Origin of the sequence: Leifsonia sp. 563 (assembly GCF_040545055.1) — a bacterium.
Classification (GTDB): domain Bacteria; phylum Actinomycetota; class Actinomycetes; order Actinomycetales; family Microbacteriaceae; genus Leifsonia.
The window spans coordinates 1-113,494 of the sequence record NZ_JBEPLE010000004.1; the positions used below are offsets into that span (position 1 = coordinate 1).

The 113,494-nt window shown below is 70.3% G+C and carries 105 protein-coding genes and 1 tRNA gene (1 of these 106 cut by a window edge); 29 read left to right on the forward strand and 77 right to left on the reverse strand.

What is annotated here, in order from left to right; all coding sequences use genetic code 11:
• Window positions 1-113: 113 nt before the first annotated feature.
• Together mnmA and ABIC47_RS12715 are read right to left on the reverse strand one after the other, a co-directional pair.
• Complete coding sequence (gene mnmA / locus ABIC47_RS12710; protein WP_354480884.1) at window positions 114-1,214, reverse strand: tRNA 2-thiouridine(34) synthase MnmA; 1,101 nt, start codon at window positions 1,212-1,214, stop codon at window positions 114-116.
• Window positions 1,215-1,331: 117 nt separating this feature from the next.
• Window positions 1,332-2,513 carry a cysteine desulfurase family protein gene (locus ABIC47_RS12715; RefSeq protein WP_354480886.1) on the reverse strand — a complete coding sequence of 394 codons (1,182 nt, stop codon included), beginning with the start codon at window positions 2,511-2,513 and terminating at the stop codon, window positions 1,332-1,334.
• Window positions 2,514-2,558: 45 nt separating this feature from the next.
• On the opposite strand from ABIC47_RS12715, the gene glgX reads away from it, so the two are divergent.
• From glgX to ABIC47_RS12730, 3 genes are read left to right on the forward strand one after another with little or no spacing between them, the layout of a single operon-like run.
• On the forward strand, window positions 2,559-4,637 hold the full coding sequence (gene glgX / locus ABIC47_RS12720) for a glycogen debranching protein GlgX (protein WP_354480887.1): 2,079 nt from the start codon (window positions 2,559-2,561) through the stop codon (window positions 4,635-4,637).
• Window positions 4,637-5,125 (forward strand): Cys-tRNA(Pro) deacylase, encoded by a 489-nt coding sequence (ybaK, locus tag ABIC47_RS12725; protein WP_354480888.1) that lies wholly within the window; start codon window positions 4,637-4,639, stop codon window positions 5,123-5,125. Before glgX ends, ybaK begins: the two co-directional genes overlap by 1 nt.
• The gene (locus ABIC47_RS12730) at window positions 5,122-5,607 is read left to right on the forward strand and encodes a GNAT family N-acetyltransferase (protein ID WP_354480890.1); all 486 of its coding nucleotides are present in this window, start codon (window positions 5,122-5,124) and stop codon (window positions 5,605-5,607) included. Before ybaK ends, ABIC47_RS12730 begins: the two co-directional genes overlap by 4 nt.
• Before the next feature lie 134 nt (window positions 5,608-5,741).
• Here the strand turns inward: ABIC47_RS12730 and glgP are convergent, their stop codons facing one another.
• Window positions 5,742-8,315 carry an alpha-glucan family phosphorylase gene (gene glgP, locus ABIC47_RS12735; protein WP_354480892.1) on the reverse strand — a complete coding sequence of 858 codons (2,574 nt, stop codon included), beginning with the start codon at window positions 8,313-8,315 and terminating at the stop codon, window positions 5,742-5,744.
• Between the two features lie 58 nt (window positions 8,316-8,373).
• On the opposite strand from glgP, the gene ABIC47_RS12740 reads away from it, so the two are divergent.
• Window positions 8,374-10,440 carry an alpha-1,4-glucan--maltose-1-phosphate maltosyltransferase gene (locus ABIC47_RS12740; RefSeq protein WP_502910245.1) on the forward strand — a complete coding sequence of 689 codons (2,067 nt, stop codon included), beginning with the start codon at window positions 8,374-8,376 and terminating at the stop codon, window positions 10,438-10,440.
• Window positions 10,441-10,471: 31 nt separating this feature from the next.
• Window positions 10,472-12,679, forward strand: coding sequence for a 1,4-alpha-glucan branching protein GlgB (glgB, locus tag ABIC47_RS12745; RefSeq protein ID WP_018190717.1), 2,208 nt, complete (start codon window positions 10,472-10,474; stop codon window positions 12,677-12,679).
• A gap of 22 nt (window positions 12,680-12,701) precedes the next feature.
• On the opposite strand, the gene ABIC47_RS12750 is transcribed toward glgB, so the two are convergent.
• The 3 genes from ABIC47_RS12750 to ABIC47_RS12760 form a co-directional block, all read right to left on the reverse strand.
• A complete protein-coding gene (locus ABIC47_RS12750; RefSeq protein ID WP_018190716.1) occupies window positions 12,702-13,487 on the reverse strand; it encodes an SDR family oxidoreductase in 786 nt (261 codons plus the stop codon).
• 82 nt (window positions 13,488-13,569) lie between these two features.
• On the reverse strand, window positions 13,570-14,532 hold the full coding sequence (locus ABIC47_RS12755; RefSeq protein WP_354480894.1) for a tetratricopeptide repeat protein: 963 nt from the start codon (window positions 14,530-14,532) through the stop codon (window positions 13,570-13,572).
• A gap of 156 nt (window positions 14,533-14,688) precedes the next feature.
• The gene (locus ABIC47_RS12760) at window positions 14,689-16,593 is read right to left on the reverse strand and encodes a hypothetical protein (protein WP_354480896.1); all 1,905 of its coding nucleotides are present in this window, start codon (window positions 16,591-16,593) and stop codon (window positions 14,689-14,691) included.
• 189 nt (window positions 16,594-16,782) lie between these two features.
• On the opposite strand from ABIC47_RS12760, the gene ABIC47_RS12765 reads away from it, so the two are divergent.
• On the forward strand, window positions 16,783-19,617 hold the full coding sequence (locus tag ABIC47_RS12765) for a DivIVA domain-containing protein (RefSeq protein WP_354480898.1): 2,835 nt from the start codon (window positions 16,783-16,785) through the stop codon (window positions 19,615-19,617).
• 13 nt (window positions 19,618-19,630) lie between these two features.
• Window positions 19,631-20,668, forward strand: a complete 1,038-nt coding sequence (locus ABIC47_RS12770; RefSeq protein WP_089875482.1) for an AI-2E family transporter — start codon at window positions 19,631-19,633, stop codon at window positions 20,666-20,668.
• A 13-nt stretch (window positions 20,669-20,681) separates the two neighbouring features.
• Here the strand turns inward: ABIC47_RS12770 and ABIC47_RS12775 are convergent, their stop codons facing one another.
• The 10 genes from ABIC47_RS12775 to ABIC47_RS12820 all read right to left on the reverse strand — a co-directional run bounded on the left by ABIC47_RS12775 (window position 20,682) and on the right by ABIC47_RS12820 (window position 29,270).
• On the reverse strand, window positions 20,682-21,446 hold the full coding sequence (locus tag ABIC47_RS12775; protein ID WP_354480900.1) for an alpha/beta hydrolase: 765 nt from the start codon (window positions 21,444-21,446) through the stop codon (window positions 20,682-20,684).
• Window positions 21,443-21,742 (reverse strand): Rv1322 family protein, encoded by a 300-nt coding sequence (locus ABIC47_RS12780; protein WP_020074981.1) that lies wholly within the window; start codon window positions 21,740-21,742, stop codon window positions 21,443-21,445. Before ABIC47_RS12780 ends, ABIC47_RS12775 begins: the two co-directional genes overlap by 4 nt.
• Before the next feature lie 81 nt (window positions 21,743-21,823).
• Entirely contained in the window at window positions 21,824-22,528 is a 705-nt protein-coding gene (locus tag ABIC47_RS12785; protein ID WP_231371045.1) for an aggregation-promoting factor C-terminal-like domain-containing protein, read from the reverse strand.
• Window positions 22,529-22,582: 54 nt separating this feature from the next.
• Window positions 22,583-23,128: a DivIVA domain-containing protein gene (locus tag ABIC47_RS12790; RefSeq protein WP_018190708.1), complete on the reverse strand. Its 546-nt coding sequence runs from the start codon at window positions 23,126-23,128 to the stop codon at window positions 22,583-22,585.
• Window positions 23,129-23,140: 12 nt separating this feature from the next.
• Entirely contained in the window at window positions 23,141-24,181 is a 1,041-nt protein-coding gene (locus ABIC47_RS12795; protein WP_354480902.1) for a phosphatidate cytidylyltransferase, read from the reverse strand.
• Window positions 24,182-24,184: 3 nt separating this feature from the next.
• The gene (frr, locus tag ABIC47_RS12800; protein ID WP_018190706.1) at window positions 24,185-24,739 is read right to left on the reverse strand and encodes a ribosome recycling factor; all 555 of its coding nucleotides are present in this window, start codon (window positions 24,737-24,739) and stop codon (window positions 24,185-24,187) included.
• Between the two features lie 101 nt (window positions 24,740-24,840).
• The gene (gene pyrH / locus ABIC47_RS12805) at window positions 24,841-25,569 is read right to left on the reverse strand and encodes a UMP kinase (protein WP_018190705.1); all 729 of its coding nucleotides are present in this window, start codon (window positions 25,567-25,569) and stop codon (window positions 24,841-24,843) included.
• Between the two features lie 128 nt (window positions 25,570-25,697).
• On the reverse strand, window positions 25,698-26,528 hold the full coding sequence (tsf, locus tag ABIC47_RS12810; protein WP_089875480.1) for a translation elongation factor Ts: 831 nt from the start codon (window positions 26,526-26,528) through the stop codon (window positions 25,698-25,700).
• A gap of 48 nt (window positions 26,529-26,576) precedes the next feature.
• On the reverse strand, window positions 26,577-27,539 hold the full coding sequence (gene rpsB / locus ABIC47_RS12815; RefSeq protein WP_354480904.1) for a 30S ribosomal protein S2: 963 nt from the start codon (window positions 27,537-27,539) through the stop codon (window positions 26,577-26,579).
• Between the two features lie 228 nt (window positions 27,540-27,767).
• Window positions 27,768-29,270: a sugar porter family MFS transporter gene (locus tag ABIC47_RS12820; protein ID WP_081626599.1), complete on the reverse strand. Its 1,503-nt coding sequence runs from the start codon at window positions 29,268-29,270 to the stop codon at window positions 27,768-27,770.
• 383 nt (window positions 29,271-29,653) lie between these two features.
• Here ABIC47_RS12820 and ABIC47_RS12825 point away from each other — a divergent pair, with 383 nt between their 5' ends.
• Window positions 29,654-30,148 (forward strand): murein hydrolase activator EnvC family protein, encoded by a 495-nt coding sequence (locus ABIC47_RS12825; RefSeq protein ID WP_354480906.1) that lies wholly within the window; start codon window positions 29,654-29,656, stop codon window positions 30,146-30,148.
• Window positions 30,149-30,544: 396 nt separating this feature from the next.
• On the opposite strand, the gene ABIC47_RS12830 is transcribed toward ABIC47_RS12825, so the two are convergent.
• The 8 genes from ABIC47_RS12830 to ABIC47_RS12865 form a co-directional block, all read right to left on the reverse strand.
• Window positions 30,545-31,663 carry a tyrosine recombinase XerC gene (locus ABIC47_RS12830; protein WP_354480908.1) on the reverse strand — a complete coding sequence of 373 codons (1,119 nt, stop codon included), beginning with the start codon at window positions 31,661-31,663 and terminating at the stop codon, window positions 30,545-30,547.
• A gap of 103 nt (window positions 31,664-31,766) precedes the next feature.
• A complete protein-coding gene (gene dprA, locus ABIC47_RS12835; RefSeq protein ID WP_354480910.1) occupies window positions 31,767-33,155 on the reverse strand; it encodes a DNA-processing protein DprA in 1,389 nt (462 codons plus the stop codon).
• A 254-nt stretch (window positions 33,156-33,409) separates the two neighbouring features.
• A complete protein-coding gene (locus tag ABIC47_RS12840; RefSeq protein WP_354480912.1) occupies window positions 33,410-34,951 on the reverse strand; it encodes a YifB family Mg chelatase-like AAA ATPase in 1,542 nt (513 codons plus the stop codon).
• Window positions 34,951-35,307: a YraN family protein gene (locus ABIC47_RS12845; RefSeq protein WP_018190697.1), complete on the reverse strand. Its 357-nt coding sequence runs from the start codon at window positions 35,305-35,307 to the stop codon at window positions 34,951-34,953. Before ABIC47_RS12845 ends, ABIC47_RS12840 begins: the two co-directional genes overlap by 1 nt.
• Window positions 35,308-35,443: 136 nt before the next feature.
• Entirely contained in the window at window positions 35,444-35,767 is a 324-nt protein-coding gene (locus ABIC47_RS12850; RefSeq protein ID WP_018190696.1) for a DUF2469 family protein, read from the reverse strand.
• A gap of 85 nt (window positions 35,768-35,852) precedes the next feature.
• Window positions 35,853-36,578: a ribonuclease HII gene (gene rnhB, locus ABIC47_RS12855; RefSeq protein WP_354480914.1), complete on the reverse strand. Its 726-nt coding sequence runs from the start codon at window positions 36,576-36,578 to the stop codon at window positions 35,853-35,855.
• Between the two features lie 104 nt (window positions 36,579-36,682).
• A complete protein-coding gene (rplS, locus tag ABIC47_RS12860; protein ID WP_018190694.1) occupies window positions 36,683-37,030 on the reverse strand; it encodes a 50S ribosomal protein L19 in 348 nt (115 codons plus the stop codon).
• A 226-nt stretch (window positions 37,031-37,256) separates the two neighbouring features.
• Window positions 37,257-37,754, reverse strand: a complete 498-nt coding sequence (locus ABIC47_RS12865) for a hypothetical protein (RefSeq protein ID WP_089875474.1) — start codon at window positions 37,752-37,754, stop codon at window positions 37,257-37,259.
• Between the two features lie 96 nt (window positions 37,755-37,850).
• Between ABIC47_RS12865 and map the strand changes: the two genes are divergently transcribed.
• Window positions 37,851-38,615 carry a type I methionyl aminopeptidase gene (gene map / locus ABIC47_RS12870; protein ID WP_354480916.1) on the forward strand — a complete coding sequence of 255 codons (765 nt, stop codon included), beginning with the start codon at window positions 37,851-37,853 and terminating at the stop codon, window positions 38,613-38,615.
• 86 nt (window positions 38,616-38,701) lie between these two features.
• Here map and trmD read toward each other — a convergent pair whose 3' ends face one another.
• Both trmD and ABIC47_RS12880 read right to left on the reverse strand, forming a co-directional pair.
• Window positions 38,702-39,385: a tRNA (guanosine(37)-N1)-methyltransferase TrmD gene (gene trmD / locus ABIC47_RS12875; protein ID WP_018190691.1), complete on the reverse strand. Its 684-nt coding sequence runs from the start codon at window positions 39,383-39,385 to the stop codon at window positions 38,702-38,704.
• 26 nt (window positions 39,386-39,411) lie between these two features.
• The gene (locus tag ABIC47_RS12880; RefSeq protein WP_354480918.1) at window positions 39,412-40,623 is read right to left on the reverse strand and encodes an MFS transporter; all 1,212 of its coding nucleotides are present in this window, start codon (window positions 40,621-40,623) and stop codon (window positions 39,412-39,414) included.
• A gap of 47 nt (window positions 40,624-40,670) precedes the next feature.
• Here ABIC47_RS12880 and ABIC47_RS12885 point away from each other — a divergent pair, with 47 nt between their 5' ends.
• Window positions 40,671-41,339: a GntR family transcriptional regulator gene (locus tag ABIC47_RS12885; RefSeq protein WP_354480920.1), complete on the forward strand. Its 669-nt coding sequence runs from the start codon at window positions 40,671-40,673 to the stop codon at window positions 41,337-41,339.
• 3 nt (window positions 41,340-41,342) lie between these two features.
• Here the strand turns inward: ABIC47_RS12885 and ABIC47_RS12890 are convergent, their stop codons facing one another.
• From ABIC47_RS12890 to rpsP, 4 genes are all read right to left on the reverse strand, one after another.
• Window positions 41,343-41,735, reverse strand: a complete 393-nt coding sequence (locus tag ABIC47_RS12890; protein ID WP_354480922.1) for a hypothetical protein — start codon at window positions 41,733-41,735, stop codon at window positions 41,343-41,345.
• Between the two features lie 74 nt (window positions 41,736-41,809).
• Complete coding sequence (gene rimM / locus ABIC47_RS12895; RefSeq protein WP_354480924.1) at window positions 41,810-42,511, reverse strand: ribosome maturation factor RimM; 702 nt, start codon at window positions 42,509-42,511, stop codon at window positions 41,810-41,812.
• Window positions 42,474-42,704: an RNA-binding protein gene (locus ABIC47_RS12900; protein ID WP_018190686.1), complete on the reverse strand. Its 231-nt coding sequence runs from the start codon at window positions 42,702-42,704 to the stop codon at window positions 42,474-42,476. The genes rimM and ABIC47_RS12900 overlap by 38 nt, the downstream gene beginning before the upstream one ends.
• Before the next feature lie 4 nt (window positions 42,705-42,708).
• The gene (rpsP, locus tag ABIC47_RS12905) at window positions 42,709-43,191 is read right to left on the reverse strand and encodes a 30S ribosomal protein S16 (RefSeq protein WP_354480926.1); all 483 of its coding nucleotides are present in this window, start codon (window positions 43,189-43,191) and stop codon (window positions 42,709-42,711) included.
• Between the two features lie 180 nt (window positions 43,192-43,371).
• Between rpsP and ABIC47_RS12910 the strand changes: the two genes are divergently transcribed.
• From ABIC47_RS12910 to ABIC47_RS12925, 4 genes are all read left to right on the forward strand, one after another.
• Window positions 43,372-44,508 (forward strand): glutamate--cysteine ligase, encoded by a 1,137-nt coding sequence (locus tag ABIC47_RS12910; RefSeq protein WP_354480928.1) that lies wholly within the window; start codon window positions 43,372-43,374, stop codon window positions 44,506-44,508.
• A gap of 79 nt (window positions 44,509-44,587) precedes the next feature.
• Window positions 44,588-45,274, forward strand: coding sequence for an SGNH/GDSL hydrolase family protein (locus tag ABIC47_RS12915; protein ID WP_354480930.1), 687 nt, complete (start codon window positions 44,588-44,590; stop codon window positions 45,272-45,274).
• Window positions 45,275-45,309: 35 nt separating this feature from the next.
• Entirely contained in the window at window positions 45,310-45,999 is a 690-nt protein-coding gene (locus ABIC47_RS12920) for an SGNH/GDSL hydrolase family protein (protein WP_231918876.1), read from the forward strand.
• 83 nt (window positions 46,000-46,082) lie between these two features.
• The gene (locus tag ABIC47_RS12925) at window positions 46,083-46,829 is read left to right on the forward strand and encodes an SGNH/GDSL hydrolase family protein (RefSeq protein WP_018190681.1); all 747 of its coding nucleotides are present in this window, start codon (window positions 46,083-46,085) and stop codon (window positions 46,827-46,829) included.
• 18 nt (window positions 46,830-46,847) lie between these two features.
• Here the strand turns inward: ABIC47_RS12925 and ffh are convergent, their stop codons facing one another.
• The 3 genes from ffh to ftsY are packed head-to-tail and all read right to left on the reverse strand — an operon-like array spanning window position 46,848 to window position 49,864.
• Window positions 46,848-48,425, reverse strand: a complete 1,578-nt coding sequence (ffh, locus tag ABIC47_RS12930) for a signal recognition particle protein (RefSeq protein WP_018190680.1) — start codon at window positions 48,423-48,425, stop codon at window positions 46,848-46,850.
• Window positions 48,426-48,474: 49 nt separating this feature from the next.
• Window positions 48,475-48,978 carry a DUF2004 domain-containing protein gene (locus ABIC47_RS12935; protein ID WP_018190679.1) on the reverse strand — a complete coding sequence of 168 codons (504 nt, stop codon included), beginning with the start codon at window positions 48,976-48,978 and terminating at the stop codon, window positions 48,475-48,477.
• 10 nt (window positions 48,979-48,988) lie between these two features.
• Complete coding sequence (gene ftsY / locus ABIC47_RS12940; RefSeq protein ID WP_018190678.1) at window positions 48,989-49,864, reverse strand: signal recognition particle-docking protein FtsY; 876 nt, start codon at window positions 49,862-49,864, stop codon at window positions 48,989-48,991.
• 35 nt (window positions 49,865-49,899) lie between these two features.
• Between ftsY and ABIC47_RS12945 the strand changes: the two genes are divergently transcribed.
• The gene (locus tag ABIC47_RS12945; protein WP_354480933.1) at window positions 49,900-50,706 is read left to right on the forward strand and encodes a CHAD domain-containing protein; all 807 of its coding nucleotides are present in this window, start codon (window positions 49,900-49,902) and stop codon (window positions 50,704-50,706) included.
• A gap of 19 nt (window positions 50,707-50,725) precedes the next feature.
• Here the strand turns inward: ABIC47_RS12945 and smc are convergent, their stop codons facing one another.
• The 6 genes from smc to ABIC47_RS12975 all read right to left on the reverse strand — a co-directional run bounded on the left by smc (window position 50,726) and on the right by ABIC47_RS12975 (window position 59,607).
• Window positions 50,726-54,268, reverse strand: coding sequence for a chromosome segregation protein SMC (gene smc, locus ABIC47_RS12950; protein WP_354480935.1), 3,543 nt, complete (start codon window positions 54,266-54,268; stop codon window positions 50,726-50,728).
• Between the two features lie 151 nt (window positions 54,269-54,419).
• Window positions 54,420-55,133 (reverse strand): ABC transporter ATP-binding protein, encoded by a 714-nt coding sequence (locus ABIC47_RS12955; RefSeq protein WP_018190675.1) that lies wholly within the window; start codon window positions 55,131-55,133, stop codon window positions 54,420-54,422.
• Window positions 55,120-56,031 carry an ABC transporter ATP-binding protein gene (locus ABIC47_RS12960; RefSeq protein ID WP_018190674.1) on the reverse strand — a complete coding sequence of 304 codons (912 nt, stop codon included), beginning with the start codon at window positions 56,029-56,031 and terminating at the stop codon, window positions 55,120-55,122. The genes ABIC47_RS12955 and ABIC47_RS12960 overlap by 14 nt, the downstream gene beginning before the upstream one ends.
• Entirely contained in the window at window positions 56,028-57,263 is a 1,236-nt protein-coding gene (locus ABIC47_RS12965) for a branched-chain amino acid ABC transporter permease (RefSeq protein WP_018190673.1), read from the reverse strand. The genes ABIC47_RS12960 and ABIC47_RS12965 overlap by 4 nt, the downstream gene beginning before the upstream one ends.
• On the reverse strand, window positions 57,260-58,267 hold the full coding sequence (locus ABIC47_RS12970; RefSeq protein WP_018190672.1) for a branched-chain amino acid ABC transporter permease: 1,008 nt from the start codon (window positions 58,265-58,267) through the stop codon (window positions 57,260-57,262). The genes ABIC47_RS12965 and ABIC47_RS12970 overlap by 4 nt, the downstream gene beginning before the upstream one ends.
• A 116-nt stretch (window positions 58,268-58,383) precedes the next feature.
• Window positions 58,384-59,607 carry a branched-chain amino acid ABC transporter substrate-binding protein gene (locus ABIC47_RS12975; protein ID WP_018190671.1) on the reverse strand — a complete coding sequence of 408 codons (1,224 nt, stop codon included), beginning with the start codon at window positions 59,605-59,607 and terminating at the stop codon, window positions 58,384-58,386.
• A gap of 192 nt (window positions 59,608-59,799) precedes the next feature.
• Here ABIC47_RS12975 and ABIC47_RS12980 point away from each other — a divergent pair, with 192 nt between their 5' ends.
• Window positions 59,800-60,897, forward strand: coding sequence for a GNAT family N-acetyltransferase (locus tag ABIC47_RS12980; protein WP_354480938.1), 1,098 nt, complete (start codon window positions 59,800-59,802; stop codon window positions 60,895-60,897).
• A 229-nt stretch (window positions 60,898-61,126) separates the two neighbouring features.
• Here the strand turns inward: ABIC47_RS12980 and mutM are convergent, their stop codons facing one another.
• The 10 genes from mutM to ABIC47_RS13030 all read right to left on the reverse strand — a co-directional run bounded on the left by mutM (window position 61,127) and on the right by ABIC47_RS13030 (window position 71,792).
• A complete protein-coding gene (gene mutM, locus ABIC47_RS12985) occupies window positions 61,127-62,050 on the reverse strand; it encodes a bifunctional DNA-formamidopyrimidine glycosylase/DNA-(apurinic or apyrimidinic site) lyase (protein WP_354480940.1) in 924 nt (307 codons plus the stop codon).
• Window positions 62,028-62,741: a ribonuclease III gene (rnc, locus tag ABIC47_RS12990; protein WP_018190668.1), complete on the reverse strand. Its 714-nt coding sequence runs from the start codon at window positions 62,739-62,741 to the stop codon at window positions 62,028-62,030. Before rnc ends, mutM begins: the two co-directional genes overlap by 23 nt.
• Window positions 62,742-62,766: 25 nt before the next feature.
• Window positions 62,767-62,970, reverse strand: coding sequence for a 50S ribosomal protein L32 (rpmF, locus tag ABIC47_RS12995; RefSeq protein ID WP_018190667.1), 204 nt, complete (start codon window positions 62,968-62,970; stop codon window positions 62,767-62,769).
• Between the two features lie 2 nt (window positions 62,971-62,972).
• Entirely contained in the window at window positions 62,973-63,524 is a 552-nt protein-coding gene (locus ABIC47_RS13000) for a YceD family protein (RefSeq protein WP_089875459.1), read from the reverse strand.
• Between the two features lie 11 nt (window positions 63,525-63,535).
• Window positions 63,536-65,803, reverse strand: a complete 2,268-nt coding sequence (locus ABIC47_RS13005; protein ID WP_354480943.1) for a transglutaminase TgpA family protein — start codon at window positions 65,801-65,803, stop codon at window positions 63,536-63,538.
• Entirely contained in the window at window positions 65,793-67,124 is a 1,332-nt protein-coding gene (locus ABIC47_RS13010) for a DUF58 domain-containing protein (RefSeq protein WP_354480944.1), read from the reverse strand. Before ABIC47_RS13010 ends, ABIC47_RS13005 begins: the two co-directional genes overlap by 11 nt.
• Before the next feature lies 1 nt (window position 67,125).
• The gene (locus tag ABIC47_RS13015) at window positions 67,126-68,202 is read right to left on the reverse strand and encodes an AAA family ATPase (RefSeq protein ID WP_020075006.1); all 1,077 of its coding nucleotides are present in this window, start codon (window positions 68,200-68,202) and stop codon (window positions 67,126-67,128) included.
• Window positions 68,203-68,213: 11 nt separating this feature from the next.
• The gene (gene coaD, locus ABIC47_RS13020) at window positions 68,214-68,696 is read right to left on the reverse strand and encodes a pantetheine-phosphate adenylyltransferase (RefSeq protein WP_018190662.1); all 483 of its coding nucleotides are present in this window, start codon (window positions 68,694-68,696) and stop codon (window positions 68,214-68,216) included.
• Between the two features lie 73 nt (window positions 68,697-68,769).
• Window positions 68,770-71,001 (reverse strand): ATP-dependent DNA helicase RecG, encoded by a 2,232-nt coding sequence (locus ABIC47_RS13025; RefSeq protein WP_354480947.1) that lies wholly within the window; start codon window positions 70,999-71,001, stop codon window positions 68,770-68,772.
• On the reverse strand, window positions 70,998-71,792 hold the full coding sequence (locus ABIC47_RS13030) for a tetratricopeptide repeat protein (RefSeq protein WP_354480948.1): 795 nt from the start codon (window positions 71,790-71,792) through the stop codon (window positions 70,998-71,000). The genes ABIC47_RS13025 and ABIC47_RS13030 overlap by 4 nt, the downstream gene beginning before the upstream one ends.
• A gap of 49 nt (window positions 71,793-71,841) precedes the next feature.
• Between ABIC47_RS13030 and rsmD the strand changes: the two genes are divergently transcribed.
• A complete protein-coding gene (gene rsmD / locus ABIC47_RS13035; RefSeq protein WP_354480950.1) occupies window positions 71,842-72,420 on the forward strand; it encodes a 16S rRNA (guanine(966)-N(2))-methyltransferase RsmD in 579 nt (192 codons plus the stop codon).
• A gap of 125 nt (window positions 72,421-72,545) precedes the next feature.
• Here the strand turns inward: rsmD and thiL are convergent, their stop codons facing one another.
• Window positions 72,546-73,547 (reverse strand): thiamine-phosphate kinase, encoded by a 1,002-nt coding sequence (thiL, locus tag ABIC47_RS13040; RefSeq protein WP_354480952.1) that lies wholly within the window; start codon window positions 73,545-73,547, stop codon window positions 72,546-72,548.
• Window positions 73,548-73,572: 25 nt separating this feature from the next.
• Here thiL and ABIC47_RS13045 point away from each other — a divergent pair, with 25 nt between their 5' ends.
• The gene (locus tag ABIC47_RS13045; RefSeq protein ID WP_089875452.1) at window positions 73,573-74,070 is read left to right on the forward strand and encodes a DUF3515 family protein; all 498 of its coding nucleotides are present in this window, start codon (window positions 73,573-73,575) and stop codon (window positions 74,068-74,070) included.
• Between the two features lie 20 nt (window positions 74,071-74,090).
• Here the strand turns inward: ABIC47_RS13045 and ABIC47_RS13050 are convergent, their stop codons facing one another.
• The 18 genes from ABIC47_RS13050 to ABIC47_RS13135 form a co-directional block, all read right to left on the reverse strand.
• The gene (locus ABIC47_RS13050; protein ID WP_354480954.1) at window positions 74,091-75,185 is read right to left on the reverse strand and encodes a D-alanine--D-alanine ligase family protein; all 1,095 of its coding nucleotides are present in this window, start codon (window positions 75,183-75,185) and stop codon (window positions 74,091-74,093) included.
• On the reverse strand, window positions 75,097-76,227 hold the full coding sequence (locus ABIC47_RS13055) for an NAD(P)H-dependent glycerol-3-phosphate dehydrogenase (RefSeq protein WP_172823204.1): 1,131 nt from the start codon (window positions 76,225-76,227) through the stop codon (window positions 75,097-75,099). Before ABIC47_RS13055 ends, ABIC47_RS13050 begins: the two co-directional genes overlap by 89 nt.
• Entirely contained in the window at window positions 76,220-76,975 is a 756-nt protein-coding gene (locus tag ABIC47_RS13060; RefSeq protein ID WP_018190654.1) for a lysophospholipid acyltransferase family protein, read from the reverse strand. Before ABIC47_RS13060 ends, ABIC47_RS13055 begins: the two co-directional genes overlap by 8 nt.
• Before the next feature lie 70 nt (window positions 76,976-77,045).
• A complete protein-coding gene (locus ABIC47_RS13065; RefSeq protein WP_018190653.1) occupies window positions 77,046-77,453 on the reverse strand; it encodes a type II toxin-antitoxin system VapC family toxin in 408 nt (135 codons plus the stop codon).
• Window positions 77,447-77,683: a type II toxin-antitoxin system Phd/YefM family antitoxin gene (locus tag ABIC47_RS13070; protein WP_354480956.1), complete on the reverse strand. Its 237-nt coding sequence runs from the start codon at window positions 77,681-77,683 to the stop codon at window positions 77,447-77,449. Before ABIC47_RS13070 ends, ABIC47_RS13065 begins: the two co-directional genes overlap by 7 nt.
• 55 nt (window positions 77,684-77,738) lie before the next feature.
• Entirely contained in the window at window positions 77,739-79,109 is a 1,371-nt protein-coding gene (gene murA / locus ABIC47_RS13075) for a UDP-N-acetylglucosamine 1-carboxyvinyltransferase (RefSeq protein WP_166645316.1), read from the reverse strand.
• Window positions 79,106-79,705: a 3-isopropylmalate dehydratase small subunit gene (gene leuD / locus ABIC47_RS13080; protein WP_018190650.1), complete on the reverse strand. Its 600-nt coding sequence runs from the start codon at window positions 79,703-79,705 to the stop codon at window positions 79,106-79,108. The genes murA and leuD overlap by 4 nt, the downstream gene beginning before the upstream one ends.
• A complete protein-coding gene (gene leuC, locus ABIC47_RS13085; RefSeq protein ID WP_354480958.1) occupies window positions 79,705-81,189 on the reverse strand; it encodes a 3-isopropylmalate dehydratase large subunit in 1,485 nt (494 codons plus the stop codon). The genes leuD and leuC overlap by 1 nt, the downstream gene beginning before the upstream one ends.
• A gap of 153 nt (window positions 81,190-81,342) precedes the next feature.
• A complete protein-coding gene (locus ABIC47_RS13090; protein WP_354480960.1) occupies window positions 81,343-81,825 on the reverse strand; it encodes an FHA domain-containing protein in 483 nt (160 codons plus the stop codon).
• A 58-nt stretch (window positions 81,826-81,883) separates the two neighbouring features.
• A complete protein-coding gene (locus ABIC47_RS13095) occupies window positions 81,884-84,247 on the reverse strand; it encodes a transglutaminase-like domain-containing protein (RefSeq protein WP_354480962.1) in 2,364 nt (787 codons plus the stop codon).
• The gene (locus ABIC47_RS13100) at window positions 84,244-85,560 is read right to left on the reverse strand and encodes a DUF58 domain-containing protein (protein ID WP_354480964.1); all 1,317 of its coding nucleotides are present in this window, start codon (window positions 85,558-85,560) and stop codon (window positions 84,244-84,246) included. Before ABIC47_RS13100 ends, ABIC47_RS13095 begins: the two co-directional genes overlap by 4 nt.
• A 44-nt stretch (window positions 85,561-85,604) precedes the next feature.
• Complete coding sequence (locus ABIC47_RS13105; protein WP_089875446.1) at window positions 85,605-86,567, reverse strand: AAA family ATPase; 963 nt, start codon at window positions 86,565-86,567, stop codon at window positions 85,605-85,607.
• A gap of 18 nt (window positions 86,568-86,585) precedes the next feature.
• A complete protein-coding gene (locus ABIC47_RS13110) occupies window positions 86,586-91,859 on the reverse strand; it encodes an Ig-like domain-containing protein (RefSeq protein ID WP_354480966.1) in 5,274 nt (1,757 codons plus the stop codon).
• 131 nt (window positions 91,860-91,990) lie between these two features.
• Window positions 91,991-92,761, reverse strand: coding sequence for a hypothetical protein (locus ABIC47_RS13115; protein WP_354480968.1), 771 nt, complete (start codon window positions 92,759-92,761; stop codon window positions 91,991-91,993).
• On the reverse strand, window positions 92,749-94,455 hold the full coding sequence (locus tag ABIC47_RS13120; RefSeq protein ID WP_354480969.1) for a serine/threonine-protein kinase: 1,707 nt from the start codon (window positions 94,453-94,455) through the stop codon (window positions 92,749-92,751). Before ABIC47_RS13120 ends, ABIC47_RS13115 begins: the two co-directional genes overlap by 13 nt.
• A 5-nt stretch (window positions 94,456-94,460) precedes the next feature.
• Complete coding sequence (locus ABIC47_RS13125) at window positions 94,461-95,717, reverse strand: FHA domain-containing protein (protein ID WP_354480971.1); 1,257 nt, start codon at window positions 95,715-95,717, stop codon at window positions 94,461-94,463.
• Between the two features lie 7 nt (window positions 95,718-95,724).
• Window positions 95,725-96,540 carry a PP2C family protein-serine/threonine phosphatase gene (locus ABIC47_RS13130; protein ID WP_018190641.1) on the reverse strand — a complete coding sequence of 272 codons (816 nt, stop codon included), beginning with the start codon at window positions 96,538-96,540 and terminating at the stop codon, window positions 95,725-95,727.
• Complete coding sequence (locus ABIC47_RS13135) at window positions 96,537-97,604, reverse strand: TerC family protein (protein ID WP_018190640.1); 1,068 nt, start codon at window positions 97,602-97,604, stop codon at window positions 96,537-96,539. The genes ABIC47_RS13130 and ABIC47_RS13135 overlap by 4 nt, the downstream gene beginning before the upstream one ends.
• A gap of 211 nt (window positions 97,605-97,815) precedes the next feature.
• Between ABIC47_RS13135 and ABIC47_RS13140 the strand changes: the two genes are divergently transcribed.
• From ABIC47_RS13140 to ABIC47_RS13155, 4 genes are all read left to right on the forward strand, one after another.
• Complete coding sequence (locus ABIC47_RS13140) at window positions 97,816-98,043, forward strand: KTSC domain-containing protein (protein WP_354480973.1); 228 nt, start codon at window positions 97,816-97,818, stop codon at window positions 98,041-98,043.
• A 105-nt stretch (window positions 98,044-98,148) separates the two neighbouring features.
• Window positions 98,149-98,964, forward strand: coding sequence for an alpha/beta fold hydrolase (locus tag ABIC47_RS13145; RefSeq protein WP_354480975.1), 816 nt, complete (start codon window positions 98,149-98,151; stop codon window positions 98,962-98,964).
• Window positions 98,961-100,361 carry a sensor domain-containing diguanylate cyclase gene (locus ABIC47_RS13150; RefSeq protein ID WP_354480977.1) on the forward strand — a complete coding sequence of 467 codons (1,401 nt, stop codon included), beginning with the start codon at window positions 98,961-98,963 and terminating at the stop codon, window positions 100,359-100,361. Before ABIC47_RS13145 ends, ABIC47_RS13150 begins: the two co-directional genes overlap by 4 nt.
• An 85-nt stretch (window positions 100,362-100,446) precedes the next feature.
• The gene (locus ABIC47_RS13155) at window positions 100,447-100,758 is read left to right on the forward strand and encodes a hypothetical protein (protein ID WP_354480979.1); all 312 of its coding nucleotides are present in this window, start codon (window positions 100,447-100,449) and stop codon (window positions 100,756-100,758) included.
• A 48-nt stretch (window positions 100,759-100,806) separates the two neighbouring features.
• Here ABIC47_RS13155 and ABIC47_RS13160 read toward each other — a convergent pair.
• The 3 genes from ABIC47_RS13160 to ABIC47_RS13170 form a co-directional block, all read right to left on the reverse strand.
• Window positions 100,807-100,882 (reverse strand) — tRNA-Glu (locus ABIC47_RS13160).
• A gap of 74 nt (window positions 100,883-100,956) precedes the next feature.
• Window positions 100,957-101,859: a diacylglycerol kinase family protein gene (locus ABIC47_RS13165; RefSeq protein WP_020075014.1), complete on the reverse strand. Its 903-nt coding sequence runs from the start codon at window positions 101,857-101,859 to the stop codon at window positions 100,957-100,959.
• Window positions 101,860-101,935: 76 nt separating this feature from the next.
• A complete protein-coding gene (locus ABIC47_RS13170) occupies window positions 101,936-104,041 on the reverse strand; it encodes a copper-translocating P-type ATPase (RefSeq protein ID WP_354480981.1) in 2,106 nt (701 codons plus the stop codon).
• A gap of 86 nt (window positions 104,042-104,127) precedes the next feature.
• Here ABIC47_RS13170 and ABIC47_RS13175 point away from each other — a divergent pair, with 86 nt between their 5' ends.
• Together ABIC47_RS13175 and ABIC47_RS13180 are read left to right on the forward strand one after the other, a co-directional pair.
• Entirely contained in the window at window positions 104,128-104,766 is a 639-nt protein-coding gene (locus ABIC47_RS13175; protein WP_018190631.1) for an MBL fold metallo-hydrolase, read from the forward strand.
• Window positions 104,763-106,139: a cryptochrome/photolyase family protein gene (locus ABIC47_RS13180; RefSeq protein WP_354480983.1), complete on the forward strand. Its 1,377-nt coding sequence runs from the start codon at window positions 104,763-104,765 to the stop codon at window positions 106,137-106,139. Before ABIC47_RS13175 ends, ABIC47_RS13180 begins: the two co-directional genes overlap by 4 nt.
• 13 nt (window positions 106,140-106,152) lie before the next feature.
• Here ABIC47_RS13180 and ABIC47_RS13185 read toward each other — a convergent pair whose 3' ends face one another.
• Complete coding sequence (locus ABIC47_RS13185; protein ID WP_018190629.1) at window positions 106,153-106,416, reverse strand: hypothetical protein; 264 nt, start codon at window positions 106,414-106,416, stop codon at window positions 106,153-106,155.
• A 119-nt stretch (window positions 106,417-106,535) separates the two neighbouring features.
• Here ABIC47_RS13185 and ABIC47_RS13190 point away from each other — a divergent pair, with 119 nt between their 5' ends.
• Window positions 106,536-106,724, forward strand: a complete 189-nt coding sequence (locus ABIC47_RS13190; protein WP_089875434.1) for a hypothetical protein — start codon at window positions 106,536-106,538, stop codon at window positions 106,722-106,724.
• A 63-nt stretch (window positions 106,725-106,787) separates the two neighbouring features.
• A complete protein-coding gene (locus ABIC47_RS13195) occupies window positions 106,788-107,549 on the forward strand; it encodes a nuclease-related domain-containing protein (protein WP_354480985.1) in 762 nt (253 codons plus the stop codon).
• Window positions 107,550-107,644: 95 nt separating this feature from the next.
• Here the strand turns inward: ABIC47_RS13195 and ABIC47_RS13200 are convergent, their stop codons facing one another.
• Window positions 107,645-108,523 (reverse strand): alanyl-tRNA editing protein, encoded by an 879-nt coding sequence (locus ABIC47_RS13200; RefSeq protein ID WP_354480987.1) that lies wholly within the window; start codon window positions 108,521-108,523, stop codon window positions 107,645-107,647.
• Window positions 108,524-108,608: 85 nt separating this feature from the next.
• Here ABIC47_RS13200 and ABIC47_RS13205 point away from each other — a divergent pair, with 85 nt between their 5' ends.
• Window positions 108,609-109,574 (forward strand): Dyp-type peroxidase, encoded by a 966-nt coding sequence (locus tag ABIC47_RS13205; protein WP_018190625.1) that lies wholly within the window; start codon window positions 108,609-108,611, stop codon window positions 109,572-109,574.
• A 299-nt stretch (window positions 109,575-109,873) separates the two neighbouring features.
• Here the strand turns inward: ABIC47_RS13205 and ABIC47_RS13210 are convergent, their stop codons facing one another.
• Together ABIC47_RS13210 and ABIC47_RS13215 are read right to left on the reverse strand one after the other, a co-directional pair.
• The gene (locus tag ABIC47_RS13210; protein ID WP_354480989.1) at window positions 109,874-110,944 is read right to left on the reverse strand and encodes a hypothetical protein; all 1,071 of its coding nucleotides are present in this window, start codon (window positions 110,942-110,944) and stop codon (window positions 109,874-109,876) included.
• 117 nt (window positions 110,945-111,061) lie between these two features.
• A complete protein-coding gene (locus ABIC47_RS13215) occupies window positions 111,062-111,973 on the reverse strand; it encodes a DMT family transporter (RefSeq protein WP_502910252.1) in 912 nt (303 codons plus the stop codon).
• 75 nt (window positions 111,974-112,048) lie between these two features.
• On the opposite strand from ABIC47_RS13215, the gene ABIC47_RS13220 reads away from it, so the two are divergent.
• Both ABIC47_RS13220 and ABIC47_RS13225 read left to right on the forward strand, forming a co-directional pair.
• Complete coding sequence (locus tag ABIC47_RS13220) at window positions 112,049-112,558, forward strand: MarR family winged helix-turn-helix transcriptional regulator (protein WP_354480993.1); 510 nt, start codon at window positions 112,049-112,051, stop codon at window positions 112,556-112,558.
• Between the two features lie 125 nt (window positions 112,559-112,683).
• Window positions 112,684-112,965: a hypothetical protein gene (locus tag ABIC47_RS13225; RefSeq protein ID WP_018190622.1), complete on the forward strand. Its 282-nt coding sequence runs from the start codon at window positions 112,684-112,686 to the stop codon at window positions 112,963-112,965.
• 15 nt (window positions 112,966-112,980) lie between these two features.
• Here the strand turns inward: ABIC47_RS13225 and sufU are convergent, their stop codons facing one another.
• Entirely contained in the window at window positions 112,981-113,418 is a 438-nt protein-coding gene (gene sufU / locus ABIC47_RS13230) for a Fe-S cluster assembly sulfur transfer protein SufU (protein ID WP_018190621.1), read from the reverse strand.
• A protein-coding gene (locus ABIC47_RS13235; RefSeq protein WP_354480995.1) for a SufS family cysteine desulfurase crosses the window boundary here: on the reverse strand, window positions 113,415-113,494 show its 3' portion. It continues 1,210 nt past the right edge of the window; 80 of the gene's 1,290 nt are visible here — the last part of the coding sequence; its start codon lies beyond the right edge, outside the window — the gene reads right to left on this strand; it ends in the stop codon at window positions 113,415-113,417. The genes sufU and ABIC47_RS13235 overlap by 4 nt, the downstream gene beginning before the upstream one ends.

Sequence of the window (113,494 nt, forward strand, 5' to 3'; positions counted from 1 at the left end):
CACCCACCCAGTCCACCCGCTCCACCCCCTCCGCCTTCTATTAACATATTGGCTCGACCTTATGCCCGCCTCCCTGAAGCACCGCTCCCCCACCCCGACGGCGGGGCGGAGGGTCAGGCGGGGACGGCGGAGACGGTGCGGTCGATCGTGGTCTGGCCGAGGACGCGGGTGCCGACGTAGACGACGGCGGTCTGGCCGGGGGCGACGCCGTTCAGGGGCACATCCGGGCGGATGAGGAGCTCGCCGCCGGTGACGGACGCGACGGCGGGCACCGGGTCGGCGTGCGCGCGGATCTGCACCTCGCAGGCGAACGGCGTGGACGGGTCGGCTGGCGGCATCCCGGCCCAGGTGAAGCGCGAGCCGGCGATCTCGGCGATGTCGAGCGCCTCGCGCGGGCCGACGACGACCGTGTTCTCCTTCGGCCGCACCTCCAGGACGAACCGCGGGCGGCCGTCCGGAGACGGGTAGCCGACGTTCAGGCCCTTCCGCTGACCGACCGTGTAGGCGTGCGCACCCTCGTGCGTGCCGAGCCGGTTGCCCTCGCGGTCGACGATGTCGCCCGTCGCGGTGCCGACGCGCTCGGCCAGCCAGCCGCGGGTGTCGCCGTCGGGGATGAAGCAGATGTCGTGCGAGTCCGGCTTGTTCGCGACGCTCAGGCCGCGCGCGGCGGCCTCCGCCCGCACCTCCGCCTTCGACGGAGTCGCGCCGAGGGGGAACATCGCGTGCGCCAGCTGCTCGGCGGTCAGCACGCCGAGCACGTACGACTGGTCCTTCGCCCACGCGCTCGCTCGGTGAAGCTCGCGGTTGCCGTGCTCGTCGGTGACGATGGCCGCGTAGTGGCCGGTGCAGACCGCGTCGAAGCCGAGGTCGAGCGCCTTCTCGAGGAGCGCCGCGAACTTGATGCGCTCGTTGCAGCGCATGCAGGGGTTGGGCGTCCGGCCCGCCGAGTACTCCGCGATGAAGTCGTCGACCACGTCGAGCTTGAAGCGCTCGGAGAAGTCCCAGACGTAGTACGGGATGCCGATGATGTTCGCGGCACGCTGCGCATCCATCGAGTCCTCGATCGTGCAGCAGCCGCGGCTCCCGGTGCGCAGCGTCCCGGGCATCCGGCTCAGCGCCAGGTGCACTCCGACCACGTCGTGCCCCGCTTCGACGGCCCGCGCCGCCGCCACTGCGGAGTCGACACCACCGCTCATCGCCGCCAGAACTTTCACCCGCCGATTCTACCCGCCGCCCACCACGCGAGAGATTTGCGCCAAATCTCGGTTATCGCCGCCGCATAACGACGATTTGCGCCAAATCTCGATCCCCACGGACGAGAACGGCGGACGCTAGCGGCCGAGACGCGGCGCCCGCTCCGCGAGTCCCGCGCGCGATGCCTGCGCGTACGCGCCCGGGAGGGCCGCGAGCAGCGCATCCACGTCGGCGTCCGTCGACCCGCGCCCCAGCGTGAACCGCAGGGCGCTGCGCGCCTCCGTCTCGCCGCGTCCCATCGCGAGCAGCACGTGCGATGGCTCCGGGATGCCCGCCTGGCACGCCGAACCGGTCGACACGGACACGCCCGCGAGATCGAGCAGGAACAGCAGCGAGTCGCCCTGCGCCCCGGGGAAGGTGAAGTGCGCATTCGAGGCGACGCGCTCCCCCGACACCGGATCCGGCCCGCTGAGCACCGCCTCCGGCACCGCCGCGCGCACGCCCGTGATCAGACGGTCGCGCAGCGCGGAGAGCCGCGCCGTCTCCGCTTCGCGCTCCGCCTCCGCCAGCCGGGCGGCGGTTGCGAAGGACACGGCCGCGGCGACGTCCTGCGTCCCGCTGCGCACCTGCCGCTGCTGACCTCCTCCGTGGATGAGCGGGACGACGGTGGATGCGCGGCTCAGCACGAGCGCGCCGATCCCTACCGGTCCGCCGATCTTGTGCGCCGAGACGCTGAGCGCATCCACTCCCAGCCCGGCGAAGTTGATGGGCAGGTGCCCGTACGCGGCCACTGCATCCACATGCACCGGGACGCCCGCCGACCGCGCGACCGCGGCGAGCGCCGAGACGGGCTGGATGGTGCCGACCTCGTTGTTGACCGCCAAGAAAGTCAGCAGAGCAGCGTCGTCTCCCGCGATCCGCTCCGGCACGAGGATGCGGCCGTCACCGTCGAGGGGCAGCCACGAGATCTCGGCCCCCTCGGCGCGCTCCAGCCACTCGACGGTGTCGACCGTGGCGTGGTGCTCCCCTCCGGGGACCAGGATGCGCGGCCGGCTCGCCCCCTCGTTGCGTGCCCAGAACATGCCCTTGATGGCGAGGTTGATCGCCTCCGTGCCGCCGGAGGTGAACACCACCTCGATCGGGTCGGCGCCGAGGCTCGCTGCGACCGTCTCGCGGGCCTCCTCCAGCATCCGCCTGGCCTGCTGCCCCTGACTGTGGATGCTCGACGGGTTGCCGACGACGCCCATGGCCTCGGTGTAGGCGGCGATCGCCTCCGGGCGCATCGGCGTGGTGGCGGCGTGGTCGAGGTAGACCGGCACGGTGCCCTCCGAAGTATCCAGGCGTGTGTCACTACTCTAGATCGCATGACCTCGACCGATCCCCTGCGCAACCTGGGTGTCCGTGTCGGGCCGCACGGGGGTGAGCTGAGGGTCTTCTCGGCCAACGCGGATGCCATGGAGCTGTGCCTGTTCGACCAGCACGACCCGGATTGGCTGGTCAAGACCGTGCCGATGACCCGGGATGCGAACAACGTCTGGGTGGGCCGCTCGCGCTCGCTCACCGTCGGCAGCCGGTACGCCGTCCGCGTGTCCGGCCCGCAGGCGCCCGGCAACCTGTTCGACCCGGAGGCCCTGCTCATCGACCCGTACGCGCGCGGCCTCCTGCACGTGAGCTCGGACGGCTGGCGCTCCGTCGTCGTGGCCGATGGCTTCGACTGGGGCGACGCACGCAAGCCCGGCACCCCGCTCGACCACACGGTCATCTACGAGGCGCATGTGAAGGGCATCAGCCGGCTGAACCCGTCGGTTCCCGAGGAGCTGCGCGGCAGCTACGCCGGGCTCGCGCACGAGTCGACCATCGCCTACCTGAAGGATCTGGGCGTCACCGCGGTCGAGCTGCTGCCCGTTCAGGCCTTCGTGTCGGAGCAGCGCCTGCAGCAGGAGGGCCTCACCAACTACTGGGGCTACAACACCCTGAGCTTCTTCACGCCGCACGGCCCGTACGCGTCGCGCGCTGCGCAGGCGGCCGGCCCGGAGGCCGTCCTCGCCGAGTTCAAGGGCATGGTCAAGCTGCTGCACCTGGCCGGCATCGAGGTGATCCTCGACGTGGTCTACAACCACACGGCCGAAGAGGGCATGGGCGGTCCGCGCACCAGCTTCCGCGGCATCGACAACGCGACCTACTACCGGCACGACGAGACCGGCGCGTACATCGATGTGACGGGATGCGGCAACACGGTCGACTTCGGCGACCCCGTCCCGCAGCGGCTCGTTCTCGACTCGCTCCGCTACTGGGCGAACGAGATGCAGATCGACGGCTTCCGGTTCGACCTGGCGGCGACGCTCGGGCGCGGCACGGACGCGTCGTTCCATCGCGACCATCCACTGCTCCTCGCCGCGGCCGCCGATCCGGCGCTCCAGGGAGTCAAGCTGATCGCCGAGCCGTGGGATGTGGGGCTCGGCGGATGGCAGACCGGCAACTTCCCCGGGCCGTCCGACGGACACGCCGGCTGGTCCGAGTGGAACGACCGCTACCGCGACCGCGTTCGCAACTTCTGGCTCGCCGACATCGCCGAGGCCCGCCGCAACGGGCAGGCGCCGGTCGGCATCGGCGGGTTCGCCACCCGGTTGGCCGGCTCCTCCAACACTTTCTCGCCCGAGCGCGGACCGCTCGCCTCGGTGAACTTCGTCACCGCGCACGACGGCTTCACCATGGCCGACCTCACCGCCTACGACGTCAAGCACAACCTCGGCAACGGCGAGAACAACCGCGACGGAACCGACAACAACCGGTCGTTCAACCACGGCGTGGAGGGCCCGACGACGGATGAGGCCATCCTGCTCATGCGCGGTAAGGCGATCAGGAACCTGCTGGGCACGCTGCTGCTCTCCGCCGGCGTCCCGATGATCACCGCGGGCGACGAGTACGGACGCAGTCAGCGCGGAAACAACAACGCGTACTGCCAGGACAGCGAGCTCACCTGGCTGAGCTGGCTGCGCACACGCGAGCAGCGGGAGCTGTACGACACCACGAAACGGCTGCTGCAGCTGCGGCGCGAGAACCCGGCGCTCCGCCCGAGCCGGTACGCCGTCGACGGGCAGACGACGCCGAACGCCAGCCACATGGACTGGTACGACGCGACGGGTCAGCGCATGGACGACGAGGATTGGAACTCCCCGGAGAACCGCACGCTGCAGTACCTCGCGGCGTCGACGCCCGACAAGGAGGAGTTCAACCGCATCCTGCTCATCGTGCACGGTGTGGAGGACGACGTGGAGGTGTCGCTCCCTGCGGCTCCCGGCGTCACCTCGTACCAACTGCTGTGGGACTCGGCGACCGAGGTCCCGATCCCCGAGGACGCGACCGAGTTCGCCCCCGGCGACACGCGACTCGTCGGAGGCACGTCGATGCAGCTGTACCGGGCGAACGGACCGCGCGTCTGATGGCCCGGCAGAAGGCGCCGGCGGGGACTCCGGCGACTGTTGCGCTGACCGCTGCGGGCATCCCCTTCACCGCGCATCCGTACGAGCACGACCCGGCCGCGCCGTCGTTCGGGCTGGAGGCGGCGGAAGCACTGGGGGTCGAGCCGGACCGCGTGTTCAAGACGCTGCTGGCCGATACGGACCTCGGACTCGTCGTCGGCGTCGTCCCGGTCACCGGGATGCTCGACCTCAAGGCGCTCGCGGCCGCGGTCGGCGCCAAGCGGGCGACCATGGCCGATCCGGCCGTCGCCGAGCGCCGCACCGGCTACGTGGTCGGCGGGATCAGCCCGATCGGTCAGAAGACGCGCCACACCACGGTGGTGGATGAGACGGCGCAGCTGTTCGACACCGTCTTCGTCTCCGGCGGCAAGCGCGGCTTCGATGTGGAGCTCTCCCCCGCCGATCTACTGCGGGCGACCGACGGGACCTTCGGGGCGATCGCGAGATGACCGCGGTGACGGTGCGGCGGGCGACCGTCGACGACGCGCGCGGCATCGCGGAGGTGCACGTCACGGCGTGGCGCGAGGCGTACGCCGGACGGATGCCTGCCGACTTCCTCGCCTCCCTCGATGTCGATCGTCGCGCCGCCGGCTGGTCTCGCATCCTGGAGCGCGGCGAGACCGACGCCTTCGTCGCGGAGCGCGACGGCACGATCGTCGGCTGGGCGACCGCAGGTCGAGGACGCGACGACGACGCGCCGCGCGACCGCGAGCTGGAGGGCATCTACCTGCTCGCGAGCGCCTACGGCTCCGGCGCCGGCCAGCAGCTGCTCGACGCCGCGATCGGCGACGCACCCGCATACCTCTGGGTCATGGACGGCAACGGTCGGGCCGAGGCCTTCTACCGCCGCAACGGCTTCACCCGCGACGGCGCGACCATGACGCATCCCGCCGGCGACGCCACCATCCTCGCCGTCCGCATGACCCGCTGACCCGTCTCACTCCAGCCCCACCGCCCAGCGTCGAGTCCGCCCACCGTCGAGTCCGCAAACTTTGCACGCCGGATGGGACGTGAGCGTGCAATTTGTGCGTACTCGACGGTGGGCGGACGGGACGAGGCGGAGGGTCAGGAGGCGGTGGTCACGAGACCGAGCTCGGCGGGGGTGAGCAGCAGGTCGTTCACCGGCACCACGCGGACCGTGTAGCCGAAGGATCCCGCCCAGCCCAGGCGGACCGTGCCGACGAACTCGTGCGCGACCGACGCGTCGTGCGTACCCGGCACGCCGTTGTCGACGGTCAGCGCCTGCCGGTGCACGTCCGTGAGCTCGTCGCCCTCCTGGCTGCGGCCGTAGACGACCTGCACCTCGACGTCGTCCGGCGAGAGCCCGTTCAGCTGGACCAGGGCGCGCACGTGCAACTCGTCGCCGACCTGCGGCACCGCATCCACTCCGCCCGCGTCCACGTGCGTCACCGCGACGCCGGGCCACGCGGCCTCGACCCGCTGCTTCCAGGCGGCGAGCGACCGCGCCTCGGCGTAGTCGTTCTCGCTCAGCCGGTTCTCGTAGTTGGAGGCCGGGAGGTAGAGCCGCTCGACGTACTCGCGCACCATGCGCTCGGCCGAGAGCGGCGACGACAGCGTGGCCAGCGTGTGGCGGATGCGCGAGACCCACGCGGTCGGAACCCCGTCGCCGTCGCGCTCGTAGAAGCGCGGCGCGATCTGGTGCTCGATCAGGTCGTACATCGCCTCGGCCTCGAGCGCGTCGCGCTCGGCGCCGTCTCCGGCCGCATCTGCGGACGGGATAGCCCAGCCGTTCTCGCCGTCGTAGAACTCGTTCCACCAGCCGTCGAGGATCGACAGGTTGAGCGCGCCGTTGAGGGCCGCCTTCATGCCGGACGTCCCGCACGCCTCCAGCGGTCGCAGCGGATTGTTCAGCCAGACGTCGGTTCCGGGATAGAGCAGCTGCGCCATCCCGATGTCGTAGTCGGGCAGGAACACCATGCGCTGGCGGATGTCCGCCTCGGACGCGAACTGCACGAGTTTCTGGATGAGGCGCTTGCCTTCGTCGTCGGCGGGATGCGACTTGCCGGCGATCACGAACTGCACGGGCCGCTCGGGGTCGGTGAGGATGCGGCGCAGCCGGTCCGGGTCGTGCAGCATGAGCGTGAGCCGCTTGTACGTCGGCACGCGCCGCGCGAAGCCGATGGTGAGGACGTTCGGGTCGAGCAGGTCGCTCATCCACGCCGGCGCGATGCCGCCCGGGTTCTGGTCCTCCCACGCCGCCATGAGACGGCGCCGCGCATCCTGCACCAGCTGCTCGCGCATCCGGGTCCGGACGCCCCACAGGTCGGCGTCGCCCACGGCCGACGCGTTGCCCCAGTCGGCGTGCGTCGTGTCCTCGGTGCCCAGGCGCTCCAGCGCGAGGGCGCGCAGCATCGGGTCGGTCCAGGTGGGCGCGTGGACGCCGTTGGTGACCGAGTCGATCGGCACCTCCTGCGGGTCGAATCCCGGGTAGAGGCCGTTGAACATATGACGGGAGACGTCGCCGTGGAGTTTGGAGACGCCGTTCGCGTGCTGGCCGAGGCGCAGGCCCATGACCGCCATGTTGAACACGTCGGGCGAGCCGCCCGGGTAGTCCTCCGCGCCGAGCGGCAGCACCTGGTCGGCGCTCACGCCCGGAAGGAGGGACGTGGAGAAGTACCGCTGGACCAGCGCCCTGTCGAACCGGTCGATGCCGGCCGGGACCGGCGTGTGCGTCGTGAACACCGTCCCGGCGCGCACGACCTGCAGCGCCTGGTCGAAGGTGAGCCCCTCGCCGATCAGGTCGGAGATGCGCTCCAGCCCGAGGAAGCCGGCGTGCCCCTCGTTGGTGTGGAACACCTCCGCCTCGGGTGCGCCGGTCAGCTCCGTCCACGCCTTCACGGCGCGGACGCCGCCGATGCCGAGCAGCAGCTCCTGCAGGAGCCGGTGCTCACCGCCGCCGCCGTACAGGCGGTCGGTGACCGAGCGCAGGCGCTCCTCGTTGTCGGGGATGTCGGTGTCGAGCAGGAGCAGTTTCACCCGGCCGACCGCCGCCTGCCAGACCCGGGCGTGCAGCACGCCGTCCGGCAGGGCCAGCGAGATCTGGACGGGCGTGCCGTCGGGGTTGCGGAGGACGCTGAGCGGCAGCCCGTCCGGGTCGAGCACCGGGTAGCTCTCCAGCTGCCAGCCGTCGGGCGTGATCGCCTGCGAGAAGTAGCCGGAGCGGTAGAACAGCCCGGCGGCGACGAGCGGCACGCCGAGGTCGCTGGCCGCCTTCAGGTGGTCGCCGGCGAGGATGCCGAGGCCGCCGGAGTACTGCGGCAGGGTCGCGGCGATGCCGAATTCGGGCGAGAAGTAGGCGATGGTCTGCGGCGCGGCATCCCCGAGCGACTGGTACCAGCGCGGGTCGTGGATGTACGCGCGCAGGTCGTCGCGGATGTGGTTCGCCCAGTCGACGTAGCCCTGATCGGCGGCGAGCTCGGCGAGCCGCGACGGCTCGACGGCGCCGAGGAGGGCGATGGGATCATGCCTCACCTGCTGCCACAGCTCGGGTGAGATGCGGGCGAACAGCTCCTTGGTGGGCTCGTGCCAGGACCAGCGGAGGTTGCCTGCGATCTCCTCCAATGCTGAGAGGTTCTCGGGGAGGACGGCGCGGACGGTGAATCTTCGGATGGCCTTCACTCGGTCCACTGTAAACGAGCCTCATGACGGGCGGGTTAATGAGTGTACGGTCGGGTGCGTGGTGAAGAACGCAGCGACCAGGTCATCAGCCGCCGCGACGGAGGCGGCACCCAGCGCCCCGGAACCGGGCCCGTACGAGCCCCTGCTCGGCCGCATCCCTATTCTCGAGCTCTCCCCCCAGGTGGATGAGGGGCTCTGGGCGGCGACCGCGTTCAGCGGGGAGGTCATCCCGTTCCGCGCGACCGCGTTCCGCGAGGGTCACGACAAGATCGGGGTGGACCTCATCCTGCTCGACCCCGCTGGGCAGCAGACCGAGCACCACATGCACCCGCTGACCGCCGGTACCGACCGGTGGGAGGTGCAGGTGCAGCTCGACCAGACCGGTCTCTGGCGCTACCGCGTTCAGGCATACGCCGACGAGTACGCCACCTGGCACCACAACGCCGAGGTGAAGGTCCCGGCCGGGATCGACGTCGAGCTGATGCTGCGGATGGGCCACGACCTCCTGGTCACCGCATCCAAGGACAAGCGCCGCAGCACCGCAGAGCGTCGCCACCTCTCCGAGGCGGCCAAGGTCGTCGCGGACACCAAGCGGCCGGTGGATGAGCGCTTCGCCGCCGCCGTCGACGAGCGCATCCAGCAGGTCCTCACCGAGCGCCCGGTCGTCAGCCTTCCCACTCTCTCGGCCACGCGCGCCATCCAGGTGGAGCGGACCCGCGCGGGGGTCGGCAGCTGGTACGAGTTCTTCCCGCGCTCCGAGGGCGCGAAGCAACTGCCCGACGGCTCCTGGAAGTCGGGCACCTTCCGCACAGCGGCGAAGCGCCTCCCCGAGGTCGCCGCGATGGGCTTCGACGTCGTGTACCTGCCGCCGATCCATCCCATCGGCCGCACGTTCCGCAAGGGTCCCAACAACACGCTCGACGCCGGCGAGAACGACCCCGGTTCGCCGTGGGCGATCGGCAGCGCTGAGGGCGGCCACGACGCCATCCACCCGGATCTCGGCACCGAGAAGGACTTCGTCTTCTTCCTCGGCAAGGCGAAGCAGGCCGGTCTCGAGGTCGCCCTCGACCTCGCCCTGCAGGCCTCGCCCGACCACCCCTGGGTGACCGAGCATCCGGAGTGGTTCACGACCCTCCCCGACGGCACCATCGCGTACGCCGAGAACCCGCCGAAGAAGTACCAGGACATCTACCCCATCAACTTCGACAACGACTACGAGGGGCTCCGGCAGGAGGTGCTGCGCATCGTGCGGCACTGGATGTCGCTGGGCGTCCGCATCTTCCGCGTCGACAACCCGCACACCAAGCCGCTGCACTTCTGGGAGTGGCTCATCCACACGGTCAACGCGACCGACCCGGATGTGGTGTTCCTCGCCGAGGCGTTCACCCGTCCTGCAATCCTCCGCACCCTGGCGAAGGCCGGATTCCAGCAGTCGTACACGTACTTCACGTGGCGCAACACGAAGGAGGAGCTCGAGGAGTTCCTCCACTCGCTCGCGCACGAGACCGCTGACTACCTGCGGCCGAACCTGTTCGTGAACACACCGGACATCCTCACCGAGTACCTGCAGTTCGGCGGGCCGGCCGCATTCAAGGTGCGCGCCGCCATCGCCGCGACCGCAGCGCCCACCTGGGGCGTCTACTCCGGCTACGAACTGTTCGAGAACGTCGCCCGGCCCGGCGCCGAGGAGTACATCGACAACGAGAAGTACGAGTACCGCCCGCGCGACTACGCCAGGGCGCAGTCGCAGGGCCGCTCGCTCGCGGGCTACCTGACCATGCTGAACCGGGCGCGCAGCGAGCACCCGGCGCTGCGGCAGCTGCGCAACCTGCACCTCCACTACAGCGAGGACGACAGCATCCTCGTCTACTCGAAGTACCTCGACGGCAAGTTCACCCGCACGGGCAAGCCGGATGCGGTGATCGTGGTCGCCAACGTCGACCCGCACTCGGTGCGCGAGACGATCGTGCACCTCGACGTGACCGCGCTCGGCCTCCCGCTCGGCTCCCAGTTCGAGGTGAAGGACCGGGTGACCGGCCAGCGCTGGACCTGGGGCGCCGACGACTACGTGCGCCTGGACGCATTCACCGAGCCCGTGCACATCCTGGCCGTCCGACCGCTCTGACCGACCAGAAGACAACCTGAGGAGTACCGCCATGTCCCCGATCCCCGAAGGTGCCGCCGCCGTCGACCTGCCCACCCTGGACGACGCGCTGCTCGCGGCCGTCGCGACGGGCAGCCACCACGACCCGCACACGGTCCTCGGCCAGCACCAGGTCGCGGCGCCGGGGGTGGCCGACCCGATCACGGTCATCCGGGCGCTCCGCCCGCTTGCGACCGAGGTCTTCGCGGTGCTGCCCAACGGCGCCCACATCGAACTGGCGCACGTCGGCCACGGCATCTGGCAGGGAATCGACATCGTCGGTCCTGGCGCGTACCTGATCGAGGCGCGCTACGACGACGGGAGCACGTGGACCGCCGACGACCCGTACCGCTTCCTGCCGACCATCGGCCAGCTCGACCTGCACCTGATCGGCGAGGGCCGGCACGAGACGCTGTGGACGGCGCTGGGCGCGCACGTGCGCGACCTCGGCGGCGTCGTCGGGACGGCGTTCACCGTCTGGGCGCCGCACGCCCGCGCCGTCCGCGTGGTCGGCGACTTCAACGGCTGGGACGGCACCCTCCACTCCATGCGCAACATGGGCGCCTCCGGCGTGTGGGAGCTGTTCGTCCCCGGCCTCGGCGAGGGCGAGATCTACAAGTTCGACCTGCTGGCGCAGGACGGCCGCTGGGTCCGCAAGGTCGACCCGATGGCCCAGTTCGCCGAGACGCCGCCCGCGACCGCCTCCCGCATCACCGTCAGCCGCCACGAATGGGCGGACGACGAGTGGATGCGCGGCCGCGCCGAGACGGACCCGCACGCGGGCCCGATGAGCGTCTACGAGCTGCACTTCGCGTCGTGGCGGCCGGGACTCGGCTACCGCGACGCAGCCGACCAGCTGATCGACTACGTCGGAGCCCTCGGCTACACGCACGTGGAGTTCCTTCCGCTCGCCGAGCATCCCTTCGGCGGGTCGTGGGGCTACCAGGTCACCGGCTACTACGCGCCGACGAGCCGCTTCGGCTCCCCGGACGACCTCAAGTACCTCATCGACCGGCTGCACCAGGCGGGCATCGGCGTCATCCTCGACTGGGTGCCCGGGCACTTCCCCAAGGACGACTGGGCGCTCGCCCGCTTCGACGGCCAGCCGCTCTACGAGCACGCCGACCCGCGCCGCGGCGAGCACAAGGACTGGGGCACCTACATCTTCGACTACGGCAACTCGCAGGTGCGCAACTTCCTGGTCGCGAATGCCCTCTACTGGCTCGAGGAGTTCCACATCGACGGCCTGCGGGTCGACGCCGTCGCCTCCATGCTGTACCTCGACTACTCGCGTGCCGACGGCGAGTGGGTGCCCAACATCCACGGCGGCCGCGAGAACCTGGAGGCGATCGGCTTCCTGCAGGAGGTCACCGCGACCGCCTACAAGCGCAACCCGGGCACCGTGATGATCGCCGAGGAGTCGACCAGCTACACCGGTGTGACCGCCCCGACGTCGTCCGGCGGCCTCGGCTTCGGGCTGAAGTGGAACATGGGCTGGATGCACGACTCGCTGCAGTACATGCACGAGGACCCGATGTACCGCAGCTACCACCACAGCGAGATCACGTTCTCGTTCGTGTACGCCTGGAGCGAGAACTTCCTGCTGCCGATCAGCCACGACGAGGTCGTGCACGGCAAGGGCTCCCTGCTGACCAAGATGCCCGGCGACCACTGGCAGCAGCTTGCGAACGTGCGCGCGTTCCTCGCGTACATGTGGGGCCACCCGGGCAAGCAGCTGCTGTTCATGGGTCAAGAGTTCGGCCAGCCGTCCGAGTGGAGCGAGGAACGCGGCCTCGACTGGTGGATCCTCGACCAGCCGGCGCATCAGGGCCTCTGGAACCTCGTCTCGCAGCTGAACGCCCTCTACCGCGAGCACCCGCAGCTGTGGGCGCTGGACAACGAGCCGGCCGGTTTCGAGTGGATCGACGGGTCCGACGCCCAGGGCAACGTCATCGCGTTCCTCCGGAAAGACCGCGACGGCGACCCGATCGTGATGCTGTTCAACTTCTCCGGGGCGCCGCACAGCGGGTACCGCGTCGGGCTGCCGTTCGCCGGCGAGTGGGAGGAGCTGCTCAACACCGATGCCGAGGCCTACGGAGGCTCCGGGGTCGGCAACCTCGGTTCTGTGACGGCGCTCGACGAGCCGTGGATGGGTCGCCCCGCGTCGGCGGTGCTCACGCTTCCGCCGCTCGGCGCCCTCTGGCTGAAACCGCGCCGATAGCCGGGTCGCCGGTCGGCGGCTGTCAGGTGCCGGTCTCGAGCCAGGTGCCGTAGCCGACGCCGTCGACGGCGTGCTCGGGCGCCAGGTTGCGTCCGGCGCGCCACGTCGTCCCGAGCGCGCCGCCCAGCCGGACGGGCAGGATGTAGCGGCGGCTACCGCTGGCCCGCTTGCGCTGCTCGGCCAGGTCGCGTGCCGACTCCACGCGGGGTCCGCCGATGCTGATCACGCTGTCCGGCTCCCCTGCGCCCTCGGCGACGTCGACGAGCACGCGAGCGACATCCGTCACCGCGATGGGCTGGAACCGCACGCCGGAGGGCGACAGGATGGCGCCCAGCGGCCTCCCCCGGTCGAAGATCGCGGTGACGAAGTCGTGGAACTGCGTCGCGCGCACCACCCGGGTGTCGAGCGGCGACTCGAGATAGGCGCGCTCCTGTGCCGCCTTCGCGCGGTAGTAGCCGTACGCCGAGCGGTCGGTGCCGACCACGGAGAGCAGCACGGCACGCTGCACGCCGAAGCGGGCGGCGGTGTGCAGAAGGTTCTGCGCTCCCGTGGCGAAGACGTGGGCCGCCTGCTTGCCGACCGCGTTGCTGGCGTCGATCAGGACGTCGACGCCGTCCACCGCCTCCTCGAGCCCGTCGCCGGTCACGATGTCCGCCGTGACGTAGGTGGCGCCGAGGACGAACCGGTCGGAGTCGTCGTCCGGCACGCGGCGGGCGGCGACGACCACCTGGTGGCCGCGTTCGACGGCTTCGGCGGTCACGGCGCGTCCGGCCAGGCCGGTGCCTCCGATGACGAGCACACGGGACATGCGGGGTCACTCCCTCAGCTTCGACTGCCGGAGATCGCCGGCACGACGATGGGCCGCCGCCCGGTGCCCGGTGGGGACGGGCTCAGTACAGCAGCGAAGCCAGCCTAGCCCTGGCCTTGCCGACACGCGGGTCGTCGACGCCGACGATCTCGAAATAGTCGAGGATGCGCGTGCGCACGGTCTCCTTGCCGCTCGCGTCGAGCTTCGGGAAGAGCGTGAGCAGGCGGTCGAAGGCGTCGTCGACGTGGCCGCCCGAGATGTCGAGGTCGGCGACGCCGAGCTGCGCATCCACGTCGTCGGGCGCCTGCGCCGCGGCCGAGCGGAGTTCGTCGGCGGTGTGGCCGCCGAGTCGTGCCAGGAGGCTCACCTGGGCGAGGCCGGCGACCGCCAGGGTGTCGCGCGGATCCTGCGCGATCGCGGTCTTGTAGGCGCGGATCGCTCCGTCGTAGTCGCCGCGCTCGATGGCGTCGTACGCCTCGGCGTGAAGCGGAGGGAGCGGGGGCTCCGGCGCGGGCTCTGCCGCCGCTGCGTCGGCGTCGGGGGCCGCGCCGCCCTCGACGGTCACGGTGTCGGTCACGCCGTTCTGCGCGGCGAGCTGCAGAAGCTGCTCGAACACGTCAGTGATCTGCGACTCCGGCAGGGCGCCGACGATGAGCTGGACGGGCCGCCCGGCCACGAGCGCGGCGACCGCAGGAACGGACTGAGCCTGGAAGGCCTGTGCCAGCTGGGGGTTGGCATCCACATCCACCTTCACCAGCACCAGACGCCCGCCGAAGCCGGCGACCACGCGGTCGAGGAGGGCCGTGAATTGCTTCCACTGGTCGGACCGCTCGGTGCCGAGGTCGACGACCACCGGCACCCGCATGGACAGGTCGATGAAGTCGTTGAAGTTCGCGTCCGTGCCCTCGAAGTAGAGGCTCGGAAGGGTCAGCGCCCCGGCGGGCGCCTGGCCCTCCGGCGCCTCACCCGCGGGCGGACGGTTGACGAGGGAGCTCAGATCGACAGCTCCGCGCAGGTTCGTGGGCGGCGGCGGGACGTTGCTCATTGTTCCTCCAGATGCGTGCGCACGAGAATCAAGGATACTCGCGTCCCTGCCGCCCTCGCGCGCCCCAGCACCCTCCGCACCCCCGTCGAGTACGCAAAAACTGCACGCTCATCGGTGGGAAAGCGTGCAGTTTGTGCGTACTCGACGGTGGACGGATCAGAGCTGCTTGGCGGAGATCATTCCCTGGGAGAAGCCGAGCAGCGTGATCTTCGCATTTGAGCCCGCGGGCGGCACGTAGAACGCCAGCTGGTAGCCGAACGTGGACTCGATGCCGGTCTTGGACGAGGCGACGCCGGTCAGCGCCGCGGCGGTCGCGCCCGCGCTCACCTCGGCACCGGCCTCGACGACCTTGAGCACCTGCGATTCCTGCAGATCGGTCCAGACGATCGCACCGGAGTCGTTGGTGGCCATGGCCACGTCCGTCCCTGCCCCGGGCTGGCTCGTGAACTCGAGCGATGCGGTCGCGGGGACGGCGGCCTTCTGCTTGGCCTTCCACTCGGCTCCCACCTGGGTGCGCAGGGTGTCGCCCTCCGCGCTGAAAAGGTTCGCGTACTGGCTCTTGTCGCCGTTCATCAGGATGTCGCCGTACGCGGCGGCCACCTTCTGCGGCGGTAGGGCGAGCAGCTTGGAGTCCGGAGGCACGACCGCGGAGCCGATGCTCGCCGGCGCGAGGTTCGGGACCTTTGCCTTGGGCTCGAGCGAGACGGCGTACTCGACCTGATAGTTGTCGCGCGGGGTCTCCTGCACCATGGTGATCGCGATCGGCGCCTGAGCGGTGCCCTTCGCGTCCTTCGGCGTCTCGATGACGGCGGCGACCGTGCGCGGCCAGGCGTCGGTGGCCTGTGGGAGCGACAGGACGATCGGGCTCGCCGGGATGGCCGGCAGCGGCGGCTCGTCGGCCTTCTTCGCGCGGATGGCGTAGTTCGCCTCGCGGAGCTGAAGGGCGGGCCCGGTGAAGCGCTCCTTGGCGAGGTCGGGGCTCGCCTTGGCGTCGGCCTGCGCGGCGGACTCGGAGACGCGCTTCACGATGCGCTCCAGCTGGGGCACCGTGACGGCGGGAGGCAGCTGATCCTTGGCGTCGGGCGCCTCGGTGGCGAGCGGCGTCGCGGTCTTCGTCGGCGTCGTCGCGGCGTCGGTACCCGTGGTGCAGCCCGTCAGCGCAAGGACTCCGGCGAGGGCGGCGGGGATGATGACGCGGGCACGGCGAGTCGAGCGGCGGCCGCGCGGGGTTGTCTCGATCATGGCGGTGGGCTTGTACTTGGGGGCCTTGGGCAGCTTGGGCATCTTCGGTCCGCTCTTCCGGCGGGGGCCGCGCGAGCGGCGGTGCGTGTAGAGACCCCAGAGGTAGAGGGCGATGCCGATGAGGAGCAGGACGATGCCGCCGATGATCAGCGGGAACGCCCACGGGGTGCTGGAGTCGACGGGCCAGGTGACGGTGACGCGCGACGGTGCGGCCTTCGTGCCATCGGAGGCGACGATGACGCTGACGTCGTCGGGGATGTTCATGCGGGTGACCTGGGCGGCCTGGCCGTCGAACTCCTCGAGCCACAGGTCGGAGCCGGCCGGGTTTGGTCCGGCGGTCGTCGCGGCGGTACCGCTCGTCGACCCGGAGGCGGCCCCGGCGGACGCGGACGGAGACGGCGTGGCAGCGGGAGTCGGCGTAGCGGTCGAGCCGGATGCCGCGCCCTCGTCATCCTTCGTGCCGTCGCCCTTCGTGTCGGCCGCCTTCGGCGTCACGTTCTTGGTGGTCAGCTTGCCCGTGGCGGTGCGGTAGCCGACCTCGACGTACTTCTGGTCGTCGAGCCAGGCCTTCACGTCCGCTGTACGGCCGTAAGCCACGACCTGCTTCGCGCCGTCGGGGGCGCCCGTCACGGTCAGCGTCTGCTGGCCGGGGTGCGCGTTCAGCACCGACCCGTCGACGACCACATACCGCGGGTCGCCGGAGACGGAGGTGCCGGCCTCGATGTGGGTCGGCGGAGCGAAGACGGTGCGTTGCGCGATGCCGGCCACGATCATGACCGCGGCGACGACGAACGCGACGATGGCGAGTACGAAACGCAAACAGGACTCCTCGTGTGCCGAAGTTCGGGGGCGGGCACAGTCACACGACGATACCGGACGTGCCTGAAAGGCAGCTAACCCTTGTCTGGACGCTCACGCAGCCCCCCGTGCGGGCGTAGACCCGCGAATTGTAGGATCGACCCGGCACGCGCGCAGCGGGTCGACCCGAATCCCTCAGGAGTAACAACAGTGGCCACCGACGAATCCAACTTCACACAGGTCTTCCGCGGCTACGACAAGGACGAGGTCGACAAGGCCCTGCAGGAGTTGCGGCGCGAGCTCATCAAGTCGAATACGCAGTCCGCGGAGTCGGCGAAGGAGATCAAGCGGCTCCAGGCGCGCATCGAAGACCTCAACGCCGAGATCGAAGAGGTCGGCAGCCCCACCTACTCGGGCCTCGGCACCAAGCTCGAGAACACGCTGCGCGTCGCGGAGGAGCAGTCCACCCGCCTGATCGCCCAGGCCGACATCGACGCCGAGAAGCTTCGCGCCGGCGTCGCCGCCGAGATCGAGAAGGTCAAGAAGGCGGCCGCCGCGCAGGCCGAGCGCATCCTGGCCGACGCGCAGGCGCGCGCCACCACGCTGCTGGAGGATGCGCAGATCGAGTCGGGCGAGCTGCTCGCCAAGACGCGCTCGGACAAGGAGACCCTGCTCAACGACGCCATGCGCGAGGCCGCGGCCATCCGCGGCGCCGTCGCGACGGAGGCCGCCGAGCTGCGTGCCACCAGCAAGCGCGAGGCGGCGGCCGTCCGGGCCGAGGCCGACCGCGAGGCGGCGGAGCTCAAAGCGGTCGCGTCGCGCGAGGCCGAGGCTGCCCGCGCCGAGGCGGCCGAGCTCGACCGCACGATCGCCGCCCGGAAGGCGGAGCTCGAGAACGCCCTCGCCGACGACCGCGCCGCGTTCGAGCGCGAGGCCGCGCAGATCCGTCTCGACCTCGACAAGCGCGTGGCCGAGACCGCCGACCGGCTCGCGGCCGAGGAGGCCGAGACCCGCAACGCGCTGGCCGCCGAGGCCGCCCAGGCGCGCGCAGACCTCGCCGCAGAGGTCGAGGAGCAGCGCTCCTCCCTCGCCGCCGAGGCCGCACAGACCCGCGCGGACCTGGAGAACGAGGACAAGACGACCCGCCTCGCTCTGGCCACCGAAGTCGAGCAGACGAAGAAGGCGCTCGCCGCCGAGGTCGCGCAGACCAAAGCCGCCCTGGCCGCCGAGGTCGAGCAGACCCGCTCGGCCCTCGACGCCGAGGTGACCCGCGCCCGAAGCGCCCTGACCGATGAAGTCGACCGCACGAAGGCCGAGCTCGCCGACGAGGTCACCCGCACGCGTTCCGCCCTCACCGAGGAGGTCGAGCGCACCAAGTCGGAGCTGGAGACCGAGGTCACCACGACGCGCTCCGCGCTCGAGAACGAGGTGACCTCCGCCCGCGCCGCGCTCGAGAACGAGGTCACCACGACCCGATCCACCCTCGCAGAAGAGGTCGAGCGGACTCGCACGCAGCTCGCCGACGACACCCTCCAGACCCGCACCACCCTGGAGAAGGAGACGACGGAGACGCGAGCACGGCTGGAAGCCGACCGCGCCGCGACCGCGGCCCAGCTCGCCGCCGACCGCGAGCAGACGGCGAGCGAACTGGCCGCCGAGGTCGACAGCACGCGCGCCCGCCTGGCCACGGAGGCCGACCGTCAGCGCCGCGAGCTGGAGGCCGAGGCCGCCGAACTGCGCGCGCAGCTCGCCTCCGAGGTGGATGCCGCCCGCACCTCGCTCGCCGACGAGATCGCTCGCGAGCGGAGCGCCGTCGAGGCCGAGCTCACCGCCGAGCGCGCCCGTCTGGCTGCGGAGGTCGAGTCGACGACCTCCGCGCTCGCCGCCGAGGTCGAGCAGACCAAGTCCGCCCTCGAGACCGAGGTCACCACCACCAAGGCCGCACTCGCCGCGGAGGTCGAGCAGACCACGTCCGCCCTGGAAACCGAGGTCACCACGACGAAGTCCGCTCTGACGGATGAGGTGGAGCGGACGCGGACCGAGCTGGCCGCGGAGGTCGACCAGACGAAGAAGGCGCTTGCCGCCGAGGTGGAGCAGACGAAGTCCGCTCTGGAGACCGAGGTCACCACCACGAAGTCCGCGCTTGCCGCCGAGGTCGAGCAGACCAAGAAGGCGCTCGCCGCCGAGGTGGAGCAGACGAAGTCGGCGCTCGCCGCCGAGTCCGAAGAGACGCGCAGCCGGCTCGCGGAGGACGTGCGCCGGACCACGGTCGAGCTCGCCGATCAGCGCGAGGCGACCGCGAACGAGCTCGCCGACCAGCGTGAGCAGCAGCGGCTGGAGCTCGAACGGGATGCGGAGCGCACCCGCGTCGCGCTCGCCGACGAGGCCCAGCAGACGCGGGTCGCCCTCGAGAAGGAGACCGCGGAGGCCCGCGCCGAGGTCGCCCGTGAGACCGCCGAGGCCCGCACGGCGCTCGAGGCCGAGATCGCTCAGCGCACGGCCGAGTTCGAGCAGGAGGCGGCGAACGCCCGCGCCGCGCTCGACAACGAGCTCACGCAGCTGCGCACCTCCACCCTGGAGGAGCTGGATGCGCGCACGCGCGAGATCGCCCAGGCCCGCATCGACCTGGACGTCGAGCTGAAGGCCCGCCGCGACGAGGCCGAGAAGGAGTACCTCACGCGGCACCAGGAGGCGGTCGCCCAGACGCAGAAGTACCTCGACGAGGCCAACGTGCAGCTGGCGGATGCCGTCAAGCGCACCGCGCAGGCGCGTTCCGAAGCCGAGGCGTTCGAGGCGGAGGCCCGTCGCACGGTCACCGAGGCGAGGAAGAAGGCCGAAGATACCGCCACGCAGGTCATCCACGACGCCGAGGAGCGGGCCGCGGCTCTGCTCGAGGAGACGGAGGAGCGTACACAACGCCTCGTGGCGGACGCGGAAGAGCGCCTCGCCCAGATTAGGATTGAGCGCGAGGCTGTGGCCGGGTACTTCGAGAACCTGCGCGGCGTCCTTCAGCAGGCCGAAAGCGTGACTGCCGACCGCGACTGACCCAGGGGGAACCATGAAGATCCAGAACCCGTTCCGCCTCGGCCTCATCGGCGCCCTCGGAGTCGGGCTCGGGATCCTCATCCTCAGCGCGATCACCAGCCTCGCGACGATCATCACGTACATCGGTGCCGCGCTGTTCCTGGCGCTCGGCATCGAGCCCCTGATCTCGTTCCTCGAGCGCCGCAAGTTCCCGCGCTGGCTGGCCCTCGTCGTCTCGCTCGTGGTCATCATCGGCGCCTTCATCGGCCTGATCTGGGCGATCGTCCCGGTCGCGATCAGCCAGGCCACCCAGCTCGTCCAGAACACCATCACGTGGGTGAACAACGGCGACGCCGAGAAGTGGTTCCTCAGCCTCCAGCATCAGTTCCCCGGCATCGTCAACCAGCAGAACATCGACGCGGTCACCGAGTGGCTGCAGAAGAACCTGCCGGATATCACGTCCAAGGTGCTGCAGACCGGTGTCGGCATCGTCCAGGGCGTGTTCGGCGTCGTGATCGTCCTCATCCTGACCATCTACTTCACGGCTTCGCTGCCGGCGATCAAGCGCTCCGCATACCAGCTCGTCCCGGCCTCCCGCCGGGCGCGGTTCGCCGACCTGGGCGACCAGATCACCGACTCCGTCGGCAAGTACGTCATGGGGCAGGTCCTGCTGGCCCTCGTCAACGGCATCCTGAGCGCGATCTTCCTGACGGTGATCGGCGCGAAGTTCCCCATCCTGCTCGCGTCGATCGCGTTCTTCTTCTCGTTGATCCCGCTGGTCGGAACGATCACCGGTTCCGTGATCATCGTCGCGGTCTGTTTCCTGTCCGGAACACCGACCGCAATCGCCGCGGCGATCTACTACCTGATCTACATGCAGGTGGAGGCGTATGTGCTCAGCCCGCGCATCATGAACCGCGCGGTCTCCGTTCCCGGCGCCCTCGTCGTCGTCGCCGCTCTCGCCGGCGGCACACTGCTCGGCATTCTCGGGGCGCTCGTGGCGATCCCGTTCGCGGCGGCCATCCTGCTGATCGTCAAGCAGGTCGTCATCCCGCGCCAGAACGAACTCTGACGACCTTCACGCTCTAGGACGCGGGCGGCGGCCACTCGGTCGGCAGCGGCAGAGCGGCGGGGTTGATCCGCTGAACGATCTCGCTGAGCACCCGGCGGGTCTGGTTCTCCCCCACCCACAGGTGCTTCCCGCCCTCCACATCGACCAGCTCGATCTGCGGAAGCGGGCGGAACCGCTCGGCCGCCTCCGCCGGACGCAGATAGTCGTCCAGTTCCGGGATCAGCGCGACGATCGGGCGGTGGTCCCCGGCCCACGCGGCCAGGTGCTCCGGCTTCGCCCGGTGCAGAGGCGGAGACAGCAGGATGACGCCGTCGACCGGGAACTCGCGTCCGTACATGAGAGCCAGCTCTGTGCCGAACGACCAGCCGAGGAGCCAGGGATGCGGGAGGCCGCGCTGGGCGACGAACGCCATCGCCGCCTCCACGTCGAACCGCTCGCCGACACCGTGGTCGAAGGAGCCCTGACTGCGTCCGCGCGGCGAGGTGGTGCCGCGGGTGTTGAATCGCAGCACCGCGATGTCCGCCAGCGCAGGAAGCCGGCCGGCCGCCTTGCGCAGGATGTGCGAGTCCATGAACCCGCCGCCGGTCGGGAGCGGGTGGAGCGTGACCAGGGTCGCGACCGGCTCGCGGTCGAGCGGGCTCGCCAGCTCACCGACCAGCGTGAGGCCGTCGGCGGTGTGCAGCTCGATGTCCTCGCGGTGGGCGGGAAGCTCGACGCCTCCGCGGATCTCGACGGGCTCGCCGCTGGTGCTCTGCGTGCTCACGTTCTCGGTCGTCATGCGATCCTCCAGCAGGACTCGTGCCAGTGCCGTCGTGCGGCCAGGTCGGCCGCATCCCCCAGAACGCCGTCGGCGCGCCACGCGACGAGGTGCGCGATGCCTGGCGCGATGTCACGTCCGCAGCCGGGGCACCGATAGCTCTTCTGCGCCTGCGCGGCCGAGACGGGTTGGACGTTCCACTCCACACCGCGCCGCACCTCGGTGCGCCGCCAGCCGGAGAGCAGCCGCTCCAGGCCGTCCGGCTCGTCGTCCTTGCGACCGCCCTGGCGGCCTCGGGGACGGTTGGAACGCGGCATACGACCAGTTTAGGCACGCGGATCGTGCGTGCCGGTCACGGGTGACCGCGGGTCAGCGCGACGCTCAGCTCGAGCCGAGGCTCAGTACCAGCCCTGGCTCTGCCACACGCCCCAGGCGCCGCAGGGAGTGCCGTAGCGCCCGGCGATGTAGCCGAGACCCCAGTTGATCTGCACCGACGCGTCGGTCTCCCAGCCTGGCCCCATCTTGCTGCCGGGGAGCGCCTGCGGGATGCCGTACGCGCCGCTCGGGTTCGACGCGTTGACGCGCCAGCCGGATTCGTGGCTCCACAGGGTGTCGAGGCAGCCCCACTGGTCATCGCCCCACCCGCGCGCCTGCATCATCTGGTAGCCGATGTCCCGGGCGGTGCCGGCGGTCGGAATCGGTGCGCTCGGGGCGGCACCTCCCCCGGACGACTTCTTGGCGGACGGCTTCGGGGTGGGTGTCGGCGTCGGAGTGGGCTTCGGCTTCTCCTTGACCGTGACCGCATCGCGCGTAATGGTCGGGCCGGCTGCATCCGGAGCCGTCAGGTTCTGGGTGGGAGCGCCGTCGTAGCGCTGCGTGGTGGGGATCTCCTGCAGAGACTCCGCGTACGCCGGCGTCGTGGTCGTGCCGGAGAACGGATCGACCACATTGACCAGTGCGAACCCCACGGCGGCGGTGAACGCGAAGCCCAGAAGGGTCGCTCGCGACCGGATGTGCGGTCGCCGGGATCGCTTGAACGCGACGCCGACCGGGTTGGCCGGAGTCAGCGGCACGATCTCTGCTGCTGCTGCTCGTCTACCCACGATCACAGAACGATAACGGACATCGGGCTCAGAACCAAGAATCGACGCCCGCACTCAGCGAACCGCCAGCATGACATCGGTGACGCTGTCGAGCAGCAGATCGACCTGGACCTCCCGGTATCCGCCCCGCTGCTCGCGGAACGTGACCGTCCGGACCTCCTCGACGCTCATCGGCCGGCCGTCCTGGAAATAGCGGACCAGCCGGTTGGCGAACCGGTCGACGTCGTTGCGGTTGTAGCCGAGCGTGAGGAAGCTCACCCGGTCGAACCGGTGCCCGAGCGGACGGTCGAGGCGGTTCAGGACGACCTGCGCGGTCGTGCGCGCCTCCTCGAACCACGAGGCGTCGCCCTGGCGGCTGCGGATGGCCTCGCGCTCCCGGGCCGCGAACGCGTCCTCCAGACGCTCCAGCGCGGCATCCACGTGCGTCGTGGAGTATCCGCCCTTGGCCATCGAGAACGCCGCGTGGCGGATGTCGGCGGCCGTCAGCGAGGGAGCGTCCTCGTCGGCGTCGTACGCCCGGCGCGCCAGCTTGAGGAACTCATCCACCTGTTCGACGTCATAGCCCGGCTTGGACTTGGGGCTGCGGGGGAAGGTGCTCACTCCCCCATTCTGTCATCGGAAGATGAGGAACAGGACGTAGGTGGCCGCCGCCGACGGCAGGATCGAGTCGAGCCGGTCGAGGAAACCGCCGTGACCGGGCAGCCACGAGCTCATGTCCTTGATGCCCAGATCGCGCTTGATGAGCGACTCGGCGAGGTCGCCCGCCGTCGCGGTCAGCAGCAGGACGACGCCGAAGACGATGCCGAACCACCAGACCTCGCCCAGCATGAACACCGACAGCAGGACGCCCGCGATGATCGCCGCGGCGGCCGCTCCGGCGAACCCCTCCCACGTCTTCTTCGGGCTGATGGTCGGCGCCATCGGGTGCTTGCCCCACGACAGGCCGCTCACGTAGGCGCCGGTGTCGACCGAGACGACGAGGATGAGGAACGCGAGCACCCACCACTCGCCGCCCGGCTCCGCGAGGAGCAGGATGACGAAGCTGGCCAGCAGGGTCACGTACAGCTGGGCGAAGACCGACCACAGCAGGTCCCGGCCGAGGGCGCCGGGGCCGCGCCGGGAGGCGGGCACGAACAGCTCCTCGACCAGCCGCCAGACGACGACGAGCAGGATGCCGGCGGTGAGCGCGACGAGCATGCCGCCCGCGTGCAGGAAGAACGTGGCCGGGACGATACCGACCGCGGCGATCACGGTCGGGATGCGGGGCACACGGCGTCCGGACCCGCGGAACGCCTGCGCCAGCTCGAAGCTGGCGAAGCCGGCCATCGCCATCCCGAACACCAGGAAGAGCTCCTTGATGAAGATCAGGCTCACGAGGACCAGCGCGCCGACGGCGAGGCCGATCACGATCGCAAGGATCAGGTTGCGGCCCGTGCGCTCGGCGATCCGCTCGTTCGTGGCATCGAGCTGCGCCTTGCGTGCCTGAACCTGACGCTCGAAGTCGGCGCGGGTGGCCTGCACCTGGGCGCGGAACTCCTCCCGCGAGCGTGCCTTGCCCTTGCGACCGTGCAGTTCAGGCGCGTCGGGAGGCAGCGGTGCTCCCGGCGTCGGCGCCCCCTGCGTCGGCGCCCCGGGGCTGCTCTCGTCGGTCATCGGCTAGACCTCGAGGAGTTCGGCTTCCTTGCGCTTCAGGGCGTCGTCGACCGCGTCGACGTGGGTGCGCGTGATCGCCTCGAGCTCCTTCTCGGCGCGGGCAAGCTCGTCGTCGCCGACCTCGCCCTTCAGCGCATCCAGGTCGTCCTTCGACCGGCGGCGGATGTTGCGCAGCGCGACCTTGGCGTCCTCGCCCTTGCCGCGGACGATCTTGACGAACTCCTTGCGACGGTCCTCGGTGAGCTCGGGCAGAGTGACCCGGACGATCTCGCCGTCGTTGCCGACATTGGCCGAGAGGTTGGGCATGTTGACGATGGCCTTCTCGATGTCCTTCAGCGCCGACTTGTCGTAGGGCGTGACCAGCAGGACGCGGGCCTCGGGGTTCTGGAGGCCGGCCAGCTGGGCGAGCGGCGTCGGCGAACCGTAGTAGTCGACCAGCACCTTCTGGAACAGTGCCGGGTTGGCCCGGCCCGCGCTCACGGTGCCGAAGTCCTCCCTCGCCGCGTCCACGGTCTTGCTCATGCGCTGACGGGCATCGGAAATCACATCCGCGATCACGGTTTCTCCTTCAGATCGGTGGGTCGCTGTCTAGTCTATTGCGCGGTCACGCCGCCGCCGGTGCCGGACCGGCGGCGGCATTGAAGACCAGCGCTGGCCGTTCAGCCGAGGAGAGTGCCGATCTCGGCGCCGAGCAGAGCAGCCGTGACATTGCCGGCCGGCTCGATCCCGAAGATGCGCATCGGCATCCCGTTGTCCATGCACAGGCTGAGGGCCGTCGAGTCGACCGCCTTCAGGTTCTGCTGCAGGGCCTCCTGGTGGCTGATCTGGTCGATCTTGCGCGCATCGGGGTTGGTGCGCGGGTCGTCGTCGTACATGCCGTCGACGCCGTTCTTGGCGACCAGCACGACGTCGGCGCTGATCTCGAGCGCCCGCTGCGCGGCGACCGTGTCGGTCGAGAAGTACGGGAGCCCGGCGCCGGCGCCGAAGATGACGACCCGGCCCTTCTCGAGGTGCCGCTCCGCCCGGCGCGGGATGTACGGCTCGGCGACCTGGGTCATCGAGATCGCCGACTGGACGCGGGTCTCGGCACCCGCCTGCTCCAGGAAGTCCTGCAGCGCGAGCGAGTTCATGACCGTGCCGAGCATGCCCATGTAGTCGGCGCGACCGCGGTCCATGCCGCGCTGGGAGAGCTCGGCCCCGCGGAAGAAGTTGCCGCCGCCGACGACGATGGCGATCTCCACATCCTGTGCCGCCTGCGCGATCTCACGCGCGATGCTGCTGACGATGTCCGGGTTGACGCCGAGCTGTCCGCCGCCGAACGCTTCGCCGGAGAGTTTGAGAAGGACCCTGCGTCGCTGTGAAGGATGTCTCTGGGTGGCTGCCGACATGCGTGAATAGCGTCCTTCCGTGCGTGGTTCTGGTTAAAGCTAGTGGGTGCTCGCGGGAGAGGGACATCCTCCCGCGCACAGAAAAGGAGTCCGGATCGTGTTCACGATCCGGACTCCTTCATGATCTGTTACGCGCCGACCTTGAACCGGGCGAAACCGGTGATGGTCAGGCCCGCATCCTTCACCACCTGGGCGATGGTCAGCTTGTTGTCGCGGGCGTACTCCTGCTCGAGCAGGGCGACCTGCTTGAAGTAGGCGCCGAGGCGGCCCTCGATGATCTTCGGGAGCGCGGCCTCCGGCTTGCCCTCGTTGCGCGAGATCTCCTCGACGATGCGACGCTCGTTCTCGACCTCGTCGGCCGGGACGTCCTCGCGGTTGAGGTAGGTCGGGTTCGCGAACGAGATGTGCTGCGCGATGCTGCGAGCGGTCTCCGCGTCGTCACCGGTGTAACCGAGGACGACACCGACCTGCGGCGGCAGGTCCTTGGAGGTCTTGTGCAGGTAGATCGCGAAGTTATCGCCGTTCACGACGGCGATGCGGCGGAGTTCCACCTTCTCGCCGAGGATGGCGGCCTCGTCACCGATGAGCTCGGCGACGGTCTGGCTGCCGGCGGGGGCCGCGAGGGCCTCCTCGACGGTGGTGGCGCCGGCGGCCGCAGCCGCGTCGAGAACCTTCTCGGACAGGGCGATGAACTTGTCGCCCTTCGCCACGAAGTCGGTCTCGCACGCGAGCTCGATCATGGTGGCGGTGCCGTTGCCGTTCTCCTTGGCGGCGACGAGGCCCTCGCTGGTGGAGCGGTCGGCACGCTTCGCGTTGCCCTTCGCACCCTTCAGGCGCAGGATCTCGGTGGCCTTCTCGATGTCGCCACCGGCCTCCTCGAGGGCCTTCTTGGTGTCGACCATGCCGGTGCCGAGCTGCTCACGGAGAGCCTTGATGTCGGCGATGCTGATGTTTGCCATGTTCTGACTGGAACCTTCTTTTTCTCGAAGACTTCTGGTTGACGCGGGTTACTTGGACTCGGCGTCCGCAGGTGCGTCGGTCTCGACGGTCGACTCGGCCTCGGCCTCGGCGGCCTCGGCGGCCACGACGGCGTCAGCCTCGACAGCGTCCGCCTCGCCCTCGGCGACGACCTCGGCGGAGTCGGCCTTCGCGGCCGCCAGGTCCGCGTCAGCGGCCTTGGCGGTCTCGGCGCTCGACTGCACCTCGTCGGACGACTGCTGCAGGAGCTCCTGCTCCCACTCGGCGAGCGGCTCGGCCGGCTCGGCGCCCTCTTCGGGCTTCTGGTGACGCTGGATGAGGCCCTCGGCCGCGGCGTCGGCCACGATGCGGGTCAGCAGGGTGACGGAGCGGATCGCGTCGTCGTTGCCCGGGATCGGGTACTGGACCTCGTCCGGGTCGCAGTTCGTGTCGAGGATGCCGATGACCGGGATGCCCAGCTTCTTGGCCTCGTCGATCGCGAGGTGCTCCTTCTTGGTGTCGACCACCCAGAGCGCGCTCGGCGTCTTGCTGAGGTTGCGGATGCCGCCCAGCGACTTGTGGAGCTTGTCCAGCTCGCGCTTCTTGATCAGCAGCTCCTTCTTGGTGAAGCCGCTGGTGGTGCCCTCGAAGTCGAGCTCCTCGAGCTCCTTCATGCGGGCGAGGCGCTTGGACACGGTCGAGAAGTTGGTCAGCAGACCACCCAGCCAGCGCTGGTTCACGTAGGGCTGGCCCACGCGGGTCGCCTGCTCGGCGATCGCCTGCTGGGCCTGCTTCTTCGTGCCGACGAAGAGGATGGTGCCGCCGTGGGCGACGGTCTCGCGGACGAAGTCGTACGTCTTGTCGATGTACGCGAGCGACTGCTGCAGGTCGATGATGTAGCTGCCCGAGCGCTCGGTGAGGATGAAGCGCTTCATCTTCGGGTTCCACCGACGGGTCTGGTGTCCGAAGTGGACGCCGCTGTCGAGCAGCTGGCGCATGGTGACGACGGCCATTGCCGTTTCTCCTTTGGTTGCGGTTGTCTGCGACGGCCGGCGGCCGCCACTCCTGGTGCCCCGCGCGCATCCGCATCCCACCGCCCGCACGGCGAGGCCGTCGAGTGGAGTGGGAGACCGGTGGATGCGCGCCCCGCCCGGTGAAAGGCGCCTCTTGCGAGGATCTACGGGCACGCGTAGTCACTCCGACGAGCGGAGCGCTTCAGACATCCTATCAGGAAGCGGGGGTCAGGCGGAGTCTCCGCTGGAGCGCACCTGGACGCCCCGGCGCTTGCCGCCCGCCTCGCGGAAGAGGGTCTCGGCGTGCTCCAGCGCCATCCCGTTCGTCTCCGGGATCTTGAAGAAGACGAAGAAGAACGAGAGGGCGGCGAAGATCGCGTACATGCCGTACGTGAACGGCAGCGAGAAGTCGGCCATGGGCGGGAAGGAGACGGTCACCAGGAAGTTGGCGATCCACTGCGCGGCCGCCGCGACGCCGAGCGCCTTTCCGCGGATCTTGGTCGGGAAGATCTCACCGAGGAGCACCCAGACCAGCGGTCCCCACGACGCGCCGAAGCAGATGACGAAGATGTTCGCGGCGATCAGGGCGATCGGGCCCCACGGGTTCGGCAGCGACACCGCGCCGTCGACCTTGACCGCGAAGGCGAAGGAGAGCGCCATGACGCCGAGCGACAGGGCCATCCCGACAGAGCCGGTCAGCAGGATGGGGCGGCGGCCGACGCGGTCGACGAGCACGATGGCGACGATCGTCACGACGACGTTGGTGACCGAGGTGATCACGGTGATGAGCAGCGAATTGCTCTCGGTGAATCCGACCGCCTTCCACAGCGTGGTCGAGTAGTAGAAGATCACGTTGATGCCGACGAACTGCTGGAAGACGGACAGGATGATGCCGATCCAGACGATCGGCTTGAGGCCCAACCGGTTGCCCGCGAGGGTGGCCTTCGCGCCCTCCTTGTCCTCCTGGATGGCGCGCTCGATGTCGCCGATCTGGCGGTCGATGTCCTCTTCGGGGACGAGCGTGGTGAAGATCTCCCGTGCCTCGTCGTGGCGCCCGTTGGCGAGCAGGAAGCGGGGCGACTCGGGCAGTGTCAGGGCGAGGATGCCGTAGACGACCGACGGGATCACGCCGACCAGGAACATCCACCGCCACGCCTCGAGCCCGAACCAGAGCTGCTGGGAGGCGGACCCGGCCACGCCGGCGAGGAGGGCGTCCGAGAGCAGGGCGACGAAGATACCGATCGTGATAGCCAGCTGCTGCAGCGAGGCCAGTCGGCCACGGGACTGCCGCGGCGAGATCTCGGCGATGTAGGCGGGCGCGACGACGGACGCGATGCCGATGCCGAGACCGCCGATGACGCGCCAGAACCCGAGATCCCAGGCGGAGAACGCGAGGCCGGCTCCGATGGAGCTGGCGAGGAACAGCACCGCGCCGAGGAGCATCACCTTGAGGCGCCCCCAGCGGTCGGCGAGGCGACCGGCGATGAAGGCGCCGACGGCGCAGCCCAGCAGGGCGATGGCGACGATGAACCCGGTGACGAAGGCATTCAGCGCGAAGCTCTTCTGGATCGAGTCGACCGCGCCGTTGATGACCGACGAGTCGAAACCGAACAGGAACCCGCCGACCGCCGCTGCGATCGCCAGTCCGGTGACTCTCCGCCGCATCGCCGCCGTGGGCCGTGGTGCGTTCTCGTCGCTCGTGGCGGCTGCGTTCCTGCTCTCTTCAGTCATGTCATCCCTTTTTCGGTTGTGCGGCCCACTGTTCGCGGCTCCCGGTCGGGGGGCGGCGAGGGCGAATCTCACGGTACGCCGCGAACGGGCCGGGGAGAACCGTCGGCCACTGGCGTGTCCACAGACGGGTCCCGCGCGGACTTGTCCACCGGTTCGGGATGCGCCCGAGCGACCGGTGGCCGCACCAGCGAGGGTGGAAGGACGGCTCGACGGAAGGCGGACGGATGCGATTGCACGACGAGACTGGTGGCATGCGGCTCAACCGTGGTGCGCGCGGGCGCCGAAGGCGATCGCGGGCGGCCCCGCCGCGTTGGTGTGTCGTGCTCTGTGCGCTCATCCTGTGCGTGCTGCTCCTTCCGGCCGGAGCCGCCGGTGCGAGTGCGATGAGTGATTCCGTCAGTCCGCCGACGGACCTCCTGGCCGACCGGGCGGGCTCCGCACAGCGGCCGGCGGCGTCCGATCACGGGGCGCAGTGGATATGGCCCGTCGCCGACCCCGCGGTTTCAGCGCCGTATGCGGCACCTCCGACGCGGTACGCCGCGGGCCATCGCGGCATCGACCTGACGGCGACGGCGGGGGCTCCTCTGATCGCGCCGGATGGCGCGACCGTACGCTTCGCCGGGATGGTCGTGGATCGCCCGGTGCTGACTCTCGACCACGGCGGCGGGGTCCTGTCGAGCTTCGAGCCGGCGTCGTCGGACCTCCCGGAGGGTTCGCCGGTCGTCCGAGGCGCGGTCATCGGAGTCGTCGGGTCGGGCGGGCACTGCGGCACGGCGTGCGTCCACGTGGGTGTCCGCGTGAACGGAGAGTACGTGTCGCCGATGCTGTTCTTCGGGCGGGTGCCGCCCGCCATCCTCCTGCCGCTCGGAGGCGGGTGAGCTCCGCCTGGCGGCAGCCCATGGAGCCAGGTCCGGGTGGGTCGGGATGTGCTTGTGGGGCAGGCCTGTCAGCCCGGTCCGGGCGGGTCGGGGATGTGCAGGTGGGGCGGGCCTGTCAGCCCGGTCCGGGTAGGTCGGGGATGTGCAGGTGGGGCAGGCCTGTCAGCCCGGTCCGGGTAGGTCGGGGATGTGCTGGTGGGGCAGGCCTGTCAGCCCGGTCCGGGTAGGTCGGGGATGTGCTGGTGGGGCGGGCCTGTCAGCCCGGTCCGGGTAGGTCGGGGATGTGCTGGTGGGGCGGGCCCGCAAGCCCAGCCGGCCGAACGCGCGGGTGGGTGGAGGGGCCCGGGTCGGCGGAGCGGCCCGGTTCGCGCGCCCGGGCGGGCGGAGGGGCCTGGTTCAGGCGCGCGGGTGGGCGATCCGGTACGCCTCTTTGAGCCGTTCGGTCGAGACGTGGGTGTAGATCTGGGTGGTGCCGAGGCTGGCGTGGCCGAGCAGCTCCTGCACCGCTCGGAGGTCTGCCCCGCCGTCGAGCAGGTGCGTGGCGGCGGTGTGGCGGAGGGCGTGGGGCCCGGACGGCCCTCGCCCCGGCACGTCGGCGAGAAGACCGGCGACCAGCTCGTAGACGGCGCGGCTCCCGAGCCGCGCCCCGCGCGCACCGAGGAACAGCGCGGGCCCTGACCCGGCAACGGCGAGCCGCGGACGCCCGCCCGACAGCCAGGCACGGATGGCCCGCAGTGCCGGCACCCCGAAGGGCACGACGCGTTCCTTCGACCCCTTGCCGATCACGCGGACGGTCAGTCGGCCGAGGTCCACATCGTCGACGTCGAGCCCAGTGAGCTCGGACACGCGGATCCCGGCCGCGTAGAGCAACTCGATCACCGCCACATCACGCAGCGAACCCGGGTCCCCATCCTCTGCCCGTGCGGCGAGCGCCGCGAGGATCTCGTCCATCTGCTCCCGCGTGATGACTCTCGGAAGCGTCTTGTCCGCTTTCGGGGACCGCAACCGCGCGGCCGGGTCCACGACCGCATGTTCGGCGGCGGTCCCAGCCGCTTCCGGATCCAGGGCCGCGCGACCTGGAGCCGACGCTGCCGGGGCCACGACCGCGTGATCCCGAGCCGTCCCCGCGGGCTCGCTGCTTGCTGCGGAGACATCCCCGATCCCGTCGCCTGCCCCGGCAGAACTGTCGGGTGCAACGCGTCCACCGAGCGCCCCACCGGTCGAGCCGGCCTTTCCGGGCGTCTCGGCTTGGCGCGTGACCCATGCGCTGAAGCCGCGGACCGACGCCGCCCGCCGCGCGAGCGTCGACTTCGCGAGGCCCCGCTTGGAACCCTCCCAGAGCCAGTCCCGGTAGAGGTCGAGAGTCAGTGCGTCCGCGGTCGCGACGCCCCGTTCCGCCGCAAAGGCGGCGAGCGCCCCCAGATCTGACCGATAGGCGCGGATCGTCTGCGGCGAGTACCCGCGCTCCACCCGCAGGTGCCGCTCGTACTGCTCGATGGCCGCATCCAGACTCACCTCCCCAGCTTGACCCCGGACCGTCTCCGGGGTGGGCAGCGACGCGCGTTCTGCGAGACGCGACGGACCGGAGCCACTTTGCCTCTCGTCCACGGACGGGCTGTCACGCATGCCTCCGTTCGCTGAGCGACCAACCTCCGCCGCTCTCCCGGGCTCGGCCGGCGAGGTCGAGCCGGCCGAGGATCGCGGCCACAGTCGTGAAGGGCAGCGACGACCGCGCGGCGATCTCGTCTGCGCTGGCGCCCCGCGCGGATGCCAGAGCCGACAGGACGGCGCCCTCCGCATCTCCGCAGTCCGGCGGCACCTCCACGGTGTCGACGGCCGCCGCGCCCGGCTCGCCGCTCGGGCCGGTTCCCAGGGGGTCTGCGAGCTCCGCCATCTCGTCGGCCGACGTGACGCAGATGGCCGCGTACTCCCGGATGAGACGGTGGCACCCGGCCGACGCGGGCGAGAGGATGCTTCCCGGCACAGCGCCCAGCGGTCGCCCGAGCTGGGCGGCGTGACCTGCGGTGTTGAGGGATCCGGACCGTCGCCCCGCCTCGACTACCACCGTCGCACTCGCCGCTGCGGCGATCAACCGATTGCGCATCAGGAACCGCCACCGGGTCGGCGCGTTTCCCGGAGGGAGTTCGGCCGCGAGCACACCCTCCCGGGAGACACGGCGGAGCAGATCGCTGTTGCCCGCCGGATACAGACGGTCGACTCCTCCGGCGAGGAACGCCACGGTCAGCCCGCCGCTCGCCAGCGTGGCGCGATGTGCCGCCGCGTCGATCCCGTATGCACCGCCGGACACGACTGCGAACCCCCGCCCGACCAGTCCGGCCGCCGCCTCCATCGCCACGTGCTCCCCGTAGTCGGTCGAGGCGCGTGCCCCGACGAGAGCGACGGAACGGTCCAGCCGCGCCAAGCGCTCTGGATCGCCGCGGATCCACAGCGCGAGTGGTTCGCCGTCCTCAAGCGCCGCGAAACCCTCCGGCCAGACTTCCGTGTCGGGTGTCAGCAGAACCGCACCCAGCCGCGCCGCCCGTTCAAGGGCTCGGCACGACTCCTCCAGGGAGAGCCGCACCCGCCACCGCGCGAGGCATTCGGCGATCCGACGCACCGCCCGCGCATCGACCTGCGGCCGCTCCGGCGAGAGGCTCTCGAACGCCGACAGCAAACTGCCGGCCGCTCCCCCGCTGCCGTCGGTGTCGAACCGGTGCCCGAACTGCTCGCCTGCACCCTCCAGAGAGAGCGCCAAGTCCTCCCCAGGAGGGAGCGGCACCACGTCGGCGTGACGCGTGAGGCGCAGCACGTGCTCCGCATCATGCTCCTCCACGATCGCTCGAAGCAGGCCGACCGCACCCAGCGCACCCACCAGGCGCCCCGCCTCCAGGTCTCCTGGTTCGATCGCCGTCGTCAACGCGGCTCTGGCGAACCGCTCGGCGCTCAGCTCGGACGACTCCGCTCCCCTGTCGGGCGAACTGGACACCGCTGCAACCAGGCGCGCCACGTCGCCATCGGACAGGCCCGCGAATACGGATCCGGAGCGACGTCCCCCGCAAGGTGGCGACGGCACGCCGGTGCGTGCGCCCCCGACCGGCGGGTCATCCACCGCTCCCGGCGCCTCCGCCCTTCTCTCGTCCGATGCCTTCGCCCCGTCGCACGCCGGCCCGTTCGTCGCGTCCGTATCATCCGGCAGCGCCCCGCTCCCGCTTCGCCCAGCCGTCGCAAGCCGGGAGACCGCGCATGCGCCGCACGCGGCGCTCATGCGCTGATCCCGCGCCGCAGGAACAGCGCACGGCCGACGTGGTCCACATCTGGTGACCCCGCGCCGTCGAGGTCGGCGAGGGTCCACGCGAGGCGCAAGGTCCGGTCGTAGCCGCGCATCGTGATGCCGCCGCGCTCCAACGCCCGGTCGAGTGGCGCGATCGCCGACGCCCCGAGCCGGCGGTCGCCGGATCGCAGCCAGCTGCCGGCCACGTCAGCGTTGCGCACCCAGCCCGTCCCGCGGAGTCGTTCGAGCGCGCTGGCCCTGGCCGACTCGACGCGAGCTCGGAGTTCGCTGCTGGTCAGGCCCGGCGCGTGGACGTCCGAGGCCGCATGGAGGGCGGCCAGGCCCAATCGCCGTACGGTGAGACGGATGTCGACGCGATCCATCAGCGGCCCGGACATCCGGGCGAGGTAGCGTCTTCGGGCCATCGGCGAGCATGTGCACTCCGCATCCGCCGAACCGTAGTGGCCGCACGGACAGGGGTTCGACGCGAGCACCAACTGGAACCGCGCCGGAAACGACGCGGCACCACGTGCACGATGGATGGTGATGCTGCCGTTCTCCAACGGTTGCCGGAGCGCATCGAGCACGGACGGCGGGAACTCGGCCGCTTCGTCGAGAAACAGCACCCCGTGCGTAGCCCGGACGATCGCGCCGGGGGTGATCCGCCCGCTGCCCCCGCCGACCAGCGAGACGGCCGATGCCGTGTGGTGAGGCGCTTCGAACGGCGGTCGCCGCACCAGTTCTGCGCCGACGCCCAAACCGGTGAGCGAACGGATGCACGTCGCTTCCAACGCGTCGGCACCGGCCAGGTCCGGCAACAGGGACGGAAGGCGCCGGGCGAGCATCGTCTTGCCCGCCCCTGGAGGACCGACCATCGCCAGATGATGACCGCCCGCCGCGGCGGCGACCAGCGCCTCGACGGCTTCGCCGTTGCCGGACACCTCGGCCATGTCCGGCTCCGGTGCTGCTCGTTGTTCCGACACCGCCGGGAGAACCGGTTCCTCATCCACCGGATCGAGCTCGGCGCCGTGCACGATCGCCGCGGCGCGCAATCCCGTCACCCCCACCACCTCGATGCCCTCGACGAGACATGCCTCATCGAGGTTGCCCGCGGGAACGAGGACCCGCTCGAACCCTGCTTCGCGCGCCGCGAGGACGGCCGGGAGCACGCCCGCCACCGGACGCAGCCGCCCGTCAAGTCCCAGTTCACCGAGGTGGACCGCTCGCCCCGCCGAGGCCGGCGGTACGACGCCCGCCGCAGACAGCGAGGCGATCGCGATGGCGAGATCGAAGCCGGACCCCTGCTTCGGGAGCGCGGCCGGCGACAGATTGACCGTCAGCTTCTTCTGCGACAGGGAGCAACCGGCATTCACCGCGGCCGCTCCGACCCGCTTCCGCGACTCCCCCAGCGCCGTGTCGGGCAGCCCGATGAGGATGAATGCCGGCAGACCTGCCGAGATGTCGGCCTCCACTTCGACCACGTGGCCGCGCAACCCGTCGAGAGCGATGGCGAACGTGCGTGCGAGCACCATCAGGCGATCCCGGTCAGGTGCTCGACGACCGGCCGGTCGCTCCACGCATCGGTCACGGCGACCGCATCGATGCGGACCGCGACAGCCCCGGGCTCCCGTTCGCGACACCACGCGGCTGCCAGTCGCCGCAGGCGGGCCGCCTTACGCGACGTGATCGCCTCGAACGGATGCCCGAACGTCAGCGACGACCGCGTCTTCACCTCCGCGAACACCATCGTCGTGCCGCGCCGCAGCACCAGATCGAGCTCACCCGACGGGCACCGCCAGTTGCGGTCGATGAGGGTGTACCCGTTCTCCTGCAGCCACTCCGCAGCGACCTGCTCGCCGCGACGGCCCAATTCGTCTTTCTCAGCCATGTCAACCTCCGCATCCAGCCTCGGCTGGTGGGCCGGTCGGCGGAGCGGGAGGGACAGATCTGTGGAAAGACCGCGAGGAGCAGGGGCTGTGAACAGGTGGAGCGTGAACGCTCAGTCGCTCACGAGAGCACGGCGATCACTCGTCGAGCGCGAGCTCCTTGGGCAGCTCGAACTCCTTGGAGGAGAGCTCCTCGATGTTGACGTCCTTGAAGGTCAGGACGCGCACGGACTTCACGAAGCGGTCGGCCCGGTACACGTCCCATACCCAGACGTCGTTCATGGTCAGCTCGAAGTAGAAGTCGTGCTCCGTATCGCGGCGCACGAACTCCACCTCGTTCGCCAGATAGAAACGTCGTTCCGTCTCGATCACATACTTGAACTGCGAGACGACGTCCCGGTACTCGCGATACAAAGCCAACTCGACCTCGCGGTCGTAGTCGTCGAACTCGTCTTCATCCATCGTCCGTCAAGTCTATGCCGCTCGGACGACTCGCGCGTCGGTCGCGGTCACGCTGTGGACGAACCGACGGATCAACCGGGCCGGATCACTCGGGGATGTCGATCAGCGCCGGCTGCTTCAGCCACGTCATCCGGTGCAGCGCGCTCGGGCCCAGCTCTGCGATGGCGGCGAAGTGCTCCGGGGTCGAGTACCCCTTGTTGCTCGCCCACCCGTAGCCCGGATACTCGGTGTCGTGCGCGATCATCATGCGGTCACGATGCACCTTGGCGATGACGGACGCGGCGGCGACGGAGGCGCAGTCCCGGTCGGCCTTGATGCGCGTGACGACCCTCGCCGGCCGCATCAGAGCCGGGTTCAGATAGTCGTAGTTGCCGTCGAGGATGAGCGTGCTGTCGTGCACGACGGCGCCCTGCTCCTCCAGCTGGGCGAGGGCGCGCGCTCCCGCCAAACCCAGGCAGCGCATGATCCCGAGCGAGTCGACCTCGGCGGCAGTCGCCAGACCGACGGCGTGGTGCATGGCCCACTTGCGGCACAGCGGGTCGAGCGATTCCCGGACAGGCTCGGGCAGGAGCTTGGAGTCGCGCAGCCCCGGCGGGATGCGCTTCACGGCCGTGTCGATGACGACCATCCCGACCGCGACGGGGCCTGCGAGCGCTCCGCGGCCGACCTCGTCGACGGCGACGATGGAGGTCACGCCCTCTCGATAGAGGGCCTTCTCGAACCGCAGGGACGGCGACACCGGGGTCATCATGCGTTCCTCGTCCTCCGCCCTCTCGATCTGCGGGAAGCCTCGCGTTCCATTGTCACTCATCGGCGGGTGCCGTTCGTACACGACGCGGTCAGCCGCTCCGGAAACGACAGAGCCCCCGGATCCATACAGGATTCGGGGGCTCTCGACGCTTGGGCGCGCGGAGATCAGTTCTCGCGCTTCTCCTTGATCTTCGCCTTCTTGCCGCGGAGCTCGCGCAGGTAGTAGAGCTTCGCGCGACGGACGTCACCGCGGGTGACGACCTCGATCTTGTCGATGACCGGGGAGTGGACCGGGAAGGTGCGCTCGACACCCACCTGGAAGCTGATCTTGCGGACCGTGAAGGTCTCGCGGACGCCCTCGCCGGAGCGGCCGATGACGACGCCCTGGAAGACCTGGACGCGAGAGCGGTTGCCCTCGATGATGTTCACGTGCACCTTGACGGTGTCGCCGGCGCGGAACTCGGGGATGTCCTGCTTGAGGGACGCGGCGTCGAGCTGGTCGAGGATGTGCATGGGTGTTCGCTCTCTGTACCCGCCACAGGTCGGGAACGGACTCGGGGCCGGCTCCGATCAGGAGTGTCGGCCGTCTGGGTTCGGTAAGTGGGTGTCCGCGAGAAGTGCTGGCTCCCCCGTGGCAGAGCGTGGCCGCGGCACAACGATCAATTCTGCCATGCGCGGCACCTGTTTGCCAAAGCGCACGGAATCGGATGCCGAAACAGCACACCCGACGCGCGGGTCGTCACTCGCGGTCGCGGCGCTCCTCGATGACGATGTACTCGCCTCCGTCGACCGACTCACCGGGTGGCGGCGGGACCTCGCGGGGCTGGGCGGCACGCTGGTAGGCCTCGAACGTCATGGCGACACGAGCGCGCGTCTCGGTCAGGAGCTCCCATAGCACCACCCAGAAGATGGCGATGAACAGCAGGATGCCCAGCACGGCCAGCCAGCCGGTCAAACCGGCCGGGAAGAACCCGAACGCGATGATCGCCAGATGCCAGGCGCCGAACAGGCCGACGTCGTACCAGGAGACCGCGCGACTCTCGCGTACGCTGCGCCGGGCCATCACGATGCCGCCCACGACCAGCATGGCGACGAACAGGATGGGGCAGAGCAGCAGGAGGCCGAGGAACGACCAGCCGCTCCCCTGGCTGAAGGCGGCCCAGCCGACCAGCAGCCACGCCGGCAGCACCACGGCGGACGGGAAGAGCCACCAGTAGAACGCCTTGCGGATGATCACGCGCCCAGCGTAGCCGGGGTCGGCTGTGCTGCGGCTGCGCGTTTGCCGGACGCCCACCTGCGAGACTGGTGGGGTACGACACCGAGAGGAGCCACCGTGATCGAGCTGAGGACGCCCGCCGAGATCAAGCAGATGCGGCCGGCCGGCCGCTTCGTCGCCGATGTGCTCGCGCAGACGGCTGCGGCTGCCCACGTCGGCGTGAATCTGCTGGAGCTGGATGCGCTCGCGCACGACCTCATCCGTCGCCGCGGCGCCGAGTCCTGCTACATCGACTACCACCCGTCGTTCGGGGCGAGCCCGTTCGGCAAGGTGATCTGCACCTCCGTCAACGATGCCGTGCTGCACGGCCTCCCGCACGACTACCGGCTGCAGGACGGCGACCTGCTGACCCTGGACTTCGCCGCGAGCGTGGACGGCTGGGTCGCCGACTCGGCCGTGAGCCTGGTCGTCGGCACGCCGCGGGACGAGGACCTCCGTCTGATCGACACCACCCGCCGCGCGCTCACGGCGGGCATCGAAGCGGCACAGCCCGGCGGCAGGATCGGCGACATCTCCGCCGCCATCGCCGCCGTCGCTCACGCGGAGGGCTACTCGATCAACACGCAGTTCGGCGGCCACGGCGTCGGCCGGACGATGCACGGCGACCCGCACATCTCGAACGACGGACGCGCCGGCCGCGGCTATCCCCTGCGCCCGGGCCTCGTCGTCGCGATCGAGCCGTGGTTCCTGGAGACGACCGACGAGATCTACACCGACCGAGACGGCTGGACGCTCCGCAGCGCCGACGGCTCCCGCGGCGCGCACTCCGAGCACACCGTCGCCATCACCGACGACGGCCCCCTCGTCCTCACCGCCCCCTGACCCCACCGTCGAGCACACGAAGACTGCACGCGAATCACGTTGCGAGCGTGCAGTTTGTGCGTACTCGACGGGGGGGGTGGAAGGGGTTACGGGAGGAGATCCGGGCGGACGGCGCGCGTGCGCTCGAGCTGCTGCTCGCGACGCCACGCGTCGACGGCCCCGTGGTTGCCGGAGAGCAGCACGGGAGGCACCTCCCGGCCACGCCAGACGGCGGGCTTGGTGTAGCTGGGGTACTCGAGCAGGCCGTCCTCGTGCGACTCCTCGACGAGGCTCTCGGGGTTGCCGACGACGCCCGGGATGAGCCGGCCGACCGCCTCGATCATCGCCATCGTCGCGACCTCGCCGCCGTTGAGCACGTAGTCGCCGATGCTCATCAGCCGCACCCGCGCACGAGCCGCCGTGTCGTCGAAGACGCGCTGGTCGATCCCCTCGTAGCGTCCGCAACCGAACACGATGTGCTGCTCCTGGGCCAGCTCGCGCGCGATCGATTGGGTGAAGACCTCGCCTGCGGGCGACGGGAAGATCACGACGGGATCGGATGCGCCGTCCAGGATGCCGTCAAGCGCCTCGCCCCACGGCTCCGGCTTCATGACCATCCCGGCTCCCCCGCCGTACGGGGTGTCGTCGACCGTCCGGTGGCGGTCGTGCGTGTAGTCGCGCAGGTCGTGGACGCCGAGCTCGATGAGGCCGGACTGCCGGGCCTTGCCGAGCAGGGAGATGTCGAGCACATCGAAGAAGGTCGGGAAGATCGTGACGATGTCGATGCGCATGGGGAAAGTCTAGAAGGGCGCCGGCGCTAGGCCGGGACGACCGCCAGCTCGCGGTCGCGCGGGACGAGCGGGGTCGCCACCGCGGGACACAGCGCGACGGCCGCGAACGCGATGGGATACCCGACCCAGCCGATCAGCGCCCCGACGGCCGGCCCGACGACCGATGCGGCGAGGAACTGGCCGGTGTTCTGCGCTCCGAGGGCACGCCCCGACCAGAAGGGGCCGGCGATCTCGGCGACCGACGTGTAGGCCAGGCCGTTGTCGGCGACCGTGACGATCGCCGCGACGATGAGGATGACGGCGGCCGCGACGGACCCGAGGGCGGACGCCGCCGCCATCAGCAGCATGACCGCGACGGCGCACACGCTGACCCACCGCAGCGGCCGCAGGTGGCTGCCGACCCGGTCGCTCAGCACGCCGACGCCGATGCGGCCGATGGCGCCGGCGAACTGGCTCACCCCGATGACGATGCCCGCCGCCAGCGACGAGAAGTGCAGCTGCGACACGAGCCAGACCAGCCCGAAGGTGGAGACGGTGAACTGCGGGACGACGAGCAGCATGGAGACCGCGTGGATGCGCCACAGCAGCGACGTCTCGCGGTACGGCCGCCACACGGCCTGAGGATGCGCGTCCTCCCCCTCGGCGGCCTTCCGCGGCGGTCGCGGCGGGTCGACGATCCCGATCGCGCAGAGCACCGCGGACGCGCCGCAGAGGACGGCCGGCACGATCAGCGCGGCGGTGATCCCGCCGTTGGCCGCGAGCAGCGGCACGCTGACCGCGGCGATCGCCACGCCGAGCGGCTGGCACATCTGGCGGATGCCCATCGCCAGCCCGCGCCGCTCTTTCGGGAACCAGCCGATGACCACGCGCCCGCTCGCCGCGTTCGGGCTGGCGGACGCCATCCCTCCGACCAGGAACAGCGCGCCGAGCGCGACGTACGAGTCGACGAACATCGCGGCGACGGCCGCCAGTGCGGTGAGGGCGAGCCCCGACGCGATGACCCAGCGCTCGCCGATCCGGTCGCTCAGCGCTCCCCACGCGATCAGGGTGAGCACGAGGCCCAGAGTGGGAGCGGACGCGAGCAGACCCGCCTGCGCCAGGCTCAGCCCGCGCTCGGTGTGCAGCAGCGGGATGAGGAACGCCGGCGTGGAGACGAAGACGGTCGAGCTCGCCTGGGCGAGGACGCCGAAGGCCAGCATGAGCCACGGACGGGGACGGCGCACGGTTCGGGCGAACATGGGTATACCCTAGCGGTATACCAAGTCGGTATACCAAAGGAGCCCCCATGTCCGAGCAACTGCCCGTCGCCGAGGCCTCCCGCGTGTACGACCGTCTCCGCGCCGAGATCCTCGACCTCGACCGCGTGCCCGGCTCGCGCCTCACCGAGCGCGGACTCGAGGGGGAACTCGGCGCCTCTCGCACTCCCCTGCGGTCGGCGCTCATGCGGCTGGAGTCCGAAGGACTGGTGGGCCGGGACGGGCGCGGCTGGCAGGTCACGCCGATCGACCTCGGCGAGATCGCCCGCCTGAGCGAGTTCCGGGATGCGGTCGAGACCGCCGCCGTCCGGCTCAGCTGCGCGCGCGCAACGGACGCCGCGATCGCCACCCTGCGCGACCACCTGGACGGGTGGGCGGAGGACCACTCCCCGGACGGCGCCGTGCGGACCGGCACCGAGTTCCACGTCCGGCTCGCCGCCCTCTCGGGCAACCCGTTCTTCGCGGATGCGGTCGCCGACGCCATGACCCGCCTCGCCCGCGCGCGGTGGCTGGTCGCCCGCGATGAGGACGCCGCGAGCGAGCACCGGGAGATCCTCGCCCTGGTCGCTGCGCGTCAGGCGGACGAGGCTGCTGCGCGCATCCATGAACACGTCGTCGGCACCCATGACCGCCTGGTGGCCGCTTTGGGCGCCGATGCGCGCTCGCTGCGCGGACGCGGACTCGCGATCGTCTCCTGACCGTCAGCCGACGAGGTCGGTGACCGGCACGAGCCGGACGAGTGCATCAGCTCCCGCATAGATCTGCGGATCGCCGCTCACCAGGGCATCGCCGTGCAATCGGGTCAGCGCGACATACTCCGCGGCCTCCGTCTGCGCCCAGCCCAGCTCGTCCGCGACCAGCCAGGCGTTGCGCCGCAGCACGCGGTCACCGAGCAAGCGCACAGGAAGCCGGTCGACGGCCGCGAGCAGGGTTCGGGCTTCCGCCGGTTCACGCCGCCCTGAGCGCACGTCCGCGTGCAGGAGCGACAAGGTCTGCGACCGCAGCAGAGTCGGAGCCAGCAGCGCCTCCGATCCACTCCACCCGGATTCGGCCAGCCGGACGGCTGCGGGAGCGTCGATCACGTACGCGGTCATGCCGCATTCTGTCCACGACCCGGTGCCAAAAGGAAGAGGGCGACCCGTTCGGGTCGCCCTCTTCGGGTCGTGGATCAGTCGTCGGACGCAGGCGCGGCGGGTTCGCCTTCCGAGTCCGCCTCCGACTCGGCGTCGCCCTCCGGCTCCGTCTCCGGCTCGTCGTCCGGCAGTTCCTCGAAGAGCCCGGCGGGCGGAGTCAACGTGACGGTCCCGGCGGCGATATCGACCTCCGGGACGATCGCCTTCACGAACGGCACGAGCACTTCGCCGCCGGCCGTCGCGATCGCCAGCAGGTCCTGCGCGGGCAGATGGTCGACGCGAGCCACGCGTCCGACCGTCACGCCGTCGCGCACCGCGTCGAGGCCGACCAGCTGGTGGTCGTACCAGGCGTCTTCCTCGTCGGGAAGCTGCGTGGCGTCCTGGCTGACCCACAGGATCGCCTTGATCAGCGTCTCGGCCTCCGTGCGGTCGTCGACGCCGGCGAAGAACCCGACCGGGTGGCCGTTGTACCAGCGGAGTTCGCGTAGTTCGAGCGTCTTGCCGTGCCACTTGGACGCGGTGGGCACCTGCAGGGTGAACACCGCCCCCGGGACGAACCGCTTCTCCGGTTCGTCCGTGTAGAGCTCCAGCTTGATGGCGCCCTTGAGGCCGTGCGCCTTCGTGAGGCGTCCGACGCGCAGCTCGGTCTGACCGGGCCGGGGGGCGACCTCCTTGCGAGGCAGTTTGTGGTCCGCCACCTCAGTCGTCGACGACGTCGACACGGACGCGCCGGCCATCGGCCAGCGCGGCAACGAGCGTGCGGAGAGCCTTCGCCGTGCGGCCGGACCGGCCGATCACCCGGCCGAGGTCCTCGGGGTTCACACGAACCTCGAGGACCTCGCCACGCGGAGAGCTCTTGGCCACGACGTGGACGTCGTCAGGGTGATCGACGATCCCCTTGACCAGGTGCGTGAGCGCGGGTGCGAGCAAGACGTCAGGCCTTCTCGTCGGACGCGTCGTCAGCGATGGCCTCGGCCTCGGCGACGACGTTGGCCTCGTCGGCCTCCTCGCGCTCGACCTCGGCCTCGACGACGGCCTCCGCCTCGGCGGCGACCTCGGCCGGCTTCTCAGCCTTGGGCTTGAGGACCGGCTTCTTCTTCTCGTCGGCGACGAACTCGGCCCTGCCCTCGGCGACCTTGACGGTGCTCACGGCGTTCTTGTCGCCCTTGAAGCGACCCCAGTCGCCGGTGAGCTTGAGCAGCGCGGTGACCTGCTCGGTCGGCTGGGCGCCGACGCCGAGCCAGTACTGCGCACGCTCGGAGTCGACCTCGATGCGCGAGGGCTCCTCGGTCGGGTGGTACAGACCGATCTCCTCGATCACGCGACCATCGCGCTTGGTGCGCGAGTCGGCGACGACGATGCGGTAGTACGGAGCGCGGATCTTGCCCAGGCGCTTCAGACGGATTTTGACAGCCACGATTCTCCTGTGTGAGTGGATGAGTTGTATCGAACTGACTGCCGTGGGCGTGGGGGCACACGCGGCAGGAGGTCTATGTTCGTCCGCCGCACCGGATAGAGGGTCGGGTACGTCGAACTCAACTAGCTATTCTGTCAGATACTGCGCTGCTTTGAACAATCGGACGGATGGAACGACCGCATGCAGATCGATTTCTCGGAGTCCGAGCGCTCCACCGTCGGCATCGAGTGGGAGATCGCCCTCGTCGACGGCTCGACGGGCGACCTGGTCCAGATCGCCGACGATGTGCTGCGCGAGCTGGGCACGCCCGACGGCCGGGAGCATCCCCAGATCACCCATGAGCTGCTGATGAACACGGTGGAGCTGGTCAGCCGGGTCCACCGCACGGTGCCTGCGGCGATCACCGACCTGCAGGAGCTCGTCGGCCTGGTCCGGGGCGTCACCGACCCGCTCGGCGTCGAGCTGATGTGCGCGGGGACGCATCCCTTCGCCCAGTGGTTCGACCAGAAGGTGACGCCGAACGAACGGTACGACCGGCTGCTCGACCGCACCCAGTGGTGGGGGCGGCAGATGATGATCTGGGGTGTGCACGTGCACGTCGGCATCGACTCGGTCGACAAGGCTCTGCCGATCGTCAACGGCCTGCTGACCTATTACCCGCATCTGCAGGCGCTCAGCGCGTCCAGCCCGTTCTGGGCGGGCGCCCGCACCGGCTACGCCTCCAACCGCGCGCTCATGTTCCAGCAGCTGCCCACCGCCGGGCTGCCCTGGCAGTTCGGCACCTGGGCCAACTACGAGGCCTACGTCCAGGACCTGGTCACGACGGGCGTCGTGGAGGACCACTCCGAGGTGCGCTGGGACATCCGCCCCTCGCCGAAGTGGGGAACGGTCGAGATGCGCGCCTGCGACGGGCTGTCCACGGCCGACGAGGTCGGAGCCGTCTCCGCGCTCATCCACTGTCTGACCGACCGGATGTCGGGACAGCTGGACGCGGGCGTCGAGCCGGTCACGCTGCAGCCCTGGTTCGTCCGCGAGAACAAGTGGCGGGCCGCCCGGTACGGCCTCGACGCCGAGATCATCCAGGCGCCGGACGGCAGCGAGCGGCTCGTCTCCGACGACCTCCGCGACCTGGTGGACGACCTCCAGCCGGAGGCCGAGCGACTGGGATGCGTCGACGAGCTGGCGACGGTCCTCACCATCCTCGACACGGGCGCCAGCTACCAGCGCCAGCTCGCCGTCGCGGAGCAGAACGGCGGCAGCCTGCAGGCCGTGGTCAGCTCGCTGACGCACGAGCTGCGCAACGGCCTCGCCCGCTGATCGATCAGCGAACGGGCCCCGAGCCGATCCACCGATCCGGCAAAGCCCATCCATAGCCTCCGGGCGTACCGTGTTTGTCATGCTCGCCCGACGCCCCCTCGCGGCAGCGGCCACCGCGATGACGGCCGCCCTGCTGGCGCTCACCGCCCTCTCGGGCTGCGCGTCGGCCAACGCGGCCTCGAACGCCGCTCTGGGGAAGCAGTCCGCCGCCACATCGTCCGCAGCCACGGCGGAGCACGTCGCGGTGATCGGCGACTCGATCGAGTCCGGCCTCGGGCTCGATCCCTCCGAGGCATGGCCGGCCCTGGTGGCCTCCGACCACGGCTGGCGGCTCGACAACCTCAGCGTGCCCGGTGCCGGCTTCGTGGCCCAGGGGGCCGACGGTCACGACTTCTCCGCCCAGGTGGATGCGGCGATCGCCGCCCAGCCGGACCTCGTCCTCATCGGCGCGTCCGACAACGACCTCGGCACGGACCCCGACCAGCTGAGCACGGCCATCCGCTCGACGGTCGACCGTCTCGCGGCAGCCCTGCCGGATGCGCGGATCGCCGGGTTCAACGCCCTCAGCGGTCAGGCGAGCGACGAGGAGCTCGCCGGCGGCGACGCGGCGCTGCGACAGGCGGTCCTCGACGCCGGTGGCACGTGGCTCGATCTCGGGCAGCCCTATCGCGGCAAGGCCGGACTGGTGCAGGACGACGACGAGCATCCCACCCTTCCCGGCCAGCAGGCGATCGCGGCAGTGGTCGCCGCGAAACTGAGCCTGTGAGAGCCTTCCAAGCCCGCCTGTTTATCCTGTAACGCGTGACGGCCCGACGTTCTCTCCTCACCCTCCTTGCCGCCGCCCTCGTGGCCGCATCGCTGGTCGGCTGCATGGCACCGGCGCAGCCCGCCTCTCGAACGGAGAGTCCGACAGCCTCCCCCACGTCCACTCCGGCGCAGGTCACGGCCGTGGCCATCGGCGACTCGATCGCGATCGGCAACGGCGTGCCGGCCGAGGACGCCTGGCCGCTCCTGGTGGCCGATCGTCTGGGATGGACGCTCACCGACTTCGGAGAGAGCGCCGCCGGTTTCACCGTCAAAGGGCTCAACACGCACACGTTCGACGACCAGGTCAGCGCGACGATCCGGCTGCGTCCGGACGTGGTGATCGTCGCCGCGACCCGCAACGACCTGTTCGCCTCGACCGCCTCCCTGCGCACGGCCGCGACCGCCGCACTGGAGCGCCTGCGCAGCGCCCTCCCCGAGGCGCGCATCATCGGTGTCGGCGCCATCTGGGGATCGGACGCGGCCCCTGCTCAAATCGCGCTGATCTCCTCCACCGTGAAGGCCGCCGTTCTCGGGGTCGGCGGGTCGTGGATCGAAGTGGGCCAGCCGTTCGCCGGACGCCCCGACCTCGTGCTGGCGGACCATGTCCACCCCACCGTGGAGGGTCAGCGGCTGCTGGCGTCGACCATCTCGGCGGCCATCTCTCGCCGCCTCGTGATCGGGTGACCCGGCCTCGAGTACCACCGGCCCGACACGCCGAGAAGTGAGACACAGCGTTCTCGCAGGTTGGACCGTTTAGCCTCGCACCCGTGCGCACCCTCACCCGACGCCGCTCGCGCCCGCTGAGCACCCGGCTCCCCCTGCTCGCGCCCGCGGCTCTGACGGTGGCACTTCTCGCCCTCGCCGGCTGCGCATCCGCGCCGGCCGCACACCCCGTCGCCGCTCAGGCGACCGCCGTCGCCGCCCCGGACGCCGGCAGCGCCGGACGGGATGCCTCCGGCATCGTCGACGCCGTCGCGATCGGCGACTCGATCGCCTTCGGCAAGGGCGTGACGGCCGATCAGGCGTGGCCCGCTCTCGTCTCGGAGGCGCACGGCTGGCAGCTGACGGACCTCGCGGTGTCCGGCTCCGGCTTCGTCAAGCCGGGCTGGAACGGCACGACCTACCGCCAGCAGGTGGATGCGGCGCTCCGCCTCCACCCGCAGGTGATCCTCCTCGCCGCCACCCGCAACGACCGCGAGCAGGACCCCGCTGCCGTAACCGCAAACGCCGACCGGATGCTGCGAGAGCTGCGCGAGCGCTTCCCGGACGCCACGATCGTCGGCATCACCGGCATCTGGGGCTCCGACCAGCCGCCCGCGACCATGACCCGCGTCGACGACATCGTCGGGGACGCGGTGCGCGGCGTCGACGGCACCTGGCTCGACATCGGCTTCCCGCTCGTCGGGCACCCGGAGCTGCTCCAGGCGGACGGCATCCACCCGAACGCGGCCGGTCAGAAGGTCGTGGCGCAGACCATCGAGTCGAAGCTCCAGCCGCTCAACCTGGCGCTGTAGCGCGCAGTGAGCCCCGGGTCAGCGACCCAGGAACTTCTGCAGAGCGGCCAGCTCCTCCTCGGACGGCCCGCCCGCGGGCGCCCCCTGAGGTGCTGCAGCGCCACCACCGAGCCCGAACCCGCTCCCGCTCGGCGCACCGGCCGTCTTGACGCCGGTGGCCAGCGCGGCGTTCTCCGCCGCGCGCTTGGCCGGGTTGCCCGACCGGGAGCCCTTCTTCTTGTTCTTCTGCTGCTTGCGGCCGGCGTACGAGGCACCGGGGATGGGGCCCATGCCGGGGACGTTCGGAACGCCGCCCTTCGCGACGGTCTTCATCATCTTGGCGGCCTGCTCGAAGCGGCTGACCAGCTGGTTGACCTCGGTGACCGTCGTGCCCGAGCCCTTCGCGATGCGCAGGCGGCGGGATCCGTTGAGCAGCTTCGGGTTCGTGCGCTCGGCCGTCGTCATCGACTGGATGATGGCCTCCGTCCGGACGATCTCGCGCTCGTCGAACTGGTCGAGCTGCTGCTTCATCTGGCCGGCGCCGGGCAGCATCCCCATCATCTTCTTGATCGACCCCATGTTGCGCAGCTGCTGCATCTGCTTGAGGAAGTCGTCGAGGGTGAAGCTGTCGGTCGCGAACTTCTCGGCGACCTTGCGCGCCTCCTCCTCGTCGAAGGCCTGCTGGGCCTGCTCGATGAGGGTGAGGATGTCGCCGAGGTCGAGGATGCGCGACGCCATGCGGTCCGGGTGGAACGGCTCGAAGTCGTCGAGGTTCTCACCGGTCGAGGCGAAGATGATCGGACGGCCAGTGACTGAGGCGACCGAGAGTGCGGCACCGCCTCGGGCGTCGCCGTCGAGCTTGGAGAGCACGACGCCGGTGAAGTCGACGCCGTCCTGGAACGCCTTCGCGGTCGCGACGGCATCCTGACCGATCATCGCGTCGATGACGAACAGCACCTCGTCGGGGTCGGTCGCCTTGCGGATGTCGGCCGCCTGCTTCATCAGCTCGGCGTCGACGCCGAGACGGCCGGCGGTGTCGATGACCACCGTGTCGTACTGCTTGGTCTCCGCGAACTTCAGGGCGTCCTTGGCGACCTTGACCGGGTTGCCGACGCCGTTGCCGGGCTCTGGCGCGAACACCGGGACACCCGCCTGCTCGCCGACGATCTGGAGCTGGGTCACGGCGTTCGGGCGCTGGAGGTCGGCGGCGACCAGGAGCGGCGTGTGCCCGTCCTTCACCAGCCACTTGCCGAGCTTGCCCGCGAGCGTCGTCTTACCGGCACCCTGGAGGCCGGCGAGCATGATGACCGTCGGGGGCCGCTTCGCGAACTGCAGCCTGCGCTGCTGGCCGCCCAGGATGGCGACGAGCTCCTCGTTGACGATCTGCACGACCTGCTGGGCCGGGTTGAGAGCCTTGTTGACCTCGTCGCTCAACGCGCGCTCGCGCACCTTCGCGGTGAAGTCCTTGACCACCGGGAGCGCCACGTCGGCGTCGAGCAGGGCGCGACGGATCTCGCGCACGGTGCCGTCGACGTCCGCCGGCGACAGCTTGCCCTTGGTGCGCAGGTTCTTGAAGGTGTCCGCAAGACGGTCGGACAGCGTGCCGAAAGTAGCCATGATCCGTATATCTTATCGGTCGACGTCGGCTAAGCGCCGTGAGGGTCAGTCAGTCGCCCGACGTCTCCACCGAGACCACGTCGCCCCGCACGTCGAAGGCGACGGTGAGCAGCGCATCCGACTCGTCCGGGGCGATGGAGTAGTCGAACGTCGCGAACACCTCGTCCTCGTCTGAGTGGTCGGCCTGGATGATCACACTCATCAGCTGCAGGGAGCGCAGCACGTCGATGGCGATGTCACCCGAGTTGTAGACCAGCAGGTCGACCAGGCTGTCTCCCAGCTTGTCGACGTGCTCGTCGATGTAGCTGGAGGTCGCGGACTGCCGCGAGCTCAGCTCGGCGACCAGCGCATCCCTGGCCCGCGCGTCGAAGCCCTCGAGCGCCTGGATGAGCGCAGCAGCAGAGTCAAGGGCGAACTCGGGGACGCCGCTCTCGTCGTCGGCCAGGAGCTCGACGTCGACGGTCTGGTCGCCCAGCTCGACGGTGTCGTCCCAGGCGAGTCCACCGCTCGCCGTCTCGTCGATGAGGCCGAAGAAATCGTGCTCGATCGCCATGACGCGCCCCTTATCCGACCAGTTGCTGTGCGAAGACGTGCGGTGTGAAGCCGGTCAGGTCGTTGATCCCCTCGCCCTGCCCCACGAGCTTGATCGGGATGCCGGTGCGCTCCTGCACGGCGAGTACGAACCCGCCCTTCGCGGAGCCGTCGAGCTTCGTGAGCACCAGCCCGGTCACGCCGGCGTGCTCGAGGAACGCCTCCGCCTGCGCCAGTCCGTTCTGTCCGGTCGTCGCGTCGAGGACGAGGAGCACCTCGGCGATGGGCGCCTGCTTCTCGACCACCCGCTTGATCTTGGAGAGCTCGTCCATGAGGCCGCCCTTGGTCTGGAGGCGCCCCGCGGTGTCGATGATGACGATCTCCGTGCCGTCGCGCTTGGCCTTCTCGACGGTCTGGAAGGCGACGGAGGCCGGATCCTGCCCCTGCTGCTGCGGCCGGACGATCTCGGCACCGGCGCGCTCGGCCCAGGTCGCCAGCTGCTCGACGGCGGCGGCGCGGAAGGTGTCGGCCGCGCCGACGACAACCGAGCGGTCGTAGGTGCGCAGGAACTTCGCGAACTTGCCGATGGTGGTCGTCTTGCCGACGCCGTTGACGCCGACGACCAGCACGATCGCCGGGCGGTCGCTCAGCTTCAGCGTGGTGTCGAGCTTCGAGAGCCGCTCCTCCATCGTCTCGCGCAGCATCCGCTGCAGGTCGGCCGGATCGGTCGTGTGATACCGCTCCACCTTCGCGCGCAGGTCGTCGATGACCGCCTCTGTCACGTCCGGACCGAAGTCGGCCGTGATGAGCGCCGTCTCGAGGTCGTCCCAGGTGTCGTCGTCGATGGTCTTCTTAGCGAACAGCCCGCGGAGGGCGCCCGACAGAGACCAGGGGGTGCGGTCAGCCATGACACTCAGACTAGCCGCGGTTGTACGGTGTGCTCATGTACGCGCTCGTGGGGGTCTCGGCGGAGCTGGCCGAGCAGCTGGTGGCGATCGAGACCGGCGGAGAGGATGCGGTGCATCAGGCGCGGACGCGCGTGCGGCGGCTGCGCAGCATCCTGAGCGTGTATCGTTCGGCGTTCGACCGGGAGCAGCAGCGGGCGATGCGTGCGCGCCTGAAGCGGCTCGGAGAGCGGCTCGGCCGGGTGCGCGACGCCGAGGTGCGGGCGCGCGACCTGGACGGACTGCTGGGCGCCGAGTCGACGCCCGAGCTCGTGGACGCGGTGGAGGCGCTGGCAGCGGAGGCCCGCGCCGAGCACGATCGGGCGCTGGAGGGGCTGCTGGAGCACCTGCACGGTCGGGCCCACCGGACCCTCCTGGCCGACCTGCAGGCGTTCGCCGCCGATCCTCCGCTGGCGAAGCCGGGACGGAAGCACCCGCTGCGGGTGGTCAGGAAGGGGCTCGCGAAGGCCGCGCGGCGCGTGAGGAAGCGCTCCGGCCAGACGCTGGAGCAGCGGCACGAGACGCGGAAGGCGGCACGGCGGCTGCGCTACGCGGCCGAGGCCGTCGTCGACGACCTCGGCCGGGAGGCGGTGCGGATCGCCGCGGCGGCGGAGGCGGTCCAGGACGCGCTCGGCGACCATCGCGATCTGGTGCTCCTGGCACGCCACCTGCGCGACAAGGCCGACGAGCAGCAGCTCAGTGCGTCGGCCGTCGCCGGGATCGCGCTCCTCGCCGCCGAGTGCGACCTGAGGGCGGAGGAGCTCCTGGCCGGGCTCGACGACAAGCTCGCCGCGATCGAGCCCTGAGCGCGCGCCTGCTCGCTCCCTAGCTCGCCTTCTCCTGCGCCACGCGCTGGCCGACCACCGCCGAGACGCCGTCCTGGCGCATCGAGACGCCGTACAGGGCGTCCGCGATCTCCATGGTGCGCTTCTGGTGCGTGATGACGATCAGCTGGCTGCTCTCGCGGAGGTCCTCGAAGATCGTGAGCAGGCGGCCGAGGTTGGCGTCGTCGAGCGCCGCCTCCACCTCATCCATGATGTAGAACGGGCTCGGCCGCGCCTTGAAGATCGCGATCAGCAGAGCGACCGCCGCCAGCGACCGCTCGCCGCCGGAAAGCAGCGAGAGCCGCTCGATCTTCTTGCCGGCGGGCTTCACCGAGACCTCGATGCCGGTCGTCAGCAGATCGTCGGGATTGGTCAGGCTGATGCTGCCCTGGCCGCCCGGGAAGAGGATCGGGAAGACCTTCGTGAAGGCCTCTTCGGTGTCGGCGAACGCGGACTCGAAGATGGTCTGCATCCGCTCGTCGATGTCCTCGATGATCGTCAGCAGGTCCTTGCGGGTGTTCGTGAGGTCGGTCAGCTGCTCGGTGAGGAACTTGTGGCGCTGCTCCAGCGCGGCGAACTCCTCCAGCGCGAGCGGGTTGACGCGGCCCAGCTGCGACAGCTTGCGCTCCGCCGCGGCCAGCCGCTTCTGCTGCTGCTCGCGCGAGAACGGGACGGTCTCGACCTCGGCGTCGGGCTCGCGTTCCTCGTCGCGCGCACGGTCGACCGGTACCGGCACCTCCGGCCCGTACTCGGCGACCAGCACATCCTCGACAAGGCCCAGCTCGCTGCCCGCCCGCTCCAGCAGGCTCGACAGGTGCAGCTTCTTCTCGTAGATCTGCAGCTCCAGGCCGTGCACCGACTCCGTGATGGCCTGCAGGCGCTCGCGCACCGCGTTCTCGTCGCGACGCAGGGTCGCGAGCTCGTCGTTGCGGCTCGCGCGCTCCGCCTCCGCGGTGGCGAGCTCCAGCCGCGCCTGCGCCGCGGACCGGTCGACGGATGCCAGGACGGCCGGGAGGGCGCCGATGACGCTCTGGGCCGCATCCAGTTGGCGACGACGGATCACAGCGCGCCGGGCGGCCTCCTCGGCGGCGGCGCGCTCGGCCTCCATCCGCCGGGCGAGCGCCTCGCCGCGCGCCTGCTCCGCCCGGACGCGCTCCTTCGCGGTCTCCACCGCCAGGCGTGCCTCGACTTCGGCCTCGCGTGCGGCGTCGAGCTCGGTCGACAGCGCGTCGCGGGCGCTGACGTCGAGGATGGGACGGGGACGCGAACGCGCCGCCTCCAGCTCCGCCTTGGCCTTCTCCGCCGCCTGCTCCGCCTCGGCGACCCGCTCTCCCGCCTGCTCGAGCGCCCGGCTGAGCCGGTCGAACTCGGCCTGGGAGGCCTCCAGCTGGACCTTGAGCCGGTTGACCTGCTCGGTCTGGGCCGCGAGCTTGGCGTCGAACTCGCGGAGGGTCGCGAGCGCGGCCTGCGACTGCTCCTTCGCGACCTGCAGCACGCCGCGCTGCTCGGCCAGGGCGAACTTCGCCCGGTCGATCAGCGAGGTGACCTCGGTGAGCCGCTCCTGCGCGGCGTCGCGGTCGGCGATCAACTCGATGCGGCTCTGCTTCGCGCCGGACCCGCCGCGCAGCACATGCTCGGTGAGCACGTCGCCGGTGGTCGTGATGATCGTGATCGGGCCGCCGGTCCCCCGGCCGCCGAACGCCTCGAAGGCACGCCGCGCGGAGTCCAGGTCGTCGGCGATGGCCGTGAACGCGAGGATGCCGCGGACGCCGTCGGGCGCATCCACCACACCTGTGGCTGGGACGACGCCGGCGACGCCGCTGAGGTCGACAGCGGCGGCGGGCGCGTCGGCGATGACGACCTCGACCCGGCCGAGGTCGTCGGCGGCCGCGTGCGCCACCGCGGCGACGGCAGCGTCCCGATCGTCGGCGAGCACGGCATCGGCGAGGGTTCCGAGAGCCGCAGCGATGGCCGCCTCGTACCCGGGGTGCACGCGGATGTGCTCCGCGACGAGCCCGCGCACGCCGGGCAGGCGCGCGGCAACGAGAGCCGACGATCCGTCCTTCTGATTCAGTGCGAGTGAAAGGGCGCTGACCCGGGCAGCAAGCGCGTCGCGCTCGCGCTCCAGGGTGTGCAGCTCCTCTCGGAGCCGCTCGATCTCGCCCTCCGCCTCGAACACCGTCGCCTGCGCCAGCTCGTACGCCTCGTCGAGGTCGCCCTCTCCGACGTCGGCCGTCGCGGCCTCGGCCTCCCGGGCGGCGAACTCGGCACGGGCCCGCTCGCGGCGCTCGGTCGCAGCATCCAGCGCGTTCTGCTGACGAAGTACCTCGCCGCGGACTGCCGCCAGCCGCTGTGCGGCCGCGTCGGCCTGGCCGTTCAGCTTCGAGATCTCCAGGTCGTGGCGCGACACCAGAGCGCTCTGCGCGGCGATCTCCTCGTCCACCGCGTCCAGACGCGACCTTGCGCTGCGGGTCGCCGCCTGGGCGGCCGTCCACGCGGCCTCGGCCTCGACGACCACACCGCGCAGGCGCTCGACCTCGTCGCGGGCGTCCTGCACGTTCTGCGGGGTCACGCTCGGGTTCGCGTCCGGCGCGTCGCCCTGGCTGCCGAGCAGCGCGACCCGCTGATTGGCGAGGGTGAACAGCCCGCGCAGGCGCTCCTGCACCGACTCGAGCGCGAAGGCGGTGCTGCGGGCCGCATCCACCGCATCCCCCACCAGCGCCTGCTCCAGGCGCGTGCGGCGCAGCTGCTTCTGCTCGAGCTGCTCCTGCAGCACGATCTGCTCGCTGTGGCGCTCGGACTCGGTGCGACCGTGGTCGTCGAGGGTACGGCGCAGCGTGACGACCTCGTCGGCGAGCAGACGCGCCCGCGCATCCCGCACGACGGCCGCGATGGACTGCGCCTCGCGCGCGATCTCCGCCTGGTGCCCGAGCGGCTTCAACTGGCGGCGCACCTCGCCCGCCAGGTCGCTCAGACGGGTCAGGTTGGTCTGCATCGCCTCCAGCTTGCGGAGCGTCTTCTCCTTGCGGCGACGGTGCTTCAGGATGCCGGCCGCCTCCTCGATGAAGCCGCGGCGGTCCTCGGGGCTGGCGTGCAGGACGGCGTCGAGCTGACCCTGGCCGACGATGACGTGCATCTCGCGGCCGAGACCCGAGTCGCTCAACAGCTCCTGCACATCCAGCAGGCGGCAGGACTGCCCGTTGATCGCGTACTCGCTGCCGCCGTTGCGGAACAGCGTGCGCGAGATCGTCACCTCGGAGTACTCGATCGGCAGCGCGCCGTCGGCGTTGTCGATGGTGAGCTGCACCTCGGCACGGCCGAGCGGACCGCGCGTCGCCGTTCCGGCGAAGATGACGTCCTCCATCTTGCCGCCGCGAAGCGTCTTGGCGCCCTGCTCGCCCATCACCCAGGCGAGCGCGTCGACGACGTTCGACTTGCCGGACCCGTTGGGGCCGACGACGCAGGTGACGCCCGGCTCGAAGGCGAACGTCGTCGGCTGAGCGAACGACTTGAAGCCCTTGAGCGTCAGACTCTTCAAGTACACGCAGGCGAATTTACCGGACGTTCACGCCGCCGCCGCGCCGGAGCGCCGCACGACTCCCCCGTCGAGTACACGAAAACTGCACGCCATCGGAGTGGATGGCGTGCAGTTTTCGTGTACTCGACGGGGGGTGGGAGGCGGTGGGAGGCGTGGGTCAGGCGACGCCCAGGTAGGCCTCCTTGATCGCGGGGTCGGCGAGGAGCTCCTTGCCGGTGCCCGCACGGGTGATCACGCCGGTCTCGAGGACGAAGCCGCGATGCGCGCGGGCCAGCGCCTGGTTCGCGTTCTGCTCCACCAGCAGGACCGTCGTGCCCTGCTTGTTGATCTCCGTCACGATCGAGAAGATCTGCCGGATGAACTGCGGCGCGAGACCCATCGACGGCTCGTCCAGGAGCAGGAGCCGCGGGTTCGACATCAGCGCGCGTCCGATGGCGAGCATCTGCTGCTCGCCACCCGACATCGTGCCACCGACCTGCGTCTTCCGCTCGGCGAGTCGCGGGAACAGCGCGAACACCCGGTCGAAGTCCTCGCCCATCTTCGAGCGGTCCTTGCGGCCGAACGCGCCCATGTCGAGGTTCTCCATGACCGTCATGCCCGGGAAGATGCCCCGGCCCTCCGGCGCCTGCGAGATGCCCCGGACGACGCGGATGTGCGCCTTCATCTTGGTGATGTCCTCGCCGTCGAACAGGATGGACCCCTTCGACGGGTTCAGGATGCCCGAGATCGTCTTCATGGTCGTCGACTTGCCGGCGCCGTTCGCACCGATCAGGCTGACGATCTCGCCTTCATCGACCGAGAAGGACATGTCGTGGATGGCCTCGATCCGGCCGTACGAAACGCTGATGTTCTTCAGCTCAAGCAACGTCATCTTCGGGCTCCCCGAGGTAGGCGGCGATCACGCGAGGGTCGTTCCGGATGGCCTCCGGAGTGTCATCGGCGATCTTGCGTCCGAATTCCAGCACGACGATCCGGTCGGTCACTCCCATGACCAGCTTCATGTCGTGTTCGATCAGCAGAACGGTGTACCCGTCGGCCCGGATGGTACGGATGAGCTCCATGAGCTCCTCCTTCTCCGCCGGGTTGAAGCCGGCGGCCGGCTCGTCGAGGCACAGCACCTTCGGGTCGGTCGCGAGCGCGCGGGCGATCTCCAGACGACGCTGGTAGCCGTACGGGAGCGACCGCGACAGCGAACCTGCCTGGTCGGCGATGCCGACGAACTCGAGCAGGGCCATGCCGCGCTCGATCGACGACTTCTCCTCGCGCGTGTGCCGCGGGAGGCGCAGCAGCGCGCCGGGAACCGACGTGCGGTGCCGCGCATCCAATCCGACCACGACGTTCTCGAGCGCCGTCATCTCACCGAACAGCCGGATGTTCTGGAACGTCCGCGAGAGACCGAGCCGGGTGATCTGGTGCTGCTTGCGGCCCTTGATCGTCTGGCCCTCCAGCAGCACGTCGCCGCTTGTCGGCTTGTAGACGCCCGTCATGGCGTTGAAGCAGGTCGTCTTGCCTGCGCCGTTCGGGCCGATCAGACCGAGGATCTCGCCGCGGCGGATGTCGAAGGTGACATCGTCGAGGGCCGTCAGGCCGCCGAACTTCACCGTGAGGTTGCGCACCTCGACGATGTTCTCGCCGACCTCGACCGCGATCTCGCGGTCGGGCGCTGCGGCCTCGGCGACCTCCAGGTCGATGCCCGCGGCCTCCAGCTCGTCCTCGTTCACGCCAAGGGCCGGCTCCTCCTCCGGAACCGTGTTCTGTGCGTCCGTCATCGTGCGCCTCCCTTCGCGCTGCCATCCGCATCCAATGCCCCGCTGTCGACGACCGGAGTGGCCCCGGTCCGCGGGCCCGGACGTCCCTTCGCTGCGTCCGCCACTCGGCGATACGCATGCCTGCCATACGCCAGCAGCTTCTGCCGCGCCGGGAACAGTCCCTGCGAGCGGAAGATCATGATGAGCACGAGGGCGATACCGAAGATCAGGTACTTGTAGTCGGCGATGACGGTGAACCGCAGAGGGATGTACGCCACGATCGCGCCGCCGAGCATGGCGCCGACCTTGTTGCCCGCGCCGCCGAGGACGACGGCCGCGAGGAACAGGATCGAGGTCTGCACGTCGAACTTCTGGTTGTTCACGAAGCCGACCTGACCGGCGAACAGCGCACCGGAGAGGCCGCCGACGCCGGCGCCGATCGCGAACGCCCACACCTTGTACTTGAAGGTCGGGACGCCCATGATCTCCGCCGCGTCCTCATCCTCGCGGATCGCGACCCAGGCGCGGCCGACGCGGCTGCGCTCCAGGTTGCCGACCAGCAGCAGGATCACGATGATGACGGTGATCGTCAGCCAGTACCACGGCACGCCGTTGGAGTTGGAGAAGATCGGGATGCCGTCGGCGTTCTCCCCCGGCGGGTGGCCGACGTTCTGGAAGCCGACCTGGCCCTTCATCGCCGGGATGATCGTGGCGAGGATGCGGACGATCTCACCGAAGCCGAGCGTCACGATCGCCAGGTAGTCGCCGCGGAGGCGGAGCGTCGGGACACCGAGGATGATGCCGAACGTCATCGTCACCGCGATGGCGACCGGGATCGTCCACAGGTACGGGATCTTCACGAACGGAGAGTCGGGGCTGGTCAGCATCGCCGCCGTGTACGACCCGACCGCGAAGAACGCGACGTAGCCGAGGTCGAGCAGGCCGGCGTAGCCGACCACCACGTTCAGGCCGATCGCGATGAGCGCGTAGACCGCCATCGAGAAGCAGGCCAGCGCCCAGTCGTTGCCGGGAGCGGTGGAGAGCGGGAAGAAGTTCAGGTACGGCAGGGCGTAGGCGAGGGCCACCACGATGAGCAGCCAGGCCCACTGCACGGCGCGCGGGAGGTTGTTCCAGCGGTCGCGGAGCTGACCGAACGGGCCGGTGCTGCGCTTGCCGCGGGACGCCTCGAGGGCGTCGACCGCCTGCTCTTCGCGAGCATCGGGCAGGACCCTGGGTCCTTCTGACATGCTCATGCGCGGCTCCTTCCGAGCGAGGTGCCGAGAATGCCGCTCGGCTTGATCAGCAGCACCAGGACGAGGACCACGAAGGCCACGACGTCCGTCCACTGCGAGTCACCGAGGAGGATCTGGCCGTAGTTGCCGATGACGCCGAGCAGCAGACCGCCGAGCAGCGCTCCGCGGACGTTGCCGATGCCGCCGAGGACGGCCGCGGCGAATGCCTTGACGCCGAGGATGAATCCGCCGTTGTAGATCACACCGGAGGGGACCAGCATCACGTAGAACAGCGCCGCGGCGCCGGCGAGGATACCGCCGGTGATGAAGGTGATCTGGATGATCCGCTCCTTGTTCACGCCCATCAGCGTCGCGGTGTCCGGGTCCTGCGCGACCGCGCGGATGCCGCGGCCGGTGCGGGTGCGTCGGATGAACCAGTCGGTCGCGATCATGAGGATCACCGACGCGATGACGATGATCAGCTGCTGGCTGTTCACGATCGTCCCGAACACATCGAAGATGGGCTGCGGAATGAACATGGTCACCGACGGCTCGGCGTTCGCGCCACGGATCAGGAAGATCCCGTACTGGATCGCGAACGAGGCGCCGATGGCCGTGATGAGGAACACCAGGCGTGGGGCGTTGCGTTTTCGCAGCGGCCGGTAGGCGACGCGTTCCAGGAGCCATGCCGTGACGGCCGAGGCCAGCACACCGACGATGAGCGCCAGGATGAGGTCCCCGACGATGGCGCCGGCGCTCAGATTCGGCGCGCTCGGACCGAAACCGAGCGTCGTGAGGGTCACGACGACGCCGTAGGCGCCGACGATGAAGACCTCGGAGTGGGCGAAGTTGATCAGGTTCAGCACACCGTAGACCAGCGTGTAGCCGACGGCGATGAGGCCGTAGACAGCGCCGAAGGTGAGACCGTCGAACGTTGCGCTCCAGAAGTTCTGGACCAGCGCGTTGACGTCGAAATTGATCCAGGAGCTGTCGAGGGCGGGATGAAGGAGGAGGGTTTCGAGCATTCGAGCATCCAGGGTTCAGTGTCGGATCTTCGTTGATCCGGCGAGCAAAGCGAGCGTAGTCGAAAAACGAGGGTGCCGCGGGCCGTCGTGTCCCGCGGCACCCTTCAGGTGTCGCCCTAGCCGATGGTGCCGATCGGCACGATCTTGCCGTTCTCGACCTTGTAGCCGTAGACGGCCGGCGCCTGGAGCTCACCGGTGGAATCCCACTTGTAGTGCTTGCTCAGACCGTCGGCGTCGTAGTCCTTGACCCACGACAGCAGGTCGGCGCGGGACGTCTTGCCCTTGTCGATGCCGGCGAGGAGGACGGTGGCGGCGTCGTAACCCTCGATCGAGTAGGTGCCCGGCTCGGCGTTCGCGAGCTTCTTGTAGGCGGACTCGAAGTCGGGGATCAGCTCGCCCGGGATGCAGGGGCAGGTGAAGTACGCGTTGCCGGACGCGTCACCGGCCAGCTTGATGAACTGGTCGTCCTTCACGCCGTCGGGGCCGACGAACGTGCCCTTGTAGCCCTTGTTGACCAGCTGCTGGTCGAACGGGGCACCCTCGGCGTAGTAGCCGGCGTAGTAGACCGCGTCGGGCTTCGCGTTGATGATCTTGGAGATCACAGCGGAGAAGTCCTTCTGGCCGGTGGTCACCTTGTCGGTGCCGACGAGCGCGTCGCCGAGCGCCTTCGAGGTCTGGGTGCCGAGGCCGATGCCGTAGTCGGAGTCGTCCTGGACCAGGTAGACCTTCTTGGCCTCCAGCTTGTCCGTGAGGAACTTGGCGGCGGCAGGACCCTGCACGGCGTCGTTGCCGAGGCCGCGGAAGAAGGTCTTCCATCCGTTCTGCGTCAGGCCCGGGTTGGTGGCCGACGGCGTGATGTGGACGAGGCCCTGCTGCTCGAAGATGTTGCCGGTGGCCTTCGACTCACCCGAGAACGGGAGGCCGACGACGCCGACGATGTCCGACTCGTTCACGGCCTGGGTCACCGGACCGGTGGCCTTGTTCGGGTCGCCCTCGGTGTCGAACTTCTTGAAGCCGACCTGGCATCCCTTGTTGGACTCGTTGTGCTGGTCGATGGCCAGCTGGATGCCGTTGTAGATGTTGATGCCGAGCTGGGCGTTCGGGCCCGTCTCCGCACCCACGTAGCCGATGGTCAGGCCAGCAGGACAGGTGGCCTTTCCGTCGCCCGCGGGGAGCACCGCGTCCTTGGGGACATCGACCGACGTGATCGCCGGGATGTCGACCTTCGACGAATTGCCGTTGGTGGATCCTCCCGTGGACGGCTGGTTCGCACATCCCGCGAGGAACAGTGCGACTGACGCTGCAACAGCCGCACCGATGGTGACTTTCTTCCGTAGCATCTCTTGCCTCTCGACGTTAATCCGTCACGAACTCGCCGTTTTCGCCGGTTCGTGCCACGAATATGTGTGCTGAGAATACAGGGCTCGCAACGTTTTGCAACCACGATCGGAACGCAGATTTACACGATCGAAACCAAACCGTGCGGGATCCTTCACACGGTGCTCCGCGCCTGGGTAGGCTGATCCTTCGGCGTGGAACGGCTCGAGGAGGTGTCCGATCGGATGCGTGTGACCCGGCTGGAGATCCCCGACGAGCTCGGCACCCCCGGGTCGGCCGCCTTCGAGGAGCTGGTCGGCGTCCTCAACGGCATCGTGGTCGATCTGTGGGGGGACGACGACTTCGTCGAGACCGCCGAGCAGGCGCTGGCCGCCCATCGTGAGCAGGACTATGTCGACCGGATCGTCTTCGTGGCGATCGAGGACGGCGTGATCGTCGGCCGTGTCGAGGCGATCTTCCCCCTGGACGAGGACTCCGAGACGGTGTCGCTGCTGGTCGACGTCGTCCCGGCGCTGCGCGGTCGCGGGATCGGCTCCGCGCTGCTCGAGAAGGGCGAGGAGCTCGCCGCGGAGGGCGGCCGCCGGATCATCTCGACCTACACCGAGCACCCTATCCGGACCCTGGAGGGCGCCGACCGCCTGGTGCGGGCTCCCGCGGGCACGGCCGGCCTGCCGGCGACGTCACGGGATGTGCGCTTCGCGCTGCGCCACGGCTACCAGCTCGGCCAGATCGAGCGGTCGAGCGAGCTGCACCTTCCGCTCCCGCCGGAGCGCGAGGCCGGGCTGACCATGACACTGAACGGCTTCCGCCTGGTGTCGTGGTGGGGTGCCGCACCCGAGGACCTGTTGGAGCGGTTCGCCGCGATGAAGGCCCGGATGTCGACCGACATCCCGCAGAGCGGCATCGCCGTGGACCCGGAGGACTGGGACGGCGAACGGGTGCGCTCACAGGAGCGGACGCTCGTCGCCCGCGGCGAGCCGCTGCTCGTGACGGCTGCGGTGCACGAGACGACCGGCGAGATCGCGGCGTACACCGAGCTGGCGGTCCCCGCCGACGGCACGAAGGCGGAGCAGTACGACACCCTCGTGGCCCGTGCCCACCGCGGTCACCGGCTGGGCACCGCGGTCAAGCTGCGGAACATCCAGGAGCTCGGCCGGCGCGCCCCGCACATCCACCGCATCCTCACCTGGAACGCCGACGAGAACGACCCGATGCTGGCGATCAACCGCGCGTTCGGCTTCCGCCCGCACGCCCTGACGGGGCACTGGCAGAAGACCCTCGGCGAGCCGTAACCCAGCACGGACGGAGGCGCTCACGGGCGAAGGACGCCACATCTCCTCCGTTTCCTGCGCCGCCGCGGCGTGTCCCCCGGGATCGCCTCCGTTTGCCGCGAGGGCGGAAAGGGAGGCGCTCCGGGTCGCGCAACGGCGTGTCGGCGGTAAACGGAGGCGTATACGGACGAACGGCGGACGATGTCCTCCGTTTGCACCCGAACGGACGGATCGGGCGGAGGCCCGGAGATCAACTCGCTGCGGGCGCCGACCGTGACCGGCGGAGCCGCTGGCAGTGCGGGCAGAAGTGCGAGCCGCGGTTCATGAACTGCTCGCGCACGATCGGTGTGCCGCAGCGCGGGCACGGCTGGCCCTGACGGCCGTAGGCGTTGAGACTGTGCGAGAAGTAGCCGGAGGCGCCGTTCACATTCACGTACTGCGCGTCGAAGCTGGTGCCGCCCTCGGCGAGGGCCTTCTCGAGCACGTGGCGCACCTCCGCGAGCAGTGTGCGCACCTTCGCGCGGCTGAGCGAGTTCGCCGGTTGGGCGTAGTGGATGCGCGCGGCCCAGAGCGCCTCGTCGGCGTAGATGTTGCCGATACCGCTCACCAGGGTCTGATCGAGCAGGGCGCGTTTGATGCCGATGTTCTTTCGGGCGAGCGCGGCGGCGAAGCCGGCGTCGTCGAAGGCGGGATCCAGCGGATCGCGGGCGATGTGGGTCACCTGTGTCGGCACGAGCGGCTCGTCGGTTCCGAGGCCACCAGGCGCACCGTCTGCCGTGGGGACGAGCGCGTCGACCGCCATGGACCCGAAGATCCGCTGGTCGACGAAGTGCACCCACAGCTCTCCGTGCAGAGGATGCTCGATGTGCAGCCGGATGCGGAGCAGGCCGGCCTCTTCGGTGCCGGGTTCGCGCAGGAGGATCTGGCCGCTCATCCCGAGGTGGGCCACGATGGCGCGTCGCGGGACGCCTGCGAGCGGGATCCACAGGAACTTGCCGCGCCGGACCGGCTGCTCCATCACCCGTCCGGTGAGCAACGTCTCGAACGCCCCGGCGACCGGATCGTGGCGCTTCAGCGACCGCGGCTCGAAGACCTCGACGCCGAGGATGGTCGCACCGGTGACTGCGGGTGCGAGACCCGCACGGACGACCTCAACCTCGGGAAGCTCGGGCACGTCGTCTCGTCAGTTCCGTCCAGGCGCTCAGCGCCGCGGCCATCTCGGCCTGCTTCTTGCTCGTCCCCTCGCCGGTGGCGGTGACGAGGCTGCCCACCTCGACGGTGGCGTGGAACGTCTTGGAGTGGTCGGGGCCGCTGTTGGTCACCGTGTAGACCGGCAGGCCGGCGCCGCGGTGGGCGGCGACCTCCTGCAGGCTGGTCTTCGGGTCCATGGCGGCGCCGAAGCGGTCCGGGTCGTCGAGCAGCGGCTCGATCAGCCGCAGGACGAGCGCGGTCGCAGCGTCGCCCCCGGCATCCAGGTAGGTGGCGCCGATGAGCGCCTCGACCGTGTCGGCGAGGATGGACGCCTTCTCTCGACCGCCGCTCTGGTTCTCGCCGCGGCCGAGCCGGAGGTACTCCCCCAGGCCGATGCCGCGCGCGACCTCGGCCAGCGCGACCGAGCTCACCAGACTGGCCCGCCGCTTGGCGAGCTCGCCCTCGTCGAGGTCCGGGTTCTCGCGGAACAGTTTGACCGTCACCGCCTGCCCCAGGATGGAGTCGCCGAGGAACTCGAGACGCTCGTTATTGGGGATGCCGCCGTGCTCGTACGCGTACGAGCGATGAGTCAGCGCAAGCTCGAGAAGCTCGGGGTCGATGACGACCCCGAGCTTCTCCAGAAGTGCTGTGCGGTCAGCGTTCTCTCCGACCACAGCGTTCACCGATCGTCAGCGACGATCAGACGTCGGCGACCTTGCGGCCCTTGTACTCGAGGAAGAGGGCGGTGCCCGCAGAGTCCTCGACGACCTTCGCGCGGTGCGGGAGGCTGTAGGTGACCTTGCCGTTCTCGATCGTCTTGACGAGCGTGGGGACCTCAGCCTTCCACTGCGAACGACGGGCGTGGGTGTTGGCGCGCGACTGCTTCCGCTTCGGGACGGCCATGACTATCTCTTCTCTGTGTTCGGTCGGGGTTCATCGGTGTCGGAAGCCTGGAAGGCCGCAAGCGCAGACCAGCGCGGATCGACGATCTGCGACGGCTCGCGGTCCGGTACATCCGCCAGCCTCTCCCCGGTCTCGGGGTCGAGACCTGGGCAGTCCGGCCGGCACACCGGCTGGAACGGCAGTGCCAGCACTACCGCATCCCTGATCAGAGGTTCAAGATCAACGTGGTCGTCGTGAACCTCATGATCGAAAGCTTCGTCAGAAGAATACGCGAAAAGTTCCTGGAAATCGACTTGGACAGGCTGCTCGATGTCGATCAGGCAGCGGCCGCACACGCCGATGGCGGTCGTCTGAGCGTCGCCCGTCGCGAGAATCCCCTCGTGCATCGACTCCAACCGGAGGTCGAGATCGATGGTCTCGCCCTCCGGGACGCTGATCAGGCCCTCGCCGAGTTTCTCCGCGACAGGGATGGTGATGCGCTGTTCGCGCATCGTGCCTGGGCGGCGGATGAGGTCGTACACATTGACGGTGTACGGCGAGTTCTTGTGGGTCACGAGCGACTATTTTACGCCGCTCCACGGGGACGGACGGCAGAAGGCCAGCCCGCTGGCAGCAAGGACACAGGAATGAGCAGCGCTTTCGTCCGCAGCACCGGTCCGGCCTGCGCCTCCAGGGCCGACAGCACCGTCTCGAGGTCGTCGGAGAGTCCGCCCGCCCAGCGGCGGGTCGGCGGGCCGTATGCGTCGCGTTCGAGTTCGCCGAGGAGCCGGAGGACCGCATCCTCGGCCGGCGTGCCGGCGACCGCGGTGGCCACCCGGCCGGCGAAAACGCGCGGGGTCTCCGTCGGCGGCGCCGTCCAGCCGAGATCGCGGACGGTGTCGCGCAGCTCGTCCCAGACGAGGGAGGCCCCTCCCCACTCGTCGGTCAGCTCGCGCAGCCGTCTGCGCCGTCGCATCCTGCGCCAGACCGCGGGGATGAGCAGGACGCCGATGACGAGGAGGGCGACGCCGATGCCGGTCGCGAGCGGCTGGGCTCCCGATGTCGGTGTGAAGGTGGCCGAGCCGGCGGGGTTGGCCGGGTCGGTCGGAACGAGCGCCCGCGGTGCGGAGCTGGAGGTGGCGGCCGAGCTCGGGGGCGCCGCGGCGGGGTCGGTCTGCGGCCGGGTGTAGTCCGGGACCGTCCCTCGGCCGACCGTGGGCTCGAACGGCACCCAGCCCACTCCGGCGAAGTACAACTCGGGCCAGGCGTGCAGGTCGTCGCTCGTCACCGTGTACTCGCCCGGGTTGGTCGCCGTCCCCCCACTGGTCGCGCCGGGCAGGTAGCCCTCCGCGACGCGCGACGGGATGCCCAGGGTGCGCGCCATCAGCGCCATCGCCGAGGCGAAGTGGACGCAGTACCCGCTCTTGACCTCGAGGAACTTCGCGATCACTCGCGCGCCGTCGCCGTCGTATCCCTGCTTCAGCGGTGTCTGCGTGGAGTACACGAAGCTGTTGTCGCGGAAGTAGTCCTGCAGCGCGACCGCCTTGTCGTACTCGGTGATCGCATCCTTCGTCGCCGTGAGCGCCGTGTCCTCGATGATCGACGGCAGGTTGGGCGGCAGGAACAGGTCGCGCTGCACCTCCACCGGGACGAAGCCGCCCGCGGCCTTCAGCTGGTCGGCCGTCGGCTGGAGCAGGAGGCTGGTCGCCGTGTACTTCTGCCCCTGCGTCGTCGAGTTGATGCCGCCGATCGTGAGGTCGTCCGGATCCCACGACCACGTGCCGTTCAGTCCCTTCACCGACTGGACGGGCGCTGGGGCCGGCAGCCACCGGCTCGTCATGTTGTCGATCGCGACCGTCGTCGTGATCTTCGTCGTCTTCACGGTGTCGGAGAGTCCGGCGACCGGCCCGATCTTGGCGCCGTCGCTCAGCCGGTTCGTGTCGCGCTCCCGGTGCTTCCAGACGGAGCCGGTGAACTGGTCGAGCGACGCGAGCTTGAGGTACTGCCCGTTCGCCGCGCTCGTCGTGTAGGTGAGCGCGCGCACCGCGGCGGGGCGGCGGAGGTCCTTGCCGAGGTCGACCAGCGGCGTGACCGTGCCGCCGATGGAGATCCCCCCGGCGGTGAAGGAGGTCGCACCGCCCTGGTCGAAGCCCGGCGCGGTCCCGGCGAGGACGACCGCGATGGTCACGGCCGAGGCGCCGACCGACAGGGCGGCTCCCGGACGCGGTGTGCCCGGGCGTCTGCTGCGCACGTCGCAGCGCAGCAGCCACAGGTACGCAGCCGCCGACGCGGCCAGGGCCAGAGGGTCGAGCCCGTCGCCGAGCAGCGCTCCCGGCACGACCAGCACCGCGGCGATGCCGATGGCGGTGAAGGCGGGCGTCCGGATGGCCACCGCGAACGTGTCGAGGATGAGCGCGAGCAGGCATCCGCCGCCGACGACGAGGAACAGGAACTCGGGAAGGGCCTCCGCCGGAGTGCCTTGCTGGTAGATGGAGAGCATGGCCTGCTGGAGGTACTGCATCCAGTTGGTCACGGTCGTCGGCGTGGGGATGATGCCGAGCAGGCCCGACCCCCGACCGAACGCGACGGTCATGATCGCCGCCGACTCCACCAGCAGCAGCACGGGGACGACGCCCCTCGGGATGCCGAGGCTGCGGAGTCCCGCCCCGGTGACGAGCACCGCCGAAGCGGTCGCCACCAGGGCGAACCACCAGCCGATGCCCTGGATGAGGCCGGACAGCGCATAACTCAGCGCCACAACCTGCAGCACGAGCGCGCCGGTGATGCGCCAGTAGCCGACCCGGCGTCGCACACCGACGCGAGGGACGGGGAACGCCACGGACTCAGTCGCCACGCGCCACCACCCCCGCCCGCTGTCGCCGAAGGGCGCGCTGCCAGCACTCGGCGGGATCGTCGCCCGCGGCGAAGGTCACGCAGAGCCATCCGGCGTCCGCGAGCACCTCGGCCGTCTCGGTCGGCATGGAGGCGCCGACGAATGCCACCGCGGGGTCGCCCATCGAACGCAGAGCGGCGAGGGCGCCGAGCTCCGCGGGCGGCGCACCGGCCAGCACAGCGAACACGGGGACCGGCCGCCCGGCCCGGCGCAGACCGGCGCCGAGCTCGGCGACGGCGTCGTCACGGGCCGTGACACTGGTCTCGACCGCCGCGAGGTCTGCGAGGAGCATGCGGTCGGCGCTCCCGACGTCGTAGGTCGCCGTCGTCGCGCCCATCGTCCCTGTCCGTCCGGCGCCGCTGCGCCCGGACAGCTGGCGGTCGCCGGTCTCGACGACGCTTACCGCAAATCCCTCGTCCAGCAGGTGCACGCCGATCGAGGCGACCAGGTCGACCAGCGTCTCGAACTCGTCGGCCGCCTCTTCCGCGTGCGCGGGCAGCGGGCGGGTGTCCATCAGCATCCACGCCTCGGGGTTGCTGCGCTGCTCCTCCTGCCGCACCATCAGTTGGTCGTGCCGTGCGGTGGCCCGCCAGTGCACGCGCCGCAGCGGGTCGCCCGGCCGGTACTCGCGGGCGATCAGCTCGTCGGCGCTCGGGATGCTGTGGCGCAGCAGCTCGTGCTCGGTGCCCTCGCTGTGGGCGACATCCAGCTCTCCGCGCGACAACGGCACGACGCGCGGCGTCACCAGCAGTTGCCGCGGCTGGCCGATCGCGTACTCGGCGTATGCGATCGCGAACGGGTCCGTGCGGCTCACCACCAGCGGCCCGATGGGATGCGCACCGCGGCGCTCGGGGACGACATCCTGCCGGAGGACGACCGTGTCGCGGCCCAGCATGCCGTCGGGCTGATGCGCACCCAGCCGCGGGAACGGCGCGGAGTCCTGCACGCCGACCGCGGCGGGAGCGGACTCGCGCCAGCGAGCAGCGGGGCTGGGACGCGGTGCTTGATTGCGCGCCGTCGTGACGATGGTGGCCTTCTCTCCCGCCGCCACGACATCCGGATGGAAGCTGCGGGTGACGGTCAGCCGGGGTCGGTCCACCGTGACGGAGATCATGGCGGCGAGCGGGAGCACGGTCAGGAAGACCCCGACGAACAGCACGTCCGTGCGCCCGAAGACGGCCGACGCGACGAGCGCCACCACTCCGACGGCGTCGAGCGTCCAACCGCGAGCGGTCGGGCGCGGCCGCTTCAGCGGCGACGAGGAACGGCCGCCCGGGGGCATGTCAGCGTCCCGTGGCGCCCGCTGCGCCGGCGCCGACCGAAGAACCGGAGCCGACGGGCACCGGCGTCGACGCGACGATCCGCCGGACGATGTCGGCGATCACCGGAGCACTCTCGTGGTGGTGCCCGAGCGCCCGGCTGGTCGGCAGCAGCCGGTGGCCGAGCACCGGCACGGCCAGCGCATCCACGTCGTCCGGGAGCACGAAGTCGCGGCCGGCGAGAGCCGCCATCGCCTTCGCCGCACGGATCAGCTGGAGCGTGGCACGCGGACTCGCGCCGAGCCGCAGGTCACGGTCCTCGCGCGTGGCCCGCACCAGGTCGACCGCGTACTGCTTGACCGGCGTCGAGGCGAACACGGCACGAGCGGTCACCATCATGGCCCGCAGCTCGTCGGAGCTGACCACCGGGCGGATGCGCGACAGCGGACTGGACGTATCCCGCGTGGTCAGCATCGCGAGCTCGGAACCCTCGTCCGGGTAGCCCATGGCGATCCGGGCCATGAAGCGGTCGCGCTGCGCTTCCGGCAGGGCGTACGTGCCCTCCATCTCGACCGGGTTCTGCGTGGCGACCACGATGAAGGGGGCAGCGAGTGGATAGGTCGAGCCGTCGACCGTGACCTGGCGCTCCTCCATGCACTCCAGCAGGGCGGACTGCGTCTTCGGGCTCGCGCGGTTGATCTCGTCGCCGATGACGATGTTCGCGAAGATGGCGCCCGGCTTGAACTCGAACCGGCGCTCCGCCTGGTTGTAGACCGAGACGCCCGTGACGTCGGACGGCAGGAGGTCCGGGGTGAACTGGATGCGGCTGACCGTGCAGTCGACCGACTTCGCCAGAGACTTCGCCAGCATGGTCTTGCCGACGCCGGGAACATCCTCGATCAGCAGATGCCCCTCGGCCAGCAGCACCACCAGCGCGGTCTGCACGGCCTCGTGCTTTCCGTCGATGACGGACTCCACATTGGCGGTGATCTGCTCCGCGGCGCGCCTCAGCTCGTCGAGGTCCATGCGGGTGACATCCCCCGCCTCCTCTTCGGGCGCGACGGAGGACTCGGTGGGCTGGCGCGTCGCGTAACTGTTCATGACTCCCCCGGCTAGGTCTCTTGGAGGTACTCGTGCACGGCCGGCGGCACGTACGGGCTCACGTCGCCGCCGAGCGCGGACACCTGACGCACCAGCGAGCTGGAGACGTGGGCGTTCGCCGGGTTCGGCAGCAGGAAGACGGTCTCGACATCGGCCAGGTGGCGGTTGACGATGGCCATCGGCGTCTCGTAGGCGACGTCGACCGACGAGCGGATGCCTTTCACCAGCACGTGGGCGCCGACGTCGGTGCAGTAGTCGACGAGCAGCCCGACCGACCAGGAGGCGATGACGATATTGCCGACGATGCCGGCATCCTCGATCGACCGCTCCAGCAGGGCCACCCGCTGCGCGATGGGCAGCAGGGCCGACTTGTCCGGATTGTGGACCACCACGACGTGGACCTCGTCCCACAGACCGGCAGCACGCTCGATCACATCGAGGTGCCCGAGGGTGACCGGGTCGAACGATCCAGGGACAACGGCGATCCTGTTCATAGACCCCCAGACTATCCCGCGGTTCCCGGCATTTCGTTGTGAATCCGTTACCAACGGGTTTCGTCCGTGCGACTCAGGACTTGCCGAGGAACGCCCGCTCGCTCTCGTCGAGCCGGCGGGCCAGCGCTGCGGCGAGAGCAGGATGCGCGGCGAGCGACGGGTCCGCCTCCAGCGTCTCCTCGGCGGCGACCCGCGCCTCCGAGATCAGCTCGCCGTCGGTCGCGACGCGCAGCAGCCGCAGCGACGACCGGCCGCCCGACTGACGGCTTCCGAGCACATCGCCCTCGCGGCGCAGCTCCAGGTCGATGTTCGCCAGCTCGAAGCCGTCGAGCGTCGCCGCGACGGCCTCCACCCGCTCGCGCGCCAGGCTCCCCTGCTCCGCGGCTGTGACCAGCAGGCAGAGGCCCGGGATGTCACCTCGGCCGACGCGGCCGCGCAGCTGATGGAGCTGCGAGACACCGAAGCGGTCCGCATCCAGCACCACCATCGCTGATGCGTTCGGCACGTTGACGCCGACCTCGATGACCGTCGTCGCGATCAGCAGGTCGATGGCGCCGCCGGCGAACGCGCGCATGACCTCGTCCTTCTCATCCGACGGAAGGCGGCCGTGCAGCACGCCGATCCGGGTGCCGGCGAAAAGCGGATCGGCGCGCACCTGCGCGGCGACCGACTCCACGTTGGCGATCGGCCGGGGCGGAGCGCCGTCACCCTCTGGCTCGTCGGGCTCCGGCTCCTCGCCGTCGTCCTCCGCATCCTTGCCGGAGATCGCCGGGCAGACGACGAACACCTGACGGCCCTTCGCGATCTCCTCCGAGGCGCGCTCCCAGATCCGGCGCTCCCACCCGGGGCGGTCGGCGAGCGGCACCACGAAGCTCTCGATGCCCTGCCGGCCGGCGGGCAGCTGCGCGATGGTCGACACATCCAGGTCGCCGAAGACGGTCATGGCGACCGTGCGCGGGATGGGCGTCGCCGTCAGCACCAGCACGTGCGGCGGGGTGCCGCCCTTCGCGCGGAGGGCCTCCCGCTGCTCCACGCCGAAGCGGTGCTGCTCGTCGACGACGACGAGTCCGAGGTCGAAGAAGGTCACCGCGTCGCCGAGGAGCGCGTGGGTTCCCACCACGATGCGCGCCTGCCCGGACACCGTCCGCAGCAGTGCGCGCTTCCGCTCGGCGGCGGAGAGCTGGCCGGTGAGGAGCGTCGGCATGAGCTGGGCCGAGAGGTCGGGGCCGAGCATCGCGGCGATCGACCGCACGTGTTGCGCGGCGAGCACCTCGGTCGGGGCGAGGAGGGCCGACTGGCCGCCGGAGTCGGCTACGGCGAGCATGGCGCGGAGCGCGACGAGGGTCTTGCCCGAGCCGACCTCGCCCTGCACCAGACGGTGCATCGCCGCAGTGTCGGCCAGATCGCGCGCGATCTCGCCGCCCACCACATCCTGGTCGCCGGTGAGGGCGAAGGGCAGCGCCGCGTCGAACCGTTCGAGCAGCCCACCGGGGACGGCCACGCGGGGCGTCGCCGCCGCCTCCCGCGATACTGCACGCTGCTGCAGCAGCGCGGCCTGGAGGACGAAGGCTTCCTGGAACCGCAGCGTGTCGCGAGCGCGCTGCCACTGCGCGTCCTTCTGAGGTCGGTGGATGCCCTCCAGCGCGTCCCGATACGGCACCAGACCGCGCTCGACGACGATCGCATCCGGCACCGGATCGGGCACCGGCCCGAGCGCGTCGAGGGCGAGCCCGACGGCCTTCTGCACCTGCCAGCTCGCCACGGTCCCCGTCGCCGGATAGATCGGGATGGGCGTCTGCGCCCAGTCCTTCGCGGCCGCGCTGCCCGGGCTCACGGCGTTCTCCGCATCCGGCTCGAACAGCTCGTAGTCGGGATGCGCGAGCTGCAGGGCGCCGCGGTACGCCGACACCTTGCCGGCGAAGATCCCGCGAACGCCGGGCAGGAGCTCGCGGGAGCGCCACGCCTGGTTGAAGAAGGTGAGAGTGAGGATGCCCTCGCCGTCCGAGATCTTCACCTCGAGGATGCTGCCGCGCCGCGCCCGCATCGGGCGCTCCTGCACCCGCAGCACCTCGGCGATGATCGTCACGTTCTCGTCCAGCGGGAGGTTCGCCAGTGCCGTCAGCTCGCCGCGCTTCGCGTAGCGCCGCGGGAAGTGGCTGAGCAGGTCGGCGACCGTGCGCATCCCGAACGCCTTCTCGAACGCGGACGCGGTGCGGCCGCCGAGGACGCCGCTCAGCCGGGTATCGAGGCCGACGGTGCCGGCGTCAGCGGACCCGGAGCCGGCCGGGGCGGGGACGGAGGTCATGACTCGATCGTATGCTTCCCCTCCGGCATTCCGTCGTCGGGTGCACGCGCCTCGGGTGCGTCGTCGTCGGGTGGGTCGGACAGCGCGTCCAGCTCGGCCAGGACGGCCGGCTCGTCCGGGCGTTCCGACGCCAGCCGTCGCTGGATCTCGCGCGCCTCGGCGGTCCGGCCCGCTTCACGGAGGCCACGCGCGAACGCCCACTGCGCGGCGAACTGCTGATCCAGGGTGCCGTACGCCTCCGCGTGCTCCACGGCATTCTCGAACGACACCAGAGCGGCCGGCGCATCCCCCTCGCGCAGCAGTGCCCACCCGCGCAGCTCGTGCAGCACGACACCCCAACGGAGGGTGCGCGGGTCGCCGGTGGCCGACAGGTCGGAGAGGCCCTCGTCGATCCACTGCAAGGTGTGCGGGCGGTCCGCATCGGCGAGCGCCAGCGCCGACTCGACGGCCAGCGCCACGTCACCGTCCCGGCGGGCCGTGCGCAGGGCGGCCTCCAGCACCGGCACCGCCTCCCCGGCGAGGCCGGCGGCCGATCGGAGCCGTCCCCGTTCGAGCAGGACGCGCACCTCCAGCACGCCACTCGCCGGCTCCAACGACTCCAGGAGGGCCTCCGCCTCGTCGAACCGCCCCTGCAGTCCGAGCGCGCGGGCGCGCTGGGTCTGCAGCTCGGCCCGGACGACCTCCGACCGGTCCGGTTCTGCGGCAGCCGCGGCCAGCCGTTCTGCGGAGGCGATCGGGTCACCGGGGAGCCACAGGGCGTCGAGCTCTGCCTGCTCCAGGCGTTCCTCCATCCCCATATCTTGGCGGCACTCCGGGTGCCGACGCTAGGCTCGGGGAGCCATGACCCGCATCGTCTCCGGATTCGCCGGCTCGCTCAGCCTCCAGGTGCCGAAGAGCGGCACCCGCCCCACCAGCGACCGGGTGCGCGAGGCCATCTTCTCGGCCTTGGATGCGCGCGACGCGCTGCACGGAGCCCGGGTGCTCGACCTCTACGCCGGATCGGGTGCGCTGGGCCTGGAAGCCGCCAGCCGTGGCGCCGTCTCCGTCGTTCTCGTCGAGAAGGGCGCGGCGGCGGCGCAGGTCTGCAAACGGAACGCCGCGGCGGTCGTCTCGGCAGCGCGGGCCGCGCGGGTCCCCGTTCCGGAGATCGATGTGCGGTCGTCGACGGTGCTGTCCTACCTCTCCGGAGCGCGCGGGCCGTTCGATGTCGTGTTCATCGACCCGCCCTACGACGTGCCGGACGCCGAACTGTTCGCCGTTCTCACGGCCCTGGAGCCGCTGCTCTCCGACGACGCCGAGGTCTGCGTCGAGCGGAGCGCCCGCACACCGGACCCGAGCCTCCCCGCCGGTCTCACCCTCGTGCGCCGCAAGTCCTACGGCGAGACCGCCATCCACTGGCTCGCCCCTCTGCACCCCTAGCCCCTCTTCTCACGGCTCCGCCCACCGTCGAGTCCGCAAACTTTGCACGCTCTCGGAGTGGATCGTGTGCAAAGTTTGCGGACTCGACGGTGGGGGTGTGGGGGTTCAGCGGGGGGCGGAGGGGGTCAGCCGCGGCGGCCGTCCCATTCGAGGTAGGGGTCCCAGCCTCCGCGCTCGTCGAAGGGGGTGCCCGCGACGAGGAGGCCCCGGCCGTCGCGGACGGTGCCGATCGGGCGGAAGCCTCCGGGGAGGGCGGTGCCGGGCGGGAAGGTCGCGAGGAGGCCGTGGTCCTCTCCCCCGGTCAACGCCGTCCGAGGGTCCGGGCCGAGAGCAGCGGGGTCGAGGTCGATCGCCACGCCGCTCGCCTCGGCGACGCGACGGGCGTCCAGCGCGAGACCGTCGCTCAGGTCGAGCATCGCCGTCGCACCGGCGTCGGCCGCGAGTGGTCCGTCGGCGATCGGCGGACGCGGCCGCAGCTGTGCGGAGACGGTGTCGGGATGCGCGGCCACGACGGCCGCGAGACGGGCGGCATCCGGCTCTCCCGCCGCATCCACCGCCTCCGTGAACAGCACGCGGAGACCGGCGGCCGCCTGCCCCAGAGCGCCGGAGACGGCCACGACGTCGCCCGGACGCGCGCCGCTCCGGAGCACTGGGCGACGTCCGCCGAGATCGCCGAACGCCGTCACCGCGATGGTCAGCGTCTGCGACACCGACAGGTCGCCACCGACCACGCCACACCCCGGAGCCAGCTCGGTGCACGCCAGCCGGAAGCCGTCGGCGACGCCCTCCAGCCACGCGACCGGGGTCTCCGGCGGCGCCGCGATCGCGACGACGAGGGCGGTCGGGACGGCGCCCATCGCCGCCACGTCCGACAGGTTCGTCGCCGCGGCCTTCCAGCCGAGATCCACGGGGCCCGACCACGCCAGCCGGAAATCCGGGCCGTGGACCATCATGTCCGTCGTGACGACGAAACGTCCGTCTGGGGCAGCGAGCACCGCCGCGTCGTCACCCGGACCCACGAGCGTGGCGTCCGACTCCGGGAGCCGCGGGAAGATGCGCTTGAGCGCCTCCCGCTCCGACGCCTCCCCGATGGTGATGCCGGCCGCGTCGCTCCCAGAGATTCCCATGATCTGAAACGGTAGCCTGAAACCGATGAAGTCCCGTCGCCGTGCCCTCCCGGCCGTCCTGCTCGCAGGCGCCGCCCTGCTCCTCGCGGGCTGTGCGCCCACTGTCTCCCTCGACCCCGCGGCGAACAGCAACGCGCCCGGCTGTGCCGAGATCAGTGTGCGCCTGCCCGACTCGGTCGCCGACAAGCCGAAGCGCGAGACGGATGCGCAGGCGACCGGTGCATGGGGCGATCCGGCGGTCGTTCTCCTGCGCTGCGGCGTCCCGCCGATCGGGCCGACCACCAAGCCGTGCGTGAACGTCAACGGCGTCGACTGGGTGCTCATGACGGACCCGGCCGCCAAGACGATCGTCTACCAGACCTTCGGCCGTGTGCCGGCCACGGAGGTCATCATCGACCACGTGTCGGGAGTCTCCGACTCGTCGGTGCTGCCCGAGTTCGCGAGCGCCGTCTCCACCGTCAAGCAGACGCAGAAGTGCCTGTCGACGCTCGACACCGACCCGACGGCGACGCCGAGCCCCTGACTCCGAGCGCCAGAGCCGCGTCAGGCGGCGCGTGCGATGGCGACCTGGATGAGCTCGTCGATCAGTGCCGGATAGCTCAGCCCGGACTCCTGCCAGCAACGCGGGAACATCGAGATCGGGGTGAAGCCGGGCATGGTGTTGATCTCGTTGATGACGAAGCCGTCGGCCGTCAGGAAGAAGTCGACGCGCGCGAGACCCTCCCCGCCGATGGCGTCGAAGCCCCGGATGGCGAGCTCGCGCATCTCCGCCAGCTGGGCGTCCGTAAGATCGGCCGGGCACACCAGGTCGATCCCCGGCGCATCCAGGTACTTCGCTGCGAAGTCGTAGAAGTCGCGTCCGCTGACGACGATCTCACCGGCCACCGACGCCCGGGCGGGCTCACCGGGCCGGCCGCCGAGGACAGCGATCTCGACCTCGCGGCCGGTGACCATCGACTCGATGAGCACGCGGTCGTCCTCCGCCAGCGCGATCCTCATCGCGGCGTCGAGCTCCGACCAGTCCTTCACCTTCGTCACGCCGACGCTCGAACCCGCACGGGCGGGCTTCACGAAGGCCGGGAGCCCCAGCCCACGCGCGGCATCGCGCACGGCGTCCGCACCGGTGTTCCACTCGTACGCGCTGACCGTCACCCACGGCGCCACGGGGATGCCGGCCTGCTGCAGCACGGTCTTGGTGAAATGCTTGTCCATCCCTAAGGCGCTGGCGAGCACGCCGCTGCCGACGTACGGAAGCCCGACGAGCTCCAGCATCCCCTGGAGGGTGCCGTCCTCGCCCCACGGGCCGTGCAGGATCGGGAACACGATGTCCACGTCGCCGAGGGACGAGCGGACGCCGTCGCGGTCGACGACCGTCAGCTCACGGGTGGCGACGCTGTCCGGCCACAGGATGCGCGAGCCGTTGTCCTCGACCTCGGGCAGCTTCTCGGCGTTCAGCGCGAAAAGCGATGCGTCGTCCGGCTGCAGCGTGAAAGCTCCGTCGTGCGTGATCCCGATCGGGATGACGTCGTACCTGTCGCGGTCGATCGCCTCAAGGACGCCTGCCGCCGTCGCGCAGCTGATCGAATGCTCGCTTGAGCGACCCCCAAACAGAAGTGCGACCGCGACCTTGTCCGTCATCCGTTGTCCTTTCGCCTTGCGGCTCGTCCGAATCCGTCGTGAGATGCGGTGCGATGTCTTTCGGATCGAGCGTACCGGCGAGCACCTGGCTCACCTGTCGCACGATCGGCATTTCCACCCCGCGGGCCTCGGCGAGGTGCAGGATGGGCGCGACGGAGGCGAGACCCTCCGCCGTCTGGTTCATCTGCTTCACGACGTCGTGGAAGCCGTAGCCCTGGCCCAGCAGCCGGCCGGCCGTGTTGTTGCGGCTCAGCGGCGACTCGCACGTCGCGATCAGGTCGCCGAGGCCGGCGAGGCCGGACAGCGTCTCGGCCTTCGCGCCGTACGCCACGGCGAAGTCGGTCATCTCGACCAGGCCGCGCGTGATGATCGACGCCTTGGTGTTCTCGCCGTAGCCGACGCCGTCGACGATGCCGATCGCCACGGCGATCAGGTTCTTCAGGACGCCCCCGAACTCCGTGCCGATGACGTCGGTGTTCACGAAGCTCCGGAAGTAGCGGTTGGTCGCCGCGATGGCGACCGCCTGCGCGGTCTCGAGGCTCGCGGACGAGACGACGGCCGCCGTGGGCTGTTCGCGCGCGATCTCCAGCGCCAGGTTCGGGCCGGAGGCCACCGCGATGCGTTCCAGCTCGATCGGAAGGCCCTGCGCGATGACCTCGCTCATCCGCAGTCCGGTGCCCTTCTCGACGCCCTTCATCAGGCTGACGACGACCGTCTCCGGTCCGAGGAACGGGATCATCGCCTCGAGGTTGGAGCGGAGGGTCTGGCTCGGGATGGAGACGAACACCTGCTCCGCTCCGCTCATCGCCTCGCCGAGCCTGCTGGTGGCGCGGAGGTTGCGCGGGAGGTTGATGCCCTCCAGGTAGTCGCTGTTGCGCTTCACCTCGTTGATCTCGCGGGCGAGCTCCGGCCGTCGCGCCCACAGCACGACGTCCGATCCGCCGTCGGCGAGGATCTTCGCGAACGTGGTGCCCCAGCTGCCGGCGCCGAGGACGGCGATGCGGCGGGGACGCGCGATGGGAGCCTTCACTGCTTTAGCCATCGAAGCGGCCGGTCTCCTTCTGGTTGTGCTGCGACGGGTCCCAGCGTTCGGCGGGAGCCTTCTCGCCGCGCAGGTCTTCGAGCAGAGCGGTGATCGCATCCATGATGACCGCTGTCGCCTCGGTGAGGGTGGAGTTGTCGAGGGGTCTGCCGCGGAACGCCGACAGGTCGACCGGGTCGCCCACCTTGACGTCGATCGTCTTGCGCGGGAACCAGCTGATCTTCTTCGCGTAACGCGCCATCACCTGCTGGGTTCCCCAGTGCGCGATCGGGATGACCGGGAGGTCGTGCTCGAGAGCCATGCGGGCAGCCCCGGTCTTGCCGCGCATCGGCCACATGTCCGGGTCGCGGCTGAGCGAGCCCTCGGGATAGATGACGACGATCCTGCCCTCGTCGGCGATCTTCTGCGCCGCCTCGAGCGGAGCCGAGCCGCGGGCGCTGCCTCCGCGCGACACGGGGACCTGGCCCGACCGCCGCAGGAACCAGCCCAGGACCGGAACGTGGAACAGGCTCTCCTTCGCGAGGAACCGCGGCAAGCGCCCCAGTTTCCAGGCGACCATGCCGATCATGACCGGGTCGATCTCGCTGTAGTGGTTGGGCGTCAGGATGAACGCCCCCGTGCGCGGGAACTTGTCGCCGTCGACGATCCGGAAGCGGGCGAGCAGGCTCCCGATCGGCACGATGAGGCCGGCGAGCACCCAGAACACCGACGGTCTGCTCTTCTCCGAGCGCTGCTTCTTCACGGGCATAGCGGTTTCTGGCACCGTCCCATTATCGGTGACCCGGCATCCCGCACCGAGCATGCCGCACGGCGCCCCGTCATGCCGACACGGGCACGGGCCGGACGTCGAGCGCCGGGATCCCCACGAAATCGGCCGGATTGCAGGTGTGGAGCGGAAGTTCGCGCGAGATCGCTGTGGCGGCGATGAGCGCGTCGAAGGCGCGGGCCGACGGCTTGCGCCCCGCCTCCCGGAACGACTGCGCCACGCGGGCGAACGCCCGCGCCGCCGCCGCATCGAAGGGGATCGGGTCGAAGTCGGCCTCCGCCAGCTGCAGATGCGCCTGCCGAGCCGCCCGCTCCTCCTCCGAACGCGCGACGAGCGGCCCGACGGAGAGCTCGGCCAGGGTCACCGCGCTGATCGAGGGGATGTCGGGCAGCGCCTCCGGATCCGCCCGCGCCAGCAGGATCAGGGTGGACGTGTCGAGGAGCCCCGGACGCATCACCATCGCTGGTCGACGATCTCGTCGATGTCGGCCCGGAGCGCGGCCGGGTCGATCGCGGGAAGGCTGCGCCGGCTCTCGACGAGCACCGACAGCGCCCTGCGGGGCACGGCCAGGGGCGACAGTTCGGCGACGGGCGCGCCGTCTCGCGTAATGGTCACGTGCTCGCCGCGGGCGACTCGGTCGAGGATGTCCCCGCCGTGGTTTCGTAGATCTCTCACGCTGACAGTCTCCATGAGGGGACTGTATCACGGGTGATACAGGAGGGGATCTGTGGAAAACCTCGCGGGATCAGCCTTCGAGGACGAAGTCGGCGCCGAGGAGCTGGAGCTTCGTGATGAAGTTCTCGTATCCGCGGCTGATGATGCCGACGTTGCTCACGGTCGAGCGGCCCTCGGCGGTCAGAGCTGCGATCAGGTGGCTGAATCCACCGCGAAGGTCCGGGACCTCGATGTCGGCGCCCTTCAGCTCCACCGGGCCCATGATGACGGCCGAGTGGTTGAAGTTGCGCTGACCGAAGCGGCACGGGTGGCCGCCGAGGCACTCCTTGTGGACCTGGATCTTCGCGCCCATGTCGATGAGCGCGTCGACGAAGCCGAAACGCTGCTCGTACACGGTCTCGTGGACGATCGACACGCCGGACGCCTTGGTGAGCGCCACGACGAGCGGCTGCTGCCAGTCCGTCATGAAGCCGGGGTGCACGTCCGTCTCGATGACGACCGGCTTGAGCTCGCCGCCCGGGTGGTAGAAGCGGATGCCGTCGTCGTGGATCTCGAAGGCGCCGCCGACCTTGCGGAAGACGTTGAGGAAGGTGAGCATCTCGGGCTGGCGTGCGCCGCCGACGAAGATGTCGCCGCCGGTCGCGAGCGCGGCCGCAGCCCAGCTCGCGGCCTCGTTGCGGTCGAACAGCGAGGTGTGGGTGTAACCGGAGAGCGAGTCGACGCCCTCGATGCGGATGACGCGGTCGGTGTCGACCGAGATCACGGCGCCCATCTTCTGGAGCACGTTGATGAGATCCATGATCTCCGGCTCGATGGCCGCGCCCTTGAGCTCGGTGATGCCGTCGGCCCGCACGGCGGTGAGGAGCACCTGCTCCGTCGCGCCGACGCTCGGGTACGGGAGCTCCAGCTTGGCGCCGTGAAGGCCGTTCGGGGCCGTCATGCGGATGCCGCTGGGCAGCTTGTCGACGACCGCGCCGAACTTCCGCAGCACCTCCAGGTGGTAGTCGATCGGCCGGTCGCCGATGCGGCAGCCGCCGAGGTCGGGGATGAACGCTTCGCCCAGGCGGTGCAGCAGCGGGCCGCAGAACAGGATCGGGATGCGGCTGGAGCCGGCGTGCGCGTCGATGTCGGCCATGTGCGCCGACTCGACCGCGCTGGGGTCGAGCAGCAGCTCGCCCTCTTCGGCGCCGTCGGTCACCTTCACGCCGTGCACCTCGAGCAGCCCGCGGACGACGCGGACATCGGAGATGTCCGGAACGTTGCGGAGGACGCTCGGGCTCTCGCCGAGGATCGCCGCGACCATGGCCTTCGTGACGAAGTTCTTGGCGCCGCGAACCTCGATGCGGCCCTCGAGGGGCCGGCCGCCGTTGATCGTGATGCGATCGCCCTTGAGGCCCACGCGTGCTCCTGCTGCCTGTGCGTCCTGAAGAAGAGATGTCAAAGTTTCACCGGGAGGGTCGTGGGCCGCCAGCTTGCGCGGCCCGATTCGTATTCGGAGATTCGCGCCTCGTCGCGCAGGGTGAGGGCGATGTCGTCCAGCCCTTCGAGCAAACGCCAGCGAGTGTAGTCGTCGATGTCGAAAGACACCTGGACCTCACCGACGGTCGCAGTCTTGGCAACCAGATCAACCGTCGCCGCTATTCCCGGCTGGGCCTCGATCGCCTCCCACAGCCGCTCGGCGTCCTCCTCCGTGATGATGCCGGTGAGAAGCCCCTGCTTGCCCGCGTTCCCGCGGAAGATGTCGGCGAACCGCGGGCTCAGCACGACCCGGAAACCGAAGTCGCGGAGCGCCCAGACGGCATGTTCGCGTGACGAACCCGTGCCGAAATCGGGCCCGGCGACGAGCACGGTCGCGCCCTGGTACTCCGGTCGGTTGAGGATGAAGTCCGGGTCCTGGCGCCAGGCGTAGAACAGGGCGTCCTCGAAGCCGGTCTTGGTGACACGCTTGAGGAACACCGCCGGGATGATCTGGTCGGTGTCGACGTCGGAGCGCCGGAACGGGACGGCCGTTCCGGTGACGGTCTCGAACTTCTCCATCAGGCGCCCACCTTCTCTCCGATTCGCGTGCTGGTGCCGCCATCGCGCGGCGTGTCGCCGCCTTCGGCCTCGAGGTCCCAGGGGCTCGAGAGCGTTCCGCGGATCGCCGTGGCCGCCGCGACGAGCGGCGAGACCAGGTGCGTGCGGCCGCCCTTGCCCTGCCGGCCCTCGAAGTTGCGGTTGGAGGTGGACGCGCAGCGCTCCCCCGGCGCCAGCTGGTCCGGGTTCATGCCGAGGCACATGGAGCAGCCGGCGAAACGCCACTCGCCGCCGAACTCCTCGACGATCTTGTCGATCCCCTCGGCCTCGGCCTCGATGCGCACGCGCGCCGAGCCAGGGACGACCATGACGCGCACGCCGTCCGCCTTCTTCCTGCCCTTGATGATGGAGGCGAAGGCGCGGAGGTCCTCGATCCGGCTGTTCGTGCAGGAGCCCATGAACACCGCATCCACCGGGATGGCCTTCATCGGAGTGCCCGGCTGCAGGTCCATGTACTCCAGCGCGCGCTCGGCAGCGGCCCGCGCGTTGGGGTCGGCGATCGTGGCCGGGTCCGGGACGGCCTGGCTGAGCGAGACGCCCTGGCCCGGGTTGGTGCCCCAGGTGACGAACGGCTCGATCTCGCCGGCGTCGAGGTACACCTCGGCATCGAAGACCGCGTCGTCGTCGGTCTGGAGCGTCTTCCAGTACGCGACGGCCTCATCCCAGTCGGCACCCTCAGGAGCATGCGGACGCCCCTTCAGGTAGGCGAACGTGGTCTCGTCGGGGGCGACCATGCCGGCGCGCGCACCCGCCTCGATGGACATGTTGCAGATCGTCATCCGGCCCTCCATGGAGAGCGAGCGGATGGCGCTGCCGCGGTACTCGAGCACGTAGCCCTGGCCGCCGCCAGTGCCGATCTTGGCGATGACGGCGAGGATGATGTCCTTCGCGGTCACGCCGGGGCGCAGCTCGCCCTCGACGGTGATGGCCATGGTCTTGAACGGCTTCAGCGGGAGCGTCTGGGTGGCGAGCACGTGCTCGACCTCGCTCGTGCCGATGCCGAACGCCATGGCGCCGAACGCACCGTGGGTGGATGTGTGCGAGTCGCCGCAGACGACGGTGATCCCCGGCATGGTGAGGCCGAGCTGCGGGCCGACGACGTGCACGATGCCCTGCTCGACGTCGCCCAGCGAGTGGAGGCGGATGCCGAACTCCTCTGCGTTGCGGCGCAGCGTCTCGATCTGGGTGCGGCTGGTCAGGTCGGCGATGGGCTTGTCGATGCCGATCGTCGGGGTGTTGTGGTCTTCGGTCGCGATGGTGAGGTCGGGGCGGCGGACCGGCCGGCCGGCCATGCGCAGGCCGTCGAAGGCCTGCGGGCTGGTGACTTCGTGCACCAGGTGCAGATCGATGTAGATGAGGTCGGGCGAGCCCTCCTCGCCTTTGGCGACCAGGTGGTCGTTCCAGACCTTCTCGGCCAGTGTCAGTGGCCCGGTGGGGTTGCTCATGCTCTTACGAACTCCTTAGCGTGTGAACGGATCAGCCGTCGACGGACTCCGCGGCGAGAGTGGCCTGAGACTAGGACTCGCCGCGGCGGCTAAGGAGGAGAAGACCCGCGTACACGTTTGACAGGGTATCACCCGATCGCGGGCGGGCCTCTGTCAGGAGAGCTCCGCGCGGATGCTGAGGTCGCCGAGAAGCAGCTCCGCCCCGTCGGGCACGGCGGCGGGTTCTCCTGGCTCGGCGCGGGTTCCGTCGACGACGACGCCGTTGGTCGAATAGAGGTCGGTGACGGTCAGCGTGTCGCCGTCGACGACGAGCAGCGCGTGCGTCTTGGAGACCGTCGATGTCGGGTCGTCGAGGGCGATCGGCTCGGCGTCGCCGGCGTGCGCGCCTCGGGACGGATTGCGGCCCAGGAGCACGGCCCGGGTCAGCGGGACGGCGCGGCCACCGGGCAGGAGGAGCCGCCAGACGGGGCGCGCGGGCGCCGCGGGCCCGTTCGGTCCGGTGGGCGGGGTGAAGGCCGGAAGGGCCCGGCCGGGAGCGACCGCCTCGATCCGTTCGGCGGCGGGCGCGGGCGTCGGCTCGGATGGACGTGACGGGATGAGGCCCGGTGGCGGAACGATGAACCCGCGGTCGTCCATGCCGCCCACTATACGGAAACGGGGCGGCCGGTCGAGGGGTCTGCGGCGCGCGCCCGCCTCACGCGCGGCGGGCGCGCCGGTAGCGGAACGCCGCGAGCCGCGAGCGGAGCGGGCCGGCCGCCTTCGTGGCACGGGTCAGGGCCTCGTCGGCTGTCTTCCATGCGTGCTGGACGCGCTCTTCCGCTACGACGCTGCCGTCGAACACCGCGGCGTCGACGTGCCGGGCGAGGTCGCGCAGGCCGCCGTCGGGAACGGGGAGGTCCTGGGCCGCGGACTGCTCCTCCAGTGCTGCGGCCGCCTGGAGCCGCGTCGCGCGGTCCGGGACGGCGAGCCCGAGCTCGGCGTATCCGTCGGTCAGCTCGTCCCAGGCGCCGGCCGCGCGCCGGTCGGGAGGTCCGGCGCTCTCGCGCTTCCGTCGTCGCCGGCGTTTGAGGCCGGCGATGATCAGCAGGGGGATGAAGTACGCCAGAAGCGGGATACCGATGACACCGAGCACCACCCACGCCCAGACGGGCAGACGGAACGTTGACGCTTTGTCCTTCGGGTCGTTGTCCTTCGTCTTGACGGGCGTCAGGAGGTCTTCGGCGCGCGGGTCGGCGGGCGGCGGCTGCCGAACCTGGGGCTGCGGCTCGAGCTTCGGCTTCGTGGTCTGGTTCTTCGGCGCATCCGTCTTGGTCGGCGTCGGGAAGAACGGGACCCAGCCGACTCCCTCGAAGGCGACCTCGTCCCAGGCGGTCACATCGTCGCCGGTGACCGTGGTGGTGCTGCCGGAGACCTTCGGTGCGAAGCCCATCACGACGCGGGTCGGATAGCCGAGCCGACGGGCCATGAGCGCGAAGGCGCTGGCGTACTGCTCCTGGTCACCGACCATCGGCGATTTGGATAGCAGGTCGGTCATGCGGTCGGCACCCTGTCCGGCCCGCGACGGCACCGGGTCGGACGCGCGCCCGTGGCTGAGGTAGCCGAGCGACTTGAGCGACCGCTCGATGTTGCGCAGCTTCTGGATGGCCGTGTCGGCCGATCCCGCATACTCCTCGGCCTTTGCGGACACGACGTCGGGCACGTTGGTGACCGACGGAAGCGTCAGTTTCGCCGGCGGGACCTTCGCGAGGGCGCGATCGTTCGGGATCTTCTGCGCCGTCGCCCGGACGGTGTAGTCGAGGCCGTTGCGCACGCCGCTCGTGACGGCCGCCGTTCCTGTCGCGGTGTTGACGCGCACCGTGGACGTCGGATCCTGCCCGGTGTGCGCGTCGAACGTGAGCGTGTTCGTGTAGCCGAGAGTCGGCAGCCACACGTCCGAGTAGCCGAGCACGTCGATGGCAGCCGTCGACGAGGCGCCGGGCGTGAACAGCGGTGGTCGCGGGATGGTGCTGCCGAGCAGTTCGAACGCTCCGGACGCGTCGCTGTCGCTCCCCGGCGACGCGACGGACCAGACGATGCCGTCGTAGCTGTCCATCGTGGCGAGCCGGATCACCTGACCCTGTTTGAGCCCGGTCACCGTGAAGAGCTTCGTCTTCTGCAGCTCTTTCGTGTACTTCCGGAACCCGGCGAGAGGGCTCGGGTAGTCGAGCGGGTCGAACGGCGGCGTGATCTCGTCGCGCACGACGAACCGCGACGCGGCGGGTGGTGCGAGCACCGACCCGGCCAGCGCACCGACGAGCACCGCACCGAGCACCACCGCGGCGCCGCCGAGCAGGCGGCTGCGTCGGACTCCCGAGTCGGTCTCCACCCGGTCGCGGGCGAAGCGCGCCCGGCGCCAGGCCAGCCAGACGAGGGCGACTCCGGCGAACAGGACGCCGCGCACTCCGGCGAAGAACGCATCCCGCGTACCGAGCAGGATGGCCGCGAGCAGCAGGAGAGCCGGCCCGGCGAGCAGCACGGCCGCCCGGCCCGCCGACGGACGCCGCACGCGCGGCAGCCAGCGCACGGCGAGGGTCACGGAGACCAGGGAGACCAGCCACCCGGCGACGTAGGGAACCACTGCGACGTAGGGAGGCGCTTCGAGCGGCGCCTGGAGGGTCACCGCGTCGGACCAGCCGAACACGGCTCCGATCACCAGCCCGGACAGACTGTCGAGCGATGGCAGCACGCCGTACAGCGCCTCGCCGGGAAGCGCGAGCGGTGTGCCGAACAGGAAGTAGGCGGCCAGCGCGATGACGGTCGTCAACGGCCACGACAGTCGCAGCAGCCGGCCGAGCAGCGCGACTCCCCCGCCGACCACGATGCCGCCGATCGCGGCCTGGGCGAAGGCGTAGTGCCCGAACGCCGGCTCGAATCCGGCGACAGCGAGCAGGCTGAGGCCGGTGAGGACGGCGACGTCTATCCATGTCGTCCGGGGCAGCGAGTCGGACAGCGGGGTCGTCGCGGGTGCCGGTCGCGCGTCCCGCCGACGGCCCGTGCCGGTACCGGTCGCCGCGCTCATCGGCCGGCTCGCTTCAGCAGGGACGGCAACTCGGGCAGAGCGGAGACGGTGATCAGCATCGAGCGCCCGAGCCGGGTGAGGCGCGGCTCGGCGGACTCGTCGACGCGGATCGCGATGGTCTCCGTGTCGGCCGACCACAGGGCGGACGCGCCGCGCAGCTCCGCCGCGTCGACCTGCGAGCCGACCACCGTGACCGCCAGGCTCGGCGCGGGCAGCCTCAGGGTCGCCTGGCGCAGGAACTCGCGCAGGGTCGGGTGCACCCCATCCACCGATTGGATGCGGCAGGAGTCGTCGAGCAGAGCCGTCGGCGTCTCGACGCGCATCGGCCCGCGCTGCCAGAGTGCGCGGATCTCGGTCTCCTCGCGGATGACCTGGCAGCCGACCGAGGCGAGGACGGAGACGCCCAGTTCGAACTCATCGTCCGAGGCGAAGTGCGAGCGTTCAGCATCGAACGCCAGAAGCAGCTGCGAGCGGCGGGTCTCCTGGTACTGCCGGACCATCAGCTGCCCCGTGCGGGCGGAGGTACGCCAGTGCACGTTGCGGATGTCGTCGCCCGGTTCGTACGTCCGCAGCGCGTGGAACGCGAGGTCGCTGTCGGTGATGACCTTGGTGGTCTGCCCCTCGAGGTCACGAACGAGGCCGCGGGCGGTCGCGGCGAGCCGCACCGTCTTCGGATGGACGAACAGCTCGATCTGCTCGGTCCACTGGTTCGTTCGTCGCAGCAGACCCAGTTGGTCGCCACGCACGGACAGCGCTGGACCGGCCAGGATGAGCGCGCGCCGCTCGGTGGGGACGGCGAAGAGCTCCTCCGTCTCCGCCCCCGGGGCGAGCCGCGGGATCGTGAAGTCGGCCTGTCCCTCCCCGACGGGCAGCTCCATCCGTGTCGGCAGCACCGGCCGGGATCCGCTGTTGGCGACGGTCAGCCGCCCGAGGGCGCGCCCGCCGGCGACGACACGCCGCGGGTTCAGCTCGATTCCGACGCGGTACGTCGAGCGCCCGAAGACGAAGGCGGCCGCGATCACGAAGGCGGCGAGCAGCGTTGCGGCGATGTAGACGAACTCAGCCCACCCGAGCCAGACGGCCAGGACGATCGACACCGCGGCGCTGGCGAGAACGATCCAGCCGAGGGTGCTGACCACGCCGACCACCGGCGCGATTCGACGACCGACGGCGCGCCCGAACGGTGCGACCCGCGAGGTCACCGCTCCGCCCGCGCGCGCGACCGCTCCCCCGACGAGCTCCGCCGCGATGCGCGCCTGGTCGGCGCCGGGCGCGCGACGACGCCGTCCGCGAGCGGGGCTGTCGGTGGTCATGGCTGCAGGATCCTGTCGGGTCGGCGTCAGAAGGGAGCGGCGGCTCAGGCCGCGCGGTAGGCGGGCGGGGTGGCCGAGGCGACGGCCCGCTCGACGATGTCGGCCGCGCTCACCCCGGCGAACTCGGACTCGGGGTCGACGATGACGCGGTGCGCGAGCACCGGCTGGGCGAGATCGCGGATGTCGTCGGGCGTCACGAAGGTGCGGCCGGCCGAGATCGCCCACGTCTTCGCCGCGCGTGCCAACGCCAGGGCGCCGCGGATACTCACGCCGAGTGCAGCATCCTTGTCGTCGCGGGTCGCGGTGACGATCTCGCTGAGGTATCCCATGACGCTGGCGTCGGTGTGCACTTCGGACGCCAGTTGGGCGAGCGTGGTGACGGAATCGGACGCGATGATCGGCCGCACGGCAGACGCGCGCGACCGGTTGGAGGAGTCGAGCAGCAGGTCGACGGTCGTCGCGTGGTCCGGGTAGCCGAGCGAGGTCTTGATCAGGAAGCGGTCGAGCTGCGCCTCGGGCAGCGAGTACGTTCCGGCCTGCTCTACGGGGTTCTGAGTCGCGATCACGATGAACGGCGCGCCGACCGGGTGGCCGACGCCGTCTACCGTCACGACGCCCTCCTCCATCACCTCGAGCAGTGCCGACTGCGTCTTGGGGCTCGCCCGGTTGATCTCGTCCGCGAGCACCACCGACGCGAAGATCGGGCCGGGGTGGAATTCGAACCGGCCGCTGGACTGGTCGTAGATCGTGACGCCCGTGACGTCGGACGGCAGCAGGTCCGGCGTGAACTGGATGCGCGACTGCGTGCCCTCGACCGTATTGGCGAGCGCCTTGGCGAGCACCGTCTTGCCGGTGCCCGGCACGTCTTCGAGCAGCACGTGGCCGCCGGAGAGCATGGCGGTGATCACCAGGCGGATGCTGTGCTCCTTGCCGAGGATCGCCTTGTCGACGTTCGCCACCAATTGCGCGAACGCCCCGGCGAACCAGTCCGCCTGCTCCTGTGTCACTGCCACTGCTGCATCTCCTTACTTGGACCAGTCCTGAACACTGCTCTGCACGCCGTCCACGACCACGTATGCGCCCGGGTAGCCGCACCACGGGTCGAGGTTGCTCCCCGGGTTGCCCCGGTAGTGGCCGTACCCGTTGCCATCGGTCGAGATGGACTTGTTGGACAACGTCCCTCCATTGCAGTGCACCTGCATGGAGAACGTGCGGTTCTTCGGGAAGTCGTGGAGAGTCACGTCGTACGTGTAGCTGTGGACGAATCCGGGCTTCAGGTCGCCCTTGCTCAGATCGATCGACGGCGAGGGCGGCGGCGGATCTTTGACCTCGACACTGTTGGAGGTCGCGTGCGGTCCATCCTTGCCGCCCGCGTTCGACGCGTAGATCTCGAAGGAGTACGTGCCCGCGCCCTTGTTGTTCGCCTTGGCGCTCGTGCCCGTCGTGGTCTGCCACGAGCCGCCGTTGAGTCGATAGTGGTAGGTCGCCTGCCCGCCGCCCGTGCCGTTCGGGTCCGAGAGCGCGTTCCAGCTCATCGTCAGGTCGCTCGGGGCGTTCCCGCTGCTCTTGATCGAGACGCCGCCCACCTTCGTCGGCGTGCCGTACGGGGTGACCGGCGTGCTCCCGGCGGACCGTTCGCTCCATCCGTCCGCATTCTGCGCCCGCACGGTAAACGAGTACGACTTGCCGTTCGTCAGCCCGCCGATCGTCACATCCCCGACAGACGCCGTGTTCACCGTGTGCCCATTGCCGTCCGTCACCTCGTACTGCGTGATCGGCTTCCCGTTGTCCGCCGGCGCCTTGATCGAGACGGTCACCTTGCCGTCGCTCGCGCGCGGGTTGGATGGCGCGCTCGGCTTCGACGGGACGTCGTGGATGGTCACGCGCAACTGCCCGATGGCCGACGCGGTGCGCTTCGGGTCCTTCGTCGCATCCTCGACGTGGTAGGCCACGTTCACCGCACCGATCGCGGCCCCCGAGGATGCGCTGACGCTGATCGACGACCCCGTGTGCGTGACCGTCACCCCGGCCGGCGCGCTCTGCGCGGTCGCGTCCGTGATGGTCAGCGGCTGCCCGGGGAACGGGTTGACCCACTGGGCGTCGCTCGACGCGCCGTCGACCGTCGCGGTCTGTCCGCGCTTGACCTCAGCCGTCTGCGGCGGGTTCTTCTGCGTGGCGACCGGCCTGCTCGAGCTCACCACCTGCACGTTGACCGTGCCCGAGATCGTGTGCGTCCCCGAGCTGATCGTCACCGCGATCGTCGCCGTCTCCCCCGCCTGCACGCCCAGTGGCGCGGAGAGGGTCAGTGTCGACCCACTCAGGCCCGACTGGATCTTCGGGTTGGACGACGTGCCGCCCGAGTACGTCAGCTTGTTGAGGATCTCGGGATTGGGGTGGAAGCTCGACGCCCGCAGGTCGACCGAGAGCGGTGCCTCCCCCGGCTCGATCTTCTCGCTGGGCGACGTGAACGTCGGCGCGACGTCGGACTGGTCCGGCTCGCCGACCGTGATCGGAAGGACCAGCGTGGTCACGCGGTCCGAACTCTGTCCGGCCTCTCGACCGTCGCTCACCTTGAAGGTGATCGCCGCGGGTCCCCGGTATCCCTTCGCGGCGGTGAACGTGAGCGTCTGCTCGTCGCCGTACGACGATCCACCCGAACTGTTGGTGGCGCTGACGCCCGAAGCTCCCGTGAGCTTGTAGTCGCGCCCGGAGGGGACGGTGAGGATGTCGGACAGCTTCCAGCTCTTCGACCCGTCGGCCTGCACGATCTGCTGCGGCAGGCCGTCCTTGAGCCGCGGCGGTGCCGTGGCGTCGCCCTTCGGCGGAACCACGATGAACGCGGTCCCCTTCAGCCCGGTGACGGTGTCGGTCAGCGTGTAGGCGATCGCGATCCGCTGCTCGCCGGGCTTCACCGTGATGGAGCCGTCCTGGCCCACCTCGGCGGCGGAGGCGTTCGGCCCGGTGACCTCGACCTTCAGGTCGTCGACCAGTCCTGACGGGTTGGTCGCGCCCTCGAGCGCGTTCACCTTGACGCTCTGCTTGTTCGCCACCTCGTCCGGCTCCAGGACGTGGTCCACGGCGGTCGGCGGCACATCCTTCGCGTTCGGGGTCACCGTCACCTGGATGAACGCGCTGGCGACGCCGCCCTGGCCGTTGGTGATCTGGTAGCGGACGACGAACGAGCCCTCCTCCTTGGGCGCCGTGACGAGCACGATCTTGCCGTGCACGGATGCCTTGAGACCCTCGTCCACCTGCAGCAGCTTCTTCTGCAGAGCGATCGCGTACCCGTTCGGGTCGGAGTCGTTGTCGAGCACGGGAACGGCGATCGTCCGGCCGGGCTTCACCTGCACCGGATCGTTGACCGCGATCGGCGGCCGCACCTGGTCCGGGCGTGGGATGACGGCGATCGACACGGTGCCGGTGGACGTCTTCCCGTAGGCGTCCTTCACCTGGTACGTGAAGGTGTCGGTGCCCGCGGAGTCCGGGTACGCCTGGTACGTGAACGAGCGGCTGGTGGAGTCCGAGATCCGTCCGAGGGTCGGCTGCGTCGCGAGCCCCGAGAGGGAGACCGAGTCGCCGTCCGGATCGATGCCGTCGAGCGGCACCTCCACCGGCACCGACGAGCCCGCGAAGACACGGACGGTGAGCGGCTGCGGCTGAGGCGCGCGGTCGGAGCCCTTGTCGGGGGCGCCGACGACGAAGGTGACGGTCGCCTGCGCCTTCTGGCCGTACTTGTCGGTGATCCCGTAGACCACGTTGTACTGGCCGGGCGTCGTCGGCGCCTGGTAGCGGACGGTCTCGCCGCTGACGAACGCGGTCGCGCCCTGACCGCCGCCGCTCGCGTCGCGCAGCTGCGTGTCGAGGGTGAACGGTGCGTTGTCCGGCGAGTAGTCGTTGTCCATGACGGGAACGGTCGCGACGTCGCCGGCGCGGACCGGCACCTGATCGTCGACGGCCACCGGCGGCTGGTGCTGCACGAGCGGAGGGACGGGCACGACGGTGATGCCGGCGGTCGCCTCGTTGATCCCGTCCGAGACGACGTAGGACAGTTGCACTTGCTGGGTGAGGACGGTCGGCGCCGTGATCTTGACCACGGCGTTGTCGAGCACCTCCACGTTGAGGTCCTCCGCGCCCTTGCCGACCGACACCGAGCGCACGGCGAGCACCCGGCCGGACGGCGAAACGTCGTTCTCGAGGACGGCGACGGACGTCGGTTCGCCGGGCCGGACGTACGCCTTGTCGGTGACGGCGATCGGCGGAGCCTCGCTCGCACCCTGCGGCGCGATGTCGACGCGCGCGAGTCCCGTCGTCGTCTTGGGCCCTGCCCCGAGCGTGTAGACGAGGTAGTACTCCCCCGGCGCGTTGCTGCGGACCGTGATCGTGCCGCGGGTGCTGTCCGCGGTGACCTGGGCGCCGCTGCCGCCGTCGAGGCCGGCGCCGACCAGCGACAGGGGCTCACCCGACGGTGACTGGTCGTTGTCGAGGGGATGCAGCACGACCGGACGGCCGGTGAACCCGTCGGCGAAGTCCGTCACCGCGACCGGGTCGAGCGTTCCGGCGGGCTTCACCGTCACGATCAGGCTGCCCGTGGCCGACGCGCGTCCGTCGGAGATGGTGACGCGCACCTCCTTGGAGCCCGCCTGACCGGTCTTGCTGGTGAAGGTGACGTCGCCGTTGGGCTTGAACCGCACGTCGTCCTCGGTGGTCGCGGACGCGGCGACCAGGCTCAGGTCGTCGCCGTCCGGGTCCGTCCAGTCGTTGAGCACGTTGTAGGTGACCGACTGCCCGACCTCGGTCTGGGCGGTGCTCGACCGGGTGGATGCGGGAGCCTCGTTCACGGCGGGCTGCTTGAGCGTGGCGTCCACCTGGGCGGAGGACGTTCCGCCGCGGCCGTCGTCGACCGAGTAGCGGAACGAGATCGTGCCGCTGAGGCCGTCCCTCGGCGTGAACTGGATGGCGCGGCCGCCCTCGACGAGCTGAAGCACGCCCTGATCCACCGGGATCGCCGAGACGTCCGAGATCGTCAGGACGTCGCCGTCCGGATCGGTGTCGTTCGTGAGAACGTGCAGCACCGTCGACCTCCCCGGGCGCACGCCGTAGGTGTCGTTCACGGCGATGGGCGGCCGGTTCTGATCGGTCCGCTGCGCGAGAGTGTCGGCGAAGGACTGCACGACCGGCTTCTCCTCGCCGGTCTCGCCCTGCACGGTGGTGTCGTTCGGCTTGAGCTGAGCCCAGTTCTGCACCAGCCGCATGTTGGAGGAGACGACCCACGCGTTGCCGTCGCGCAGGTTGTTCAGCGCGATGACGCCGTGGTTGACCCGGAACTCGAGGTCGTCGCCCGCGACCGGCTGGTCGATGTCGATGCCAACCGGTTTCTTGCCGTCGCACGCGTAGAGGTAGCGGCCGGAGCCGGACCATGCGCCGTACGAGCAGGTCCCGAGACGCACGGGGGCCGACACCGCGTCGCCGCCGCCCTTGGAGGTCGCGCCGGCGGGGCTCGCGGTGACGGTCCCGCCGCCGAGCGGGACGCTGAGGAGGCTGTTCGCGGTCGCCACGACGGCGGCGCGGTCGTCTGGCCCGGGCTGCTGGAGCCTGAGACCCTTCGCGGGGAGGTCGACCGTGGTTCCGCCGGCGGTGATCATGCGGTTGCGCTGCGTGTCGAGCACGACCGCCTGGTCGCCGACGGCGCTCACCTGGAACGCGCCCGGCACCGCGAAGTCGCGGGTCTGCGGCTTCGCGCCTGGCCCGTCCACCGTGATCAGCCGCTTGCCCTTCGGCGCGACCACGAACGTCGTACCCGACTTCGCGACGGCGAGCTTCGCGCCGGCTCCCGCCTTCACGACCGGCTTGGTCTTGGACTTGTCGAAGTCGAGACGGCCGGACGCATCCAGCACCCAGAGGTTGCCGTTCGGCGCGAGCACGGAGAGCGTCGTGCCGCCGTAGCCGACCTGCGAGTCCTCCGGCACCTGGATGCGTCCGCCGAGCGAGACGAAGGCCGGGTCGATCTTGTCCACCGTGCCGTGCGGGAGGTCGGTGAGGAAGTACGCGGAGCCGTCCTGCAGGACGTCGAGGTCGGCGCTCGCGCCGGTGACGGCGGCATCCAGCTCGTCGATCTGATGGTTGAGCCGGCCGCCCAGCAGCTTCTCGCCGTTGGTGACCCAGACGTCGCGGGTGTCGAGCTCGACCGCGTTGACGGGGAAGCCCTTGTGGAGGACGGCGATCGTCAGCGGGACCCCCGCGACCACGGCGACTGCGGTGATGACGGCGGCGGTCTTCCGCTGCCGGAACCACGCACTCACTGAAACCAAGACTCTGCAATCCCTCGGGCCGGAAAACGCGTCTACGCTAACACGACCCCCCGACGCGTCCGGAATGGGGAGCACTCCCCATGCACACCGGGCCGATCCCGCCGGGCCACGCGGGAAGCGCCTCAGTCGTCGGTGCCACGGTCCTCCCCGGATGCCGTCCGGTCAAGTGCGGCCTGGGCATCGGTGTCGTCGTGCTGGTCGAGCAGCGGGAGGTCTTCGACGCCGACCAGACGCGTCGTCACCGCGTACTCGACGAGCCGCGCCCGGCGGTTCGTCGCGAGCTTGCCCCGGCCACCGCGCAGCCCGGCGACGCCGAGTTTGTCGAGCTTGTCGCAGACGTTGTCGAGCTTGCGGTTGAACGTCGTCATGCTCCAGCCCAGGCGCTCGGCCGCCTCGGCGGAGGTCGGGATGGTGCCGCGGCCGGGAACGGTCTGCGTCAGGACCCCCTCGGCGAGAGCGACGATCAGCTGGCGCTGGCTGGTGGTCAGCGTCACCGGGAGGACGGTGGTGGAGCCGGCCGCCGCATCCACCTGGACCGCCGTGTTGAAGTAGTCCTCGTCGCTCGAGATGGTGAAGTCGTACGTCGTCGCGCCTGCGCTGAACATGACGTGCATCGTCTGGAAGACGATCGGCAGTTTCGCCCCCGGAGCGAGCCAGGCCTGCATCGTCCCCGTCGCGTCGGTGACCGTCGCGGTCAGCAGCGTGCCGACGTTGCTCAGCCACCACATCCCGTAATCGTGCCCGACGGTGAGGAAACGGCGGTGCAGGTACGGGTTGTCGTCGATGGTGAGCTCGGCCTCGCGGCCGATCCCGAACTCGGTGCCCGGCTCGACGCTGTAGAGCTCGCCGCAGAACTCGACCGTGAGCGGCTTCGCGGCGGTCACGGCGCGCACGCCTTCAGCTGCTCGGAGGTGCGGCCGGCGCGGACCGTCGCGACGTCGATGCACACCGGGACGCCCGGCGTCAGATTCGTGAGGGTGACCTTCCGCTCCGCCGTGACGGACGGCCCGTTGGTCGTGCCCTCCTGCTGCCAGGTGAATTGGTCGTCCTTCTGCGCGTCCGCCGTCTTCCAGGTGAAGGTGGCGCTGGCGCCGTCCGGGGCGCGGACGGCCGAGACCAGCACCGGCGGCGGCACGACGGTGACGGCGATGCTGCCGCCGTCGCTCGGCTGCGCTCCGGGGCCGGTGGATGTGGAGGGAGCGGCGACGAGGTTGGCGACGACGGCCGCCGCGACCGCCAGGACGATCACCGCTGCGGCGCCGACGCCGATCCACGTGAGGAGGCGTCGACGCGGGTCGCGCGGACCAGTTGATGCGTCCGGGTCGGATGCGTCGTCCGCGCCGGACTGCGCCGTCCCGTCGCCCTCTTCGGACGAAGGGCGCGAGCGGAGGATGGTGTGGTCCTGCACGGGCTCGGCCGACGGTTTGTCGTCTGTCGTGGCGGAGCGGGCGGGCGGCTGCGCCGAGATGGGCACGACGCCGCGGACGCGGGTGGCCTCGGGCTCCGGCGCTGCGGGCGCGGCAGGGGCGGCTGATCGCTCGGCAGACCGCGCATCGACCGTATTCGGCGCGGGCGCCGGCTGCTGCGCCCGGATCGTGGCCACCGACCGCGCACGGGTCTCCTGCTCGCCGCCGTCCGGCGACGGCCCCGGCCGCGCGTCGCCCACGCTGAGGTTCGGCACGTCGATGCTGGTCGGCGCGAGGCCGAGCTCCAGCTCGACGCGCTGCAGTGCCCGGGCGAAGTCGACGGCCGTCTGGTACCGCTCCTCCCGGCGGGTCGCCATGCCCCGCCGCAGGACGGAGGCCAGCGACGCCGGCACATCCGGCCGGTCGAGCGGCGTGATCATCCCGCGCTCGATGCGCCCCATCAGGTCGAGGGTGCCGTTGGAGCGCCCGGGGACCTCGAACGGCGTCCGCCCGGCGAGGAGGGTGTGCACGGTCGCGGCGAGCGAGAAGATGTCGCTGCGCACATCCGGATCCGGGTCGTCCGAGAACATCTCCGGCGGCGACCACGGCACGCTGAGACCGACGCTGCGGCTGCCGGAGGTCGCGGTGTCCGACGGCGAGCTCCGCAGTTCGGACAGCGTCGTGGTGTACACCGGCAGCTCCTCCAGCGCGGAGGCGATGCCGAAGTCGGTGAGCGCCGGCCAGCCGAGCGCGTTGGTGAGCACGTTCGCGGGCTTGATGTCGCGGTGCAGGATGCCCGCCGCGTGGGCGGTCGCGACCGCGCTGGACAACCGAACGCCGGTGCGCAGCGCATCCTCGGCGCCGATCCGCTCGCGCTTCAGTCGGTCGGCCAGCGACGGCCCGGAGCAGTACTCCATGACCAGGAAGGGGCGGTCGTCTCCGGCCACGCCCGCGTGGAAGATCGTGACGATGTAGGGATGCGCGGAGAGCCGGGCCATGACGTTCGCCTCGGCGACGAAGCGGGCGCGCGCCGACTCGTCCACGCCATCCGTCAGCAGCACCTTCACGGCGACGCTGCGCTTGGGCAGCTGCTGCTCGTAGAGGAAGACGTCCGAGAAGCCACCGGATCCGAGCAGGCGGATGAAGTGGAAGCCGTCGAGCTCGGGCGGCTGCGAGGCCATGCGCCTCATCCGGCTGCCTCGACGGTCAGCGTCGCCCCGCTGCCCAGGTCGATCACGGTCCCGAGAACGACCGTGGTCGGCTCGCCGCTGCGGAGCTTCTGCGGCGTCTTGCCGGGCAGGACGATCATGGTGCCGTTGCGCGAGTGCAGGTCGGTGACCACGACACTGTCGCCCTCGACCGCGACAGCGACGTGGGAGCGCGAGATGTCGTCCTCGGCCGTGGTCAGCGTGACGGGACGTGCGCCGCGGAGGGCGGGGACGGCCGAGACGCTCGGCGCGCGGCCGACGACGACCGGCGCCGACAGCGGCTCCCGGCGGCCGTCGGACAGCAGCACCGCGAACGTCTGCGCCGCGGGCTCGCGCGCAGGCTCCTGCTCGGTCTCCGTGGGTCGCGCACGCTGCGGCAGGTCGCCGCTCATGACGGTGAGCCCGTCGTGATCGCCCGCGAGACGGCCGGCGGCCGGCGGGAAGGAGTCGGTGATGAAGCCGGGGAGGTCGATCTTCGGCGGGGCCGCGTCCTCCTCCTCCGGGCGGACGGCCGCGTCCTCGACGCTCCGCACCATCGTCGCCCCGAACAGGTGGTCGTAGCCGGGCGCCTCTGACGGCTGCGCGGGCGCCGGGGCCGCGTCGGCGGACGGGACGTCGGCGAATGTCGCCTCGGGGACGCGCGTATGCGGGTCGGGTTCAGCTGGAGCTGGCGCAGGCTCGAACGCCGCTACCGCCGGTCCGGCGATCACAGGCTCGGACTCGGTCGCACCGCCATCCACGGCCAGCGCATCCACCGGTCCGGTCTCGCGCTCGCGACGCGGCGGGGCCGCGACGGTCGCGCCGACATCCTCCGCCTGCTCCGCGGCGGACCAGACCACACCGCCGGACCGCACGACGCCCTCCACGAGCGGGAGCGTCTCCCCCGAGGCGGCGCCTAGCGTCACGGCGGTCGCGTCGGTCAGCTGCGTCTCGACCCACGACGACACCCCGGAGGCCCGCACGGTGCGCTCCGGTCCGCCGTCCGCGATGGTCGCGCTGGCCGTACCCCGCACCGCCAGCAGCACCGGACCGGTGGATGCGTCCAGCAGCGCGAAGGACGGCGTGCGGCTCAGCCCACCGGCGACCAGCGCATCCAGTGTCTCGGCGAAGCCCGCTCGGACCGCCTCGAAGAGCGCCCGCAGCCGCGCAGGGTCGGACTCGGCCACCAGCAGTGCCCGCGCACCCCCCGCGACGACCGCCCACTCCCCGGCTGCCGCCTGCTGCACTTCGAACACGGACGACCTACTCCCTCGGCTGCGTGTCTTCGAACTCCCGACCGCTGCCGTCGGCGCGTTCGCGCGTGTCGACGGGGGCCGGGGCGTCTTCCCCGGTCACCGATTCAACCACGATCACGGTGATGTTGTCGTGGCCACCGGCCTCGTTCGCCGCATCCACCAGCGCGGACGCCGGGTCGGACGGCCCCTGCGCGAGGATCTCGGCGATCCGCTGATCGCTGAGCTCGCGCGTCAGTCCGTCCGAGCAGATCAGGAAGATCTGGCGGCCGGTCTCGGCGACCAGCCCGCTGTCCGTGTCCACGAAATCCTCGGCCCCGAGCGCGCGGGTGATGACGTTGCGCTCCGGGTGGACCGCCGCCTGCGCCTCGGTGATGAGGCCGGCATCCACCAGCTCCTGGACGGCGGAGTGGTCGACGGTCAGCTGCCGCAGCTGCCGGCCGTCCCACGCGTAGACGCGCGAGTCGCCGACGTTGACGACCATCCACTGCTCGGCCGCCAGCTCGGGCACGCGGACGCGGACGATCCCGGCGAGCGTGGTGCCCGCTACGGCAGCACCCGACTCGTCGGCCCCCGAGAGCGACCGAACGGCGGCGTTCGCCTCGTCGATGGCGCGGATCACCTCGTCCGGTGTCGGCCGAGAGCCCGGCTGCAGCGTGCGCGCGAGGCTCTCCACGGCCGTCCGGCTGGCCAGGTCGCCGCGTGCGTGACCGCCCATGCCGTCGGCCACGACGAACACCGGATCCTGCGCCAGAGCGCTGTCCTCGTTGACGTGCCGGACCGCACCCGTGTCGCTGCGGACGGTCACGCCGACGAGAGAGCTCATGTGCGGGGGTCCTCCTGCGTGCCGTCGGCGACCGTTTCCTCGGCCTCGTCCTCGTCGGATTCGTCACCGTGAATGGCCTCGGCGACGCTGGTGCCGCTCATCCGCAGCTTCACCAGACTTGCAATCGTAGCGACAACCATGGCGCCGACGATCACCAGGAGCGAGGTCCAGGTGCTGATGTCGGGCGCCCACTCGATGTGCTCGCCGCCGTTGATGAACGGCAGCTCGTTCTCGTGCATGGCGTGGAACACCAGCTTCACACCGATGAAGGCGAGGATGAACGCGATCCCGTACTTGAGGTACACCAGCTTGTCGAGCAGGTGCCCGAGCAGGAAATACAGCTGCCGGAGGCCCATCAGCGCGAACACGTTCGCCGTGAACACGATGAACGGGCTCTGGGTGATGCCGAAGATGGCGGGGATGGAGTCGAGGGCGAACAGCAGGTCGGTGGTGCCCAGGGCGATGAACACGATGATCAGCGGCGTGAACATCCGTCGGCCGTCCACCACCGTGCGCAGCTTGTTGCCGTTGTACTGGGTCGACACCTTCAGGTGCTTGCGGGCGAACTTGATGAACCAGGAGTCCTCCGCGCCCTCGTCGTCATGCTTGCCGAAGGCCTGGTTGAACGCCGTCCACAGGAGGAACGCGCCGAACAGGTAGAAGATCGCGCTGAAGCTGGCGATCAGACCGGCCCCGAGCAGGATGAACACCCCGCGGAAGATCAGCGCCAGGATGATGCCCACCATCAGCACTTCCTGCTGATACTTCCTCGGCACCGCGAACCGGCCCATGATGATCACGAACACGAACAGGTTGTCGATGCTGAGGCTGTACTCCGTCAACCACCCGGCGAGGAACTGCCCGGCGTGCTCCGCATCCCCCACCACCAGCATCAGCAGAGCGAAGATCAGCGCCAGCGCCACGTAGAAGGCGACCCAGAGGGCGGACTCGCGCGGGCTCGGGATGTGCGGCCTCTTGAAGATGATCAGGAGGTCGAAGGCGAGGATCAGCAGGAGGACGACGAAGGAGCCGATCTCGAACCAGAGGGGAAGCGCGGTGTGCAACGGGGGACCTTTCGGAGGGCGCGGAAAAACACCGAAAGTCTCTCCTGCACCTCGTGGGTGCCGCTGTGCCCGGGTCCGCTGCCTCGCAGACCGTGTTGACGTGCACAGCGCCGACCGGGCACAGGTTCTCACCTGCCGCCGAGCCGTCCGGGATACTCCCCTTCGCTTCGGACATCCTAGTGCCGTCGGAGGTCCGGCGTAGGGTGCGGACGTGGAGCGGGTGGCATTCGACAGCACGGTGATCGCGACGGCGGGCTACGACCCGTCCGTACGGACGCTCGAGGTCGAGTTCGTGTCGGGCGAGGTGTACCGCTACTTCCTCGTGCCCGCGCGGGTGTGGCGTGAGCTGCGCGGCGCCGAGTCGGCGGGCTCCTACTTCAACGCCGCAGTGCGCGACCACTACCCGGAGGAGTGGATGCCGGGCGGCGCGACGGACTGACCGGCACGGCTCACGGTCGCCTGCGAACCCGGATAGGCTCGGGATGCGGAGACGGCCCAGTGACGCCGGAGAGGGGCCGTTCCTCACACCGAGATGGGACCCGGGATGCTGCAACCGACCGAAGCTGTCGACGTCCGACGTCGCAACAGCGTTCGCGAGTCCGGTGATCCGTCCGGCCGCCCGATCGTCTTCGCGCACGGCTTCGGCTGCAGCCAGGAGATGTGGCGGCGGGTGGTCCCGCATTTCGAGTCCGACTTCCGGGTGATCGTCTTCGACCACGTCGGCGCGGGCGACTCCGATGTGAGCGCCTACGACCGGGCCAAGTACGACTCGCTTCACGGCTACGCCGACGACGTGCTCGAGATCTTCGAGGCCCTCGACCTCCGCGACGCCGTCTTCGTCGGCCACTCCGTCAGCGCGATGATCGGCGTGCTGGCCGCCAACCGCTCCCCCGAACGCTTCGGGCGCCTGGTGCTCGTCGGTCCGTCGCCGCGCTACATCGACGAGGGCGACTATGTGGGCGGTTTCACGCGTTCCGACATCGATGGCCTGCTCGACACCCTCGACGACAACTATCTGGGATGGTCGGAGGCGATCGCGCCCGTCATCGCCGGCAACCCCGACCGACCGGAGCTCGGCGCGGAACTGACCGCGAGCTTCTGCCGGACCGATCCGGCGATCGCCGGCCACTTCGCCCGCGTCACCTTCCTCTCCGACAACCGCGCCGACCTCCCCGAGGTGACCGTGCCGACCGTCGTGCTGCAGTGCGCGGAGGACGCGATCGCGCCCGGCCCGGTCGGGCGCTACGTGCACGAGCAGATCCCCGGAAGCGTGTTCGTCCAGCTGAACGCCACCGGCCACTGCCCGAACCTGTCCGGTCCCGACGAGCTGGCCGCGGCCATCCGGAGCTCGCTGGCATGACGGCGGAGGGGATCACGTCCGAGGGACCCGCCGCGGATGCGCTCTACGACCGCGCGCCCTGCGGTCTCGTCACGCTGACCGAGGGCGGCCGCATCCTGCGCGTCAACGCCACCTTCGCCGCGTGGACCGGTCGCCCGGCCGACGAACTCGTCGGGGCGTCTCTCACCGATCTGCTCGAGCCGGGAGCGCGGATCTTCTACGAGACCCGCTTCCTCCCCGTCCTCCATCTCCAGGGTGAGGTGCGTGAGGTCGCCCTGTCGTTGCGCACGGCGCACGACGACGCCCTGCCCGTGCTCGTCAACGCGGTGGTCGACGAGGCCGAGTCCGGCCCGCTCATCCATGTCGCCGTCTTCGACGCCAGTCGCCGCCAGGACTACGAGCGCCAGCTGCTCGCCGCCCGCCGCATCGCGGAGGGGTCGGAGGCGCGCACCCGCGTGCTCCAGAACGCGACCACCGCCTTCGGCGAGAGCGACACCGTGGAAATGCTCGCGCAGGCTCTGGCGGAGAGCGCGCAGCAGGGTCTGGGCGCGATGGCGGCCGCCGTCTTCCTCGACGGCCACGAACCGCACCTGGTCGGAGGGACGGTCCCGCTGGATGCCGCTCTGCTGCCCGGCGGACTGCCGGCGCTCGGCGCGGTCGGCCCCACGCTCGCGACCTGGTCCGTACGGGATGAGCTGGCGCACCCGGACGTGGCGACCGCCCTCCGCGCAGCGCGCCTCGACTCCATGCTGACCGCTCCCCTCGTGCACGCGGACGCGGCGATCGGGACGCTGGCCTGCTACTTCTCGCGGCCTCCGGAGCTCGACGAGCATGCGGTCGAACTGCTCGGCTCGCTGTGCCGTCAGGCGGCGCAGACCGTCGCCCGCCTGACGCTGCAGGCGCAGCTGGCCGCGATCGCCCTCCACGACCCGCTGACCGGGCTCGCCAACCGGGTGCTGCTCCGCAGCCACATCACGGCGAGTGTCGCCTCGGCGATGGAACGGCAGGAGCCGCTCGCCCTGATCTTCGTGGACCTGGACGACTTCAAGTCCGTCAACGACGAACTCGACCACACCGCTGGCGACACCGTGCTCAAGCTGATCGCCGCGCGCCTCGTCTCGGCGGTCCGCGGCGACGACCTGGTGTGCCGGTACGGCGGCGACGAGTTCATCATCGTCTGCCAGAACACCGACCACGAGCGCGCCTCCGCGATCGCCGAGCGCATCCGCGTCGCGGTCAAGCAGCCCCTCCACGACGACGGCTGGCAGCGCGTCATCACCGCCAGCGTCGGCGTGACCGTCCACGCGGCTGGACCCGCCCGCGTCCTGAGCGGCCCGGAGCTGCTGCGCGTCGCCGACAAGGCGATGTACCGGTCGAAGGATCGCGGCAAGGACCAGGTCAGCGTCATCACGCTGTAGGTCACCGGCTGATCGCCTCCGTCGCCCCCGTGATGCCTCGAACGTGGGGAGCTGCGCTGAACCCCCGCCGGGCATGATTGTCGACATGTACACGACATCGGCTCAGCGACTGCGCTCGGAGATGATGCGCCGCATGAATGACGGCTGGCACCTCGACGGCGACATGGGCTCCGAGGAGATGCGGCTGGTCCACCTCGTCACGCCGCCCGCCTGGCGAGTCGCCCTCGAGCTGGTCAACCCCGTGGCGTGGTTTCTGGGACCGACCTATCCCACGGTCTACCGCACGATGCATGTTCGGGTGGACGAGTCCGGCCGGCTGCATCGCCGCACGACGGGGAAGATCCCATCCGGCTGGCCGCAGGTCCATGCGTGGGAAGCTCCCGACGGCCCGGTTTGACCCAAGAAAAAAGCCCGGACGCCAGTCAGTGACTGGCATCCGGGCTGTTGGTGACCCCAGCGGGATTTGAACCCGCGTTACCGCCGTGAGAGGGCGACGTCCTAGGCCGCTAGACGATGGGGCCGTCTGGCAACTAGAAGATCATGCCACAGATGGGCGTGCTGTGCCAAAACGGGGACGGCGTCCCGGGCGCGTCGCTCAGGCGAGCACGCGGAGCGCGCCGGCGGCGACCGAGACCTCGATGGGGAGGGGTCCGATCCGCTCGCCGTCCGCGTAGGCGACGACGCCCTCCGCCTCGATCCGGACGGACGAGACGCGCAGGATGCTGACCTCCGGAAGGCCGGTGTGCTCGCCGCGGAAGACCTTCGGGAACATGCGGAGGAAGCGCACGCGCGACATCGGCCCGACGACGAAGAGGTCGAGCAGGCCGTCGGAGAGGTCCGCGTCCGGGACGATGCGCATCCCGCCGCCGAGCGACCGGTTGTTGGCGACCGAGACGAGCATGGCATCCACGTCGATCGTCCGGCCGTCGGCGTGGATGCGGTACGGCCGTGGCGTCAGCGTCGCCAGTTCGCGCAGCAGCGCGATGATGTACCGGCTGCGACCCCGCGGTCGCGACATCAGGTTGGCCCGCTCGTTGACGGTCGCGTCGAAACCGGCGGAGACGACGCAGCCGAACCACGTGGTCAGTTCGCCGTGACGGATCGTCCCCGCGTCGATCGTCCGCGGCTCGCGCTGCAGCGCATCCAGCAGTCGGTCGATGGCCGCCTCGGTGTCGTCGATCGGGATGCCGAGGCCGTCGGCGAGGTCGTTGCCGGTGCCGCTGGGGACGATGCCGAGCGGAGTGCCCGTGTTCGCGACGAGGTCGATGCCGAGGTTGGCCATCCCGTCGCCGCCGACCACGACGAGCGCGTCGGCGCCGTCCGCCAGCGATCGGGCGGTCTCGCGACGGAGCAGCTCGATGTTCGCCTCCCCCATCGCGACGACGCGGTGACCGGCGTCGCGCAGGCGCTCGATGACACGCGGGCCGACCTCGCGGCGATGGCCGAAGGACGCCATGGGGTTGACCGCGACGACCACGGCCCGCGGGAGTGCGGTCACGGTCCCGATGATGGCACAGGCGGCGCCCCGCCGGCCGAAGGCGGGGCGCCGGTGCGTCGGAGCAGACGGCCGCCCGTCAGAGGCGGACGCGGCGCAGCAACTGGGCGTTGATCGCGACGACGATCGTCGAGAGCGACATGAGCACCGCGCCGAACGCCGGCGACACCACGATGCCGACCCCGATCGCGATACCGGCCGCAAGCGGGAGGGCGATGACGTTGTAGCCGGTCGCCCAGGCGAGGTTCTGCAGCATCTTCCGGTAGGTCGCGGCGGAGAGCGTGATCACCTTCGCGACACCGCGCGGGTCGCTGGAGGCGAGGACGACGCCGGCCGACTCGATGGCCACGTCCGTCCCGGCGCCGATCGCGATCCCGACGTCCGCCTGCGCGAGGGCCGGGGCGTCGTTGACGCCGTCACCGACCATCGCCACGCGGGAGCCGTCCGCCTGGAGGCGGGCCACCGTGCCGGACTTGTCCCCAGGCAGGACCTCGGCGAACACCTCTTCGATGCCCAGCTGGGCGGCGACCGCGTCGGCGACGGCCTGCGCGTCGCCGGTCAGCATGGCGACGCGGACACCGCGATCCCGCAGCGACCGGACGGCCTCCCGCGACTCCGGTCGGACGACATCGGCGAGAGCGATCATGCCGGCGACGTGGTCGCCGCGCAGAACGTAGACGACGGTCTGACCCTCGGTGGAGGCTCGGTCGGCGGCCGTGCGGACGGCGTCTCCCGGCGTCAGGCCGCCCTCGGTCAGCAGCCGGGGCGCGCCGACGGCGACCCGCTCGCCGTCGACGGTCGCGGCGGCTCCGCGGCCCCCCAGAGCCTCGAACCCGGACACCGGTGCGATCGTCAGGCCGCGCCGGCGCGCCTCGCGGACGATGGCAGCGCCGATCGGGTGCTCCGTCGGCGCCTCCACGGACGCGGCGAGCGCCAGCAGGGCGTCGGCGTCGCCGTCGTCGGCGACCACTGCGGCCACGCCCTGGCGGCCCTCGGTGAGCGTCCCGGTCTTGTCGAACAGCACGACGTCCACCCGGCGGGCGTCCTCCATGGCGTGCCGGTCGCGGATCAGCAGCCCGTTGCGAGCGCCGATGGCGGTGGAGATCTGGGCGACCAGGGGGATGGCGAGGCCGAGCGCGTGCGGGCACGCGATGATGAGCACGGTCACGACCCGCTCGAGAATGAACGCGGGGTCGCCCGGCCGCAGCAGCGTCCACACGATCAGGGTGACGGTGGCGACGGCGAGCGCGACGTAGAACAGCCACGCCGCCGCGCGGTCGGCGAGAACCTGGGTTCCGGACTTGCTTGCCTGCGCATCCGCGACGAGCTTCATGATGCCGGCGAGCGCGGTGTCGCCGCCCGTGCGACCGACCCGGACGACGAGCGAACCGCTCCCGGAGATGCTTCCGGCGACGACCTGCTCCCCCGGCCCGCGTGTCACCGGCTTCGACTCCCCGGTGAGGAGGGACTCATCCAGATCGCTCCGGCCGTGGACGATCTCGCCGTCGGCAGGCACGGCCGCACCGGGGCGCACGCGCACCAGCTCCCCCACGCGCAGCTCGGAGACCGGCACGGAGACGGGCTCGGCGTGGATGTCGGACACCCGCTCGGCCGTGTCGGGCAGGAGCTTGGCGAGCTCGCCGAGCGCGTCCTGCGCGCCCATGACGGCGGACATCTCGATCCAGTGGCCGAGCAGCATGATCAGGATGAGGGTGGCGAGCTCCCACCAGAAGTCCATGCCCGGGAGGCCCAGGGTCACGGCGACGCTGTAGCCGAAGGCGACGACGATGGCCAGCGAGATGAGGGTCATCATGCCCGGCTGCTTGGCTCTCAGCTCATCCACGGCGCCGCGCAGGAAGACGAGCCCGCCGTAGAAGAAGATGATGATGCCGAAGACCGCGGGGATGTACTGGCTGCCCGGGAATCGCGGCCCGTCGAGCCCGAGGATCTCCTGCAGACCCTGCGAGAAGACGAGGGTCGGGATGGTGAAGACCAGCGTCAACCAGAACTTCCGCTTGAAGATCGCGGGGTCGTGGCCCGCGTGACCGGAGTGGTCGTGCCCGGCGTGGTCGTGCGCCGCGTGATCGTGCTCCGCGTGACCGGAGTGGTCGTGCGCAGCGTGATCGTGCTCGTGATCGTGCCCGGCGTCGTCGTGGACCGTCGTGTGCTCGTTCTTCTCGTCCATGTCATCGGCAACAGTACCCCCTAGGGGTATATTCCTCAATCGTGTCGTTCTTGCATGCGCATCCCATCCGGTATTTCCTGGGAACCATGAGACTCACCAAGTTCGAGCACGCCGGCCTCCTCCTCGAGCAGGACGGACAGAAGCTGTTCGTCGACCCGGGCAGCTTCACTTCCCCCCTCACCGACACCGCGAACGCCGTCGCCGTGGTCATCACCCACGAGCACCCCGACCACTGGACCCCGGAGCAGTTGAACCGCGTTCTCGACCTCTCCCCCGACGTGACGATCTTCGGCCCGGAAGGCGTGGCCGCCGCAGCCTCAGACTTCGACATCACGGTGGTCCACCCGGGCGACACGGTGGAGGCCGGCCCGTTCACCCTCCGCTTCTTCGGCGGGCGCCATGCCGTCATCCACGAGAGCATCCCGGTGGTCGACAACGTCGGCGTGCTCGTCAACGACGTGCTCTACTACGCCGGCGACTCGTTCTCGGTGCCGGAGGGCGTCGAGGTGGATGTGCTGGCTGCCCCTGCGGGCGCACCCTGGATGAAGATCGCCGAGACCATGGACTACGTGCTCGCGGTGAAGCCGAAGCGCGCCTTCCCCATCCACGAGATGGTGCTCTCGCGGGCGGGCAAGGACATGTCGAACGGACGCCTGACCTGGGCGACCGAGCAGAACGGCGGCACCTTCTACCCGCTGGAGCCCGGCGACTCCCTCGACCTGTGAGCGAACGCCCCGCGGTCGTCTGGTTCCGCGACGACCTGCGGGTCGCGGACAACCCTGCCCTGCACGCAGCCGTCCAGACGGGCAGCCCGGTGCTGTGCGTCTTCGTCTGGGATGACGAGACGCCGGAGCTCCGCGCTCCCGGCGCCGCCAGCCGGTGGTGGTTGCATCACAGCCTGGCGTCGCTGACCGAGTCGCTGGAGCGCCTGGGCGCCGGGCTCGTCCTGCTGCGCGGGCGGAGCGAGACCGTCATCGAGACGGTGCTGCGGGAGACCGACGCATCGGCGATCTTCTGGAACAGGCGGTACGGCGGCGCGGAGCGACGCATCGACGAGGCGGTGAAGACCGCGGCGCGTGCCTCCGGCGTCGAGGCGGCGAGCTTCGCCGCCACCCTCCTCTTCGAGCCGTGGACGATCCGGACCGGCCAGGACACCCCGTTCTCGGTCTACACGCCGTTCTGGCGGGCCTGTCTCGCGGCCCCTGCGCCGCGGAAGCCGGGGCCGACGCCGCGGGGAGTGCATGGCGGAAGCCTGCCCCGGTCGCTCGAGACCGTGACGCTCGACGAACTCGGGCTGCTCCCGACGCATCCCGACTGGGCCGGCGGCCTGCGCGAGACGTGGGAGCCGGGCGAGAAGGCGGCGCACGCACAGCTGAAGCACTTTCTCGCCGACGATCTGAGTGACTACCGCGAACAGCGCGACGTACCCGGTGTGGACGCGACCTCGCGGCTCTCTCCCCGGCTCCGCTGGGGAGAGCTCAGCCCCCACCAGGTGTGGCACGCGACGATCGAGAAGCGTCAGGGCGCGACGGCGCAGAGCGCGTCGACCTTCCTCTCGGAGGTCGGCTGGCGCGAGTTCGCCTATCACACGCTCTTCGAGCACCCGGATCTGGCGACCGTGAACATCCATCGCGAGTACGACTCCTTCCCGTGGCCGCGGCTGCATCCGTCTGCGCTGCGGGCCTGGGAACAGGGTCGCACCGGCGTGCCCTTGGTGGACGCGGGGATGCGCGAACTGTGGAGAACCGGAGTCATGCACAACCGGGTGCGCATGGTGACCGCGTCGTTCCTGATCAAGAACCTGCTCATCGACTGGCGCCACGGTGAGCAGTGGTTCTGGGACACCCTGGTCGACGCCGACCCCGCCAACAACGCCTTCAACTGGCAGTGGGTCGCCGGCAGCGGCGCGGACGCCGCGCCGTACTTCCGCATCTTCAACCCGGAGCTGCAGCGACAGAAGTTCGACCCGCAGGGCGACTACGTGCGCCGCTGGGTTCCCGAATGGGACACCCCCGACTATCCGGAGCCGATCGTCGACCTCGCGGAGACGCGTCGCGCGGCCCTCGCCGCCTACGACGTGGTCAAGCGCTCACGCTGACGCGAGCGGGAGCTCAGCGCCCGTGCTCGGCGAGGATCTGGTCCACATCGATGCTGCGCAGCAGCGCCTCCCAGTCGATCGCGCGCGCCTCGTCGGCGACCTCCTCGTCGGCGAGCACCCGTCCGGAGCGCTCGACCACGACCCCGCGCGGCAGCATCCGGTTGAGCTCGGCCAGGATGGCGTCGTCCACCGCCTCCGTGTCGAAGTCGGCGCCGACGCGCGCGTAATAGTCGCCGGACAGCGTGTAGGAGACGATCCCGGTTTCAATGCGGCTCATGTGCCGCATGCTAGCCCGTCCCGGCCGCGAATCGTCAACCGGCTCCCCGATCCGGGCGCGGGCGCGGGCCAGGGCGGCGGGCGTGGGCCGGTGCGACCGACGCGGGTACAGTGCGCCGCATGACCGATCGATCGGATGACACCGCAGCACCCCGCGACGCCGACGAGCTCACCGACGCCGTCAGCGACCTCGGCAAGACCGACACCGACCGCCTGGAGACGGTGCAGGAACGGAACGACTCGCTCGAGGAACGCCTCCCGGACAACAGCGACCTCCCCCGCACCCACGGCACCCCCGGGCAGGGGTAGCCGCGTCGATCCGTCCCCGACCGGGGACTGGGGCACCGCCCGCCGGCTCGATACCGTGGCCGGATGAGTACACAGCGGATGCGCGACCGCGCCCCCGGGACGGCCGTGATGGAGCAGGTTGTGCGGCTGCAGGAGGCGTCTCCGCCGCGCTCACCGCTGGCCCGCGCGTTCGGGATGGACCCGTTGCCGGCCGACGCCCAGCCGTGGTTCGCCGGAGCTCTCGGAGAGCGTCAGGTCGGCGCGACGCTGGCACGGCTCCCGAAGGGATGGAGCGCGTTCCACGCCGTCCCGGTCGGCTCCGGCGAGGCGGACGTCGACCATCTCGTCGTCGGCCCGGGCGGCGTGTTCGTGGTCAACACCAAGCACCACCGCGGCGCGCGCCTGGCGGTGTACGACCGGTCGGTGCTGGTCAACGGCGTCAAGCAGCCGTACCTGCGCAACTCCGATCTCGAGGCCTCGCGCGTCCGCGGGCTTCTGCTGCGTGCCGGGATCGAGGCGCCCGTCCACGCGGTGATCGTGGTCGTCGGCGCGAAGGAGGTGCGCCTCCATCGCAAGCCGGTCCGCACCGCCGTGGTGCGCTCGGAGTCGCTCGTGCGCTGGCTCACCCGCCGGCCGGCGGCTCTGGATGACGAGACCGTCGCGCGGGCGGCTCGCCTGTTCGACGACCCGTCCAGCTGGCGGGCCGTGGAGTCGCCGGGCGACACCGCGGAGCGCTTCGGCGCGATCGAGCGCGAGGTGCGCAGCGCGCAGCTGGTGCGCGCCGGTTGGGGCCTCGCCGCCGGCCTCGGCCTCCTCGCCGCCGCCCTCCCGTTCCTCCCCCACTGACGGTCCCACGCCGACAGCTCCTGAGTTTTTCCGCGTTTTCGACGAAGAAAGGCCGAAAAACTCAGGAGCCGTTGGTGTGAGAGGCGCCGCGGGGGTCAGGCGAGGTGCGCGGTCGTGCGCATCGTCAGAGTGACGGCTCCCTCCGCCTCGGCGAGGTCGAGCTGGATGTCGGCGCCGCTGAGCTCGGTGAGCGACCGCAGGTGGGTGCCGCCGCACGGGATCTCGACAACGCCCTCCGGCAGCTCGGCCCGCCAGCGGCGCCGGTCGCCGAGACCCTGGCGAGCGCCCTCCCGCACGATGGAGATGGCGGCGCCGCTCGCGATCCAGTCGGCGAGGGTGCGATTCGCCGCGGCGGTCACCTCGTCCAGCTGCGCGGGGAGGTCGGCGGCCGCGAAGCCCTTCTTCCGCAGGCTCTTGCCGATGCGGTACTCGTCGAGCGAACCGCCCTCGAGGATGCGCGAGCTGGTGATCGCGAGCTGGTCGAAGTTGGGGCGGCCACGACCGTCGACGGCGACCTCCTTCGTCCACAGGCCGGCGAGCGCGTCGTTCAGGGCGAGGGACGCCAGATGGCAGGCGGTGTGCCCGGCGGAGAGGGCTCGGCGTCGGGCCGGGTCGACGCTGACGGCGACACCCGCTCCCGGCTCGATGCCCGCGGCGTCCTCGACCAGGTGGCACACGACGAAGGCCCAGCCCTCGGTTCCGGTGCGGACCGGCGCGTCGCCCACGTGCAGGGTGGTGCCGTCGGTCGCGCCGACCACCGCATCCACCACCTCGTAGGAACGCCCGTCGACGGTCAGCGTCCCGGCGTCGGCGGGCTGATCCGGCCACACCGGGTCGACGGGATGGAACGCGGTCCGGTCGAGCACCACGGCCGAGCGGCCGTCGGGCAGAGGCTGGACAAGGGCGACGGTTCCGGTGGAGGTCAGGTCGCCGTCGGGATAGGTGACGGCGGTGTCGATGGAGGGCAGGCTCATCCCTCCAGCCTAGGTCGGCGCAGACGGCACGCCCGCGCGTCCGCCCGAGTGGCGACGCGACGCCCCGATACGGCAGCATGGCGGCATGGCGAACACCGGCGACCAGCCCTGGCAGCGCGTCCCCATCGATCCGCAGAGCGTCGACGCACCCCTGTCGCGCGCCGCCGTCTTCCTCGTGGTGACGGTCAACGACACGCCGGAGGCGCTCGCCACCGTGAAGGACGTGCTCGGCGGCATCACCGACCAGGTGAAGACGGTCGGATTCCGCGACCTCGGCGCCCGGCTCTCGTGCAACGTCGGCATCGGCGCCGCCCTCTGGCCGCGCCTCACCGACACCCCCCTCCCGCGCGAGCTGCACCCCTTCCGCGAGATCGCCGGATCGGTCCACACGGCCGTCTCGACGCCGGGCGATCTGCTGTTCCACATCCGCGCCGAGCGGAGCGACTTCACGTTCGAGCTGGAGCGTCAGCTCCTCGACTCCCTCGCCGGCGCCGTCGAGGTCGTGGATGAGGTGGTCGGGTTCCGCTACTTCGACGCCCGCGACCTGCTCGGCTTCGTCGACGGCACCGCCAACCCGGCGGGCGGCGACATGACGGAGGCGACCGTCGTCGGCGACGAGGACCCGGAGCACGCGGGCGGCAGTTACGTCGTCGTGCAGAAGTACCTGCACGACCTGGGCGCCTGGAACCGGCTGCCTGTGCCGTCGCAGGAGGGCGTGATCGGCCGCACCAAGGTCGAGAACATCGAGCTGGACGACGCCGAGCACGGCCAGAAGTCGCACAAGACCCTCGCGACGATCGTCGACGAGGCGGGGGTCGAGCACGACATCCTGCGCGACAACATGCCGTTCGGACGCCCAGGACACGGCGAGTTCGGCACCTACTTCATCGGCTACTCCCGCGCGCTCTGGGTGATCGAGCGGATGCTGGAGCGGATGTTCGTGGGCGACCCGGAGGGCAGCTACGACCGCATCCTCGACTTCTCGACCGCGGCGACCGGCTCGACGTTCTTCGCGCCGACCCGAAGCTTCCTGGAGTCTCTCGGCAGCTGAGGGCAGCGTCACGTCAGAATCAGAGCGGCAAACGTCAACCACGCTGCAGCACCGACGAAACACGCCATCGCGTGTTTCGGTTTACCTCGGCTTGCCTGTTCCACGCCCATCAGGACGCACAGAACGGAGAACAGGGCGTACACCGCAACGTCCAATGGGCTGTTGAGAAACCCAGGGAGAGTGCCTGACAGCGACAGGATGACGCGGAGCGCCAGGAAGCTGCCCATGGCCGCGGCCACAAGAGTCTCCGCGACTCGCAAACGTCTCCCTCTGGCGACTTCCTGTGTCGGTCCCATGGGTTATCCCGCGCAGGATTTCAGGCCGTAAACCGACGTCCCCAGCCCCAACCAGGCGACGGCACCTTTCGCAGTGAGCACCACAGCGCCCCCGATTCCGTAGACAGACGCGGCCGCTCCGAGGATAGCCACAACGCAGTCGAGGGTCCCGAAGGCGGCAGGAGTACCCGGGTACCCGTAGCCGTTGAGCGCGATCATCTGGACGTTCTTGCCGTTGATGTACTTCTGCAAGCGCGAACCTTTGCAGTTGGAGAGTCTCTCGCCCGGCTTCAAGAAGTAACTGCTTCCGTTCTGCAGCACGCAGTTGTACGAGTAGACGCCGGTAGTCGTCGGGTCGGCGACGACCGGAAATGCGGTGTCCTCCAGGAAGTCGACCACCTGCGTGAGCGTGGTTCCGTCCACCTCATAGTGGGTGGGCACGGGGTCGCCGTTGGCATCCTTCGCCCAAGCGTCTCCGAAGACGCGGAGCGGTGAGCCGTCGGCGGCGACGATCGCGACGACGCCGTCCGCGCTCTGCACGAGCGATGCGCCATCGGGAATGGCGATCGAGTAGTCGTAGCGCCGCGGTGCTCGCGCGTTGTCGATCACCGTGGTGATCTGAACAGCGCCGTCGTTTCGGATCAACGGGACGGTGGTCGAGCCGTTGTTGTTGTCGTAGGCCACCACGCCGGGGACCGGCGAGGCCACCGCGGCGTCGGCCCGCTCCGCGAATGGCAGACCTATCAGCACGTCGTCGCCTAGCGAGATTCCGTCGGCCGCGTCTGCCGGCACCGAGACGGTGACACCCCCAGAAAGAACGGCCTGTGCCGCTGCGTCTTGATCGACGTCCGTTATGGCGAGCTGAGTGAGCAATGACGGCGCGAGCTCCTGTATGGCGGCGAGCGCGTCCGCTGCATTCGCTTCCCCATCGCCCGCGTTTGCAAACCCGGTCAGGCCGACTGTCAGCGCTGCGCCGCACGCGAGCAGCGCAACCGCCCTCATAGCAGGAGCTTTCCGCATGGATTCCCTCTCGTTCGTCGTCGAACGCGCGGACCCGTTGCTCCTCACCCGCTCAGCGGAAGGAGCTTCGTCCACGACCGGACGGGATATCCCGTCGTATGAATACGACGAGGGAATTGGCGGATCGTGATGCGGGTTCTCGATGAGATTTACCGATTCCGCCGCCCGAGCAGCTGGACGCCGAGCAGGCAGCTACGACCGCATCCTCGACTTCTCGACCGCGGCGACCGGCTCGACGTTCTTCGCGCCCACCCGCAGCTTCCTGGAGTCCCTCGGCAGCTGACCGGCCTTCGGCAGCCGACCGAGCGCGATGCCGGCCAGCACGATCGCGAGTCCGAGCAGCTGCCGCCCGCTCAGTGCCTCCCCCGCGACCAGTGCACCGAGCACCACGCCGGTGACGGGGTTGAGCAGCCCGATCAGTCCGACCGTTCCTGCCGGCAGGTGCCGCAGACCCGCGAACCACGCGACGAACGCCAGCGCGGTCGCCACGACCGTGACGTAGGCGAATCCGGCGATCGCCGCGCCGTCCAGCGCCGGAGGCGCGCCTTCGATGATCACGGCGACCGGCAGCACGAGCAGTCCGCCGGCCAGCAGCTGCCAGGCGGTGGATGCGACCAGATCGACCGCTCCCCAGCGCGTCGCGAGCGCGTAACCGATCGCCGAGCCGACCAGGGCGGTCACCGCGAGGACGACACCGAGTCCGTCGACGGCGTCCGCTCCCCCGAACAGCATGAGCGCGACGCCCACGATGCCCGCCGCACCTCCCGCGAGTGCCAGTGCGCGCGGCCGCTGCCCGAGGATGACGCGGCCGGCCGCCATCATCACGAGCGGCGACGCCGCCATCACCGTCGAGGCCACACCGGAGGGCAGCCGCTGCGCGACCGCGTAGACCAGCGCGAAGAAGCCGCCGGTGTTCAGCACGCCCAGCACGGCGGACCGCCACCACCACGCGCCGTGCGGTCGGCGTCGGCTGATCGCCAGGAGGATCACCCCGGCCGGGAGCGCGCGGATGACGGCTCCCCAGAGCGCCTCGTCGGGCAGCACTGCCCGCGTGACGACGTAGGTGGAGCCCCACGCGACGGGCGCGATGGCGGTGACGAGCATCCATCGCCAGGTCGCGGCGAACCGATTATCTTCCATGGAAGCTACTTTAGCTTCCAAGGAAGGTATTGTGAAGGGATGGAGCAGGAAACCGGAGAGCAGACCGACGCCGTCGCGCGCATCCAGGCCGAGTGGCGCCGTGAGCGTCCCGACCTCGACCCGTCGCCGCAGGGCATCATCGGCCGACTGCACCGTGTCGCCGCCCGGCTCACCGACGAGCTGGTGGCCGTCTACGACGCGCACGGGCTCGCCGAGGGCGACTTCGACGCGCTCGCCACCCTGCGCCGCGCGGGCGCGCCCTACGAGCGGACCCCCGGCGAACTGGCCGACCACACCATGATCACGACCGGCGGCATGACGAAACGCATCGACAGGCTGGAGCGTGCCGGCCTCGTCACCCGCCGCGTCTCCGAGACCGACGGCCGCGGCCGGGTCGTCGCGCTCACCCCGCGCGGACGCGAGGCGATCGACGCGGCGTTCACGGATCACCTCGCCAACGAGCACCGCCTGGTCGACGAGCTGAGCCCACGGGATGCGGCCGAGCTCGAGCGCATCCTCACCGTCTGGCTCTCCCGACTGGAGCCCTGACCGGTACCGGAAGCACCCGCGGAAGGCGCCCCGACACACCTCCCGCGTAACGCGACGCAGGTTTTCGCAACAGGTCGTCATCTTCATGGCGGCGGCGCGTGGCCACGCGGTACAAACGGTCGATCATGTCGCGCATCTTCACGAGCAAGTTCAGTCCGGGACGGGCCCGCTGGGAGCTGGTCGTCAGCCCGCAGGGCGACGTGTACGCCTTTCCGCTCACCCTGCCGCTCGCGCAGCGGCAGGTGCTGGGCGGCCATCGCCGCTACCTCGTGGGACGCGTCACGCGGGGCGCCCAGGCGTGGACGGCCGCGGGCCCCTCGGGGCTCGTCTACGGCACGACGTTCCCGTCGCTGCCGTCAGCGCTGGAGGCGATCGCCGACGAGGTCGACCTGGCACCGGTGCCGTGACGGCGACCGCGCCGATCAGGCGGACTTGAGCAGCGCGTCCTCGAGGGCCACCCACGGCAGCATCGCGCACTTCACCCGCGTGACGTACTTGGAGACGCCGGCGAGGGCGACCGCGTCACCGAGCAGTTCCTCGTCGCCCTCCAGTGCGCCCTTCGAGTGCATGAGCTCGCGGAAGGCGGCGATGGATGCGGACAGCCGCTCGCGGTCCACCTCCTCGACCAGGTCGCTCAGCAGCGACGCGGAGGCCGTCGAGATGGAGCAGCCGTGCCCCTCCCAGCCGATCGAGAGGATGCGCCCGTCGGCCGCGGTGCGCACGCCGACGGTCACCTCGTCGCCGCAGGTGGGGTTGAACTGATGCGAGGTCGCGGCCTCGTCGCCCGCGATGCCGTAGCCGTGCTTCTCGCGGGCGTGATCGAGGATGACCTGCTGGTACAGGTTCTGCAGGTCGCTCATCGGACTCCTCCGCTCGTGACGCCGAAGAAGGCGCGGGCGTCCGCGATCGCCTCGACGGCCGCATCCACCTCGTCGG

Excerpts from the sequence above, each read along its gene's own strand:
- coaD (WP_018190662.1), bottom strand. The coding sequence starts at position 68,696 with ATGAACAGGATCGCCGTTGTCCCTGGATCGTTCGACCCGGTCACCCTC.
- ABIC47_RS13120 (WP_354480969.1), bottom strand. The coding sequence starts at position 94,455 with ATGGCCTCGCAGCCGCCCGAGCTCGACGGCTTCCACTTCATCCGCCTG.
- pyrH (WP_018190705.1), bottom strand. The coding sequence starts at position 25,569 with ATGTCGGCAGCCACCCAGAGACATCCTTCACAGCGACGCAGGGTCCTT.
- rsmD (WP_354480950.1), top strand. The coding sequence starts at position 71,842 with ATGACCCGCATCGTCTCCGGATTCGCCGGCTCGCTCAGCCTCCAGGTG.
- ABIC47_RS12780 (WP_020074981.1), bottom strand. The coding sequence starts at position 21,742 with ATGCCGCGTTCCAACCGTCCCCGAGGCCGCCAGGGCGGTCGCAAGGAC.
- ABIC47_RS13185 (WP_018190629.1), bottom strand. The coding sequence starts at position 106,416 with ATGAGCCGCATTGAAACCGGGATCGTCTCCTACACGCTGTCCGGCGAC.
- rnhB (WP_354480914.1), bottom strand. The coding sequence starts at position 36,578 with ATGAGTGACAATGGAACGCGAGGCTTCCCGCAGATCGAGAGGGCGGAG.
- ABIC47_RS13045 (WP_089875452.1), top strand. The coding sequence starts at position 73,573 with ATGAAGTCCCGTCGCCGTGCCCTCCCGGCCGTCCTGCTCGCAGGCGCC.
- ABIC47_RS12755 (WP_354480894.1), bottom strand. The coding sequence starts at position 14,532 with ATGAGCAACGTCCCGCCGCCGCCCACGAACCTGCGCGGAGCTGTCGAT.
- ABIC47_RS12750 (WP_018190716.1), bottom strand. The coding sequence starts at position 13,487 with ATGTCCCGTGTGCTCGTCATCGGAGGCACCGGCCTGGCCGGACGCGCC.
- ABIC47_RS12915 (WP_354480930.1), top strand. The coding sequence starts at position 44,588 with ATGCTCGCCCGACGCCCCCTCGCGGCAGCGGCCACCGCGATGACGGCC.
- ABIC47_RS13015 (WP_020075006.1), bottom strand. The coding sequence starts at position 68,202 with ATGAACAGTTACGCGACGCGCCAGCCCACCGAGTCCTCCGTCGCGCCC.
- ABIC47_RS13225 (WP_018190622.1), top strand. The coding sequence starts at position 112,684 with ATGTCGCGCATCTTCACGAGCAAGTTCAGTCCGGGACGGGCCCGCTGG.
- glgB (WP_018190717.1), top strand. The coding sequence starts at position 10,472 with ATGTCCCCGATCCCCGAAGGTGCCGCCGCCGTCGACCTGCCCACCCTG.
- ABIC47_RS13155 (WP_354480979.1), top strand. The coding sequence starts at position 100,447 with ATGTACACGACATCGGCTCAGCGACTGCGCTCGGAGATGATGCGCCGC.
- ABIC47_RS13070 (WP_354480956.1), bottom strand. The coding sequence starts at position 77,683 with ATGGAGACTGTCAGCGTGAGAGATCTACGAAACCACGGCGGGGACATC.
- ABIC47_RS13090 (WP_354480960.1), bottom strand. The coding sequence starts at position 81,825 with ATGGACGACCGCGGGTTCATCGTTCCGCCACCGGGCCTCATCCCGTCA.
- ABIC47_RS13145 (WP_354480975.1), top strand. The coding sequence starts at position 98,149 with ATGCTGCAACCGACCGAAGCTGTCGACGTCCGACGTCGCAACAGCGTT.
- ABIC47_RS12890 (WP_354480922.1), bottom strand. The coding sequence starts at position 41,735 with ATGACCGCGTACGTGATCGACGCTCCCGCAGCCGTCCGGCTGGCCGAA.
- ABIC47_RS13025 (WP_354480947.1), bottom strand. The coding sequence starts at position 71,001 with ATGACCTCCGTCCCCGCCCCGGCCGGCTCCGGGTCCGCTGACGCCGGC.
- ABIC47_RS12910 (WP_354480928.1), top strand. The coding sequence starts at position 43,372 with ATGCAGATCGATTTCTCGGAGTCCGAGCGCTCCACCGTCGGCATCGAG.
- ABIC47_RS13220 (WP_354480993.1), top strand. The coding sequence starts at position 112,049 with ATGGAGCAGGAAACCGGAGAGCAGACCGACGCCGTCGCGCGCATCCAG.
- ABIC47_RS13095 (WP_354480962.1), bottom strand. The coding sequence starts at position 84,247 with ATGAGCGCGGCGACCGGTACCGGCACGGGCCGTCGGCGGGACGCGCGA.
- leuD (WP_018190650.1), bottom strand. The coding sequence starts at position 79,705 with ATGGAGAAGTTCGAGACCGTCACCGGAACGGCCGTCCCGTTCCGGCGC.
- thiL (WP_354480952.1), bottom strand. The coding sequence starts at position 73,547 with ATGGGAATCTCTGGGAGCGACGCGGCCGGCATCACCATCGGGGAGGCG.
- ABIC47_RS12975 (WP_018190671.1), bottom strand. The coding sequence starts at position 59,607 with ATGCTACGGAAGAAAGTCACCATCGGTGCGGCTGTTGCAGCGTCAGTC.
- glgX (WP_354480887.1), top strand. The coding sequence starts at position 2,559 with ATGACCTCGACCGATCCCCTGCGCAACCTGGGTGTCCGTGTCGGGCCG.
- leuC (WP_354480958.1), bottom strand. The coding sequence starts at position 81,189 with ATGAGCAACCCCACCGGGCCACTGACACTGGCCGAGAAGGTCTGGAAC.
- ABIC47_RS13030 (WP_354480948.1), bottom strand. The coding sequence starts at position 71,792 with ATGGAGGAACGCCTGGAGCAGGCAGAGCTCGACGCCCTGTGGCTCCCC.
- ABIC47_RS12955 (WP_018190675.1), bottom strand. The coding sequence starts at position 55,133 with ATGACGTTGCTTGAGCTGAAGAACATCAGCGTTTCGTACGGCCGGATC.
- ABIC47_RS13205 (WP_018190625.1), top strand. The coding sequence starts at position 108,609 with ATGGCGAACACCGGCGACCAGCCCTGGCAGCGCGTCCCCATCGATCCG.
- ABIC47_RS13065 (WP_018190653.1), bottom strand. The coding sequence starts at position 77,453 with ATGGTGATGCGTCCGGGGCTCCTCGACACGTCCACCCTGATCCTGCTG.
- ABIC47_RS13100 (WP_354480964.1), bottom strand. The coding sequence starts at position 85,560 with ATGACCACCGACAGCCCCGCTCGCGGACGGCGTCGTCGCGCGCCCGGC.
- ABIC47_RS13190 (WP_089875434.1), top strand. The coding sequence starts at position 106,536 with ATGACCGATCGATCGGATGACACCGCAGCACCCCGCGACGCCGACGAG.
- rimM (WP_354480924.1), bottom strand. The coding sequence starts at position 42,511 with ATGGCCGGCGCGTCCGTGTCGACGTCGTCGACGACTGAGGTGGCGGAC.
- ABIC47_RS12770 (WP_089875482.1), top strand. The coding sequence starts at position 19,631 with ATGAAGATCCAGAACCCGTTCCGCCTCGGCCTCATCGGCGCCCTCGGA.
- rpmF (WP_018190667.1), bottom strand. The coding sequence starts at position 62,970 with ATGGCCGTCCCGAAGCGGAAGCAGTCGCGCGCCAACACCCACGCCCGT.
- rplS (WP_018190694.1), bottom strand. The coding sequence starts at position 37,030 with ATGCACATCCTCGACCAGCTCGACGCCGCGTCCCTCAAGCAGGACATC.
- ABIC47_RS13130 (WP_018190641.1), bottom strand. The coding sequence starts at position 96,540 with ATGAGCTCTCTCGTCGGCGTGACCGTCCGCAGCGACACGGGTGCGGTC.
- rpsB (WP_354480904.1), bottom strand. The coding sequence starts at position 27,539 with ATGGCCGTCGTCACCATGCGCCAGCTGCTCGACAGCGGCGTCCACTTC.
- ABIC47_RS13200 (WP_354480987.1), bottom strand. The coding sequence starts at position 108,523 with ATGAGCCTGCCCTCCATCGACACCGCCGTCACCTATCCCGACGGCGAC.
- ffh (WP_018190680.1), bottom strand. The coding sequence starts at position 48,425 with ATGGCTACTTTCGGCACGCTGTCCGACCGTCTTGCGGACACCTTCAAG.
- ABIC47_RS12840 (WP_354480912.1), bottom strand. The coding sequence starts at position 34,951 with ATGGTGCTCGCACGCACGTTCGCCATCGCTCTCGACGGGTTGCGCGGC.
- ABIC47_RS13215 (WP_502910252.1), bottom strand. The coding sequence starts at position 111,973 with ATGCTCGTCACCGCCATCGCGCCCGTCGCGTGGGGCTCCACCTACGTC.
- ABIC47_RS13150 (WP_354480977.1), top strand. The coding sequence starts at position 98,961 with ATGACGGCGGAGGGGATCACGTCCGAGGGACCCGCCGCGGATGCGCTC.
- ABIC47_RS12845 (WP_018190697.1), bottom strand. The coding sequence starts at position 35,307 with ATGGCTGAGAAAGACGAATTGGGCCGTCGCGGCGAGCAGGTCGCTGCG.
- ABIC47_RS13055 (WP_172823204.1), bottom strand. The coding sequence starts at position 76,227 with ATGGCTAAAGCAGTGAAGGCTCCCATCGCGCGTCCCCGCCGCATCGCC.
- ABIC47_RS12850 (WP_018190696.1), bottom strand. The coding sequence starts at position 35,767 with ATGGATGAAGACGAGTTCGACGACTACGACCGCGAGGTCGAGTTGGCT.
- ABIC47_RS12825 (WP_354480906.1), top strand. The coding sequence starts at position 29,654 with ATGAGTGATTCCGTCAGTCCGCCGACGGACCTCCTGGCCGACCGGGCG.
- ABIC47_RS12885 (WP_354480920.1), top strand. The coding sequence starts at position 40,671 with ATGTCCGAGCAACTGCCCGTCGCCGAGGCCTCCCGCGTGTACGACCGT.
- ABIC47_RS12730 (WP_354480890.1), top strand. The coding sequence starts at position 5,122 with ATGACCGCGGTGACGGTGCGGCGGGCGACCGTCGACGACGCGCGCGGC.
- ABIC47_RS12935 (WP_018190679.1), bottom strand. The coding sequence starts at position 48,978 with ATGGCGATCGAGCACGATTTCTTCGGCCTCATCGACGAGACGGCGAGC.
- sufU (WP_018190621.1), bottom strand. The coding sequence starts at position 113,418 with ATGAGCGACCTGCAGAACCTGTACCAGCAGGTCATCCTCGATCACGCC.
- ABIC47_RS12795 (WP_354480902.1), bottom strand. The coding sequence starts at position 24,181 with ATGACCGACGAGAGCAGCCCCGGGGCGCCGACGCAGGGGGCGCCGACG.
- ABIC47_RS13050 (WP_354480954.1), bottom strand. The coding sequence starts at position 75,185 with ATGACGGACAAGGTCGCGGTCGCACTTCTGTTTGGGGGTCGCTCAAGC.
- ABIC47_RS13175 (WP_018190631.1), top strand. The coding sequence starts at position 104,128 with ATGAGACTCACCAAGTTCGAGCACGCCGGCCTCCTCCTCGAGCAGGAC.
- ABIC47_RS12820 (WP_081626599.1), bottom strand. The coding sequence starts at position 29,270 with ATGACTGAAGAGAGCAGGAACGCAGCCGCCACGAGCGACGAGAACGCA.
- ABIC47_RS12775 (WP_354480900.1), bottom strand. The coding sequence starts at position 21,446 with ATGACGACCGAGAACGTGAGCACGCAGAGCACCAGCGGCGAGCCCGTC.
- ABIC47_RS12945 (WP_354480933.1), top strand. The coding sequence starts at position 49,900 with ATGTACGCGCTCGTGGGGGTCTCGGCGGAGCTGGCCGAGCAGCTGGTG.
- ABIC47_RS12970 (WP_018190672.1), bottom strand. The coding sequence starts at position 58,267 with ATGCTCGAAACCCTCCTCCTTCATCCCGCCCTCGACAGCTCCTGGATC.
- ybaK (WP_354480888.1), top strand. The coding sequence starts at position 4,637 with ATGGCCCGGCAGAAGGCGCCGGCGGGGACTCCGGCGACTGTTGCGCTG.
- trmD (WP_018190691.1), bottom strand. The coding sequence starts at position 39,385 with ATGCGCATCGACATCGTCACGATCTTCCCGACCTTCTTCGATGTGCTC.
- ABIC47_RS12965 (WP_018190673.1), bottom strand. The coding sequence starts at position 57,263 with ATGAGCATGTCAGAAGGACCCAGGGTCCTGCCCGATGCTCGCGAAGAG.
- ABIC47_RS12880 (WP_354480918.1), bottom strand. The coding sequence starts at position 40,623 with ATGTTCGCCCGAACCGTGCGCCGTCCCCGTCCGTGGCTCATGCTGGCC.
- ABIC47_RS13170 (WP_354480981.1), bottom strand. The coding sequence starts at position 104,041 with ATGGACGAGAAGAACGAGCACACGACGGTCCACGACGACGCCGGGCAC.
- ABIC47_RS13010 (WP_354480944.1), bottom strand. The coding sequence starts at position 67,124 with ATGCCCCCGGGCGGCCGTTCCTCGTCGCCGCTGAAGCGGCCGCGCCCG.
- ABIC47_RS12960 (WP_018190674.1), bottom strand. The coding sequence starts at position 56,031 with ATGACGGACGCACAGAACACGGTTCCGGAGGAGGAGCCGGCCCTTGGC.
- ftsY (WP_018190678.1), bottom strand. The coding sequence starts at position 49,864 with ATGGCTGACCGCACCCCCTGGTCTCTGTCGGGCGCCCTCCGCGGGCTG.
- tsf (WP_089875480.1), bottom strand. The coding sequence starts at position 26,528 with ATGGCAAACATCAGCATCGCCGACATCAAGGCTCTCCGTGAGCAGCTC.
- ABIC47_RS13060 (WP_018190654.1), bottom strand. The coding sequence starts at position 76,975 with ATGCCCGTGAAGAAGCAGCGCTCGGAGAAGAGCAGACCGTCGGTGTTC.
- ABIC47_RS13195 (WP_354480985.1), top strand. The coding sequence starts at position 106,788 with ATGAGTACACAGCGGATGCGCGACCGCGCCCCCGGGACGGCCGTGATG.